Origin of the sequence: Staphylococcus sp. FSL K6-3157 (assembly GCF_038005145.1) — a bacterium.
Lineage (GTDB): Bacteria > Bacillota > Bacilli > Staphylococcales > Staphylococcaceae > Staphylococcus > Staphylococcus equorum.
Genome location: NZ_JBBOSM010000001.1, coordinates 1,384,117 through 1,499,459, shown reverse-complemented (window position 1 = coordinate 1,499,459; position 115,343 = coordinate 1,384,117). Strand labels below are relative to the sequence as shown.

113 protein-coding genes, 1 other RNA gene, 1 pseudogene and 1 riboswitch (1 of these 116 running past the window's edge) are annotated in these 115,343 nt (G+C 32.3%); of the genes and pseudogenes, 16 read left to right on the top strand and 99 right to left on the bottom strand.

Translation table 11 applies throughout. The annotated features are described in order from the left end of the window. Window positions 1-141 precede the first annotated feature (141 nt). Window positions 142-342, top strand: a complete 201-nt coding sequence (locus MHB47_RS07275; RefSeq protein WP_002507627.1) for a hypothetical protein — start codon at window positions 142-144, stop codon at window positions 340-342. A 970-nt stretch (window positions 343-1,312) separates the two neighbouring features. Here the strand turns inward: MHB47_RS07275 and MHB47_RS07270 are convergent. From MHB47_RS07270 to MHB47_RS07245, 6 genes and pseudogenes are all read right to left on the bottom strand, one after another. Then, window positions 1,313-2,101 (bottom strand): ATP-binding cassette domain-containing protein, encoded by a 789-nt coding sequence (locus MHB47_RS07270; RefSeq protein WP_340757290.1) that lies wholly within the window; start codon window positions 2,099-2,101, stop codon window positions 1,313-1,315. A 67-nt stretch (window positions 2,102-2,168) separates the two neighbouring features. After that, window positions 2,169-2,385: pseudogene (locus MHB47_RS07265) on the bottom strand (dihydrofolate reductase family protein); the annotation flags it as partial. 276 nt (window positions 2,386-2,661) lie between these two features. Next, the gene (locus MHB47_RS07260) at window positions 2,662-3,669 is read right to left on the bottom strand and encodes a Gfo/Idh/MocA family protein (RefSeq protein WP_340755900.1); all 1,008 of its coding nucleotides are present in this window, start codon (window positions 3,667-3,669) and stop codon (window positions 2,662-2,664) included. Window positions 3,670-3,707: 38 nt separating this feature from the next. Then, a complete protein-coding gene (locus tag MHB47_RS07255) occupies window positions 3,708-4,850 on the bottom strand; it encodes a Gfo/Idh/MocA family protein (protein WP_340755898.1) in 1,143 nt (380 codons plus the stop codon). Further along, window positions 4,850-5,737, bottom strand: a complete 888-nt coding sequence (locus tag MHB47_RS07250; protein ID WP_021339176.1) for a sugar phosphate isomerase/epimerase family protein — start codon at window positions 5,735-5,737, stop codon at window positions 4,850-4,852. Before MHB47_RS07250 ends, MHB47_RS07255 begins: the two co-directional genes overlap by 1 nt. A 123-nt stretch (window positions 5,738-5,860) precedes the next feature. Beyond that, window positions 5,861-6,727: a sugar phosphate isomerase/epimerase family protein gene (locus tag MHB47_RS07245; protein ID WP_340755896.1), complete on the bottom strand. Its 867-nt coding sequence runs from the start codon at window positions 6,725-6,727 to the stop codon at window positions 5,861-5,863. A 120-nt stretch (window positions 6,728-6,847) separates the two neighbouring features. Between MHB47_RS07245 and MHB47_RS07240 the strand changes: the two genes are divergently transcribed. Then, complete coding sequence (locus MHB47_RS07240) at window positions 6,848-7,723, top strand: AraC family transcriptional regulator (protein ID WP_340755894.1); 876 nt, start codon at window positions 6,848-6,850, stop codon at window positions 7,721-7,723. Window positions 7,724-8,236: 513 nt separating this feature from the next. Continuing rightward, window positions 8,237-8,785, top strand: coding sequence for a helix-turn-helix domain-containing protein (locus tag MHB47_RS07235; protein ID WP_107518549.1), 549 nt, complete (start codon window positions 8,237-8,239; stop codon window positions 8,783-8,785). A 295-nt stretch (window positions 8,786-9,080) separates the two neighbouring features. Here MHB47_RS07235 and MHB47_RS07230 read toward each other — a convergent pair whose 3' ends face one another. The 20 genes from MHB47_RS07230 to MHB47_RS07135 all read right to left on the bottom strand — a co-directional run bounded on the left by MHB47_RS07230 (window position 9,081) and on the right by MHB47_RS07135 (window position 27,081). After that, on the bottom strand, window positions 9,081-9,398 hold the full coding sequence (locus tag MHB47_RS07230; RefSeq protein WP_277595426.1) for a hypothetical protein: 318 nt from the start codon (window positions 9,396-9,398) through the stop codon (window positions 9,081-9,083). Between the two features lie 102 nt (window positions 9,399-9,500). Beyond that, on the bottom strand, window positions 9,501-10,766 hold the full coding sequence (sucB, locus tag MHB47_RS07225) for a dihydrolipoyllysine-residue succinyltransferase (RefSeq protein ID WP_002507616.1): 1,266 nt from the start codon (window positions 10,764-10,766) through the stop codon (window positions 9,501-9,503). A 13-nt stretch (window positions 10,767-10,779) separates the two neighbouring features. Further along, entirely contained in the window at window positions 10,780-13,581 is a 2,802-nt protein-coding gene (locus MHB47_RS07220; protein ID WP_340755891.1) for a 2-oxoglutarate dehydrogenase E1 component, read from the bottom strand. Between the two features lie 198 nt (window positions 13,582-13,779). Then, on the bottom strand, window positions 13,780-15,135 hold the full coding sequence (locus tag MHB47_RS07215; RefSeq protein WP_002507614.1) for a HAMP domain-containing sensor histidine kinase: 1,356 nt from the start codon (window positions 15,133-15,135) through the stop codon (window positions 13,780-13,782). Next, a complete protein-coding gene (locus MHB47_RS07210) occupies window positions 15,132-15,794 on the bottom strand; it encodes a response regulator transcription factor (RefSeq protein WP_002507613.1) in 663 nt (220 codons plus the stop codon). The genes MHB47_RS07215 and MHB47_RS07210 overlap by 4 nt, the downstream gene beginning before the upstream one ends. An 833-nt stretch (window positions 15,795-16,627) precedes the next feature. Next, window positions 16,628-17,242, bottom strand: coding sequence for a phosphatase PAP2 family protein (locus MHB47_RS07205; protein ID WP_002507612.1), 615 nt, complete (start codon window positions 17,240-17,242; stop codon window positions 16,628-16,630). A 16-nt stretch (window positions 17,243-17,258) separates the two neighbouring features. After that, the gene (locus MHB47_RS07200) at window positions 17,259-18,332 is read right to left on the bottom strand and encodes an undecaprenyldiphospho-muramoylpentapeptide beta-N-acetylglucosaminyltransferase (protein WP_340755887.1); all 1,074 of its coding nucleotides are present in this window, start codon (window positions 18,330-18,332) and stop codon (window positions 17,259-17,261) included. Window positions 18,333-18,342: 10 nt separating this feature from the next. Further along, on the bottom strand, window positions 18,343-18,852 hold the full coding sequence (locus MHB47_RS07195; protein ID WP_340755885.1) for a GNAT family N-acetyltransferase: 510 nt from the start codon (window positions 18,850-18,852) through the stop codon (window positions 18,343-18,345). Between the two features lie 21 nt (window positions 18,853-18,873). Next, window positions 18,874-20,352 (bottom strand): S41 family peptidase, encoded by a 1,479-nt coding sequence (locus MHB47_RS07190; protein WP_340755883.1) that lies wholly within the window; start codon window positions 20,350-20,352, stop codon window positions 18,874-18,876. Window positions 20,353-20,506: 154 nt separating this feature from the next. After that, complete coding sequence (locus tag MHB47_RS07185) at window positions 20,507-20,728, bottom strand: YozE family protein (protein ID WP_002507608.1); 222 nt, start codon at window positions 20,726-20,728, stop codon at window positions 20,507-20,509. Next, entirely contained in the window at window positions 20,728-21,228 is a 501-nt protein-coding gene (locus MHB47_RS07180) for a PTS sugar transporter subunit IIA (RefSeq protein ID WP_021339186.1), read from the bottom strand. Before MHB47_RS07180 ends, MHB47_RS07185 begins: the two co-directional genes overlap by 1 nt. 14 nt (window positions 21,229-21,242) lie before the next feature. Then, window positions 21,243-21,671: a peptide-methionine (R)-S-oxide reductase MsrB gene (gene msrB / locus MHB47_RS07175; RefSeq protein ID WP_002507606.1), complete on the bottom strand. Its 429-nt coding sequence runs from the start codon at window positions 21,669-21,671 to the stop codon at window positions 21,243-21,245. Continuing rightward, on the bottom strand, window positions 21,664-22,191 hold the full coding sequence (gene msrA / locus MHB47_RS07170) for a peptide-methionine (S)-S-oxide reductase MsrA (protein ID WP_002507605.1): 528 nt from the start codon (window positions 22,189-22,191) through the stop codon (window positions 21,664-21,666). Before msrA ends, msrB begins: the two co-directional genes overlap by 8 nt. Window positions 22,192-22,325: 134 nt before the next feature. Continuing rightward, on the bottom strand, window positions 22,326-23,165 hold the full coding sequence (locus tag MHB47_RS07165; protein WP_340755881.1) for a DegV family protein: 840 nt from the start codon (window positions 23,163-23,165) through the stop codon (window positions 22,326-22,328). A 9-nt stretch (window positions 23,166-23,174) separates the two neighbouring features. Then, the gene (locus tag MHB47_RS07160) at window positions 23,175-23,660 is read right to left on the bottom strand and encodes a dihydrofolate reductase (protein WP_056935645.1); all 486 of its coding nucleotides are present in this window, start codon (window positions 23,658-23,660) and stop codon (window positions 23,175-23,177) included. 97 nt (window positions 23,661-23,757) lie between these two features. Further along, a complete protein-coding gene (locus tag MHB47_RS07155) occupies window positions 23,758-24,714 on the bottom strand; it encodes a thymidylate synthase (protein ID WP_002507602.1) in 957 nt (318 codons plus the stop codon). A gap of 284 nt (window positions 24,715-24,998) precedes the next feature. Continuing rightward, the gene (gene brxA / locus MHB47_RS07150) at window positions 24,999-25,433 is read right to left on the bottom strand and encodes a bacilliredoxin BrxA (RefSeq protein ID WP_002507601.1); all 435 of its coding nucleotides are present in this window, start codon (window positions 25,431-25,433) and stop codon (window positions 24,999-25,001) included. A gap of 46 nt (window positions 25,434-25,479) precedes the next feature. After that, entirely contained in the window at window positions 25,480-26,595 is a 1,116-nt protein-coding gene (locus MHB47_RS07145; protein WP_340755879.1) for a conserved virulence factor C family protein, read from the bottom strand. A gap of 21 nt (window positions 26,596-26,616) precedes the next feature. Continuing rightward, entirely contained in the window at window positions 26,617-26,874 is a 258-nt protein-coding gene (locus tag MHB47_RS07140) for a NifU N-terminal domain-containing protein (protein WP_002507599.1), read from the bottom strand. 12 nt (window positions 26,875-26,886) lie between these two features. Further along, on the bottom strand, window positions 26,887-27,081 hold the full coding sequence (locus MHB47_RS07135; protein WP_021339191.1) for a zinc-finger domain-containing protein: 195 nt from the start codon (window positions 27,079-27,081) through the stop codon (window positions 26,887-26,889). A gap of 240 nt (window positions 27,082-27,321) precedes the next feature. Between MHB47_RS07135 and MHB47_RS07130 the strand changes: the two genes are divergently transcribed. Further along, window positions 27,322-28,026: a queuosine precursor transporter gene (locus MHB47_RS07130; RefSeq protein ID WP_065338048.1), complete on the top strand. Its 705-nt coding sequence runs from the start codon at window positions 27,322-27,324 to the stop codon at window positions 28,024-28,026. A gap of 16 nt (window positions 28,027-28,042) precedes the next feature. Here the strand turns inward: MHB47_RS07130 and MHB47_RS07125 are convergent, their stop codons facing one another. Then, entirely contained in the window at window positions 28,043-28,624 is a 582-nt protein-coding gene (locus MHB47_RS07125; RefSeq protein ID WP_064782915.1) for an RBBP9/YdeN family alpha/beta hydrolase, read from the bottom strand. A 167-nt stretch (window positions 28,625-28,791) separates the two neighbouring features. Between MHB47_RS07125 and MHB47_RS07120 the strand changes: the two genes are divergently transcribed. Beyond that, window positions 28,792-29,199, top strand: coding sequence for a ribonuclease HI family protein (locus tag MHB47_RS07120; protein ID WP_340755873.1), 408 nt, complete (start codon window positions 28,792-28,794; stop codon window positions 29,197-29,199). 62 nt (window positions 29,200-29,261) lie between these two features. Here MHB47_RS07120 and MHB47_RS07115 read toward each other — a convergent pair whose 3' ends face one another. From MHB47_RS07115 to MHB47_RS07075, 9 genes are all read right to left on the bottom strand, one after another. Further along, window positions 29,262-30,143: a 5'-3' exonuclease gene (locus MHB47_RS07115; protein ID WP_064782913.1), complete on the bottom strand. Its 882-nt coding sequence runs from the start codon at window positions 30,141-30,143 to the stop codon at window positions 29,262-29,264. A gap of 20 nt (window positions 30,144-30,163) precedes the next feature. After that, window positions 30,164-33,604 carry a dynamin family protein gene (locus tag MHB47_RS07110; RefSeq protein ID WP_340755870.1) on the bottom strand — a complete coding sequence of 1,147 codons (3,441 nt, stop codon included), beginning with the start codon at window positions 33,602-33,604 and terminating at the stop codon, window positions 30,164-30,166. 337 nt (window positions 33,605-33,941) lie between these two features. Beyond that, window positions 33,942-34,577, bottom strand: a complete 636-nt coding sequence (locus tag MHB47_RS07105) for an SDR family oxidoreductase (RefSeq protein ID WP_340755868.1) — start codon at window positions 34,575-34,577, stop codon at window positions 33,942-33,944. A 567-nt stretch (window positions 34,578-35,144) separates the two neighbouring features. Continuing rightward, the gene (gene rarD, locus MHB47_RS07100; RefSeq protein WP_340755866.1) at window positions 35,145-36,050 is read right to left on the bottom strand and encodes an EamA family transporter RarD; all 906 of its coding nucleotides are present in this window, start codon (window positions 36,048-36,050) and stop codon (window positions 35,145-35,147) included. 38 nt (window positions 36,051-36,088) lie between these two features. Beyond that, window positions 36,089-37,222, bottom strand: coding sequence for a THUMP domain-containing class I SAM-dependent RNA methyltransferase (locus tag MHB47_RS07095; protein ID WP_340755864.1), 1,134 nt, complete (start codon window positions 37,220-37,222; stop codon window positions 36,089-36,091). A gap of 171 nt (window positions 37,223-37,393) precedes the next feature. Beyond that, an RNA gene (gene rnpB, locus MHB47_RS07090) (RNase P RNA component class B) lies at window positions 37,394-37,769 on the bottom strand. A gap of 137 nt (window positions 37,770-37,906) precedes the next feature. Beyond that, a complete protein-coding gene (gpsB, locus tag MHB47_RS07085; RefSeq protein WP_002507590.1) occupies window positions 37,907-38,266 on the bottom strand; it encodes a cell division regulator GpsB in 360 nt (119 codons plus the stop codon). Between the two features lie 11 nt (window positions 38,267-38,277). After that, a complete protein-coding gene (locus MHB47_RS07080; RefSeq protein WP_021339200.1) occupies window positions 38,278-38,844 on the bottom strand; it encodes a DUF1273 domain-containing protein in 567 nt (188 codons plus the stop codon). A 2-nt stretch (window positions 38,845-38,846) separates the two neighbouring features. After that, window positions 38,847-39,179 carry a DUF1798 family protein gene (locus MHB47_RS07075; protein WP_340755862.1) on the bottom strand — a complete coding sequence of 111 codons (333 nt, stop codon included), beginning with the start codon at window positions 39,177-39,179 and terminating at the stop codon, window positions 38,847-38,849. Between the two features lie 249 nt (window positions 39,180-39,428). Here MHB47_RS07075 and recU point away from each other — a divergent pair, with 249 nt between their 5' ends. Both recU and MHB47_RS07065 read left to right on the top strand, forming a co-directional pair. Further along, a complete protein-coding gene (gene recU / locus MHB47_RS07070) occupies window positions 39,429-40,055 on the top strand; it encodes a Holliday junction resolvase RecU (RefSeq protein WP_002507587.1) in 627 nt (208 codons plus the stop codon). Further along, on the top strand, window positions 40,052-42,340 hold the full coding sequence (locus MHB47_RS07065) for a transglycosylase domain-containing protein (protein WP_340755860.1): 2,289 nt from the start codon (window positions 40,052-40,054) through the stop codon (window positions 42,338-42,340). The genes recU and MHB47_RS07065 overlap by 4 nt, the downstream gene beginning before the upstream one ends. A 174-nt stretch (window positions 42,341-42,514) precedes the next feature. On the opposite strand, the gene MHB47_RS07060 is transcribed toward MHB47_RS07065, so the two are convergent. The 25 genes from MHB47_RS07060 to cmk form a co-directional block, all read right to left on the bottom strand. Continuing rightward, entirely contained in the window at window positions 42,515-42,844 is a 330-nt protein-coding gene (locus MHB47_RS07060) for a YpoC family protein (protein WP_340755858.1), read from the bottom strand. Window positions 42,845-42,849: 5 nt separating this feature from the next. Next, a complete protein-coding gene (gene nth, locus MHB47_RS07055; RefSeq protein WP_340755856.1) occupies window positions 42,850-43,509 on the bottom strand; it encodes an endonuclease III in 660 nt (219 codons plus the stop codon). Then, entirely contained in the window at window positions 43,499-44,185 is a 687-nt protein-coding gene (locus MHB47_RS07050) for a DnaD domain-containing protein (protein WP_340755855.1), read from the bottom strand. The genes nth and MHB47_RS07050 overlap by 11 nt, the downstream gene beginning before the upstream one ends. 96 nt (window positions 44,186-44,281) lie before the next feature. Beyond that, window positions 44,282-45,574, bottom strand: a complete 1,293-nt coding sequence (gene asnS / locus MHB47_RS07045; protein ID WP_021339204.1) for an asparagine--tRNA ligase — start codon at window positions 45,572-45,574, stop codon at window positions 44,282-44,284. 93 nt (window positions 45,575-45,667) lie between these two features. Then, on the bottom strand, window positions 45,668-48,370 hold the full coding sequence (locus MHB47_RS07040; RefSeq protein WP_340755853.1) for a helicase C-terminal domain-containing protein: 2,703 nt from the start codon (window positions 48,368-48,370) through the stop codon (window positions 45,668-45,670). A 23-nt stretch (window positions 48,371-48,393) separates the two neighbouring features. Beyond that, window positions 48,394-49,365 (bottom strand): biotin--[acetyl-CoA-carboxylase] ligase, encoded by a 972-nt coding sequence (locus MHB47_RS07035; RefSeq protein WP_340755851.1) that lies wholly within the window; start codon window positions 49,363-49,365, stop codon window positions 48,394-48,396. Next, window positions 49,352-50,557, bottom strand: a complete 1,206-nt coding sequence (locus MHB47_RS07030; protein ID WP_340755849.1) for a CCA tRNA nucleotidyltransferase — start codon at window positions 50,555-50,557, stop codon at window positions 49,352-49,354. Before MHB47_RS07030 ends, MHB47_RS07035 begins: the two co-directional genes overlap by 14 nt. After that, window positions 50,550-51,698, bottom strand: coding sequence for an N-acetyl-alpha-D-glucosaminyl L-malate synthase BshA (gene bshA, locus MHB47_RS07025; RefSeq protein ID WP_340755847.1), 1,149 nt, complete (start codon window positions 51,696-51,698; stop codon window positions 50,550-50,552). Before bshA ends, MHB47_RS07030 begins: the two co-directional genes overlap by 8 nt. Before the next feature lie 32 nt (window positions 51,699-51,730). After that, window positions 51,731-52,048, bottom strand: a complete 318-nt coding sequence (locus tag MHB47_RS07020) for a nucleotide pyrophosphohydrolase (RefSeq protein WP_002512428.1) — start codon at window positions 52,046-52,048, stop codon at window positions 51,731-51,733. 373 nt (window positions 52,049-52,421) lie between these two features. Beyond that, a complete protein-coding gene (locus tag MHB47_RS07015; protein ID WP_002512429.1) occupies window positions 52,422-53,117 on the bottom strand; it encodes a zinc metallopeptidase in 696 nt (231 codons plus the stop codon). 37 nt (window positions 53,118-53,154) lie between these two features. Next, on the bottom strand, window positions 53,155-53,757 hold the full coding sequence (locus MHB47_RS07010) for a DUF1405 domain-containing protein (protein ID WP_340755845.1): 603 nt from the start codon (window positions 53,755-53,757) through the stop codon (window positions 53,155-53,157). Window positions 53,758-53,761: 4 nt separating this feature from the next. Next, entirely contained in the window at window positions 53,762-54,322 is a 561-nt protein-coding gene (locus MHB47_RS07005) for a YpiB family protein (protein WP_318421202.1), read from the bottom strand. 18 nt (window positions 54,323-54,340) lie between these two features. Continuing rightward, the gene (locus MHB47_RS07000; RefSeq protein ID WP_021339210.1) at window positions 54,341-55,588 is read right to left on the bottom strand and encodes a tetratricopeptide repeat protein; all 1,248 of its coding nucleotides are present in this window, start codon (window positions 55,586-55,588) and stop codon (window positions 54,341-54,343) included. 4 nt (window positions 55,589-55,592) lie between these two features. After that, window positions 55,593-56,891, bottom strand: coding sequence for a 3-phosphoshikimate 1-carboxyvinyltransferase (aroA, locus tag MHB47_RS06995; protein WP_340755841.1), 1,299 nt, complete (start codon window positions 56,889-56,891; stop codon window positions 55,593-55,595). Between the two features lie 9 nt (window positions 56,892-56,900). After that, window positions 56,901-57,968: a 3-dehydroquinate synthase gene (aroB, locus tag MHB47_RS06990; protein WP_002507571.1), complete on the bottom strand. Its 1,068-nt coding sequence runs from the start codon at window positions 57,966-57,968 to the stop codon at window positions 56,901-56,903. A 38-nt stretch (window positions 57,969-58,006) separates the two neighbouring features. Next, the gene (gene aroC, locus MHB47_RS06985; RefSeq protein ID WP_021339212.1) at window positions 58,007-59,173 is read right to left on the bottom strand and encodes a chorismate synthase; all 1,167 of its coding nucleotides are present in this window, start codon (window positions 59,171-59,173) and stop codon (window positions 58,007-58,009) included. A gap of 418 nt (window positions 59,174-59,591) precedes the next feature. Next, the gene (gene ndk / locus MHB47_RS06980) at window positions 59,592-60,041 is read right to left on the bottom strand and encodes a nucleoside-diphosphate kinase (protein WP_002507569.1); all 450 of its coding nucleotides are present in this window, start codon (window positions 60,039-60,041) and stop codon (window positions 59,592-59,594) included. Window positions 60,042-60,180: 139 nt separating this feature from the next. Beyond that, entirely contained in the window at window positions 60,181-61,134 is a 954-nt protein-coding gene (locus MHB47_RS06975; protein ID WP_340757287.1) for a polyprenyl synthetase family protein, read from the bottom strand. Window positions 61,135-61,160: 26 nt separating this feature from the next. Then, complete coding sequence (locus MHB47_RS06970; RefSeq protein WP_002507567.1) at window positions 61,161-61,862, bottom strand: demethylmenaquinone methyltransferase; 702 nt, start codon at window positions 61,860-61,862, stop codon at window positions 61,161-61,163. Window positions 61,863-61,868: 6 nt separating this feature from the next. Beyond that, on the bottom strand, window positions 61,869-62,438 hold the full coding sequence (locus MHB47_RS06965) for a heptaprenyl pyrophosphate synthase subunit A (protein WP_340755839.1): 570 nt from the start codon (window positions 62,436-62,438) through the stop codon (window positions 61,869-61,871). 330 nt (window positions 62,439-62,768) lie between these two features. Next, window positions 62,769-63,041 (bottom strand): HU family DNA-binding protein, encoded by a 273-nt coding sequence (locus tag MHB47_RS06960; RefSeq protein WP_002483248.1) that lies wholly within the window; start codon window positions 63,039-63,041, stop codon window positions 62,769-62,771. Between the two features lie 168 nt (window positions 63,042-63,209). Beyond that, entirely contained in the window at window positions 63,210-64,208 is a 999-nt protein-coding gene (locus tag MHB47_RS06955) for an NAD(P)H-dependent glycerol-3-phosphate dehydrogenase (RefSeq protein WP_340755837.1), read from the bottom strand. An 18-nt stretch (window positions 64,209-64,226) separates the two neighbouring features. Then, entirely contained in the window at window positions 64,227-65,537 is a 1,311-nt protein-coding gene (der, locus tag MHB47_RS06950; protein WP_002507564.1) for a ribosome biogenesis GTPase Der, read from the bottom strand. A gap of 190 nt (window positions 65,538-65,727) precedes the next feature. Continuing rightward, on the bottom strand, window positions 65,728-66,909 hold the full coding sequence (gene rpsA / locus MHB47_RS06945) for a 30S ribosomal protein S1 (RefSeq protein WP_002512432.1): 1,182 nt from the start codon (window positions 66,907-66,909) through the stop codon (window positions 65,728-65,730). 307 nt (window positions 66,910-67,216) lie between these two features. After that, the gene (gene cmk, locus MHB47_RS06940) at window positions 67,217-67,876 is read right to left on the bottom strand and encodes a (d)CMP kinase (RefSeq protein ID WP_002507562.1); all 660 of its coding nucleotides are present in this window, start codon (window positions 67,874-67,876) and stop codon (window positions 67,217-67,219) included. A gap of 78 nt (window positions 67,877-67,954) precedes the next feature. Here cmk and MHB47_RS06935 point away from each other — a divergent pair, with 78 nt between their 5' ends. Further along, the gene (locus tag MHB47_RS06935; protein ID WP_340755835.1) at window positions 67,955-68,929 is read left to right on the top strand and encodes an asparaginase; all 975 of its coding nucleotides are present in this window, start codon (window positions 67,955-67,957) and stop codon (window positions 68,927-68,929) included. 144 nt (window positions 68,930-69,073) lie between these two features. On the opposite strand, the gene ypdA is transcribed toward MHB47_RS06935, so the two are convergent. The 4 genes from ypdA to MHB47_RS06915 all read right to left on the bottom strand — a co-directional run bounded on the left by ypdA (window position 69,074) and on the right by MHB47_RS06915 (window position 74,594). Next, on the bottom strand, window positions 69,074-70,060 hold the full coding sequence (gene ypdA, locus MHB47_RS06930) for a bacillithiol disulfide reductase YpdA (RefSeq protein ID WP_002507560.1): 987 nt from the start codon (window positions 70,058-70,060) through the stop codon (window positions 69,074-69,076). A 194-nt stretch (window positions 70,061-70,254) separates the two neighbouring features. Continuing rightward, window positions 70,255-72,114 carry a LysM peptidoglycan-binding domain-containing protein gene (locus MHB47_RS06925; RefSeq protein ID WP_340757285.1) on the bottom strand — a complete coding sequence of 620 codons (1,860 nt, stop codon included), beginning with the start codon at window positions 72,112-72,114 and terminating at the stop codon, window positions 70,255-70,257. A 148-nt stretch (window positions 72,115-72,262) separates the two neighbouring features. Beyond that, entirely contained in the window at window positions 72,263-73,642 is a 1,380-nt protein-coding gene (locus MHB47_RS06920) for a RecQ family ATP-dependent DNA helicase (RefSeq protein WP_002507558.1), read from the bottom strand. Then, a complete protein-coding gene (locus MHB47_RS06915; RefSeq protein ID WP_340755834.1) occupies window positions 73,629-74,594 on the bottom strand; it encodes a helix-turn-helix domain-containing protein in 966 nt (321 codons plus the stop codon). Before MHB47_RS06915 ends, MHB47_RS06920 begins: the two co-directional genes overlap by 14 nt. 109 nt (window positions 74,595-74,703) lie before the next feature. Here MHB47_RS06915 and MHB47_RS06910 point away from each other — a divergent pair, with 109 nt between their 5' ends. Beyond that, the gene (locus MHB47_RS06910; RefSeq protein ID WP_002507556.1) at window positions 74,704-74,952 is read left to right on the top strand and encodes a ferredoxin; all 249 of its coding nucleotides are present in this window, start codon (window positions 74,704-74,706) and stop codon (window positions 74,950-74,952) included. Window positions 74,953-75,232: 280 nt separating this feature from the next. Here MHB47_RS06910 and MHB47_RS06905 read toward each other — a convergent pair whose 3' ends face one another. From MHB47_RS06905 to MHB47_RS06880, 6 genes are all read right to left on the bottom strand, one after another. Further along, on the bottom strand, window positions 75,233-75,778 hold the full coding sequence (locus MHB47_RS06905; protein WP_002507555.1) for an ECF transporter S component: 546 nt from the start codon (window positions 75,776-75,778) through the stop codon (window positions 75,233-75,235). Between the two features lie 65 nt (window positions 75,779-75,843). Next, window positions 75,844-75,979: riboswitch (FMN riboswitch) on the bottom strand. Between the two features lie 224 nt (window positions 75,980-76,203). Further along, window positions 76,204-77,979, bottom strand: coding sequence for an ATP-binding protein (locus tag MHB47_RS06900; protein WP_037539570.1), 1,776 nt, complete (start codon window positions 77,977-77,979; stop codon window positions 76,204-76,206). Beyond that, entirely contained in the window at window positions 77,963-78,688 is a 726-nt protein-coding gene (locus MHB47_RS06895; RefSeq protein ID WP_002507553.1) for a response regulator transcription factor, read from the bottom strand. Before MHB47_RS06895 ends, MHB47_RS06900 begins: the two co-directional genes overlap by 17 nt. Before the next feature lie 133 nt (window positions 78,689-78,821). Beyond that, window positions 78,822-79,559, bottom strand: a complete 738-nt coding sequence (locus MHB47_RS06890; RefSeq protein ID WP_002507552.1) for a pseudouridine synthase — start codon at window positions 79,557-79,559, stop codon at window positions 78,822-78,824. After that, the gene (gene scpB, locus MHB47_RS06885; RefSeq protein WP_031265982.1) at window positions 79,552-80,094 is read right to left on the bottom strand and encodes an SMC-Scp complex subunit ScpB; all 543 of its coding nucleotides are present in this window, start codon (window positions 80,092-80,094) and stop codon (window positions 79,552-79,554) included. The genes MHB47_RS06890 and scpB overlap by 8 nt, the downstream gene beginning before the upstream one ends. Further along, a complete protein-coding gene (locus tag MHB47_RS06880; protein ID WP_002507550.1) occupies window positions 80,084-80,818 on the bottom strand; it encodes a segregation and condensation protein A in 735 nt (244 codons plus the stop codon). The genes scpB and MHB47_RS06880 overlap by 11 nt, the downstream gene beginning before the upstream one ends. A gap of 93 nt (window positions 80,819-80,911) precedes the next feature. On the opposite strand from MHB47_RS06880, the gene MHB47_RS06875 reads away from it, so the two are divergent. Continuing rightward, window positions 80,912-81,418: a DUF309 domain-containing protein gene (locus tag MHB47_RS06875; protein ID WP_340755831.1), complete on the top strand. Its 507-nt coding sequence runs from the start codon at window positions 80,912-80,914 to the stop codon at window positions 81,416-81,418. A gap of 93 nt (window positions 81,419-81,511) precedes the next feature. Here MHB47_RS06875 and xerD read toward each other — a convergent pair whose 3' ends face one another. The 3 genes from xerD to MHB47_RS06860 all read right to left on the bottom strand — a co-directional run bounded on the left by xerD (window position 81,512) and on the right by MHB47_RS06860 (window position 83,535). Beyond that, complete coding sequence (gene xerD / locus MHB47_RS06870; protein ID WP_002507548.1) at window positions 81,512-82,399, bottom strand: site-specific tyrosine recombinase XerD; 888 nt, start codon at window positions 82,397-82,399, stop codon at window positions 81,512-81,514. Window positions 82,400-82,440: 41 nt separating this feature from the next. Beyond that, window positions 82,441-82,887, bottom strand: coding sequence for a ferric iron uptake transcriptional regulator (gene fur, locus MHB47_RS06865; RefSeq protein ID WP_002507547.1), 447 nt, complete (start codon window positions 82,885-82,887; stop codon window positions 82,441-82,443). A 105-nt stretch (window positions 82,888-82,992) separates the two neighbouring features. Further along, entirely contained in the window at window positions 82,993-83,535 is a 543-nt protein-coding gene (locus MHB47_RS06860; RefSeq protein ID WP_002507546.1) for an NUDIX hydrolase, read from the bottom strand. Window positions 83,536-83,754: 219 nt separating this feature from the next. Between MHB47_RS06860 and MHB47_RS06855 the strand changes: the two genes are divergently transcribed. Next, window positions 83,755-84,669 carry an aldo/keto reductase gene (locus MHB47_RS06855; RefSeq protein ID WP_340755828.1) on the top strand — a complete coding sequence of 305 codons (915 nt, stop codon included), beginning with the start codon at window positions 83,755-83,757 and terminating at the stop codon, window positions 84,667-84,669. A gap of 139 nt (window positions 84,670-84,808) precedes the next feature. Here the strand turns inward: MHB47_RS06855 and MHB47_RS06850 are convergent, their stop codons facing one another. After that, complete coding sequence (locus MHB47_RS06850) at window positions 84,809-85,567, bottom strand: SDR family NAD(P)-dependent oxidoreductase (protein WP_340755826.1); 759 nt, start codon at window positions 85,565-85,567, stop codon at window positions 84,809-84,811. 142 nt (window positions 85,568-85,709) lie between these two features. Between MHB47_RS06850 and proC the strand changes: the two genes are divergently transcribed. Further along, window positions 85,710-86,525, top strand: coding sequence for a pyrroline-5-carboxylate reductase (gene proC / locus MHB47_RS06845; protein WP_002507543.1), 816 nt, complete (start codon window positions 85,710-85,712; stop codon window positions 86,523-86,525). A 283-nt stretch (window positions 86,526-86,808) separates the two neighbouring features. On the opposite strand, the gene rnz is transcribed toward proC, so the two are convergent. Continuing rightward, complete coding sequence (gene rnz, locus MHB47_RS06840; RefSeq protein ID WP_002507542.1) at window positions 86,809-87,729, bottom strand: ribonuclease Z; 921 nt, start codon at window positions 87,727-87,729, stop codon at window positions 86,809-86,811. A 150-nt stretch (window positions 87,730-87,879) separates the two neighbouring features. On the opposite strand from rnz, the gene zwf reads away from it, so the two are divergent. Further along, complete coding sequence (zwf, locus tag MHB47_RS06835) at window positions 87,880-89,364, top strand: glucose-6-phosphate dehydrogenase (protein ID WP_002507541.1); 1,485 nt, start codon at window positions 87,880-87,882, stop codon at window positions 89,362-89,364. A gap of 290 nt (window positions 89,365-89,654) precedes the next feature. Continuing rightward, on the top strand, window positions 89,655-90,527 hold the full coding sequence (locus MHB47_RS06830; protein WP_340755825.1) for an AraC family transcriptional regulator: 873 nt from the start codon (window positions 89,655-89,657) through the stop codon (window positions 90,525-90,527). Window positions 90,528-90,605: 78 nt separating this feature from the next. Here the strand turns inward: MHB47_RS06830 and MHB47_RS06825 are convergent, their stop codons facing one another. The 4 genes from MHB47_RS06825 to MHB47_RS06810 form a co-directional block, all read right to left on the bottom strand. Next, window positions 90,606-92,255, bottom strand: coding sequence for a glycoside hydrolase family 13 protein (locus MHB47_RS06825; protein ID WP_340755823.1), 1,650 nt, complete (start codon window positions 92,253-92,255; stop codon window positions 90,606-90,608). 1 nt (window position 92,256) lies between these two features. Beyond that, window positions 92,257-93,273, bottom strand: a complete 1,017-nt coding sequence (locus tag MHB47_RS06820; protein ID WP_340755821.1) for a LacI family DNA-binding transcriptional regulator — start codon at window positions 93,271-93,273, stop codon at window positions 92,257-92,259. 303 nt (window positions 93,274-93,576) lie between these two features. Continuing rightward, window positions 93,577-94,986, bottom strand: coding sequence for an NADP-dependent phosphogluconate dehydrogenase (gene gndA, locus MHB47_RS06815; RefSeq protein WP_002507537.1), 1,410 nt, complete (start codon window positions 94,984-94,986; stop codon window positions 93,577-93,579). Between the two features lie 68 nt (window positions 94,987-95,054). After that, a complete protein-coding gene (locus MHB47_RS06810; protein ID WP_340755818.1) occupies window positions 95,055-96,191 on the bottom strand; it encodes a M20/M25/M40 family metallo-hydrolase in 1,137 nt (378 codons plus the stop codon). 219 nt (window positions 96,192-96,410) lie between these two features. Here MHB47_RS06810 and prli42 point away from each other — a divergent pair, with 219 nt between their 5' ends. Then, window positions 96,411-96,509 carry a stressosome-associated protein Prli42 gene (gene prli42 / locus MHB47_RS06805; protein ID WP_002512439.1) on the top strand — a complete coding sequence of 33 codons (99 nt, stop codon included), beginning with the start codon at window positions 96,411-96,413 and terminating at the stop codon, window positions 96,507-96,509. A 160-nt stretch (window positions 96,510-96,669) separates the two neighbouring features. Here prli42 and MHB47_RS06800 read toward each other — a convergent pair whose 3' ends face one another. The 19 genes from MHB47_RS06800 to MHB47_RS06710 all read right to left on the bottom strand — a co-directional run bounded on the left by MHB47_RS06800 (window position 96,670) and on the right by MHB47_RS06710 (window position 114,970). Continuing rightward, window positions 96,670-97,662: an aromatic acid exporter family protein gene (locus tag MHB47_RS06800; protein WP_340755816.1), complete on the bottom strand. Its 993-nt coding sequence runs from the start codon at window positions 97,660-97,662 to the stop codon at window positions 96,670-96,672. A gap of 12 nt (window positions 97,663-97,674) precedes the next feature. Further along, window positions 97,675-98,112, bottom strand: a complete 438-nt coding sequence (gene brxB, locus MHB47_RS06795) for a bacilliredoxin BrxB (RefSeq protein ID WP_002507534.1) — start codon at window positions 98,110-98,112, stop codon at window positions 97,675-97,677. Window positions 98,113-98,325: 213 nt separating this feature from the next. Then, entirely contained in the window at window positions 98,326-99,594 is a 1,269-nt protein-coding gene (locus MHB47_RS06790; protein WP_340755814.1) for a dihydrolipoamide acetyltransferase family protein, read from the bottom strand. A gap of 12 nt (window positions 99,595-99,606) precedes the next feature. After that, window positions 99,607-100,590 carry an alpha-ketoacid dehydrogenase subunit beta gene (locus tag MHB47_RS06785; RefSeq protein WP_002512442.1) on the bottom strand — a complete coding sequence of 328 codons (984 nt, stop codon included), beginning with the start codon at window positions 100,588-100,590 and terminating at the stop codon, window positions 99,607-99,609. Beyond that, a complete protein-coding gene (locus MHB47_RS06780) occupies window positions 100,583-101,581 on the bottom strand; it encodes a thiamine pyrophosphate-dependent dehydrogenase E1 component subunit alpha (RefSeq protein WP_340755812.1) in 999 nt (332 codons plus the stop codon). Before MHB47_RS06780 ends, MHB47_RS06785 begins: the two co-directional genes overlap by 8 nt. A 15-nt stretch (window positions 101,582-101,596) precedes the next feature. Next, window positions 101,597-103,018 carry a dihydrolipoyl dehydrogenase gene (gene lpdA / locus MHB47_RS06775; protein ID WP_340755811.1) on the bottom strand — a complete coding sequence of 474 codons (1,422 nt, stop codon included), beginning with the start codon at window positions 103,016-103,018 and terminating at the stop codon, window positions 101,597-101,599. A gap of 10 nt (window positions 103,019-103,028) precedes the next feature. After that, complete coding sequence (gene buk, locus MHB47_RS06770; protein ID WP_340755810.1) at window positions 103,029-104,090, bottom strand: butyrate kinase; 1,062 nt, start codon at window positions 104,088-104,090, stop codon at window positions 103,029-103,031. Window positions 104,091-104,353: 263 nt separating this feature from the next. Continuing rightward, the gene (locus tag MHB47_RS06765) at window positions 104,354-105,250 is read right to left on the bottom strand and encodes a phosphate acyltransferase (RefSeq protein WP_340755808.1); all 897 of its coding nucleotides are present in this window, start codon (window positions 105,248-105,250) and stop codon (window positions 104,354-104,356) included. A 52-nt stretch (window positions 105,251-105,302) separates the two neighbouring features. Further along, window positions 105,303-106,982, bottom strand: a complete 1,680-nt coding sequence (gene recN, locus MHB47_RS06760) for a DNA repair protein RecN (protein ID WP_340755806.1) — start codon at window positions 106,980-106,982, stop codon at window positions 105,303-105,305. Between the two features lie 21 nt (window positions 106,983-107,003). Next, window positions 107,004-107,456, bottom strand: coding sequence for a transcriptional regulator AhrC/ArgR (ahrC, locus tag MHB47_RS06755; RefSeq protein ID WP_002507526.1), 453 nt, complete (start codon window positions 107,454-107,456; stop codon window positions 107,004-107,006). A 342-nt stretch (window positions 107,457-107,798) separates the two neighbouring features. Continuing rightward, complete coding sequence (locus tag MHB47_RS06750; protein WP_340755804.1) at window positions 107,799-108,680, bottom strand: polyprenyl synthetase family protein; 882 nt, start codon at window positions 108,678-108,680, stop codon at window positions 107,799-107,801. Beyond that, window positions 108,670-108,906 carry an exodeoxyribonuclease VII small subunit gene (locus MHB47_RS06745; protein WP_002507524.1) on the bottom strand — a complete coding sequence of 79 codons (237 nt, stop codon included), beginning with the start codon at window positions 108,904-108,906 and terminating at the stop codon, window positions 108,670-108,672. The genes MHB47_RS06750 and MHB47_RS06745 overlap by 11 nt, the downstream gene beginning before the upstream one ends. Further along, complete coding sequence (gene xseA, locus MHB47_RS06740; protein ID WP_340755802.1) at window positions 108,899-110,236, bottom strand: exodeoxyribonuclease VII large subunit; 1,338 nt, start codon at window positions 110,234-110,236, stop codon at window positions 108,899-108,901. Before xseA ends, MHB47_RS06745 begins: the two co-directional genes overlap by 8 nt. 14 nt (window positions 110,237-110,250) lie before the next feature. Next, window positions 110,251-110,637 (bottom strand): transcription antitermination factor NusB, encoded by a 387-nt coding sequence (gene nusB, locus MHB47_RS06735; RefSeq protein WP_002507522.1) that lies wholly within the window; start codon window positions 110,635-110,637, stop codon window positions 110,251-110,253. A 122-nt stretch (window positions 110,638-110,759) separates the two neighbouring features. Next, window positions 110,760-111,122: an Asp23/Gls24 family envelope stress response protein gene (locus MHB47_RS06730; protein ID WP_002507521.1), complete on the bottom strand. Its 363-nt coding sequence runs from the start codon at window positions 111,120-111,122 to the stop codon at window positions 110,760-110,762. 12 nt (window positions 111,123-111,134) lie between these two features. Beyond that, window positions 111,135-112,493 (bottom strand): acetyl-CoA carboxylase biotin carboxylase subunit, encoded by a 1,359-nt coding sequence (accC, locus tag MHB47_RS06725; RefSeq protein ID WP_340755799.1) that lies wholly within the window; start codon window positions 112,491-112,493, stop codon window positions 111,135-111,137. Further along, window positions 112,493-112,966 (bottom strand): acetyl-CoA carboxylase biotin carboxyl carrier protein, encoded by a 474-nt coding sequence (gene accB / locus MHB47_RS06720; RefSeq protein ID WP_002507519.1) that lies wholly within the window; start codon window positions 112,964-112,966, stop codon window positions 112,493-112,495. Before accB ends, accC begins: the two co-directional genes overlap by 1 nt. 359 nt (window positions 112,967-113,325) lie before the next feature. Further along, on the bottom strand, window positions 113,326-113,883 hold the full coding sequence (gene efp, locus MHB47_RS06715; RefSeq protein WP_002507518.1) for an elongation factor P: 558 nt from the start codon (window positions 113,881-113,883) through the stop codon (window positions 113,326-113,328). 28 nt (window positions 113,884-113,911) lie between these two features. Continuing rightward, a complete protein-coding gene (locus tag MHB47_RS06710; RefSeq protein ID WP_064782891.1) occupies window positions 113,912-114,970 on the bottom strand; it encodes a M24 family metallopeptidase in 1,059 nt (352 codons plus the stop codon). 103 nt (window positions 114,971-115,073) lie between these two features. On the opposite strand from MHB47_RS06710, the gene MHB47_RS06705 reads away from it, so the two are divergent. Then, a protein-coding gene (locus MHB47_RS06705; protein WP_340755796.1) for a hypothetical protein crosses the window boundary here: on the top strand, window positions 115,074-115,343 show its 5' portion. It continues 318 nt past the right edge of the window; the window shows 270 of its 588 coding nt (coding positions 1-270); its start codon is at window positions 115,074-115,076; its stop codon lies beyond the right edge, outside the window.

The window sequence follows — 115,343 nt, the reverse complement described above, 5'->3', positions numbered from 1 at the left end:
GAATAATGGTTTTACAAAATTATAACGATTATACATTGGACGAATTAAGAAAATGTATTAAAATGTATCTATATCGTGATTTATTATTGTTCATGACAAATTTGAAAATAGATTTATTGAATTAGAAGGAGGTTTTTAAAAATGTTAACAGTATGGGTTGTATTTGGTATCACTGTGCTTATAGCAGTGTATTCTGGAATTACTTTCTTTTCAAATATAAATAATAAAGCAAAGCAAAAAAATGCCAATGCTAAAAGTGTTAAGAAAAATAATATCTATGGCGTAGTTTTCTTAGTATTTTTAATTCTAGCTATTATTGAGCTTTTTGTGTATATAGCTTAATAAATTTACATTTTTTAAGACATGTAAATTTAATCGACATTATTGGAGTTATAATTTAAAATAACATGTAGTTGTTATACTTGAATAATAAAGCCATAGTAAAATTTAAAAGGTCTGGGATAAAATTATCTCATGCTGTATTAGGAAGCCCAAATCTATTAGAAAATCTGATGGATTTGGGCTTCCTATTTAATTTTTAATGATAGTAAAGCGTCTACTTGTTTTCGTATAACTAAACCCTTTTTGTATTAATAACATTTACTTATCTTATTGCCTATTGAAAAAATATTTAATCATTTGAAAAACTATAACTATATAAATTAAAGAATGGATGCATAACGTTATAAAGTCTAGGTTAAATATATGAATGGAATCCTTATTTAATAGATATAAAATACTGCTTATAGGTGGAAGAGTCCATAATATCCATTGCAAAAATGAAAATTGTTCTATTAATAAATCCTTGGTAAGTGTAACAATTATGATAAGTATTGTAAGAAGCCAATTAAAGTTTTTACTAGCAATTTTTGTATTTGTTACAAAAGAACCTAATAATATCCCAAATAAACCCATTAATATATGTGTGATTAAACCTAAGGAAATTAAATCTAATGTAACATCTTTATTAAAAACTTGGATTAATAATGGATAGGATAGTGAAAGTAGTATTAATAAACAGCTAACTAGAAAAAGATATAAAACTTTAAGTATTAAATAATTGTTTTTAGATCTTAATTGGATATATAAAATATAGCGTTCGTTAATAGTATCGTGCTTGAAATTAATAATTGTAAGCCAAGTCATTATAAGAAATAGTACAATTGATGTGGAACCATAACTAGATAATACAGGGACATCTTTATAGATATAGATGCTTATTAGACATAACAAGTAAATAAAAATAGGTGGTATAAAAATATAAGATTTTAAAAACTTTAAATTTTCATATTTTAAAAAAGTAAGTAGCATATTATAAGTCCTTTACTTCTATAATTTCATAATTATAATTTATTAAATTTTGTATAACTAAGTTAGATTTTGATTTATATACTTGTATCGCTAACTTATTGTCGCTAATTTTTATTGTAGAAACTATAGAATCTTCATTATTTGCCATAATTAAGTTGTTGTGATTTTGTTTATGGCTTTGCACAATAATTAATTTCTGCGTATCTTGCTTAGAGATGGATTTAAATGTGTAATCATCTAAATTGAGTATATGAGTGACTACAGTATTTTCAAAATTGTAATCATGCGCTGTTAAAATAATTGTTTTCGTTTTAACTAATTGTTTTAAATGATTTATAAATCGTTTTTCTGATTTATTATCTAGACCTGAAAATGGTTCGTCGAAAATTAAAATGTCAGCATCTGCTAATAGACATTGTATAATATTAACTTTTTGTAATGTTCCTTTAGATAAACGATGCAACTTCAAATCTTGAAATTCAGTTAAATAAAATAAATCCAAATAATTTTGCAGTATAGTATGTACTTGTTTTTTATTAATTTGATCATTTGAGTTAATTATGAATAATAAAAATTGTTTTACTGTTACTTTAATGTTTTTAGGAAATGTATCCGGGGCATAGCTAATTTTAGAATCAGTATAAATATTGCCTTTACTTGGTAACTGTAATTTGGAAATAAGTTTTAATGTTAAGCTTTTACCCACTCCATTTATTCCTTTTACTAAAGTTATGGAATTTTTGGGGATTTTAAAAGACAAATCATTAATGATTAGATTTTGATTAAGCATTTTTGATACGTTTTTAGCTTCAATCGCTATGTGCACTGAAAATCATTCCTTTTTCTATAAAAGTTTATTATTTACCTTTGCCATAAATGAGCTGTACGACACCACTTTGATAAGTATGTGTTTTTAACAATGACAAATTCAATCTCTGACTCATATTTTCAAATAATGGTTTTCCAGAACCTAACACTACAGGGTGAATAGATAAACGATACTCATCAATTAAATTATTATCTATAAATGAGGTGATAATACTAGACCCACCCATATAACCAGATGTCCTTTGTATCTTCATTCATTAAGATATATTATTATATATTTATTGTAGTGAAGCTTAAATAAAAAAACAATCATTCTATATTCCAAGCAAACATGTACTTTTAAAATCAAAAATGTTCGAATAAAAAGGAGCAAGGTAAGAAATCAAATTTTGGTTTCTTACCCTGCTCCCACATTGTTGAGTTAATACAGACAACTACAGTGAAATATATTATTTACATTTACAAAATAACATGTTGTATTTATGTCCCTTGCGCTGAATAGATCTTTAAGGTAGTGAAAATTTAATCACTGGCAAATGTTACGGTATGATTTGATTCAGAAGACATTTGAATTGCATCTATCATAGCTATGGATGCGAGTGCATCATCAGCATGTACATAATTTTGCGTATCGTAATGTATGCAGTCATAAAATTGATTAATCAGTTTACCATGACTTGGTCCATAATAAGATTTTGTTTTAGGTGCTTTACTATCTTCTATAACTTGTATTTTATAACCGTCTTCATTTACGCGTGTCAGAATATTATCCTTAATTGTGAATTTTTCATTTTCAAAGATGACTTGGAGCTCAACACTAGAATTTCCAATACTGGCATTTGTAGCGAAAAACATGCCATTTGCTTTATTTTCAAATTCTATATGTGCTGCTGCGGTATCCTCTACTTCAATATCGTAATCTAATAGTTGTGAGACATTGCCTTTAATAGAGGAGATTTTGCCGCAAAGTAATTGCATTAAATCAAGTGTGTGAATGGCTTGATTGATTAACACGCCACCACCAGCAGTGTCCATCTTACCGCGCCAAGGTTTCTCTGTATAATAAGCTTCAGGTCTAAACCAAGTTACGAGACCTTTTACGCCGATGATGTTGCCATGTTTACCACTTTCGACGATTTGTTGTAGTGTTTGAAAGGTGTCGTTATAGCGATTCTGAAAGCAAATACCAATTTTTATTTCTGGGTATTTACGTTCTAATTTCACTAATTCAAGTCCTTCTTTGGCATTAATTGCGAGTGGTTTTTCTTGAAGCACATGAACGCCTTTTTCGACACAAGTCGTTGTCGCTGATAAGTGTAAATAGTGAGGTAAACAAATATGAACACAATCTAACGCTTCTGAATCTAACATTTCATTTAAATCTTTATAAAAATGAGCATGAGGCACTTTATTTTTAAATAATTCATTTTCATCACAAACTGCTACTAATTGAGCTTCTGGATTATCATCAATCGCTTGAATATGTACTTGAGCGATATCACCTAGTCCAACAATTCCAATTTTAAGCATATGACCATCTCCGTTTATTTATGCTTTTATGAGTTAATTTATTGTTCTGCTTGAATTTTTTCTTGTAATGCATTTTTAAATTCTGTTGGATCTACTGGTAGTGATACCTCTTTGCCTAACCAACTTGAAAGGTAAATGGCATTTACGAAGTTAACACCATTAATACCGTCACTGCCTGGGGCAATCAATGGTGTATCATCGATAATATTAGCTGCAAAGTTTTCTAATACGCTGATGTGTTGTTGACCCCATACACTTTCAAACTCAAATGTTTCTTGATCATAGATATCGTCAAAACCATTGCCAGTGAAAATTTTGGCAGCATCTTCCCACGACATATTACGATTCATATCTGTTTCAGAATCTTTTAGGCGAGTCAGTGTAATTTTTTTACTATCTTCTACTAATATTTTACCTTTATCGCCAGTGATTTCTAAACGGTCTGTTCCGATAATGTCATGTGTACATGTAATGAATACACCTGTTGCTCCATTGCCATAATCTAATATAGTTGTTACATCATCATCGACGTTTAATTCTCTTTGGTAACCATATTTGACATTTGAAAATACTTTTTCAGGTAAGCCACATAACCACTGGAGTAGATCGATTTGGTGTGGCGCTTGGTTTACTAAAACACCACCACCTTCTCCATCCCAAGTTGCTCTCCAAGAACTTTGATCATAATATGCTTGTGGACGCCACCATGTAGTGATAATCCAATTTGTACGACGAATATGACCAATTTCACCATCATCAATTAATGCTTTAACTTTTTGATATAAAGGGTTAGTTCTTTGATTAAAGAAAATACCAAATGTTAATTCCGGTTTAGAAGCTGCTAAATCACTAATTTCTTTAACTTTTTCAGCATAGATATCTGCAGGTTTTTCTAAAAGTGCATGAATATCTCTAGACAATGCTTCTTTGCCTATTTCTGTATGGAGGTAATGAGGCACTGTCGTAACGACTGCATCTACATCACCACTTTCTAACATATCAATATAGTTGTCGTAGAAAGGTACATCAGGATACTTTTCAGCACTTAACGCTTTTTTCTCTGGATCAATATCACATATTGCACCGATTTCTAGTTTATCTACTTCTCCGCTATGAATAAAACCTGCATAAGTACCACCTTGTGCACCTAAACCAATAATTCCTAAACGAACTTTTTCCATTATGCATTCTCCTCTTGTTCAATATTAGATAGTATTTTAAGTAAAGCTTCATATTGCATTTTATATCCTTCAGCACCATCTTTAGCTACTGTGTTTTGGATTGTCTCTGTGGAATGTTCAAGTTCTAAATCTTTAAGTGAATCAAACACAACGAGATGAGGTTCTAGTGTTAAAAAACCTTCGTAGCCGCGGTCGATTGCTTGTTTAAGTATCGATTCAATTTGACCATCACCCGTGCCACATAAGACATTGACGCTATCTTCATAAACAGCATCTTTAATATGAATATATTCAATATGTGGAGTCAATAATTCATAACATGCTTGTGGATCCTCGTCACATTGAACAAAATTTGCGAAATCAAAGATTGCCTTAAAATGTTCTGAACCGACTTCATTTAAAATAACATTGCAACGTCGAGCAATATCCCCAAAGATATCTTTTTCATTTTCATGAAGTAATATCACATTATATTGTTCAGCAATTTTGGCAAATTGCTTTAATTTAGCAATGACTTCTTTTTCATAATCATCAAAATTATCTTCTTTTGGTATATAAAAACTAAATATTCTAATGTATTTACAATCTAAAGCATTTGATATTTGGCATAATGTTTTTAATATTTCTAATTGTGCTTCAAAAGCGGCATCATCATTAATATAAATTTTACCGATTGGAGATCCAATGGATGAAACACCAATGTTCCATTTTTCCAACCTTGGTAAGACATCTTTTTGTATGCTTTCAACTGAGTATTTGCTAATATTTTCACCATCAACACCGCGCAGTGAGATATAGCGCATACCTAATTCACTGACAGTTTTTAACTGGGTATCTAATTCTGATGATATTTCATCAGAAAATCCTGATATTGCGATATTTTTCATTATAAAAATACCTCCATTTTTAATAAATATAACTTAACTTTTATAAAATAGTTAATTGCAATCGCTTACATAATTTTGCTTTAAAAAGCACCTATCAAGGTGTAAATAGACGATTAATTTAAATTAGAACCATGTTTTATAACCTAAATCAATTAAGTGGTCACGACTTGTGATTAAGCAATCATATGGATCGGCACCGTACAATTCATCTTGCTCAACAAAGAAATATTCACTGCCACTTTCAAGGCCAGCTTCTATGATATCTCGTAAAGGTAAAGTACCTTCACCAAGTTCAGCAAATTGTGTAATCATATGTAGCATATAATATACCTTCTCAACGCCTTCTCCAGGGTATTGGTTCCAGTCAATTTCTCCAATGCGGTAATCTTTTAAGTGAATGGCACGAATACGGTTTGCGTATGTTGGTATGAATTTAGCTGGGTCTATACCAGCGCGCCAAATCCAATGTATATCTAACTCAAAGCCTAAATGTTCAGTATTATCACGCATTAAATCTAACATGAGCTCTCCATTATAACGAACGAATTCTATGTTATGCGCATGATAGTAAAGATCGATGCCATGTTCTTTTAAGCGTTTAGCATATTCTTCACAGATTTCGGCAAATTTAAGCGTACTTTCTTTAGAACCCATATAATTCATAGGAAGCATGCCAATGCGTAAAATTGTACAATCTACAGCTTTACAATCTGCTACAATTTTATCAAAATCATTTTGTAATGTATCACCTGGGTATTTTTGTTCTTCAGAAATATCTTCAACCCCGCAAGACATTGCTGCGATATCCATGCCAAAATCTTTAATTGCACGTTGCATTTCAGTAATGTTCTGTTCTGTCATTTCTATTTGAGATACTTCAACAGCATGGTAGCCAAGCTCATTTACTTTATTTAAAACGTTGTATATTCCATCTTCAGCTACCTTATCTTTAAGCATCATCATTTGAACTCCAATTTGTGGTTCAGTCATATAAATCATCCTTTCAATTTAATATTGCTTTAGTGTTATAATTTAATTATATATTGAGTGAAAATTAACAACATTGTAAATAAAGGGAAAAAGATTGTTTTTTGAGTGGGAGGTAATTTAATGAAAGATAATGGGGATATTAAGTTTAAATTTGATTCTATCTCGTTACCTTTTGATGGAGAGTATGCAGCATGGCACAGGATAAGTGATGGTCACTTTGGCAATGAATTACATTATCACGACCATTATGAAATATTTTTCTCACTATCAGGTAATATGCTATATACCATTGAAGGTAGAAAATATCAGCTAGACGTAGGTTCTTTATTGCTCATTACGCCATATGAGTTTCATCAATTAAATGAACAAATGGATGGGCATGCCGAACGTATTGGATTAAGGTTTGATGCACATTTATTAGAATATTTGTCTACAGATAAATGTGATTTAAGTGCATGCTTTGACACAAAATCACCAAACTTTAAAAATTTACTACAATTGTCAGAATCGCAAAAAAGAGAACTATATTATTTGCTTCAGGGTTTAATTAATGAACAAAATAGTCAGAAATTCGGGAAGAAATTAGCAGAAGAAGCATTGCTCACTCAATTTTTTATACTTTTAAATAGAGTGTCTATTGCTAATGAACAGGTAGCAGTGCTAGATGATCCGGAATCGGAGTTAGTAAGACAAGTATTAGATTACATGGAGTTACATTATGCAGATCCTATTTCATTAGAAGATCTGGAAAAGAAATTCTATGTTAGTCGCTATAAAATTACTCAACATTTTACTCGCCTTGTAGGTTACCCACCTTATCGGTATTTATTACAGAAACGATTACAAAATGCGCAACGTATGTTGAAAAATGGAGAAAGTCCACAACAAGTTGCCAGCCTATGTGGTTTTAGCGATTATTCTAACTTTTATCGAAAATTCAAAACGTCTTATGGATGCAGCCCACGTGATTATTACCAAAAACACGCCAAAAATTAAATGCTTATATAGTAGAGAAATGCCATTACTTTAAAATTGTCTCAGCTAGTGAGTCTATAGTGATGGCTTTTTTTAATGGAAAGACCGATTATAAAAAAGTACTTCACAGGATAAAAATGCATTTATGCTTTTAAAAATACAAAAATTAAGTTTATACTCTAGCAATGTGTAACGGTTAGTAATCATTATTTGAATGGTCAAAAGTAAAATATAATAAGCTAGTTATTGAAATAGAATAATGAGTTATGGTCATTAGAATAAATAGAAATATCATAACTAGTATAGATTTCAAACATGAAATTTACTGTTTTACGTGTTTAAAACCCAGAACATTTAAATTAATAAATAGTGACACTAACACTGCTATTACAAGGTTTATAGTTTTTAAACAATGCCTTTACTACCTCCCCTCTTTCATAAAACGTTATAACGTGTATAATGACGTTATAACGTTTTATGATTTATAATGAAGTTTCCTTGCGTTAGATTATAAAAATAAAGGTGGGAAAATCTATGAAAGAAATTAATGATATTATTGCTGAAAATCTTAAGTTGTATAGAAAACAAAATGGTTATTCATTAGAATATTTATCCACTTTGACTGAAGTAAGTAAAACGATGCTTGGGCAAATTGAACGTAAAGAATCTATTCCATCGATTACAACATTATGGAAAATTGCCAACGGTTTAAAAGTTTCATTCTCTGAACTTACACAAGAAAATATTGAAAATATTAGAAAGATATCTGCGAATGAGTTGAAGCCATTAACTTCAGAAGATAATAAATATAAAGTATATCCATTTTTTAAGTTTGATATTGAGAAAAAGTTTGAAAGTCATATGGTTATTATAGAGCCTGATGGTCTTATGAAAGATTCGCCGCATGGTTCTGGTTCTATAGAGTACATAACGGTTTATGAAGGTACGCTAACGCTTAAATTGGATGGAGACAACTATACGGTTCACAAAGATGAATCTATTAAATTTAACGCTAATATCTTCCATTTTTACTCAAATGAAAATAATTCATCAGTTCGATTTAATATGATTGTGCATTATTAATTTCTTTGCAGAAATATTTAACTGTTTTCAGGTTGTAATAAAAATATAAGTAACTGCATACTAATCGCTCACATTGTAATTTAAGTGCAATTTTGAGTTGATTTCTTATTTTGTGATTAAATATACCTTTTGAGTTAATGTTATTGTATATGTCCTTTTAAATAGGCATATTTTGATAATTCCATTTATCTGTTAAGCATAGTCAAAGACATAACTCGGTTTTCTAATACTATCTATTTTATTAAATTCATTATTTAACTTAATAAATAACGATAGGTATTAGATATAATTTATTTTAATAATAAAAAGGAGGAACGTTTATGACTAATAAAAAGACAAACGACGTGCAACCTTTTGACTTAATATTAATAGGTTTCGCTGTGGTGTTATATACTATTAATATTTTGTTTTCATTCGGTATTATTAACGCACCACACTTAATAACATCGTTGATTTTAAGTGTTGCCATAATTAGTTTTAGTATTTTTCTTCTAAGACAACGCTCAAAGGCTTCCGGGTATATTTGTTTAACGTGTGGCTTGATAATATTAATCATCGCCTTTATTTTTTGATTAGCTTGGGGCGTGAATACGAAGTCGAATTTTGATTTCATGTTCACGCTCCTTTTTTAAATTTTAAAGTAATTAAAATTTAAAAAAATACAACGACGCTTAGCGCCGTTGTATGGGATTAATAAACTATTTTGTGTTTTGGATTAAGATTCTAATAATAAATCTTCTGGGTTTTCAATTAAATCTTTAATCATTTTTAAGAATCCTACTGCTTCTTTACCATCAATGATTCTGTGATCATAGCTTAATGCAATGTACATCATTGGACGGTTTTCAATTGTATCTGCATCGACAGCAATTGGACGTGTAATAATTGAGTGCATACCTAGAATAGCAGCTTGGCTACCATTGATGATTGGTGTAGACATCATTGAACCAAAGATACCGCCATTAGTAATTGTGAATGAACCATTTACCATATCGTCTAGGCCGAGTTTTTTATCGCGTGCTTTTTTAGCTAAATTACCAATTTCTTCTTCGATTTCAGCAAAGTTTTTCTTGTCACAATCTCTAACGAAAGGCACAAGTAAACCATCGTCAGTAGATACTGCCACACCGATATCATAGAATTGTTTAGTAATCATATCGTCGCCGTCTATCTCAGCATTCACACCTGGGAATTTTTTCAGCGCTGCAACAGCTGCTTTTGTAAAGAATGACATGAAGCCGAGTTTAGTACCATCATGGTCTTTGATGAATTGTTCTTTTTTACGTTTACGTAAATTCATTACGTTAGTCATATCAATTTCGTTAAACGTAGTTAACATAGCTGTATTATTAGAAACTTCTAATAATTTCTTAGCAGCTGTTTTCTTACGACGAGACATTTTTTCTCTCACTACTGGTTTTGATGGATTTTGTTGTGCTGGTTTTTTCGCTTCTTCTTTAGCAGCTGGTGCTTCTTGTTTTGAGCTTGCTTGATTTTGACTTTGATCAACATGTTCTTTTCTTACAACATCATTTGATTGCGCTGCTACTTCAGATAAGTCGATACCTTTTTCACGAGCATATTTACGTGCTGACGGTGTTGCATTAACACGTTGTCCATTGTCTTGATCTTTTTCTTCTGATTTATCATTTTGTGTTTCAGATTGTTGTGGTTGAGCTTTTTCTGATGATGAATCGTCTTTAGCATCATCTTGTTTAGCTGGTGCTTCTGAAGCGTTGTTTCCGCTACCTTCTCCAACGACAGCGATAGATTGGCCTACTTCAACTGTATCGCCTTCGTTTGCAAGTAATTCTTGAAGAACACCTGCTTCTTCTGAAACAACTTCAACGTTTACTTTATCTGTTTCTAGTTCAACGATAGCTTCACCTTTATCTACGTTATCGCCTACTTGTTTTAACCATTCTGCAATGGTACCTTCTGTTATGGATTCTGCTAATTCTGGAACTTTTACCTCTGGCATGCTTGACTTCCCCCTAGTTAATTTTTGTACTTTGTTCGAGTATCATATTTTGAACGAGTTTGTGAATTTCACCATCACCTTCAGCTGGTGCCGAACGTTGTATACGACCATGATAACTTAAATCGTATTTATCTGTAGTTAATTCTTTTAGATATGGATAAACAAATGACCATGCACCTTGGTTCTTAGGTTCTTCTTGTACCCAAGCTACGTTTTCTAAATTCGGCAATTCATTTAATAATGCTTCGATTTCTGTTACAGGGAATGGGTAAAGTCTTTCAACTGCAACAACTAATATAGAATCATTTGGATTTTTAGCCAAATACTCTTTTAAATCAATAAACATTTTTCCTGAAGCTAAAATAACTTTTCTTACAGCGTCTTTTTGATGTTCTTCTGGTAAAATCGCTTCAAATTTGCCCGTAGTAAATTTACTAATAGGATCTGCTACAGTTTTATTACGTAATAAGCTTTTCGGTGACATTACTACTAAAGGTCTCATAGATTCTGTACCTAATGTAGCAGCTTGGGCACGTAATAAATGGAAATAATTACTTGAACTAGATAAATTAACGATTGTCGCATTATTTTCTCCTGCAAGTTGCAAGAATCTTTCTAAACGTGCAGATGAATGTTCTGGTCCTTGTCCTTCAAATGAATGAGGTAACAATAATGTTAAAGCAGAACGTTCGCCCCATTTAGCTCTTGAACTAAATAAGAAGTTATCAAAAATCATTTGAGACATATTTGAAAAATCACCATATTGCGCTTCCCAAATTGTCATACACGATTTATTTTGAACGTTATAACCATATTCAAAGCCAACTACCGCAGCTTCTGATAATGGTGAATTCCGTACTTCAAACGTCGCTTTTTGATCAGGCACATGATGTAACGGTGTATACTTCTCACCAGTCTCTGGGTCATGTAATACTGCGTGACGATGACTGAAAGTACCACGTTCACTATCTTGACCTGTTAAGCGTATTGGATTGCCGTTTTGAGTGATCGTTGCAAAAGCTAATTGTTCTGCTTGAGCCCAGTCAACTAATCCATCTTCTTTTTCAAACGGCTCTCTACGTTTCTCCAATACTTTATTAAGTTTCTTCAATACATTGAAATTTGAAGGATACGTAAGCATCGCATCATTAATTTCTTTTAGATGTTCAAAACTTAATTCTGTATCTTGACTTTGAATTGGCTCTGCCAAATCGTCTGGTTTTTGCATATTTGGATTATCCATTTTATCATTTTTGTCGATTTTATCATGAGCTGCTCGTAATGATTTTTGTACTTCATCCATAATATTATTCATTTGATCTTCTGTAATAATATTCTCATCAACGAGTTGTCTTCCGTATAAAAGTTCAACGGAGTCATGCTTACGTATTTCATGATATTGTAGTGGGTTTGTGATTGATGGTTCATCCATTTCATTATGACCATATCGACGGTAACCAACTAAGTCAATAACAACATCTTTATGGAATTCTTTTCTGAAAGCCATAGCAATTTCAATTGCTTCAATTGTTGCTTCAACGTTGTCTGCATTAACATGCATAATTGGCACATCATATCCTTTTGCAACATCTGAAGAATATGTTGTAGAACGACCTTCTTCAGGTTCTGTAGTAAAGCCGATACGGTTATTTGTAATAACGTGGAGTGTACCGCCAGTAGAATAACCATCAAGACTACCTAAGTTCATTGCTTCAAAATTGATACCTTGACCAGGATAAGCTGCGTCACCATGAATTAATATTGGCATTGATTTTTCGAATTCAGTTGTTACTGCACCAGGTTTATCTGTATTGTCTTGTGTTGCACGTGTTTTACCTAAAACAACAGGTGCTACGATTTCTAAATGACTTGGGTTATTAGCTAATGAAATACGCTGTTCACTACCATATGAACGCGTTGTTTTCACGCCACCAAGGTGATATTTAACATCGCCAGACCATCCAGAAGTTAATTTTAAGCTTCCGTCTTCTGGTAAAAACTTCATTGGATCTGTGTGCATAAATTCAGAAATCATCATTTCATATGGCTTTTCTAAAACATGTGTGAGTACGTTTAATCTCCCACGGTGAGCCATACCAATTTGAATGTTTTGAATACCTTCGTCACTCGCAAGTTTTAAAGTTTGTTGCAACATTGGGACTAATGTGTCTACACCTTCAATTGAAAAGCGCTTTGCGCCTACAAAGTTTTTGTGTAGATATTTTTCAAAACCTTCAACATGTGCTAAATTTTTAAAAAGTTCGATTTTTTGATTGTCATTTAAAGTTGCTTTGTACGGTGTTTCAATTCTGCGTTTTAACCATACACGTTCTCTATTATTGTTGATATGCGTGTACTCAAAGGCGATTGGTCCTTTGTAACGTTTTTCCATACGTACAATAGCTTCATAAGCATTGTCATAAATATCTTTGAAATGCTCTGATACAATACCTGCAGAAATAGATTCAAGTGTTTCTTTGTCTAAATTAAAATCTTCAAAGTTTAACTTTGGAACATTTTCTCTTACAGGTCTATTGACTGGATAAATATCTGCTAATAAATGCCCATATTGGCGGATATTATCTATTAAGCGCATAACACGTTTGATTGTGCTATCACCTTTAGTCACATTACTTTGACCTTCCTTATTTGTTACGATGTTAGCTTCACCGTTTTTAATTGTACTAAATAGGACTTGCAAATCTTCTGGGACTGAAGTCGGATCATTTAGATATACGTCATATAAATCTAAAACATATCCAAGATTTGCCCCGAAATTTACAGGTGCCTCGGAAACCTGTCTTTCGTTGCTCATATTACACCCTCCACAAAATAGTTGAAACGCTTACAAATCAATAATAGCATTAAACAAGCGCAAATTAAAGTACCAATAGCCTACTTATATGAAAAAACAGAACCTAAATGAAATAGATTCTGTTACTTTTGTAATATATATAATAATGTAACGTAGGTTTTGCTAAATTTAAACTTTTTAAATGCTAGATTTTACGTGTTAAAAAGTGATTTTAAAAGTTGTATATTTACCTATTTCACTTTCAACTTGAATGGTGCCATGATTCAATTCAATTATTTTTTTAGCAATAGATAGACCAAGTCCATTTCCACCTAACTTACGAGAACGTGATTTATCGACTCTATAGAAACGGTCAAAGATAAATTCGATGTCTTCTTTAGGAATACCAACACCATGGTCTGTTATCTCAATAGAAATTTGTTTATTTCTCAGATTGGTTTGAATATGAATATGTTTGTTATGTTGATCATATTTCATAGCGTTATCAATGAAAATAATTAGTATTTGCTCTAATTGATAACGGTTAATTTTAATATTAAGTGGTTTAGGAAAAGCTTCAAATTCAAATTTATAGTCCTGATGTAATTGTTTTAATGATTTTATGCGAGAAGTAATTTCCTGATTGATATCTACATTTTCGATTTCTCCATCACGACTATTATTATTATCTTTTGTGAGTAAGAGAAGTTCTTCTACTAATTTTGTAATCCTCATCATTTCTTCTAAGGAAATGTCTAAAGATTCTTCGAGTATTGCTGCATCTTTTTTTCCCCAACGTTGAATTAAATTTAAATGACCTTGGATAATTTGCAATGGCGTACGTAATTCGTGAGAAGCGTCTTCCACGAATTGTCTTTGTTGATTAAAAGATTCTTCCAATTGGAACATCATTTCGTTAAACGTAACGATTAAATTATCCGTTTCTTCATAGTTTGTATTTAATTCTACTTTTTCTTGGAAACCATCTCTACGTATTTGTTGCATTTTGTTAGACATCAATATTAATGGCTTTGTAATTTGTGATGAGAAAAAGTAACTAACAATGGCAGTGATAAACGTTGCAATGATGCCGAAAATAAGCGCAATAAAATATAAAGAGTTTACGAGTGTATTATAGTCTTCTAATGAATGGACAATGACACTATATCCTTTGAAACTTTGAGAATCGATACGTTGCGTTATAGTCAAGTATTCTGTATTATGGTGATTTTTAATGGAAGCTTGATTTGCATCTTTAGTCGCAAAATTGGGCGTGTAGCCTATCGTATTATCATTTGAAGTTTCCATTAATTTGTTGCCGTGGTCATTGTATAGTATCACTTTCTGAAAGTTGCCTAAAGAAGCATTTAAATCTAAGGGTGTTATATCTTCAATTTGTTTAGTTTCAAAAAGATTTACAATATCTGATGAACTACGTTCTGCTTCAGTAAATTCATTGTGGCGTAAACTATTACTCAAGAAGAATATAATAATTAAACTAAAAATAAATATCGTTGAAAACGTTATTGTTGTTGTTATCATCATCCATTTTGTTTTTAATTTTCTTTGCTTCATTGTCTAACCACATAGCCAACGCCACGAACTGTTTCGATGTATTTATCTTTACCATAGGGTTTGAGTTTGTTTCTTAAATAACGAATATAAACATCTACAACGTTCGTTTCAACTTCAGTATCATATCCCCAGACATCAGTAATAATTTGTTCTCTTTGTAAAACATGATTTTTATTAACAGCAAGTAAATATAATAAATCATATTCTGTTTTCGTCAAATCTAATGATTCCCCCTCTACAGTGACCTTAAAAGCATCCTTGTCTATAATGATACCTTTGATATCGATGACATTCTTTTGTGGCTGTCTACGAAGCATAGCACGTATTCTCGCTAGCAATTCTTCTATATCAAATGGTTTAACAATATAATCGTCAGCGCCATAATCTAAACCTGCGACTTTATCATATGTATCACTTTTTGCAGTAATAATAATAATTGGTGTTGTTTGTTTTTGACGAATTTGACGGCAAATTTCTAAGCCATTGATATTTGGTAGCATCAAATCCAAGAGTATAAGGTCGTAATTATTGGATAATGCTTTTTCTAGACCAGGACGTCCATCGTATTCTATATCTACAGTGTAATCTTCGTGTTCAAGTTCAAGTTCTATAAAGCGAGCAAGATTTTGTTCATCTTCTACTATTAATATTTTTGTCATAAGTTGCACCTCAAATTATATTTTAAATGAAAATACATCATGTAGGAAGTTATTACTAATAATTGTATAATATTTGTTGCTTTTATACGAGAAATATTCAAACTAATAAATCATATAATATAGCGCTATGTTAACCTTTTAAAGGATATTGAATTTTGATATATAAGAAATTATAAAAAATACCCAATTCTAATTGACAATAATTCTCAGTGTTGTATAATGTAATTGAAAATGATTATCAATTCCAAACATAAGACATTCCCCCCACACGAATTTCGATCTTATTGGATTGATCATTTTCAGAAATATCCCCTTTTATATGCCCGTAAAAGACTAACGTTGCGAGACAACGTGAATATAAAGACCGGTTTTACTTTGTAAAATCGGTTTTTATAATAAATTTTGACACAAAAGCAACAAGTTAAGTTATATATCGAGTTGCTAAGAATTTAGGCAAGCCAAACGTTAATATTGACGTTTGGCTTGTTTTTTGCGATTAAATTAAGACAAGATCTTTAAAGAATCATAAATAAATAGCTGCCGAAAAGTCACTAACTTTTCGGCAGCTATTTAGAGGATCGGGCATAAATACATGTCTCAGCCTCAATCATTATATTGACAGTGACTGACTAAATTGAAAATGTGCTTATAGCAAGCTTTTAAAGTACTACTACTTCGTTTATGAAGACAAGTAGTTATTATACAAGCACTTCAGCTCTTGTATTTCATTTTTTAGTCAGCTGTGCTGTTGGGGTGCGACGACAAGAAACTTGTTAGAAACGATAGATTTCTGTCTCATGCCCTGTCTTATTGTTAATAACTATTAATAAACACTAGACTTGTAGTTTATGTCTTAAAATAAGCGTTGGTAGTACGACACAGAACGCGCCACCAATTACACCAGCAATGATATCAGTTGGATAGTGTACACCAAGGTATACACGAGATGATGATATTAGGATGATAAATAATGCAGATAATCCTATCATAAATGCTCTAGATTTACCTTGTAGTACTCTATTAGCGATATACATTGTACTGCCAAAGAATGTGGCGGAGCCCATAGCATGACCACTTGGGAAACTAAACCCAGAAATATCGATGAGCCTTAGCAATGTTGGACGTTCTCTATCAAAGAGGTTTTTTAGCAAAGGGTTTAAAGTGCCAGATAAACTCATTGCAATAGCAAAAAATAAAGCTTCAATATTTAATCGTTTTAGCATTAAATAAGCAATTAATAATAGTGATAAACAGACCATCGCCCATACTTCACCAATCTTAGTAACGCCTAAGAAGAAAGTAGTCGTAATAAAACTTTCAGAAGAATAGATAAATTCATATACTTCATTATCAATCCATTTTCCTAATCTAGATTCATGAAAAAATGCAATGATGCCAAATATTAAAGTGAAAATGATTAGTAATGATATTCGTTTCCATCGACTCATTGCATATGACCTCCCATTAGTTTAGTGCGTCATTAATAATTTTGTTGAATAAATCTTGACGCGTATAGCTTTCTTTATATGTTTGCATTTGTTTAACTATTGATTCACGGTTAGCTTCAATTTCACTGAGCTGTGTTATTAATTGTGTTTCGGTTAACGTATCTTCTGGTAATGTTTTACCAAAACCTTTAGATTCAAAATTCTTAGCGTTATCAATTTGATCACCACGGGACTGATCTAAACCAAGTGGAATTAATAACATAGGAATTCTAAGTGCTAAAAATTCATAAATCGCATTTGAGCCAGCACGACTAATAACTGTATCAGTAATTGCTAATAAGTCTGTTAAATCATCTTTCACAAATTCAAATTGAGTATACCCCTCTTTATTTGAATATTGTTTTTCTAACAATCCTTTACCAGTTAAATGTACAACTTGATAGTTTTCATTAAGTGCATCTAAATTTTGTCGTATGATTTCATTTAATTTTTTACTACCTAGACTGCCTCCCATAACGAGCAATACTTTTTTATTCTTAGCAAATTTAGTAAGTTGATATCCTCGGTTTTTATCACCGGTTTTCAAATCTTCACGTACTGTTGCACCGACGAAATCAGCTTTATCTTTAGGAAGATACTGTAATGTATCTTCAAAAGTAGTATAGATTTTCTTAGCAAATTTGAGTGAAATCTTGTTAGCTAAGCCAGGCGTTAAATCTGATTCATGAATTATTGTAGGAATTTTTAAAGATTTTGCAGCCATAACTACTGGGACCGATACAAAACCACCTTTTGAAAATAATAAATCAGGTTTTTCTTTCTTTAATACTTTTCTCGCATCTAATATACCTTTTAGTACTTTGAATACGTCTTTTATATTGTCCCAAGAAATATAACGTCTTAATTTACCACTAGAAATTGAATGATATTTGATTTCAGGTAATTGAGATTCAATCATCTCACGTTCAATCCCTTTTTTTGAACCAATGTAAAAGGCTTCATAACCTTCTTCTAAGGCAGTGGGTATTAAACTTAAATTGACTGAGACATGTCCAACAGTGCCTCCCCCAGTAAATGCGATTTTAGTCATATTATAACCTCTATTCTTCTAATTTTTTATAATAGGCATAAAAGGGTTCTCCTTTATTAAAAGGAGGATAATCAATTTCTGCCTCGCCTACTTTTTTAAAACCAAATTTATTAAACAGAACTTGTGCACGCTTGTTTAATGCAAATGTATCTGTCACCAAAACGTGAATATCATGGTCGAGTGCAAGTTTAACGGCAAAGTTAAACAACTGAGTAGCAGCCCCTTTATAAGTTGCTGATCCAGCAAGTCTGTGGATTACATATGCACCACTTTTGTCAATTGGCCATTCTAATTCATCATACCACTCTGATTGTTGTTGGTCGACAACTATAAAAGCATAAATTATAGAATTTTCTTCTAATACATAAAGTGTTCCTTTTTGTATATCATCTTTAAAATGCTGTTCCAAAGGATATTGTTCATCCCACTGATTATTATTATCTTGTTTCATGATTGCTTTAGCTTCTTTTACAATTTTTAGCACACTTGATAAATCATTTTTGTTGGCAATTCTAATCATAGAAATAGTACCTCACTATAGTTAATTTAATTTTTTAAGAAGTTTTTGTAAAACAGTGTCTTCTTTATTGGCTTTGTTGACAAGCGCTTGAGTGAACTTTTCATTTGTTTTTTTGTCGAATGTGCCATTTACTTCCAAATTATTTTCTTTTTGGAATGATTCAATAGCAGTTTGTAAAGCATTATCAAATTCATTAGAGTTATTATTTACTTTATGGCCCAATGCAGATAATCCTACCTTCATTGTTTTAACATTTTTATCGCTATCTCCTAACTCATATGTTTTATCATTAGGTATAACATTTAAAGTTTGATACTCTGGTTCACTAATTTTCACATCTGGCTTAATTCCCTTGCCATGAATGTAGTGTGAATTTGGTGTTAGCCATTTCATATTGGTAAATTTTAATAATGATCCGTCGTCGAATTCATTTGTTGTTTGAACGACACCTTTACCAAATGTTTTAGAACCATAAACCTTGGCTTTGTCATAGTCTTTCATAGCGCCTGTAAACACCTCGGAAGCACTTGCAGAGCCTTTATTAACAAGAATTGATACTTCCATGTCTTTAGCTTCTTTTAACGCGTCATTAGAAGCTGTTATTTCTTCTTTGTGATCGCCTTTTTGAAGTTGTACGACAGTTTCACCTTTATCAATAAAAATATTAGCCATTTTAATTGCTTCATCTAATAAACCACCTGGGTTATTTCTTAAGTCTAAAACAATTTTTCGGACGCCATCTTTATGTGCTTTGATAATCGCAGATTTTAATTCACCTGCAGTACTATCTTGGAATTTGTTGATAGTAAAAACGCCAATGTCATTTTGTTTTTCATATTCAACGCTTTTCACGTGTATTTTATCACGCTTAATTGTAATATCTTGAGCTTGATTAGCTCTTTCAATTGTTAGAGTAACATTCGTTCCTTTTTTGCCACGTACTTTTTTTACGATGGCTTCCAATGGTTGCCCTTTGATAGATTTACCATCAACTTTAGTCACAACATCTTTAGGTTGTATACCTGCTTTTTCAGCTGGTGAATCTTTCATTGGACTTGTAATTTCAATTTTATTACCTTTCTTTTGCATTTCTGCGCCGATGCCTACAAAGTCTCCAGAAACATCTTCATTAAAAGATTTTGTTTCTTTTTTAGTCATATAATCAGAATACGGGTCATCTAATTCTTTTACCATTCCATTAATAGCAGCTTCAGATAATTTTTCGGAATCTGTTTCTTTATAGTATTCATCATTTAAAGTTTTATAAACTTCTTGCACCTTTTGCATTTCTGTTCGTTGATCACTATTTAATCCGCTTTTCCAATTACTAACGCCAATTGTTGCAAATACTGCAATGAGTGCTGTGATAATCACAGTAACTATTATCAATAAAATAAAATGACTGCGTTTGAAATTTAAAAATTTAGATTTATTTTGGTGATTATTATCGTTATTACTGTCGTTATTATTTTCCTCATATATGTCATTATGATCTGACATTTAATCACTTCCTACTACATATGTAAAAATTCCTGTTAAAGTTCAGTTAAAATAAAAAAGCTGGGATTGAACCATATTCGATTAATCCCAGCTACTTATATGACACTATAATATTTTAATATATTTGAATCTATTTACACAAATATTAAGTGATTTAAAATTTTAGCCATTCTGTATATTCTTCATATAAATCATCGAACACAGCCATTGAAATGGGATAATTACCTTGTGTCTCTATATAATCAGATATATTATGAAAATCTTTCTCTTGTCTTGGAAAAGATAAATCATCAAAAATTTCTTCTGCTAATTCACCTTTTTCATTTTTACGACCTCTTGCCGTTAGCACAAATTGATAAAATGAATGATCTTTCATTAGTTCATTGTCACATCAACGATTTTTGTTTCGCCTTTAATAATAGAATTTACATCCTCAATATTAAGAGATGATGTATTATCAGAATTTGTGATAATGATTGGTGATATTACAGATTTCGCATTTTCTTTAATATAATCTAAGTCAAAACGTAATAATGGATCTCCAACGCTTACTACATCTCCACTTTCGACTAAAACTTCAAATCCCTTACCATCCAATTGAACTGTGTCTAAACCGATATGAACGAGTAATTCTAAACCATTATCAGCTTTTAAACCAATAGCATGTTTAGTAGGAAATACATTATCTACTTTTCCGTCGATTGGTGATACGACTTCGCCTTCTGTTGGGTTTACTCCAAAACCTTCGCCCATCATTTTTTGTGCGAAAACTGGATCTGGAATATCTTCGATTTTTACATATTCCCCTGTAATTGGCGCATAAATAACGCTATCCTTATTGACTTCTTTACCTTTGCCGAATAATTTTTTAAACATATCTTGTTCGCTCCTTATTTTTCAAAATGTGATATTAAATCTTCATAGCCTAATTCTTCAAGCTTTTCGAAAGGAATAAATTGAACTGCCGCGGAATTAATACAATATCTTAAACCGCCACTTTCTTTCGGTCCATCATTAAATACATGACCTAGATGACTATTTGCATCTTCTGAGCGTACTTCTGTACGTACCATGCCGAAAGTTTTGTCTACAAGTTCAACTACTTCTTCATCATCTAGAGCTTTAGAAAAACTAGGCCAACCACAATCTGATTCAAATTTTTCTTCTGAGGTGAATAAAGGTTTTCCTGAAATTTTATCGACATAAATGCCTTTTTCATAATGGTTCCAGTACTCATTTTGGAATGGAGGTTCTGTTCCATTTTCTTGAGTGACTAGGTATTCCATTTCATTTAAACTATCTTTACTTTTTTTAATCATTTTGTTCCCCCCAATGTTTTTCTATAAATGCTTTACGTCCTGATCCGCGTTGATATTGCTCATAATGCAGTGGATTTTTCTTATAATAATCTTGGTGTTGTGATTCAGCAGGATAAAAGTTTTTATAAGGTTTAATGGGTGTAATTACCGGATTATTAAAAATAGCCTGTTCATTTAATTGCTGTATTTTTGCCTCTGCAGCTTTCTTTTGTTCTTCATTGTGATAAAAAATGGCTGGTTCGTAGTGTTCACCACGATCAAAAAATTGGCCACCATTATCAGTTGGGTCAAATGTTTTGAAATAAACATCTAAAATATTTTCGAAGGAAGTGATTTCAGAGTTATATGTGATTTGTACTGCTTCTACATGACCAGTTTGGTTCGTGCTTACACTTTCGTAAGTAGGATTATCCAAATGGCCACCACTATAACCAGAAACAACATTTTCGATACCTGGATAAGAAGTAAAAGGTTTAACTAAACACCAGAAACAACCGCCAGCTAATGTCGCATAAGCCATAATATACCTCCTATATCTATTTTGTCATAAAGTTACCATTATTTTAAGAGATATGCTATCAAATTGTTTATAAATAATATAAATACTGTAAATTTTCTTAATAATAGTAACAACTTATATGAATCAAGATTATATTAAGATCTTAAAACAATTAAACCAATTGCACCTTGACCTGTATGTGTTGAAATAACAGGTGTTGTTACATTAGTATCAAAATGATTGAAATTAAATTCTTCAGAAAATTGCTTTTTAACCTTATCTACAAATTCGATGACATTGGCATGAGCAATACCAATAGATTTTATATTCTTATCACCTATAAAGTGACTTATTTCTTTCTTTAAAAATTGAACACTTGCATTTTGCGTACGTGAATTGTGTAACATTTCAAGTTTTCCATCAACAATTGTACCGATTGGCTTAATTTTCATCATATTTCCAATTAAGCCTTTTGTTTTACTAATACGTCCACCCTTAATGAGTTGATTAAGTTGGCCTATAACGACATAAAGTTTAATGTTTTTTTGCAATTCATTCAATTTTTCAATAATTTTTTCAGTTGGAATACCTTCATTATTCCAATCTACAACGTGCTGAATTTGATAACCTAAACCAAAAGAAATTGATTTAGAGTCTATAACAGTTACATTGCTATCAGTAATTTGACTGGCTTGTAGCGCAGTTTGATAAGTACCACTTAATCCTGAAGTGATATGAATACTAATGATTTCAGAACCATCAGCACCTAATTCATCATACATTTCAATGAATTTGCCAATAGCTGGTTGACTTGTTTTAACATCTGCATCATCCTGTATTTTTTGTATATATGCTTCAGAAGTGATATCTACTTGATCTACATATGATTTTCCATCAATTGTTAAGTTAAGTGGTACAACATGGATATCATTTTCAACCAAATAGTCATTTGATAAGTCTGAAGTTGAATCGGTTACAATTTTCTTTTTAATCATAATGTCCTCCTATGAATTTTTCTTACGAATTAAATGTAAAAAAGTATGAGGAATTGTATTTTTTTCGTCTAATTCCCCTTTAACAGATGATTCGACTTCCCAGTCTTCGAATGTATAAGGTGGGAAAAATGTATCCCCATTAAATTTATCTTCAATCACTGTGATATACATATCGTCAACTTTATCAATCATTTCTTCAAATAATGATTGGCCACCAAATACGAAAACATGGCCAGGTAAATCAAATATATCCTCCATAGAATGAATGACATCAACGCCCTCATGTTGAAACGATTTATTTCTAGTTAATACAACGTTTCGCCTGTTAGGAAGTGGTTTTCCTATAGAGTCAAACGTTGCGCGCCCCATGACAAGTGTATGGTTAGTGCTTAATTTTTTTACATGCTTAAGATCATTCGGTAAATGCCAAGGTAATGTGTTATCTACGCCGATAACACGTTGTTGGTCATGCGCCACAAGTATTGAAAGTGTCATAAATTTCCTCCTTAATGCTAATATAGCAAGATTTTAACTTTACTTTTTAATATTCATTATATATTAAGCTATTAATCAATTTTAATCGTTTTGTAGATTACACTGCTATTGGTGCTTTTATTGCTGGATGAGAGTCATAATCTATAATTTCCAGATCTTCGTAATTGATATCGAAAATAGAAGCATCACTATTGATTTTTAATTGAGGTGGTTCAAAACCATCACGTGATAATTGTGTTTCTATAGCGTCAATATGATTAGCGTAAATATGTGCATCACCAAATGTATGCACAAATTCTCCCACCTCTAGGCCGCATTCCTTAGCAATTAAATGCGTTAATAAGCTATAACTAGCAATATTAAAAGGGACGCCTAGAAATATATCTGCGCTTCTTTGATAAAGCTGACAACTTAATTTACCCTCATGTACATAGAATTGAAACATCGTATGACATGGTGGTAATGCCATGGTATCTATTTCAGTTGGATTCCAAGCTGACACAATATGACGTCGAGAATTTGGATTGTTTTTGATTTGTTCTATAACAGTCTTAAGTTGGTCGAAATGGTTACCATCTTTATCTTCCCAGTCACGCCATTGTTTACCATATACATTTCCTAAGTCACCAAATTTTTGGGCAAATGCATCATCGTTTAAAATCTGTTGTTTGAACTGTTGCATTTGTTCCTTATATATTTTATTAAATGATTCATCTGCTTGTGCTCTATGTCCAAAATCGGTCATATCTGGTCCTTTATAATCTGATGATTTTACATAATTTTCAAACGCCCATTCATTCCAAATGTTATTATTATATTGGAGTAAATATTTAATGTTCGTATCACCTTTAATAAACCACAATAACTCCGTGGCAATTAATTTGAAGGATACTTTTTTAGTTGTTAATAAAGGAAACCCTTTCGAGAGATCAAATCTTAATTGATGTCCGAATTTTGAAATTGTACCTGTATTTGTGCGATCATTTTTTTGTTTACCGATGTCTAAAATTTCTTCGCATAGATTGTGATATGATTGATCAAAACTATTAAGCATAACAACCACACTCCTTTCTATTATTTATATTTATCTTATTGGAAATCACTAACAATTAAAAGAGTTTACTATTAATAGTGTAAAAAATAAGTCATTTTATACAAAGTATACATTATTTCTTTGAAAACGTTTAAAATGTAGCATTATTTTTAAATTTAAAAAACCAACCTATTATATCTTAAATAATAAGTAAGATATAATAGGTTGGTTTAAAGTAACGTTTATCCAGATTCAATCACTATTACCATTTAATATAAAATAACAGATTATATTAAATTAAGTAACTAGCAATATTCATCGAAAGCATCTTTGATATCCATACAAATATCTTGAATATCTCTACCTTCAATATGTTCACGAGGAATAAAATGTTTTAATTCTTGACCTTTAAATAAAGCGTATGATGGACTTGATGGTACTTGCTGAATAAATGATCTCATTTCTTCAGTAGCTTCTTTGTCTTGTCCTGCAAAAACTGTGACTTTATTACTAGGTTTTTTATCATTTTGTTCAACTACAGTCACTGCTGCAGGTCTTGCTAACCCAGCTGCGCAACCACATGTAGAGTTAATAACTACAAAAGTTGTGTCATCTGCTGCGACATTGTTCATATAATTAGAAACTGCTTCAGCAGATTCTAAACTTTCAAAATCATGTTCTGTTAATTCACTACGCATTTGAGTAGATAATTCATTCATATAAGCATCATATGCATTCATTGATAACACTCCTAAAATTTATCTTTTAATTCATTTTTATCAGTAATTACTTGTTTCTGTTAGCAATTTGTTTCCAAACGGATCCTAAAGCTTCGTCACCATTTTCTATTCTAGAAATTGCCATCTCTATTTGTAATTTGACTTCGTATGCAGGGTCATCTGCATGTGCTCTTAATGATTCGAGTTGTTCAGGACCACCTTCGTCAAAGATAAACATTGCTGCTCTCCATCTTACAATCTTTTGCGAATCATTTAATGCTTTTTCCATTTCTGGCAGCGCTTGTTTAAAACCTAAATCGCTTAAACAATCTCCTGCTGTACGTCTTACTGCAGGACTTTTGTCATTTAAACCTTTAAACAAATAAGGTAATACAGCTTTGTCTTCCACCATTCCAAGTAGTACGATAGCTTCACGTCTCAAGGGTATTTTTTGCTCATCACTCACTGCTTCACCTAATAATGGAAAATCTTGTACAGTTGGTGTTGGAAAGGATTTTAACATTCTTAATCGTTCTTTCCAATCATCAGCAGCTTGGTAAGCTTCAAGGGAAACATGTTGATATTGTTTTTCTGGAACAACAATATTTGTAGCTAATGCTTCTTGCACAAGTGTTTTTAATCGTTCCTCAGGATAAATAGCAGTGATTTCTTCAAATACTTCAGACATAATCTCATCTAAATCACCATAGCGCACACCTAAATCATCCCATTTACGAAGAAAGACGATATTATCATTATCTTTTTGTGCAGCTAGCATGCTGTCGATATAAACTTCTGGTAATTGTTTGCGTTTTTCTTCAGAGCTTGTAGTAAGTTTAATTTGGTAAGGAATGCCTTTAAATTTTAATACTTCAGCCTTAACCTCTCCATAATGTTCATCTGGTAAAGGTTCACTTATTTCTTCTTGGTCTTCATTTAACGTTGCAGTTACATTAGGTAAAACATCTTCCCAATCAAATTTTGGCTTTTTGTCCACTGCTAAAAAGTCCATGACATAGAATATAGACTTAACGCCTTCGATTGCTAATACATCATTAATAAAATGAGGTTGTCCCTCGGCAACTGCAGTATACGTATTTGATTTATTATCTTCTCTTTTCTCACTCAAGACAATTTTCATTGTATTTGGACTTGGTGTAGGTTCAACACGAACAATTTCCATCAAGGAACCTCCTTGTTATATTTATATTCTTTCTAACGTAGCTAATATATTCGGTAATACATCATCCCACTCAACATTAGCTTGTTTATCAACTGAAATAAAATCCATAGCTTGGAATATAGATTTTACGCCTTCTACTTCTAATACTGCATTAATAAATTCAGGCTGTCCTTCTTTTACTTTAGTATACGTATTGGGTTTTGTATCTCCACCTTCAACGCTATATACAAATTTCATTGTATTTGGATTTGGTGTTGCTTCTACATTTAAAATTTCCATTATAAATCCTCCTTATTGTAATTCATTTCCTATTTGTTTGATTTGTTTTCCAATTGAACACTCATTTATACAAAAGTGATGTGCTTGGGTTTTTCCTTCAGTCTTTCTGATATGGTTTTTAAGTAAGCATTCTTTGCAGTAGGTGTTCATTAAATGATCTATCGCATCAATTGCTTCTTTTTCAGAATAAGTTAGAATAAACTTCACTCTCCTGTGTTTCTGTAAATAAAAGTATTTAATTATATTAAGATTTGACGCTTGAAGGTATTATATCATTTGTAACTACGATTGTTTAATATTAAATTTGCAATTAAGATTAATCTAGAAATAAGGTGTATTAATTTTTAAAGTATACTTGCAATTTTTAATTTTTCTGATAAGATTATGCAGTTGTTAAATATGCGGTTTCTAAACACCCGCATCATCAAAATTTAGGAGGAATTTAAATTGTTTAACGAAGTTTTTGGTGTGTTAACGTTTTTAATCACATTTTTATTATTAGTCGCAATGTATCGTTTTTTTGGAAAACAAGGATTAATTGCTTGGATTGCAATTGGTACAATTATTGCTAATATACAAGTAATAAAAACAGTAGATATTTTTACTATTTCTGCAACGTTAGGTAATGTAATGTTTGCATCGATATATTTAGCTACTGACATTTTGAATGAAATATATGGTAGAAAAATTGCAAAGCGTGCGGTTTGGTTAGGTTTTAGTTCAACGTTAGTCATGATTATTGTCATGCAACTATCGTTACACTTCACCCCATCTCCAGTGGACACGACTCAAGGTGCATTAGATACAATATTTAATCTTGTACCTAGAATAGCGTTAGGTTCTGTTATTGCATATATCATTGGACAGCACTTAGATGTACTGCTGTTTTCATTGATTAAAAAGGTATTCAGTTCAGATAGTACGTTTATTATTAGAGCATATGGAAGTACGATAATTAGTAATATTATAGATACAGCATTATTCGTAGCTATTGCGTTTTTAGGGACAATGCCAAATGAAGCAGTTTTTGAAATTTTTATAACAACTTACTTGTTGAAAATAATTTCTACAATATTTAACGTGCCATTCGGTTACTGGGCAAAATCTATGTATCGAAAAGGTAAAATACAAAAATTAGATGAAGGTTACTAAAAAACTCTGAAATTGGTTATATACCAATTTCAGAGTTTTTTTGATTTAAAATAGTGATAATTTGTTCTTTTAAAAATTCAAATGTTTCATAACCATCGCTAGCTAGAAAGTGCCCTTTGTGTGGAATATGAATTGTTTGAGTTCCTAAAGCTTTAGATAATCTATCTGTTGCGCTAATACTAACAACAGGGTCATAATCACTACCGATAGTAATAATATGTTGAGCATTAATGCGATCAAGTTGAACGTTAGTTTGATTGATATAATAATCTAATTCTGGTAAATTCTCTAATGTTTCATTAAAGCCTGAAACTAAAAATAACCCTTTAATATGCGGGTATTGAGAAAGTTGAGATAAATAATTAAGTACGGTTATTACTCCAAGGCTATGAGCGACAATAAGCGTTTCAGAATTCAATTTATGTGCCATACTATTGTGTAATGCTTTGTACCACTGATCTATATCTGGATGATTTGAATTTGGTAAATGTATGACTTCAACTTTATAATCAGAAGCTTTCATTTTAGTAGCTAACCATTGAAACCAATGACTATCAGTATGCGCTTGGTAACCATGTATAATAAACATATTTTTCAAAGTATCAGACCTCTCTTGCTTAACTCCGACTATTTAAGTATAAATTCAATATATATCAAGGATACGAAAAATATATTAAATTTCCAACTGATATGGTTAGTGCTTATATAGTATAAATGAAATAGTTTTGATAAGATAAGATTAACTTAAATAATGTGGGTGAATTTATGGCGAAAATATATTTTGATGCAGCTACTGCCGGTAATCCAGGTGAAAGTGCTTGTGCAGTTGTCATAGTAACAGACAACGAAAGAATTCAGTATGATACTAGTTTGGGTGTAATGGATAATCATAGTGCTGAATGGGCCTCGTTGGTGTTTGCCTTAGAAAGTGCTGTGAAACACAAAGTGACGACGGCGATAGTTTATACAGATTCAAAATTAATTGAAGATAGTTTGAATAAGGGACGCGTAAAAAATAATAAATTCAAACCTTATTATCGTGAAATGTTAAAATTAGAACAACAGTTTGATTTACTTTTTGTAAGATGGATTCCTAGAAATCAAAATAAGGAAGCAAATCATCATGCTAAAAATGCACTGTATAAAATCACTAAAAATAAAAAAGGCAAATAATATAAAAAGTGGCTGCTAGCTTTCCGAATGGAATGCTGACAACCACTTTTTTATTTGTATGCTTAACTGAAATGAGTAGACAAGTATTTTCCTGATACGTATAACTCATGTTCGTTACAGATATTTAATATCTTAGTGATATCTGTACCAAATTTCATATCTTGTAATAATGTTGTTGTATCTAAAGGTACTTCAGTGTGAATTTTAGCTAAAGACTTGGAAACCTTTAAGTTTTGCATATCATTATTTATTTTATTCTGTTGACCAGGTGTCAATTCATCTATTGCGTCAACGACAGATTCTACAGAACCATAATTTTGAATAAGTTTAATCGCTGTTTTTTCTCCTATGCCTTTTACGCCGGGATAACCATCTGCGCTATCTCCCATAAAGGCTTTTACATCAATAAGTTGTAACGGATTCAATCCATATTCACTTTGGAATCTATCAAGCGTGTAGCGATTATAAATGCTGAATCCCTTTTTAGTTAACCAAATTTCTACATTGGGATTGATACATTGTAGTATGTCTTTATCACCAGTTACTACATAAACTTGATTTTCATCAGAATATTGATGTGCTAACGTTCCAATAACATCATCAGCTTCATAGTTCTGAACGCCAATATTAACAAAACCAAATTGATTGGAAACCTCTTTCACATAATCAAATTGAGGGATAAGTTCTTCAGGTGGTGCTGGTCTATTTTGTTTATAACCATCAAACATATCATTTCTGAAAGTGGATTTCCCCATATCCCAGCATACAGCTACATGTGTTGGCTGTATGTCATTGATTGCGCTAAACACGTGACGCACAAATCCTTGTATGCCATTTGTAGGTGTACCTGAAGAATTGCGCATAAATTGTTTGTGAAGACTTGTAGCATAAAAATGGCGGAATAATAAAGCCATGCCATCTATTAGTAATATTTTATTAGACATTTTGTGTACCTCTTTCTTGTTTACAATAGCACTTTTAATTGTGCGTTCGTTTCTTGCAATTGTTGAATCAATGCATCATCGATTTCAAATGATAATAATTCTTTGATTTGACGATGAATATCACTTTCAAATTGCTTGAATTTTGTTTCAGCATTCTCGTTCATAACTAAGACGATTTCATTGAGTGCTTTTCTAAGATCAGCGATACAAGGGGCAAGTAACTTGATTGTTTCTTGTGTAATTTGTTCTTGTAACTCACCTTGTGTCTTAGGTTGCAGGATATTCTTTTTAGAAAGTGATTTAGGTAATGCATCAACCATATGACTTAACTCAACTTTTAAATAAGGCTCATCTAATTCAATATTGTTTTTATCAAATTTTGGTTCAATAAACACATGCAATTGTTCAAGTTTTTGCTTTAACGGTGCAATTTCAGTATGCAATTGTTCGTGGAAATATTTTTTGACGCGTTCAACAAGTAAGGATTGCTCCAAGTACAGGCGTTGATGAATTTGATCTAAATAAATTTTTGTAGATAGTCGTTTTTCTTCGTTGAAATTACTATTTTTTGTCATTTGTCCATTATAAATAGATTTGACTTCATCTTGTAATTGTAATTTTAAGCGTTCGTTTAAGTGATATATTTGGTCTTCTACCTCATTTGAAGCGCGTTGTTCTGCAGTTTGTAATATGTTATAACTCAACACTGTTGATTGTTCATAATTTTTTAATTTTTGTTTACGTTGTTCAATTTGAGCTTTGTTGTTCTTTGTTTCTTCAATCATTTGCTCAAACGCTTCGGAAATGTGTGTGAGTTGTTTTAACATTTGTTGTTGAAGTATATATTTAGATTCAACTTGAGTAAAGTGTTGAATACTCTCTTGTAATTTATCTATTCCTTTATCGCCAGACTTAAGTGCTTCTCTACTGGAAACAGCAAAAATGTCTGAATCCATGTTAACTTGAGTTAAAGCATCACCAACATATTCTATCACAGCATTTAAATCTTCATCAGTTTCTGCTAAGTCAGTAGCATTTATAATCATTTTGAAAGCTTGATTTTCATTTAATTGATTCATTTCTTTCATATGTTCAATAAAGCGTTTGTCATTGTTTGTAAACGAATGATTAAAATAACTGACATATAAGATTAAATCTGAAGATGTTAGTATTTTCTCAGTTTCATTTGTATGACGTTGATTATTGGAATGTAATCCTAGGGAATCAACGATGATTTTATCTTTTAACCAATCGATTGGTAGTTTGAGGTGTACTGTGTTTACAAACGTTGCATACTCATCTTCTGCACTCCATTTTTTAATATCATCTTGTGGAATAGTATGTGTTTGACCTTCTTCTAACATGTGTTTATACATACTGTAATGTTTTTCAACTGCGTTCACAAAAGCCAATTGATTTTTTTCCAAAGTTGCTTTGATTTTATCTGTATTTTTACTTAAAAACGTTTCAATACTATCAAATGCTTTATTTTCAATTTCGAAAACTTGATTTAACTCGTCTAAAAGTTGTTCAGATGATTTAAGTGTAATCTGACTTTCATGTCCATAAGTTAATTCAGTCATTGCTGCAGTGGTTGGATTAGGTGAACTGACTAAGTGCGAACCACCCAATAAGGCATTAATCAAACTACTCTTACCTGCACTAAATGTACCAAAGACCCCTATTTTCACAACTTTATTTTCTAATCTTGTTAATGTATCATCAATGTCTTTTTTTGTTTGTTCGAATAAAGGTATATCTTGAATTAATTCAAGTGCATTTTTGATGTTTTGCGTATTATCTGGGTTATCGTAATGTTTCTCAACTGTGTTTCTTTTACTCATCTTGACAGTATCAGTATTGTCTTGTGCTGTGTATTTGATTTCTGTTCGGTCTATTAATTTATCTAAAGAGTCATCCATATGAATGTAATAATGCATATAGTTTTGTGTTTCCAGAGACTCTCTCAAATTACGCATTTCCATAAATTTCACATAATCATTATAATCGTCTTCTTGTTCTGTACCGATATCATTTGCTTGTGAATGTTTAATGGCCTTTTTAAATAATGGGTCAGATTCTTTTGCAATAAATTTTTTAAGTGAAGCCATCAAATCATCTGCAAATGTTAAAACGTATTGATTACTAATTGTTATTTGCATTTGATATAAATCAGTTATGAGTTCTGGGTGTACTGTATAATGTTGATTAAGAATGTCGTCATTTACCTCTGAAGAATTTATAAAACGTGTTAAAAATGACATGTCTTCTCTTAGTGGTTGTCTGACTTCTTGATTTACTTTGTCTTGGAGTTGTTCTACAACTGCTGTTAATCTCTTTTGTTGTTCTTCTAATGTTTTTTGTTTTTTATTAAATAAACCACCGACTTTAAAGTTTTTCGTACGACTTTCTAAATAAATTTTGATTTTTTCTCTAGTATCATGCGTCATGATATATGCATTATCTAAAATATCTTTACGTTTTTGCTTTAAAAAGTCATATAATTCATCAGGGTTATTTAATAACTTGGCTTCTTCACTGACCTCTTGATTTTGTTGGAAATTGAGATAAGCTTGGTCAAAATCCGCTTCGAAAATATCAAGTTGATCTAAAATATCTTGAATTTCATATTGAACATAAGACAATTGTTCATCAGTAATAAATTTAACAATTCGTTCCACATAATCCTCGATAGATTCTCTATGGGTGTCTTTTTCAATTAAATAATTAGAAAGCGTATCAATTTCATTATGCTCATGATCATATTTTGACACATAAAATATTTGATCTAATTCGATTTCCCACTCAGCGATTGATTTCTCTACACGATCTTTAAATGTCTCGAAAGTAATTTCTTCTTCGCTATGTTTGTCTATTTGATTAATTACAAATACCACTGGCACATTTGCTGCATTTAACTGTTTCATAAATTGGAAATTTAAAGCTGACTGTACATGGTTGTAATCTACTGTATAAAAAAGTACATTACTCGTATACATAAATTCCTCTGTACTTGATTGGTGTGTTGCAACATTAGAGTCTACACCAGGTGTATCTTGTAACGTGAAACCTTTTTTGAATTTATCTGATGGGAATTTTATTTCTACAGATTCTACATCTATGTTTTCACGATTCATTTGTTTAACTTCATCGTAATTATTTAATAATGTATATTGTTGATTGCTTAAGTTTGCGATAATTCCTGGTTCGTCTGACACAGAAACAATAGCCGTATTACTTGTTGTTGGTACAGGCGAACTTGGCAAAATACTTTCTTCTAAGAGTAAGTTAATTAAAGTAGATTTACCTGCTGAGAAGTGGCCTACAAAAGTTGCAGTGTATTGTTCTAAGTATACCTTTTTAATAACTTGATTGATGATGTGGACAAGACGTCCATTATTTGATTTTTCAACTTCTTTTTTTAGTTTATATAAAATATCGAGTTGCTCAGTATTAGACATTATATGTATCCCCTTTGATTACTTGTATGTAATTAATCTTATTGTATAACAAATTATTGTTTGTCTAAAGGTAGTAAGTGAAATTAAATTTCTTTTAATTCCGTATTAATGATAATTTGTCTTAATGTTACGTTATGTACGTAGTGTATTATAATCACTTAGCATGATTATAGAAATGTGCTGTTATGATATAAAACAATCGTAATAAAAAAGTCACTCCAAACAAATTTGGAATGACACCAGCATAAGGTAGTTTATGATGAACTAATCTATATATACGCTTCAGTATTGATAGTCTGTCTATTGTTTTACTCAGTCTTTATATACCTACTTATTATTAACTCCCTTTAGGTTTATTGTAATCAGTATTTGGCTTATTGATACCTATGTTTTCTTTTAAATAAAGACTTGGATCTTTAGCGATTTTAACAACGACAGCTGCTACACTTTTTCTAGATACTTCTGTACCTTTGAATGATTCATTTTTTTGAGTAATTTCATAATCAATTTCATTTGTATGTGTTAACCATGCTGGTCTGAAAATAGTATAATCTAGCCCTGAACTTTCAATAATATCAGCTGCTGCTTTATAAACAGGTAATCTATCACCTATTTGTTGTTGAACCCATTCCCCAAACTCTCCTGGGACCTCATTATATATACCTAAAGATGTTACGAAGACTAAACGTTTCACATCATTTGTTTGCATTGCTTTTACAATAGTTGCTGCTTCTTTATCAAGGTCTCCTGATAAACTAGCTAAGACGATATCTACATCGTCCATTGCACTATTAACATCATCAAAGTTAGTAGCGTCACCTTCTCGCACACGAATTCTATCTGATGCAAAGTCAGGTAATCTATTCGCATCTCTTAAAAATAATCTTAAGGTATAGGATGTGTTTTCTAAAAAAGAATTAATAGCTGCTTTAGAAACTGCACCATTTGCCCCTAGAATTAATACTCTTGTCATCCAATCACTCCAATATTATATTATTGTTTTTAATAACTTTGCTATTTAATCAAAAATATTGCTTCGTCTCTTTTCATTACTAAGACTGAAGTAGGCTTATTACATATAATCTGTTTAAACTCACAGTACTATAGTTAACCTCTTTACCCTTATATTAAACTTAAAATATATTTGATTACAATCTGAGTGCTTAATTGATTACTAAAATGTATTGATGATTAACCACCATAGCTATATTAGCAATATGCATTTTTGTACATATAATGTGTGGAATTGTAAAATCTCTAGATATGTTAAGGGTGTGGGACAGAAATCTAATATTTCTAATAAAATTTCGTCGTATGTGTCAGCCCGACACAGGTGACTGTAAAATGTAATACAATCGCTGGAAGCTTGCATAAGAACTACTTGATTACAATAAATGAAGTAGTATTTCTTTAATAGTTTGATATAAGCACATTTTCAATTCAATCAGCCACTGACGATATAAAAAATGAGACTGAGACATGTGATATGTCCCAGTCTCTCAACATCTAGAGATCTAATTGTAATGATAAGCTTAAATTGTTAACGAATTACAGGGTTTTTATCTTTCTTAATTTTAAAGTATTGAGAAACGCTATAGACAATAATACCAATCCATATAAATATGAACGTTACTAACTGGTCAATATTAAATGGTTCTTTAAATAAGAATATCCCTAATACAAACATCAATGTTGGAGCGATGTATTGAATGAAGCCGGTTAATGACAATGGAATTCTACGGGCACCTGCTGAAAACAATATTAGCGGGATCGCTGTAATCGCCCCTGAAAATAATAGCCAAAATGATGAACTATTGACTCCTAGAGAAGAACTTCCTTGTTGCCATATATACCACAGATATATAAAGCCTGCTGGAGCAGTAGCAATACATTCTATAGTGATACTGCTAATGGCATCTATCGGTACTAGTTTTTTAATTAATCCGTATAAACCAAACGAACTTGCTAATAATAGCGAAATACCTGGGAATACACCCATTTTTAATGTCATATAGAGCACACCTATAACTGCTAATGCAATTGCGATCCACTCTAATTTATTAAAACGTTCTTTCAAGAATATGAGTGCAAGTATAATACTTACGAGTGGATTAATATAATATCCTAAGCTAGTTTGCAGTACGTGACCATTTGCTACAGCCCATATGAATGTGCCCCAGTTAATTGTAATTACATAACCTGCTGCAATAATAGCAATGAGTTGAATTGGGTTTGTAAAGAGTTGATGAACATCTCGTTTAAAGGGTTCAGTATTTTTAGTGAACACTACAACAAATAGCATAAATATCATCGAAAGCACAATTCTATATGCTAAAATTTCAAATGCGCCTAATTCTCTAATTAAATCCCAATATACGGGTAAAACACCCCATAAAATATATGCACCAAAAGCAAATACGATTCCCTTTTTAAATTCAGTGTTCAAAAGATGCACCTCTTTCTATTTTTCACTCTATTAAATTTTTAATTTTGAGGTTTTCTCTTGCCCCAATACTGATAATACGTACATTCAATATATCCATTAAATAACTTTCTACGCTTAGTTGCCTTTTGGTTAACTAAATGTTCAAATTCTGTACTACTTGTCAAAATATAAGTTGATAGATGAGGATGTTGTTGCATTAGTTCACCTATATAGCGATACATAACTTTTACTTCATCACGGTCACCAATACGTTCACCATATGGCGGGTTGCCTATAAGTGCGATTGGCTCATCTGTATCTATTGTAAGTGTATTAACATCTTTCACGCTAAATTGAATAATATCAGCTAATCCAACTTCTTCAGCGTTTCTGCGTGCAATATCTATCATTTCTGGATCGATATCCGAAGCATAAATTTCAAGTTTTCTATCGTAATTAGCTTGTTGGTCTGCTTCGTCTCTCATTTCATCATATAAATTGTCAGGCATCATATCCCATTTTTCAGAAACAAAATCACGATTAAATCCAGGAGCAATGTTTTGCGCGATTAAGCAAGCTTCTATCGCTATTGTGCCTGAACCACAGAATGGATCTATTAACGGCGTGTCACCTGTCCAATTTGCTAAACGAATTAAGCTTGCTGCTAGTGTTTCTTTAATTGGTGCTTCACCTTGAGCTAAACGGTAACCACGTTTATTCAACCCTGAACCAGAAGTGTCTATTGTAAGGAGTGCATTATCTTTTAATATTGAAACTTCTACTGGGTATTTTGCACCTGTTTCATTTAACCAACCACGTTCTTGGTACGCACGTCTTAAACGTTCAACAATTGCTTTTTTTACAATTGCTTGGCAATCAGGCACACTAAACAACGTTGATTTCACACTACGGCCTTGTACTGGGAAATTACCATCTTGTTCAACGATTGTCTCCCATGGTAAGGCCTTTGTTTTTTCAAATAACTCATCAAATGTAGTGGCTTTAAATTGACCTACTACAATTTTAATTCTGTCGGCTGTACGTAACCATAAATTACACTTAACAATTGCAGATTCGTCACCTTCAAAAAATATTCTGCCATTTTCGACAGTTGTTTCATAACCTAATTCTTGAACTTCTTTCGCCACAACTGCTTCTAATCCCATAGGACATACGGCTAATAATTGATACATTAGTTTGCTCCTTCTTAAATAAAGATTTACTTATATTTTATCAAAAAAATTTTTAAATAGATATGACATTGTACTAAGTTCTAATGCAACTCAGTTTAATGAATACCTTCTATAACTTTAGAAATTAAAAAAGCTCTCCTATGTGGGAGAGCTTGGGTCTAGTGATGATATTTCTGTAAGCCATGTTTTGTACCGTTGTACTGCAATCGTGTACTAGATACACTCGTACGCTGGTGGTAACCATCTGTCTACATGCTTTTAAAAGCATGTCCTATTTATACGTTGAATTCCGTTAAATAAGTGCTCCTACCTAATTTGGATTGCTCACTCGAGGGGTTTACCGCGTTCCACCTTTTATATTTCTATAAAAGCTACGTCACTGTGGCACTTTCAAACTATTTTAACCGTATCTATAAGACTTAGGTTATTTCATTGCCGTCAATTTAATGCCTTGACTTATTTTTTCATCAAGCACGAACACTACAATCATCTCAGATTGTGTGAGCATGGACTTTCCTCTATATTGCTATAGCGATCACCCAAAACACCATCTTTGAAAGTATACCATGCTTTAGACGGCTAAACAAACAAAATAAACCAAGTTTTGAATAAAATCAAAACTTGGTTTTATGTAGATGAAGCTATATCTACGATTTGCACACACTATAGTTATTCATTAGCGTGTTATTTTCCAAATACCGCTTTTTCTAAGTTAGAAATTCTTTTTAGAATATCAACATTATTATTGTTATTGTTGTTATTACTCTTAGTTGCAGCATTACTGTTGGAAGAGAAATTTTTATTTTCTTGTGGTCTTGACGTCGCTACACGTAATCTAAGTTCTTCAAGTTCTTTTTTTAGTTTGTTGTTTTCTTCGGAAAGCTTAACAACTTCACTATCTAAGTCTGACATTTTTTGATAATCCGCTATGATGTCGTCTAAGAAGGCGTCGACTTCTTCCCTTCTATAACCACGTGTCATAGTTTTTTCAAAATCTTTTTCATAAATATCCTTTGCTGATAATTTCAATGAAATATCTGCCATTTTTTCCCACCTCATTCGAAACTTTGTTCTTGAGACCACTGTAAATCATTGATGAACTCAGTTAATTCATCGAACGTCACAATGTCACAAGTATAATTTGTTTTTTCCATAAAATCAACTAACATTTGCTTGAAGAATTTTGGACTTGCTTCTTGCTCCTCATCATATATTAATAATGTTTGATCTGTATGATCTAACATGAACTGATCTGTCTGTTTAAATTGATGAGGTCCTTCGTATGGTGAATGAAACACACTATCTACAAAATCAGCCTTTTGCGTGATATTTTGATATTTAGCTTGATTTTGTTCGTTCCATCTATCGCTGTGACCATAAAATGGCGTAATAATACCCAATTTAAGTTCTGGATATGTTGCCTTCAAATCAAGTACTACTTCTGCTGTCCATAACTCTATACCCATCTGTCCTTGTATTAATACCCATTCTAAGCCTTCTTCAATCAATTGATTTAATTTATGTGCTATAAATTTTTTTAAATAGGAAACTTCTGGAGCATCATCTTTGAAAATATTAAGTTCATAAGATTTATAGCCTGTGACATAAACTGTTTTTATCATAGCTACAACTCACTTCTTTGAATATAGCTTAAATCATATTGAACAGCCTTTAATTTTTCTGTGAATAATTTTCTGCTTGAGCGTTTAAAGTGGCATTCCACAGATAATTCTTCGATATTAGAAACTAATAAATCAAATTTTTGTTTGTTCATATATTGCAATTGAAGGATTTGAGTTTCATATTGAATAAAGGATGTGAGCAATTCATCAATATTGTTCGTGAATGGGACGACAACAGAATAAAAATCATAATCTTCGCCAGATGCTTTTACGGATTCATATTTATCTTGCATAAGCTGTACATCATTTAATAATTGCGTAATTAACTGTTGCATGAAGTTTCCCCCTACACAATAAATTTACCATAAAAGATAATGTGCGTCATTTCTAAAGCGTCGTCTTACATTTATGTTATAATAGCGCCTTAATTAGTTCCAAATATTGTTTAATTATGCAAAGCACGTTAAAATGTACTTGATGTATTTGTAAATACATTGATTCATATTTCAAGGTTTGGAAAAATTTGCCAAAGTCGGGTATAATGGAAAAAGTTTTTGATTTCCAAACTAAAGTGGTGAAAAACAATGAATTACCCTAATGGGAAACCATTTAATAGAAATAAGTCTCAAGTCGGACGAACTCATAAGGGTCAAACGGGTAAAATAGACTATGGTGGCAGAGGTATGACGCTTGAAAATGATATCGAACTGTCGAACACATACTATTTGAACCATGGAATGGCGGTTATACATAAAAAACCAACGCCTGTTCAAATCGTAAATGTTCATTATCCTATGAGAAGTAAGGCTGTAATTAATGAGGCTTATTTCCGAACGCCGTCTACAACTGATTATAATGGTATTTATAATGGACATTACCTTGACTTTGAAGCGAAAGAAACGAAAAATAAGACTTCTTTCCCATTGAGTAATATGCATGAACACCAAGTTTCACATATGGCGTCTTGTTTCAAACAAAATGGGATAGTATTTTTATTAATTCGATTTAAAACGCTTGATGAAGTATATCTCCTTCCCTATTCTAAGTTTAAATATTTTTGGGAAAGACATACGAATAACATTAAAAAGTCGGTAACGGTTGAAGAAGTAAGAAAAAATGGTTACTATATTCCTTATCAGTATCAACCACGATTGAATTACCTCAAAGCTGTTGATAAGTTGATATTAGATGAAAGTGAGGACCGCGTATGACGGAGAAAAAAAGGACTTCCCAATCTAACAAGAAAGGTAAGTCCGATCAAAAAAAGAATAGGAATATTAAACGAACGATAATCAAGATAATTGGCTTTCTTATTATTGCGTTCATTGTCTTAGCGTTAATAGGTATCTTGTTATTTGCTTATTATGCTTGGAAAGCTCCAGCGTTTACTGAGTCAAAATTACAAGATCCAATCCCAGCTAAGATTTATGATAAAGATGGAGAATTGGTGAAAACAATTGATAACGGACAACGACGTGAACATGTTGAATTAGATGAAGTGCCTAAAGGAATGAAGGATGCTGTATTAGCTACAGAAGATAATCGCTTCTACAGTCATGGTGCACTTGACTATAAACGTCTGTTCGGCGCTGTTGCCAAAAACATTACTGGTGGATTTGGTTCGCAAGGTGCATCGACCTTAACACAACAAGTTGTTAAACGATCATTCTTGACAGATAAAAAATCTATTGCACGTAAGGCACAGGAAGCGTACTTATCATACAGATTAGAACAAGAGTACAGTAAAGATGAAATATTCGAAATGTACTTGAACAAGATTTATTATTCTGATGGTGTTTATGGTGTGAAAGCGGCAGCTAAGTATTACTTTGATAAAGAATTGAAAGATTTGACTTTAACTGAGGAAGCATATCTTGCCGGTTTACCACAAGTACCAAATACGTATAATGTTTATGATAATCCTGAAGAAGCGGAATCACGTAAAAACACTGTGCTTTATCTCATGGAATATCATGATAGGATTTCTAAAGAAGAGAAAGAAAAAGCACAAGATACTAAAATACAAGATACACTTGTTCAACGAACTAATGAAGAGCGACAAGTAAGTAAAGATGATTCTAAAAAGGAATATGATTCATATATTAACTTTGTAAAATCAGAACTTATGAATAATAAAGAGTTCAAAGATGAAGATTTAGGATCTGTATTAAATAGTGGTATTAAGATCCATACAAATATGGACAAAGACGTTCAAGAAACATTGCAAGACCGTATTAATAATGGTAGCTACTATAAAAATGAGGATCAACAAGTTGGTTCATCTATTGTAGATAGTGAAACTGGCGAACTTGTTGCAATATCTGGTGGTAGAGATTATAAAGACGTCGTTGATAGAAACTTAGCAACAGACGCACACCCTACCGGATCGTCATTAAAACCATTCTTATCTTATGGCCCAGCAATTGAAAACATGTCTTGGGCAACTGACCATGCTATGAAAGATGAAGAGGAATACCAAGTTGATGGTGTTACATTCAGAAACTATGACATGGAAAGTCACGGAACGGTTAAACTTTATGATGCATTACGTCAAAGTTTCAACATCCCTGCCTTAAAAGCTTGGCAATCAACGAAAGAAAATGCTGGAAATGATGCACCGAAGGAATTCGCTGAAAAAGTAGGATTAGAATATGAAGGAGATATTGGACCTTCTGAAGTACTAGGTGGTTCTGCATCTGAGTTCTCACCTACACAATTAGCATCAGCATTTGCATCAATTGCAAATGGTGGCGAGTACAACAATGCGCATTCAATTGAAAAAGTTGAAAAACAAGATGGCGAAGTCATTGAATATGACCATACAAGCAAAAAAGCTATGAAAGATTCTACTGCTTATATGCTAGCTGAAGTGCTAAAAGGTACATTTGAAGCTTATGGTTCTGCATATGGACACGACATCTCTGGAGTAAACATAGGCGCTAAAACAGGTACTGGTACGTATGGACAACAAACTTACCAACAATATAATTTACCTGATGATGCTGCTAAAGATGTTTGGGTTAATGGTTTCACACCTAAATACAGTATGTCTGTATGGATGGGATTCAATGAAGTTAAACAAGGTGGAACTAACTCCTTTGTAGGAAGTGATGAACAAGAATATCCTCAATTCCTATTAGAAGATGTAATGTCTACTATTTCACCACGTGATGGTGAAGACTTTACGAAACCAGATTCTGTTAGCGGAGACAGTAAAGATAATTTATCAGTTAAAGGTGAACCTGATGACAATACAACTGATAATGATCCTAAAGGTCAAGGCGATAACAGCGATTCAGACAGTGACTCAGATAGTGACTCGGATAGTGATTCGGATAGTGATTCAGACAGTAATAGTTCAAGTAATAACAATACTGGTAACACAAATACCAATAATACCAATAATACGAGTGGTACAAACACTACCAATGCAAACGGTACAAATACTACTAATGCAAATAGAAGTGGCACAGCTACTTCAAATAGTACACAATAACAAGACTTCAATTTTAAAAGACCCGGTTTCCATATTAATTGGAAATCGGGTCTTTGTTTTTAGTTAAGGTACATTTATACATATTAATGCATCAAACAAATACAATAATGAATAAAAAAACAGCGTAAGTTTCCTAACTTTGAGAGCTTACACTGTTTTTATTGTTTTATTGTTTTAATGTTTGTTTTTTAGACGAATTTGATAAGATGCGTTCATTTTAATAAGTTCTGATTTTAATGTTTTCATTTGGCTGTAACCCATAAAATGATATTTACGTGCTATCATATAATGATATCTTTCTTCGAAGTTCATTGGAACGATAGCATATTCATCTAAATATTTAAAATCAATAATTTCAATACCATTAATTTGTTGAAAGTAAAGTTGAATCAAATTAAAGTATTGATCTAACAATTGTTTTGCTTCTGGTGATTTTAGTTTTTTTACTTTCGCATATGAATCCAATTCCAGTTCTAACTTTGTAAAATCTTCTTTTGTAATCATTTTGTTCATGCCTCTTTCAAACTTGCCTTATAGCGCTTTTGACCTTCTCTACAATCTTCGAATAATGGGCAAACATCGCATTTCGGTTTACGTGCTAAGCAATGATAGCGACCGAAAAATATGAGTTGATGATGTGTTTTGTTCCATCTTTCTCTAGGAACTACTGTACACAATTTATCCTCTACTTGACGTACATTATCTTTCCATCGACATATACCTAAACGTTTTGAGATACGTTCTACATGTGTATCTACAGCTAATGAAGGTTCTCCAAAAGCTACGCTCATAACAACGTTGGCCGTTTTTCTACCCACACCTGCTAAGCTTTCTAACTCATCGTGTGTTTGAGGAATCTTACCATCAAATTTATCTAAAAGCGATTGACTTAATTTTTGAATATTTTTGGCTTTATTTCTATATAAACCAATAGTACGTATATCATTTTCTAGTTCTGAAATATCCACACTTAAATAATCTTCTGGTGTTTTATATTTTTCAAATAAAGGTTTCGTAAGTTTATTTACAGAAATATCAGTTGTTTGTGCAGATAAGAGTACAGCAATTGTAAGTTCAAATGCATTGTCATGGACAAGTTCACATTCAGCATTTGGAAACATTTCAGCTATGACATCAACCATTTCAAGTGCTTTTTTATTACTTACCATTTGGATTCTCCCCATTCAGCCAATCAAATTTAGGGACCTTACTAACTGTGTGTTTCATTTTAGGTTGGTTAAATTGGCGGCTAATTTTTTTCGAATCTTCAATCGTTTTTACATTATTTTTTTTCCAATTTAGTAAAATACGATCGATATATTTAAAGCTCATTTTATTTTGGCTCTCTGCTTCGTTTAAAGCAGCTTGAATGACACTTAAATCATGTTTATCTATATCTAACCATTGATTTAATGTTTCTATCTCATATGGAGATAAAGGTCTGCCAAACGCTTGTTCTATTTTTTGAAATAATGTATTGAACTCTAGCTCAGATTCATGTTCGACTTGTTTTTCATTCATTTGTTGCATAATTTCACTTAACCTATCATAGAATTGGTCAAGGTTCATATATTCAGTGAACTTGCCTTCTTCGTCCTTATTAACATTAAGCTCTAGTAAACCATGCTGTATTAAAGTTTGAATGATTGAAGTGATTTCTCTTGAATCTAATGTAGATCCTTGCTGTAAAGTTTCAATTGAAGGTTGTTTATTAGATATTTCAGAGGCATGTAATAATTTGATTAAAATCACTAACTCTGTTTCATTTAAACCTAATTCATTGTAATGATCAAGTAGTTCTTTTCGAATTACAATAGGTCTCGTTTTTAATTGTTCTCTATCCAAATTAACCCCTCCCATCTTTGATATTGTTATAAAAACGTCCAGCCATTATTTGTGGACTGGACGCTGTTTGTGAATCTTATTATCTTATTTAAAATATTATGGATATAATCGATTAAGTAAGCGTGGGAATGGTGCTGTTTCACGAACGTGATCCACACCGGATAACCAAGCCACAGTTCTTTCTAAGCCTAAACCAAAACCACTATGAGGTACGCTGCCGTAACGACGTAAATCTAAATAATAGCTATAACTTTCAGCGTCTAAGCCATATTCATTAATACGTTGCTCTAGTAAGTCAAGATCATTAATACGTTCAGACCCACCTATAATTTCACCATAACCTTCAGGTGCAATTAAATCTGCACATAGTACAGTATCTTCATTTTCTGGATTCGGTTGCATATAAAAAGGTTTGATTTTTGTTGGATAGTTAGTGATAAACACTGGTAAATCATAATGATTAGCGATAGCCGTTTCATGAGGAGAACCGAAATCTTCGCCCCATTCTATATCGTCAAAACCTTGTTCTTTTAAGAATACTACAGCATCATCGTATGTAATACGTGGGAATGGTGTAGTTACTTTTTCAAGTTTAGATGTATCACGTTCTAATACATTAAGTTCAAGTTTACAATTTGTCAATACAGATTGAATCACATATGTCACATATTGTTCTTGAACTTCTAAACTTTGTGCATGTTCACAAAAAGCCATTTCAGGTTCAATCATCCAGAATTCAATTAAATGACGACGTGTTTTAGATTTTTCAGCACGGAATGTTGGACCAAATGAGAACACTCTACCGTGAGCCATTGCAGCAGCTTCCATATAAAGCTGTCCACTTTGTGATAAGAACGCGTCTTCATCAAAGTATTTTGTATGGAATAGCTCACTTGTGCCTTCAGGTGCACTTGCTGTTAAAATAGGTGGATCAATTTTTGTGAAACCATTGTCATTAAAGAATGCATAAGTTGCACGAATAATCTCGTTTCTAATTTTCATTACAGCATGTTGTTTTTTAGAACGTAACCACAAATGACGATGGTCCATTAAAAATTCTGTACCATGACTTTTAGGTGTAATTGGGTAATCATGAGCTTCTGAGATTACTTCTATTGATTTCACTTGCATTTCGTAACCAATATCTGAGCGATTATCTTCAGAAATAACGCCAGTAATATAAATAGATGATTCTTGTGTTAATTCTTTAGCTAATTTAAATGTTTCCTCAGTTACTTCTGCTTTTGCTACGACGCCTTGCATAAAGCCTGTACCATCTCTTAATTGTAGGAATGCTATTTTCCCACTTGAACGTTTATTAGTTAACCAAGCGCCAATAGTAACTTCTTGGTTAAGATATTGTTTAGCTTCTTTAATCGTTGTCTTCATAGCCAGTCTCCTAATAATATTGTAGTCTTCTTTTCTTTATCCTTATATATTTTAACAAAATAGATGTATAAGTTCTAGTTGTGGGTGCTGAGTTTATTGATTACGTTTGTCTTCTTTTTTTAATTTCTTGAGTATGCTTGAAAATTGTTTGATATCACCTTTATTTTGACGGTAACTCTCTAACGATTGTTCAAAAAATTCTTTGTAATTACTACGAATTAAGCGATCATCAAAGGATACGATAATGCCTTTATCATTTTCACTACGTATCAATCTACCTAGACCCTGTCTGAAACGCGTTACAGCATCAGGTAATACATAATCTTTGAATGTAGAAGTAAACTCAGATTCCATTAACCAATATTTTGTATTGTTTTGATTCATAAAAGGTAACTTAGCAATCATGACGCATTTTATGCCATTAGATTGAAAGTCAAAGCCTTCAAAAAATGTACCTGTGCCAAGTAAGATTGCTTTATTAAAACTATTAAATTGTTGAACAATCTTATAGTTTTGATTTTGCTGTTGTGTCAAAACGACATAGTCTTCAAATTCCGGCAATTCATTTAATAACTCTTGAACCATATGCATCATTTTATAACTTGTAAATAGTATTAAACATTTAGACTCTACAATGTTAATATACTCAATCACGTAATTAACGATAGAACTCACATAATCATCAATACTTTTATAATTATATGAAGCCACATCATTAGGTATGAATACGGTAGTTTGGTTTGGTGACATTACCTTCGAATCAATCTCATACGTGTTAAAGACGATATCTTTATTAAACCAATGTTTGAAATTTTCAAATGAATGGTTAAACGTTAATGTGCCTGAAATAAATGTAAGTGATTTAAATTTATCTAATACTTGTGTCGTTAATATTTCTTTAACATCATAGTCTTTGACATTAAGTCTAATTGTTGATTTTTGATTTATATTTTTAATTGATAAATAACTTGTGTGATTATTTTTTAAACTGTGCTCAATTTCTTTAAAACGATCATTAATATAAAGTATTTGTTTGCGCACAGACTTGATTGTTTTGTGACTCATACCATTGAAGAATTCTAAAGTCATATTGAGTTTATGAATAATTGAATGTAAATCGTTCAAAATTGGTGCAACGTCAAAATGATAGACAAAATGGAGCTTGTGAACTTCATCGTCATGCACTTCAGAACTTTGAATGATTTCAAAAATAGTAGTGAATAATTGTTCATTTAAATCATGTATCTCATTGACTGTTGTTTTTAACCCGAAAACATCTATAGGTGGTATGTCTAATTTTTCAAGTATTCTTTGTTGTTCTAAATGATCGATAGATTTAAGCAGTTTATCATTTTCTGTCTTACCAATTAAGCCGAGTTGATATTTGATATCAGAATAACTCAATTCATTGGTTACTTGGCTTAAAGCATAGTCAGGCAAGCGATGTGCTTCGTCGATAATGCAATCATCAAATAATTGATAAATAGAATTATCATGTGCAGCATGTATTAAATGGGCATGATTTGTAATACCAATTTGAATATTTTGAGCATTTCGTTTAATGAAGTTGAAGTAATGTATATCATTTCGAACAGGTACATAAGTCTCTAGCTTTTGTTCGAAATACATTTTTTGTCCGCCCTTTAAGTCTAGCTCTTGAATATCACCTGTGTCTGTTTCGGTAATCCAAATTAATAATTGCATTTTTAATATACCGACTTCATAATTACTGGCTTCTTCTTTCAAGATTTGGCTGATTAAACCTAATGAAATATAATCACGTTTACTTTTTATTAAAGTAGCATTTATTTTGAAATCTAAAGCTTGTTTAAGCGCAGGTATATCTTTTTCCAATAATTGGTTTTGTAATAATTTAGTATTAGTTGAAATCATTACGTGTTTACCAGTTTCAATGTTATACATTAAAGAAGCGAGTAAATACGCAAATGACTTGCCACTTCCAAGTGGTGCTTCAATCATTGCTTTTTCACTATTCATTAACTGTTCTAAAATAATCTCTGAAAGATATAATTGTTGTGGTCGATAGGTCAAATTAAGTTCCTTAGTAATCAAGGTATATAAATCTTTCAAAGTGCCATCAAAATCTACTGTTGGTGCTTTGAAATCTTTTTGTTTTTTATAAATAATTTGTTCGAATTGGTCATAAACATCCTCTAGTGGCTTATCTTTATGATTACGTACCATCTCAAATAAAATATCATGTAAATCATATTTTAAATTCTTACTTAAATAATATAGTTGTTTCAAAGTATCTAAAGGCAACATTTCGAATTTCTCAAATGCGAGTATCATAAGTTGCGCTGTTGTAGCAGCATCTTCGTCAGCACGGTGTGCGTTATTTAGAACAATACCATGTGCTTCTGCTAACTCACTTAACTGGTAACTTTTATCTGTTGGAAAAGCGACTTTAAATAATTCTAACGTATCCATTACTTTTTTGGGACGATAGTTGATATCACAATTTTTAAAAGATTTTTTTATAAAGTTCAAATCAAAAGCAACATTGTGTGCCACGAAGATACAACCATCAATTTGTTTATAAATATCTTCAGCTATTTCATGGAAATATGGTGCTTGATTTAACATTGCTTCTTCTATTGATGTTAATGCTTGTATAAAAGGAGGAATTTCTAAATCTGTTTTAATCATTGAATGGTACGTGCCGATTATTTTATTTTCACGAACAAAAGTAATACCTATTTGAATGATTTCATCATAGTCTAATTGGTTTCCTGTTGTTTCTAAATCCATAACGGCATAACACGGTTTTGTCATTCTCATTCCTCCTTTCAACGAGGTTAAAATTCTATATCTGCACTGATTAAACGATGTCGATTGTTTTCTTCATCCAATACAAGTAAAAAACCATCTTCATCAATATCGAGCGCTTCTCCGTGGAATTGTCTACCATTCTCGGTAAATCTTAATGTTTTATTCCAAATATTCGAGGCTGCTATGTATTCGTCTCGAATAGTTAAAAATGGTTCTGCAAGAAATTGTTTATATCGATATTCAATATGACTTACAAGCGATTGTAAAAAATAGTAGCGGTTAATTTTTTCGTCAGCATGAATGCGGACACTTGTAGCTTTTTGTTGTAGTTCATTACTAAAATCTTCTTGTAAATGGTTCATATTAATACCAATGCCGCAAATAACCGCTTCAATACCATCACTATTCGCAACCATTTCTGTCAAAAAGCCACAAACTTTTTGTTTATTTATATAAATATCATTTGGCCATTTAATGGTAACCGGATCGATACTGAACTGTTGTATCGCATCTCTTATGCCTAGAGCCATAAATAAATTAAATTTTGTTATCATTTCAAAAGGTACATCAGGTCTTAAAACAATCGACATCCACAAGCCCTTTCCTTTGGAAGAGGACCAAGGCCTATTGAATCGGCCTTTACCTTGTGTTTGTTCGTCACTTAAAATAAGAAAGGTGTTTGTATTACCTACTAATTTTTGTTTAGCCAGTAATTGAGTTGAATTAATACTTTCTAATATTTCAACATGATCAAATACATTTTGTGCTATTAGCATTGGTAATACAATGCCACTATACCATTTATCAGGTAATTGGATTAAGCGATGCCCTTTATGATTCACTGATTCAATCTGACACCCTTCTAATTTAAGTTGATCTATTACTTTTTTTACAGCTGTACGTGAAATGCTTAATTGTTCTGCTATAAATTGACCCGATATGTAATCAGGTTGGTGCTGATATAACATTTGAACAACATCTTTACTATACTTGGACATGTGTTTTCACCCACTTTAGCAGTTCTGGTTTAAAGTTTTTGACCTCACCTGATAGTATGGCACATTCAACTTGACGTAATATGGGTTTAAGCCATGCACCACTTGGTTTATCTAATACTTGTAATATATCTTTACCATTTATATCCATTTCTTTTCTTGATGAAATTGGTAACTTTTGGCTAATTTCATTGATGGAAGCTGCATTAAAAATCAATGGAGATACTTTTATAATATTATTACTATTGAGCATACGTTCATAACTTAGTACTTGTAGTATATCTTCTTTTCCGAAATCATAAACAAATAACTTCAAACTTTGTTTGCTTTGGATTTCTGGCATTTGTTGTAACATGCGTTCGAGTCTAGTGATATATTTCTTTTCATTGTTGCTAATTTTCAAATCTGACAGCTGTGTGTCAACATCGGGTTGTTGTGCTTTTAAGAATGCAATTAACATTGATAATGATATTGATTCTTCTAATATGAATTTTGATAAGTCAAAACTTTTAAAAAATGGTATATAATTAAATGCATTAAAGTACTTTAAATTATTGAAACTTTGGGCCACATATTGACCTAATGTTAATTTTTTAAGTTCAATTACGATACGTTCAATAGATAAATGCGCAATATCTGATATATGGGCATGCATAGCATTAAATGTAGCTTTCTCCAACGTAAACCCAAGTTGTGATTGAAAGCGCAAACCTCTAATAATACGTAATGCATCTTCGTTAAATCGTTCTGCTGGATCTCCAACTGTCTTGATTAATCGCTGTTCTATATCTTTTAGTCCATCAAAGTAATCATGGATTTGATAATTCACATCCATAGCAATGGCATTCATTGTAAAATCTCTTCGTTTTACGTCTTCGTATAAGTCTCTTACAAAAAAGACTTCATTAGGTCTACGATGATCATCATACTCACCTTCAGCACGAAAAGTTGTCACTTCATATTGATCGCCATTATAGACGACATTAATCGTACCATGTTCCCTACCAATAGGAATGGTCTTATCAAATACTGCTTCAATTTCATCTGGTGTGGCACTAGTCGTAATATCGATATCATGAATTGATTTTTGCATTAAGTAATCTCTAACTGCCCCACCAACATAAAATGCTTGGTACTGATGTTTTTGTAAAGTTTCTAAAATTGGTTTTGCCGCTTCGAATAATGTTTTAGTCATTGTTACCCTCTAACATTTTTTTGTAGTAATACTCATATTGATCTGCAATTAAGTCAGACGAAAAGCGTTCTGAGACGTCTGCTAGCATTTGTGTTTGCATTGTTTTATAAAGCTTTGCATCTGTGAGTAATTTTAAGGCATACTCACTTGCGCTTGTACTATCACCTACATCTACTAAAAAACCAGTATCTTCATGTTTAATGACTTCTTTAATTCCACCAGCCGTAGATCCAATTGGCACTACTCCGGATTTCATTGCTTCAAGTAGTGTTAGACCAAAACTTTCTTTTTCACTTAGTAGTAAGACTAAGTCTGAAATTTGATAAAATTCACTAACCCAATTTTGTTTTCCTAAAAAAAGAACTTCATCTTCAATATTTAGATCACGTGCTTTTTGTTTCATATCCATTAATTCTGGACCATCGCCTAATAATAATAATTTTGACGGCATAGATTTATGTACTTTTGCAAATGTATCGATAATTGTATCAATACGTTTTACACTTCTGAAGTTTGAAACATGAATTAAAACTTTCTCTTCTGGTTTAATTCCATAACAAGCTTTTAATCGTTCATCTTCTTCAGTTTGTACATCGGGTTTTGTTGGAAATTCATTTTCCCGAACAAAATTATATATTGGAATAATTTCTTTATCTGTTTCAATGATATCATTAGTTTGTTTTGCGAGTGACTGGCTTACACTCGTCACCATATCGCTTTCTTCTATACCAAATTTAATTGCGTTTTTTAAAGAATGGTCATAACCTAGTACAGTTATATCAGTCCCATGCAATGTAGTCATAATTTTAATGTCTTTTTTGGACATGTGTTTTGCTAAAATACCACAAACTGCATGAGGGACTGCATAGTGCATATGTAACAAATCTAAATCATACTCATTGATAACCTCAGCAATTTTAGTACTTAAAGTTATGTCATAAGGAGCATACTGAAAAACAGCATACTGATTGACTTCAACTTGATGAAACGTGATATTTGGTAATGGCTTGCGTATTCTAAAAGGTATATTAGATGTAATAAAATGGATGTCATGCCCACGTTCAGCAAGTTTTATGCCTAATTCAGTGGCGATGATTCCAGAACCACCCATAGATGGGTAACAAGTAATGCCTATTTTCATAAGGTGGGACACCCTTTCTATTTCAAATTAAATTATTTTCGTTCAAAACGATCTTTATCACGTGTATTAAATTTTTTCATTGTTTCATCAAAGCTTTCTGTCATATCAATATCTAAAGAATTGGCAATACATAATAAAACGAATAAATTATCACCTAGTTCTGCTTTAATTGTATTTTCGTCTTCTGTCTCTTTTTTCTTTTTCTCACCATGGTAGTGATTAATCTCTCTTGCCAGTTCACCAACTTCTTCAGTTAATCGCGCAAGATTAGCTAAGGGAGAGAAATACCCTGTTTTAAATTGACCAATATAGTCATCCACTTCAGTTTGCATATTTTTCATAGTCTTCATCATATACGCCTCACATTCTAACGGTTTCTTATATAGTATAGACTAATTTTAGGCTTCATGCATTATTCCTGCAATAGTTAACCGTTATATTATTTACTATTTGACTATAATCGTTTTAATTTGTTTATTTCATTATTACACGTAATTAAGTAGTAACCACTTCTTTTTAAAAGTGAGTAAATTAATATTTTTGCTTAGATGTGTTTTTTGGTGAGATTTAAATCCGAAATAATAAAAATGTCAGTTTAAACAAAAATGGAAGCAAGACAGAAATCTAATTTTTCTAATAAGATTTCGTCGTCCCACTCCTGCGAAGATCACTAAAAAAAATAAGGTTGAGACATAATTATATGTCTCAACCTTATTTATATTATTATTCACTTGATCTAGCAATAAGAATAAATCTTGCAAGCTCTGCTAATGCAACTGCAGTTGAAGCAACATAAGTCATTGCCGCTGCTGTAAGTACTTTTTTAGCATGGCGGTGTTCTTTTTCATTAACAATGTCTAAGCTTTTTATTTGTTTCATAGCTCTACTACTTGCGTTAAATTCAACTGGTAGTGTAACAATTGAGAATAATACTGCAAGAGACATGAATGCAATTCCAATCCATAATGCTGTAGAACCTAAAGTACTTTGCATAGTAGTTAAAATAATACCTGCAAATACTGCTAAGTAACCAACTGAACTACCTACGTTAGCTAGTGGTACTAAAGATGTTCTGAATCTTAAGAAGAAATAACCTTCTGCGTGTTGTATCGCATGACCAACTTCGTGGGCTGCAATTGCTGTACCAGCAACTGAAGGTCTACTGAAGTTAGCTGGTGATAACACGAGAACTTTTTTTCTAGGGTCGTAATGATCTGTTAAGAACCCTTTTCCTTCAACGACATCAACATCATAAATGCCGTTTGCATGAAGTATTTCTATAGCAACTTCTTGACCTGTCTTACCACTTGTCGATCTTACTTGTGAATATTTTTCATAATTAGACTTAACTTTGTGCTGCGCCCATAAAGGCAATACCATTAGAATAACAAAGTATATAATCATATAGATAAAAGACAAAAATCCTCACTCCTTTATAAACATTTTACTGTGAACGTTAATGATGGTCAAATATTTTATCCTTTTTAAATCGAGTTAAATTTAAATATAGCACTAAAGGTATGACACTTAACCAAAACGCGAGGTAAGCAATACCTTCAACATGGTTAGCAATGAAATCATAGTAAGGATATTGCATAAATACATAATCAATAATGTCATTATGGAATACCCATATCACAGCAATAGTAAAAGCAAGAATAGTGATTTTAAATCTTGGGTAAAAGAAAAATGCCTCTATAGCCATAATACCGTGAGAAAATATAAGCATACAGCCAATAATTGTAACTGAGTCGTATTGTATAAACATAATGATGTTCATAATAACTGCCCATACACCATATTTTATCAGCGATACAAAAGCTAAAGCTTCAATAATTGGTAAGTTCTTACCTGCGATAAGTCCAATTAATGCAATACATAAAAATAATGAAGCGGTTGGACTGTCTGGCACAAACGGTATGAACTGCCAACTCGATACACTCAGTTGACTACCATACCATATATAACCATATATCGTGCCTAATAAATTACAAATAAGCAGAAAGTAAAGTACACCTTTATTATAAATGAGTAAATGCCATAAAGATTTTATATTCATAAGGTCAATCCTTCATTGTTTTATTTACATTTCTTAACTCAAAAGTATTAAGGATTTGAGTTAATTGATAAAACAGTGCTTTATCATGCAATTGTAAACTTAAATCAATATTATCTTGTAAATGCGTGATAATAGAGGACTCACTTTGCTTTGAGAGCGGGATACTATAGATGTCTTGCATATACATAGCATAGTATGGTGAATGTAACAATTGCATTAATAATAATTCATCTAAACGAGTCTCTCGAGATTGTGCTTTGCTAAAATGCAGTTTGATATCAAAAGATACAGCATCATTTGCTATATAATTGAAGATTTCATCACTATTAATCAACTGCTGGTTTTTAAGTGTAAACCTGATTCCTTGTTGATCAGTATCTTCCATAGCAATTTCCAAAATATGATGATCGGAAATGAGTTCATCCACAAAATGAATTTGTTGTAGTAACTCAGGTGAAGACTTAATTAAGTTTAATACCCACACACTAATCCTAGATTTAAACTGATATTGAAAAAGCAGATATTCAATGAAATTAGCTTTCACTTGTTGTAGGGTATTACTCATCTTACTCACCTTCCTTGACTAGAAAGATAATAATCTTTCTGCTTCATCATGCCATGTTTCATTGCTTGGATCTAATTCCAGTAATTGATTTAGCATTGTTTTTGCTTGTTCAATTTGTCCGATTTCAACTAGATAGAAATAATAATCACTTAGAAACGCAGATTGCGTGTGCAATGTTGGATATGCTAATTCAAAGAAATGTTGTGCTTCTTTGTCACGTTCCTCTTGTCCTAACGCAAATGCTAAATGCCACATAAACACGGGATCTAAATCTTCTTCATCAACATATTTCAATAATGCTATAAGTGCCTCGTAGTCTTCTTCTTGTCTATATAAATCACTTAGGATTAAAAGTGGTTCTTGGTAAGCATTATCAACTTCTAAGGCTTGCAATAATAATTGTACACCTTCATTAGCATCGCCATGTTCAATTGCTATACTGCCTGTTGATACCATCAACTCTTTATAAAATTGACTTAATCTCAAGCCTTCTTTACCAATTTCAATGGCTTCTGCATGGTTATGTTCATTTTCATAAAGTTGTTGCAGATAAAAATAGCCTTGTAAGAAGTCAGGATCTTTAGATAATAGTGTTTGAACTAAATTAATTGCTTCTTGAGAGAGCTCATTTTTTTCATAAGCAATCGCTTTTTTAAAGTAATCTTCAGAAACCATTTCTTCTTCATTGATTTCATCGAACATTTTAATCGCATCACTGTAGTTTCCACTTTGCAAACTACAATCTGCTAAGCGAGAAAATAAATTTGTGCCATTCACTTGATATTCGCCTGTTTCAAGCACAGTTTCGTATTCAGAAACTGCACGTAAGTATTGTCCGTCAAAATACAATAATTCAGCAAGTGCATAGTGTATAATTGGATCATTTGGTTCTATATCTATGGCGTCGACTAATTTATCTATCGCAACTTCTAACATATTTAATTGTTGATATAAATCAGCTTCTAACATTAAACGTTCAGTTGATAATTCAACTTGGTTTAAATATTCTAAAGCTTCATCAGTTTGATTCTCAGCCATTAAACCTTCGATGAAGTAGATAAGTAGTTCACTTTCATCAGGATATTTATGGTATAACGTACGGAATACTTCAAGCCCTTGAGGCATTAAACCGTAATTATATAACGTTTCACCAAGTATAAAAAGTGCATCGTCCTTTGGAGAACTTAATGCTTCATTCACACGAGTGTCTAAGTTATCTAATTTTTGTAAGTTGATATCGTCTATGAGTTTATAGATATCTTCCATACTTTTATCCCTCTTTTTCTAATTGTTTTAACTTCGTTAAGAAACCTGGGAAAGAAACATTTACAGCATCAAATTGATTAATAGTTAACGATTCATCTGTTAATAATGATGAAATAGCAAGCATCATACCTATACGATGATCAGTAAAGCTATCGACTGTTGCTGTTTGCTTCAAAGTTGAAGGATGTATAATCATACCATCACTTGTTGGTTGTAACATAAATCCTAATAAATTTAGCATATTCGCAGTCGTATCAATACGATTTGTTTCTTTAACTTTCAATTCTTCTGCATCTTTTACAATACTTGTACCTTCAGCTTGTGAACATAGTAATGCTACAATTGGGATTTCGTCAATTGCTCTTGGCACTAAATCTCCATCAATTTGGAGTGGTTTCATATCAGGTGAATATTGTATGCGGATTGAAGCAGTTGGTTCTGGACCATCTGTTTGATTGAATAGCGTAATGTTCCCTTCCATTTGTTTCACGATATCTATAATACCTGAACGTGTTGGGTTTATGCCAACATTGTGAATTGTAATATCACTGTCTTTCGTTATCAAGCCCGCCACTATAAAATATGCTGCTGAAGAAATATCACCTGGCACATGAAAATCTACGGATTGAATATGTTCGATTCCTCGTTTTGGCATTTCTATCGTTTTCCCATCAGTAGTAATAGGAATATGGAAATGTTGGAACATCGTTTCTGTATGATTGCGTGTTGTACCTATTTCTTTAACAGTTGTTGGCTCTTCTGCAAACAAACTGGCGAATAAAATTGCACTTTTCACTTGTGCGCTCGCAACTTCCATTTGATAAGACATGCCGTTAATTTGTGCAGGTTTAATGATTAGCGGTGTGTAATTATTATCGACGCCTGTTATATTAGCGTTCATTAAGCTTAAAGGTTTCATAATTCTGTCCATCGGTCTTTTACCAATAGATTCATCACCTGAAATAACAGTTTCGATGCCTAAACCACTTAACAGACCAGCCACCAAACGTGTCGTTGTACCAGAATTACCTGTATAAAGTACTTGATGAGGCGTTTTGAAGTGTTTATACCCAGGAGAATTAATTTCTATTTTATCTTCGCCAACAGTAATTTCAACACCTAATTGTTGGAAAATTTCCACTGTATTCAGGCAATCTTCACCAAGAAGTGGTTTATATATTGTAGAGGTGCCAGATGCAAGAGAACCTAACATAATGGCTCTATGTGTCATAGATTTATCTCCTGGTACTTCTATTTCACCAATCAATGGTCCGTTAATATCAATTGTTTTACTGTTTGTCAAAAAATCCACCTACTTTTTAAAATATGTTAGGAAATCTGTGAATGCATGTAGAAGTGTTGGCTTATCTATGTGTTTTACCACAGGATTGCCAATGCCATCCAATAATACCATTTGAATCCCTTGTTGATCATTTTTCTTATCTTTTAACATGAGTTGATATAAGGTTTCAAACTCAAATTCATTAATGATATCTAATGGGTAATTTAACGAGACTAAATAATTAAAATAATGAGATATATCAAAATCTCTATTTAAAACTTTATTAGCAACAATAAATTGATAAATAATGCCTATCATCACTGCATGGCCATGAGGGATTTTAAAGTTGTATTCAACTGCATGTCCAAATGTGTGACCTAAATTTAAAAATTTACGGACATTGGATTCTTTTTCATCTTTGACGATAATATTTAATTTCGTTTGGATACCTTTAAATAAATAATATTCAATTTCATTTAACGAAGCGAGTGCTGGCTGATCAGAGTATTGTGTTTCAATATTTTGTACAGCTTCCATGTCACTCAATAAGGCATGTTTATAAACTTCTGCATACCCACTTAAAATTTCTCCATAGGGTAAAGTTGTTAGAAAGTTCAAATCATAAATAACGGCATTAGGTCTATAAAAGGCGCCTATTAAATTCTTACCATGTTTAGAATTAATACCTACCTTGCCTCCTACACTTGAATCATGTGCAAGAATAGTCGTTGGTACTTGAATAAAATCTACACCTCTTAATAAGGTTGCAGCAAGGAATCCTGTAAAATCGCCAGTAGCGCCACCGCCAACTGCGATTAAACAAGTATCACGTGTTAATTGTTTACTGAGTAATACTTCAATCGTTTCTTCATAAAAGGCTAACGATTTTGTCGTTTCACCAGAAGGAATGATAAGTTTATGTGCGCCATATTCAGAACTGATAAAATCTATCTTTTCATTCCAATTATTATTTACCGTTTCATCAACTACCAACACAACATCTTTATAATCATTTATATATTGATGTAATTGATCTAATGCATGGTGTTCTACAATAATTGGATAGTTATTGGATGTATAAGTAGTTTCTAATTTCATATGCTCACCTAGTCACTTCATAAATTTTAAATTGCTACTTAGTATTCTATATTTAATAAACGACGCTCATCTATTTGTGATTTTAACTGCTCTATATGATTACTTTGAAATTCTTCAAGTAATGCTTTTGCAATTTCAAATGCTACAACATTCTCAACTACAACACTTGCTGCGGGTACAGCACAGCTGTCAGAACGCTCAATAGATGCTTTAAATGATTCTTTTGTATTAATATCAACGGAGTTTAGTGGTTTGTAAAGTGTTGGGATTGGTTTCATTACACCATTAACCACGATAGGCATACCATTAGACATACCACCTTCGAATCCACCTAAATGATTTGAACCTCTGTAGTAACCATTTGTAGTATCATACAAGATTTCATCTTGAATTTCACTGCCTGGTTTTTCAGCTGCTTTGAACCCTTCACCAAAGCTTACCCCTTTAAATGCATTAATACTTACAACGCCTTGGGCAATTCTACCATCAAGTTTACGATCGTAATGTACATAACTACCAATACCTACTGGTAAGCCTTCGACAATTGTTTGAACTACACCGCCGATTGTATCGCCTGCTTTTTTAGCTGAGTCAATTTTATCGCGAATTTCTTGGGCTATCTCATCATTTACAACACGAACATCATTTTTATCAATATTAGCTTTAATCGTTTCAAGATCATATTCGATATCATCTTTGATGCCACCAATTTCAACCACTCTACTATAAAAGTTAATATCTAATTGTTTTAATAAAATTTTAGAAACTGCACCTACTGCAACACGTGCAGCCGTTTCTCTTGCTGAAGAACGTTCTAACACGTTTCTTAAATCTCTATGATTGTATTTCATACCACCAATTAAATCAGCGTGGCCAGGGCGTGGTTTAGTAATTACACGTTTCATATTGTCTTGATCTTCTTCACTTATTGGATCAGCACCCATGATTTTCTTCCAATGTGTAAAGTCATCATTTGTAACAATCAATGTGATTGGACTACCTAAAGTATAGCCATTACGCACTCCTGAAACAATTTCAACTGCATCCTTTTCAATTTGCATACGACGACCTCTGCCGTATCCACCTTGTCGCTTAAACATTTCTTCATTAATATCTGCTACGTTGATTTCTAGATTTGCTGGTACACCTTCAATAATTACAGTTAACTGTGGTCCATGTGATTCACCAGAAGTTAAATATCTCATACTTTTCCCACTCCGTTCCTTTAGTACTTTAAATTATAATATTCTCTATATCTTATCACATTCAATTGTTCAAATTAACAGAAAAATTTACAAATATTGAATCTTATGAAAACTTCCATGTTTTAAGTGTAACATTTGAATATTTTTTATAGTAATAACTTTAGATTTTATATAGAAATATTAACATTTTCCAATATTATCTATTAAATAGGAGGAAAAGAAAGCAAAGGTTAAATTTGATTTCTTACTCTCCATCTACAACATTATATATATTAGAAGAATATTTTATACACTATACTAAGTATATTGTATAAATAAATGTTAAACATAAAATAAAAAAAGCTAACTGAATTTTTCAGTTAGCTTTTTTTATTTTAATAATTCATTTCATAAAGCCTATGATTTATTGAAATTAACGTTATTCGTATAACCATGCTTCACGTGATCCAGTATAATCACTTAATTCTTCAGCTTTAAACCAAAGGTTAATTTCTTTTTTAGCTGATTCTACCGAGTCTGAACCATGAATAATGTTTCTACCTACAGTTAAACCTAAGTCTCCTCTAATAGTGCCTGGTGTAGCTTCAGATGGATTAGTTTTACCAATAATATGACGCGAAATATTTACTGCATCTTCACCTTCAACTACCATAGCGAAAACTGGTGCAGAAGTGATGAAGTCAATCAATTTGTTATAGAACGGTTTATCTGTGTGTTCTGCATAATGTTCTTCTGCAAGTGACTGTGGTACAGTCATAAATTTACCGCCTACAAGTTTTAGTCCTTTACGTTCAATACGAGAAATGATTTCTCCTACCAAATTGCGTTGTACCGCGTCTGGTTTGATCATTAGAAATGTTCTTTCCATAATGTGTGAATCCCCCTGTTTGTTATGTATCAATTGTACAGTAATAATGTACATGACTATGTATCAATAAAATATTATGTTTTGAGATACATTAATATATTAACAGGTAATTAAAGCGCTTTCAATGCTTTTCATACAATTATAAATTTCTTTTCCCCACTTTTTTAATTAATTTCTTAAATAAAGGTTTAGCAGCTTCGCTTTCCAATTGATCAAGTAGGTTTAATGCTTTTTCTAAATATCTATCACTGATTACTTGTGATTCTTGTATAACATCAGATGATTGAATGCGCTGGATACAATAGTCAAACGTCTCTTGATCTGCATCTGGAGTAAGTTGTTGTATTTGTGCTTTAAACTCTGGGTGCTTTCTCATTTCTAATAATACAGGTAAAGTGATATGACCATTCATTAAATCACTACCAACTGGTTTCCCTAATTTTTTTTCTGTACTTGTAAAATCGAGGATATCATCAACAATTTGAAAACTCATGCCAATATAATGACCAATCATTTTTAAATTATGAACTGTTTTCAAATCAGCACCAGAAGCAATCGCACCTGCTTCTGTAGATAATTGTATCAGTAATGCTGTTTTGCGATTAATTCTGCGCAAATAACTCGTGATTGTTTGATAACCATTAAATTGATCTTGAAATTGAAATAGCTCCCCCATACATACTTCAACGATGGCATTTGAAATCACCGAATGAATACGGTTATCTTCAATGCTTGAAATATGTTCAAGCGCTGATGCAAGTAAAAAGTTACCGGCAAGAATAGCAGTATTTTGATCCCACTTTTTAGCTATAGTCAAGCTTCCTCGACGTTTATCACTCTTATCTACGACATCATCGTGAACTAAAGTTGCCATATGAATTAATTCAAGGGCAACAGCTACACGATAAACATCCTCATTCATTTCTTTACCAAACTGGCTACTTAAAATTACAAAGGCAGGTCTAACGCGTTTACCACCTGAAGAAAACAAATGATAAGAAGCATCTTCTAGTACTTTATCATTGCTTATAAGAGATTGTTCTAATCGCTTTTCGATTTTCTTTATTTCACTATTCATGTTTAACTTTGACACGTTAATCACCTTTGGTTGATTCATTTTTATTTATAGCCAAGGTGCATCGCTGCAACGCCACCTGTAAAGCTACGTATTTTTATATTACTGAAACCTGCTTGAGTAAACAGACGTTTTAACTTTTCTTTATCTGGAAAATCAAAAGTAGATTGTTGTAACCATTCATACTCATCTTTAGATTTTGCAAAAATTTTACCGAAAATAGGCATTATAAATTTAAAATAGAGTTTATAACCTTGTTTGAATACTGGTGTTGTAGGTTGGCTAGTTTCTAAACAGACAACCATACCACCTGGTTTAAGCACTCTGTATAATTCTTTAAGTGTAGCTAAATAGTCAGGTACATTACGTAAACCAAACCCAATCGTTACATAATCAAATTCATTGTCTTCAAATGGTAGATTCATAGCATCGCCATGCACAAGTTGTATATTATGCATATCTTGTGTTTTACCTTTGCCGACTTCGAGCATGTTTTCACTGAAATCTACACCAATGACTTCGCCTGTGGGTCCTACAGCCTTACTGAGTGAGATAGACCAATCAGCAGTACCACAACATACGTCTAAAGCTTTACTACCAGGTTTAACGTTCATTTCTTTCATAACCCGTTTTCTCCAAGTCTTATGTTGCTCAAAGCTAATAATATTATTTAGGCGATCGTATTTGCCAGAAATATTTTGAAAAACGTCATGTACTTGTTCTTTTTTTGCTTTATTATCTGCCATAGTTAATTACCTCTTTTTTGAATGTATTTCAGTCTTTATTTCACCTAAAAATGTAATTAATTCATTTTTAGAAAATTTACTTAAATAAGAAGGATGTTTTTTAGCTAAGTTCGCTAATAATTTATCATTGAGTAATTCAAGATTGGCATCAGGAGCAAAATGTTGAATTGTAATAAGTGGAAATAGGTTTTCAACTTTTAATATATATTGACTGATGTTCTCTTTAGTAAGTGCATCGTGATGTATTGACGACTTCATTTCATTCACTTCAACGATTGCTGCACTTATTTCTTTTTGATAAGTTGGAGCGTTTAACTTTGCTAATAATGTATAAAAATGTGCGCTCAATAAGTCACCAATTAAAATAGACTTTTTAGACGATAACGTTGTAGAAACTTCGTCTAAATGACGCATCGCAGTATCTATTGTGAGGCAAGCCAATCTAGCTTCTTCAGGAATATCATATGAATCGAGAATTTGCGCTAAGTTTTCATCAATAGCTATAGATTCATAATAATGTATACCTTTAAGTCTATGTACAATTTGTTTTTCTAATATGCTTAATGTCGTTTCCATGTTCACACCTCACGTTATTATCCATATACATATTAACATTATATAGAGAAAAATAAAATCAACGATAGTTATAGTGGTAAATATTTATGTATGAAGTATTTGTACAAATACATTTTTAGAGTGATGAAACGATTAATCTTTTGACTTATGTATGTATAATTTAATTTATATTAAGCGCTGTGACAATTATAATATTTAATTTATTTCATCGTTATATCGAATGATATCATATTAAGTATAAATAAATGCAAATTGTTTAACGTTCTTAGATTAAAAGTGTATAAAAAAAGAAAAAGCCCCTTATAAAAGGGCTTTAGTTTTAGTAAAGAATTATTTAACTGCGTCTTTTAATGCTTTACCAGCTTTGAATGCTGGAACTTTGCTTGCAGGGATATCAATTTCTTTACCTGTTTGTGGGTTACGGCCTTTACGAGCAGCACGTTCACGTACTTCGAAGTTACCGAATCCAATTAATTGTACTTTTTCACCTTTAGAAAGTGATGATTGAATTGATTCGAATACTGCATCTACAGCTAAACCAGCCTCTTTTTTAGTTAAATCAGCTTGCTCTGCAACAGCATTGATTAAATCTGTCTTGTTCATTATGAATTCACCTCCCCTAGGGTTTATAATGATACTTAATATCATTATGGTATGACTTTAACACAACGAATACTGCAACTGCAATGATTTATGCGCAGAAAACGTTGAAATAATAGGATTTTAACAACAAATTGCTATATATTTGTTAAAAAGTGTAATAATGCTTCATTATTCTGATTTTTTTCCACGGCCCATAAGATCTTTAACACTCTCATCTACAGGTCTGTTTTCAAATAATACACTGTAAAGTGCATTCGTTATTGGCATGTCAACATCTTGCGCTTTTGCTAAATGATAAACTGATTTTGTGGTGTACACACCTTCGACAACCATATCCATCTCATCTAACGCTGTGTCTAATGATTTTCCTTCACCCAATTTAAAGCCTAAAGTGTAGTTTCTAGAATGCGTAGATGTACATGTAACGATTAAGTCGCCAATGCCCCCTAAACCTAAGAAAGTAATAGGATCAGCACCTAGTTTTTCACCTAAACGGCTAATTTCAGCTAAACCTCTTGTCATGAGTGCTGCTTTAGCATTATCACCAAAGCCCATACCTGAAATTACACCGCTTGCTACAGCGATGATATTTTTTAAGGCGCCACCTAATTCAACGCCTACAAGATCATCATTTGTGTAAACACGTAAATAATCATTCATGAATAAGTCTTGTGTTAATTCACTTACTTCAGGTGACTTAGAAGATGCAGCAACTGTCGTTGGTTGTTTAATGACAACTTCTTCTGCGTGACTTGGACCTGATAATACACCGATACCTGCGTTATGTTCTGCTGAAATAGAATCTTCTAGCATTTCAGAGACACGTTTATAAGTATCATTTTCTATTCCTTTTGCTACATGTATAAATGTTTTTGGAGTTGATAAAAGTGAATCAATTTCGCTCGCTACTGTTCTCATAGCTTTTGTAGGCAATGCCATTAAAAAGACTTCAGAAAAATTTATAGCAGCTTTAATATCTAATGTTGCTTTGATTGAATCATTAATCTTAGCTGTTTTTAAATATTTACTATTGATGTGTTGTTCATTAATTTCATTGATTGTTTGTTCATTTTTACCCCACATCAATACTTGGTGTCCATTTTCAGCTAAAACATTTGCTAAAGCTGTACCGAAACTTCCTGTACCAAAGACTGTTACTTTAGACATGAATATCTCCTCCGATAATTAATTTCTCTTTCTAGGTATAATGTGCACAGGTGTACCTTCAAAACCGAATGCTGCTCTGATTTGATTTTCCAAATAACGTTTATAAGAAAAGTGCATTAATTCTACATCATTTACAAAAACGATAAAGGTTGGTGGTTCAATCGCTACCTGCGTAGTATAGAAAACGTTCAATCTACGACCTTTATCAGTCGGAGTTGGGTTCATAGAAATAGCGTCAGTGATTACTTCATTTAAAGTTGAGCTCTTCACGCGTTTTTTATGGTTTTCGCTGGCTTGTGTAATATATGGGAATAACGTTCTAAGTCTTTGACTTTCTTTTGCAGAAACAAATGCAACTTCAGCGTAATCTAAGAATTGGAATTCTTTACGAACCTCATCTTTGAATTTTTTCATAGTATTCGTTTCTTTATCAACTGTATCCCATTTATTTACTACTATTACAATAGCTTTACCTTCTTCATGAGCATATCCTGCCACTCGTTTATCTTGTTCTATAATGCCTTGATCAGCATCAATAACAACTAAAATAACATTTGAGCGTTCGATGGCTTTTAGGGCACGTAATACAGAATATTTTTCCGTATTTTCATATACTTTACCTTTTTTACGCATACCCGCTGTATCAATTAAGACATAGTCTTGGTCGTCATAAGTATATTGAGTATCGACCGCATCACGTGTTGTTCCTGCTATGTTTGAAACGATAACACGTTCTTCACCTAGTATTGCATTGACTAAGCTAGATTTACCAACATTTGGACGTCCGATAATAGATAAGCGAATCGTATCGTCATCATATGGATCAGGTTCTTCTTCTTTAAAGTGTTTGACAACTTCATCTAAAAGATCACCTAGACCTAAACCATGCGAACCAGAAATTGGATAAGGATCGCCAAAACCAAGCGCATAGAAATCATAGATTTCATTTCTCATTTCTGGATTATCTACTTTATTTACTGCTAAAACAACAGGTTTTTTTGATTTATACAACATTTGAGCAACAACTTGATCACTTTGTGTTAAACCTTCACGTACGTTAACCATAAAAATAATGACATCAGATTCATCAATTGCAACTTCTGCTTGTGCTCTTATTTGTGTTTGGAATGGTGCGTCACCAATTTCAATACCACCTGTGTCGATGACGTTAAAATCATGTGTTAACCATTCGCCTGATGAATAAATTCTGTCTCGAGTCACACCGGGTGTATCTTCTACGATAGATACACGCTCACCTACGACTCTATTGAAAATTGTAGATTTGCCTACATTGGGCCTGCCTACAATTGCTACTATAGGTTTAGTCATAACTAACTTCCTCTCTTTTTTAATCTCTATAATTCTATCATAAGGGGAAAGCAAATCAAAAGAAATATTTAATCTGTACTAATATTATTAGGTTAGTTTTAAAAAAATTGTTTTTAGAGATTACATAAAAATAAATCTTGTCCTAAATAGATGTTAGGACAAGATTTAAAATTGGTGTTAAATTTATACGTTAAAACTTGAAGTCTTTTAATTTATCTCCGAAAACATCACCTAAAGTAGGGTTGTCATCATCGTCAGAACCACTTTCCAAGTATGATTTCGTAGTGGCACTATCACTTTCAACTACATTTTCCGCTTCTAATGTTGCTTTAATAGATAACGAAATACGTTCTTTTTCTACGTCGACACCTAGTACTTTGACACCTACGACTTCCCCAGGCTCTAATACTTCGCTTGGTGAACCGATGTGAGTATGTCTTATTTCAGAAATGTGTACTAAACCTTGAACGCCTGGTTTAATTTCAACAAAGGCACCAAAGTTAGTTAGTCTAACAACAGTTCCTTCGATGACATCACCTTCGTTAAACTCACCTTTTATTGATTCGAATGGACTTGGTAAAGTATCTTTAATTGATAATGAAATGCGCTCTGAATCTCTATCAACTGATTTTACTTTTACGTTAACTGTATCTCCAATAGATACTACGTCTTCTGGAGATTTAACGTGTTCATGAGATAATTCAGAAACGTGAACAAGTCCGTCTACGCCGCCAATATCTACAAAAGCCCCAAAGTTAGTTAAGCGTGCAACTTTACCTTCGATAACATCGCCTTCATTAAGTGAATTTAATAAATCGTCTTTTTTCTCTGCATTTTCTAATGCCTCTACAGCTTTACGACTAAGAATGACACGATTATTAGCAGGATCTAGTTCTTCCACTTTTAGTTTAAGAACTTGTCCTTCGAAATCAGAGAAATCTTCAATGAAGTCTGTTGAAATTAATGAAGCTGGAACAAAGCCTCTTTGGCCAACATCGACTACTAAACCACCTTTTACTACTTCAGTGACTTTAGCTTCAATCGTTTTATTGTTGTCTAATTGTTCTTGTAAAAATTCATATGATTTTTCTGTTTCAAGTTGACGTTTAGAAAGAATATAAGCACCTGTCTCATTTTCTTCGTCATACTCTACTTTTGTAACATATGCACCAATTTCATCACCAACTTTGACAGCATCACCTGGATTGTCTATATGATGCGTAGAAAGTTGACTAATAGGGATAATACCATTAAATTTAGCACCGTTAATGTTTACAATTACTTGTTTTTCATCAATTTCTTGAATCTCACCAGTAACTGTATCCCCTTCTTTAATCTCTTTGATCATTGATTCGTTGAATTCTTCAGTCATCTTGTCTGCCTCCTTATTACACTACATAATTATAACATCTTATAAACTGACAGAATTGTCAAGAAATTCCCCTTTATTATAGGAATTCAAATTCTATTTGTTAAAAAGTTGTAAAATCAGGGTTTATAGCTAACTAAAGCTTTGAAATTTTTACCTAAAATTTACATTTATTTATATATATGCAGATCTAATTGATATAAAAATGTACCTTATTTATATACCCTATATTAGTTATTATATAACCTTTTTACACAATTTAAAAAGAAACGGCACTATAATACGCTGTATTTATAAAAAAACTATTATTTTATTTAATTTCAGTAACTAATGATAAAATTTCTTCAGTTACTTTTTCAATACTTTTACCAGTTGTATCTACCGTAATTGCATCATCCGCTTTTTTCAAAGGTGAAATTTCACGTGTCATGTCATAATTATCTCGATCCGCAATTTCTTGTTTTAATTGTTCTACATTAGAGTCGATGCCTCTTTGTTCATTATCTTTTTGTCTACGCATTGCACGTTCTTCAACAGAGGCAATCATATAAACTTTTAAATCTGCATCTGGCAATACAACTGTTCCGATATCTCTACCATCCATAACAATGCCCTTTTGAGCTGCTAATTCTTGTTGCTTTTTAACTGCAAAAGTACGCACAGCTTCTTTAGATGCTACAAAGGAAACATTGTTTGTTACATTATTTTCTCTTAAAAAATCAGTAACATCATAGTTATCTAAAATGACTCTCTGACCTTTTTCTTCATCATATGTTAATGATAATTCAGATGAATCTATCAATTGCGAGAAGTCTTCAGTCTTGTTTTGTTGTAAATATTTATAAGTTATAGCTCGATACATTGCGCCAGTATCTACATAAATCATAGATAATTGTGCAGCAACGCGTTTAGCTATTGTACTTTTCCCTGCTGCAGCAGGTCCATCAAGTGCGATATTAATTAATTTCATTTTAGTAAACCTTCCTTGTTGTTTTATGTATAATATTTTATCATAAATACGTAAGTTATAAATAGGAGGAATGCCCATATGAAAAAACTTCTTCTCATACATACTGGTGGGACGATTAGCATGTCACAAGATGAAACTAATAAAGTAGTAACAAATTCAGACAATCCAATATCCAACCATCAAGACATTATTAAACAATTTGCTGATGTAACAGAAATTACGCCATTTAACGTTCCATCCCCACATATGAATATAAAGTATGTAGAAACATTAAAGCATATTATTGAAGATGCTAATAGGGATGAAAATTATGATGGGTTTGTTATTACACATGGTACAGATACGTTAGAAGAAACGGCATACTTATTAGATCTTACTATAAATGTTTCAAAACCGATAACAATTACGGGTGCTATGCGTTCTTCAAATGAAATTGGCTCAGATGGTTTATATAATTTTATCTCAGCTATTAGAGTGGCTTCAAGTGATAATGCAGCAGATATGGGTGTTATGGTTGTATTTAACGATGAAATTCATACTGCACGAAATGTGACTAAAACGCACACCTCCAATACGAATACATTCCAGAGTCCTAATCATGGACCATTGGGCGTAGTGACAAAAAATAGTGTTCAATTCCACCATAAACCATACGAACATTTAGTTTTAAATGATATTAACCATGATTTAAACATTCCTTTAGTAAAGGCTTATATGGGTATGAATAATGATGTATTAAACTTTTATAGTGAGCATCAAGTTGATGGTATTATTATCGAAGGTCTAGGACAAGGCAACCTTCCACCTACTTGTTTGGAAGGCCTAGAAAAGTGTTTAGATAAAGAGATACCAGTTGTGCTTGTCTCACGCTCATTTAATGGTATTGTTGGCCCAATTTATGCCTATGAAGGTGGCGGTGCTACCTTAGCTGAAAAAGGCGTTGTTTTTTCAAATGGATTAAATGGACCGAAAGCAAGACTTAAACTTTTAGTAGGTTTAAGTAACCAATTAAACGCTAAGCAGTTAAAAAAATATTTTGAATCACAGTTATAATGATTTAAAAAAAAGAAATGATGGTTTCTACTTTATTAAACGTAGGAACCATCATTTTTTAATTGATTTTGCAGAGCTGGGCATGAGGCAGAAATGTTATTAGAAAAATTTAATTTCTGTCTTACGCTCTAGTTTATTATATTATTATGATTCAAGTGGTGTTTGTTTTTTAGATAAAATACTTTGAGTGATAATACCGCCGTGGTATTTGCCGTTTTCTATAAATATTGTATTTGCATCATTGCCTGCCGCAATGACACCAGCGATATAGCAATTTTCGACATTTGTTTCATAAGTTTCTCTATTATAAACTGGTGCAGTACCAAACTCATTACTATTGATATCTATACCAATTGATTGTAGGAAATCATAGTCTGGATGATAACCAATCATAGCAAAGACATAATCATTAGGAATTTCAATTGTTTGATTTCCTTGCTCATAAAATACACTATCTTCTGTTATTTTAGTAACATTTGAATTAAATGCCATGTTAATTTTTTCATGACGTACTAAAGATTCAAAATTCGGTAGAATCCAAGGTTTAATTGCTTTTGGATAATCTTCTCCGCGATAAATAACTGTTACGTTTGCTCCAGCCTTTTCTAACTCTAGAGCAGCATCTACAGCTGAGTTTTTACCTCCGACAATTACAACATTTTGGTCAAAGTAAGGATGTGCTTCTTTAAAATAATGCATTACTTTTGGAAGCTCAGCTCCATCTACTTCAAGATGATTATGATGACCATAATAGCCAGTTGCTACAGTAAGGAATCTACATTGATAGACATCTTTAGTAGTTGTAATCGTAAAACGGTTATTAATTTTTTTCACTGTGAGGACTTCTTCGAAAGCGTTAACTCGCAATTGATGATGCTTAACCACTGCTCTGTAATATACTAGAGCTTGATTTCTATGTGGTTTGCTTTCTTCAACAATAAATGGAATATCCCCAATACTTAATTTATCACTTGATGAAAAGAAAGTTTGATGCGTTGGATAATTATAGATTGCATCTACAACATTTCCTTTTTCAATAACTAAAGTATCAATACCTTTTTTCTTTTGTTCAATAGCAGCACTTAATCCGCAAGGACCGCCACCAATAATTATACTTTCAACTGTTTGCATAGTTTATTTGTCCTCCTTATACCACCAATATATTATACCAGTAGTTTAGAAAAAACCAAATGATAGAAATCGAATATTCTTGCACAAATTATATTGACGCTTTATTAATCTTAAAAATTAAACACAAAAACGACCAAACTCACTAATTTAAAGAGTTTGGTCGTTTAATAGGTTTTTACTTATAACATGATGAACTACTGTGGAATAACAAGACGTTGGCCATTATGGATTTCATTTCCTTGTAGATTATTGGCTTGTCTGATTTTTTCAACGTTTTCTGGTGAACCACTACCATAATATTGAATAGCAATTCTATATAGGTTTTGACCATTAACTACATGTGATCGTTGGCCAGAGTTACTATTTGCTTGTTCGCTATCTTGGTTGTTAGTTGCTTGTGATTGATCTGAAGATGAATTGCTTTGAGCGTTAGATTGATCACTTTGTTGATCTTGACCGCTCTGACTGTTTTGGTCGCTTTGACCTTGACTGTCTTGCGTACTATTTGTTGCATCTTGTGAACCGTTGCTAGCTGAATCAGAATTAGCATCGTTACTTGATTGATCAGAATTAGCATCGTTACTTGATTGATCAGAATTAGCATCATTGTTTGCTTGGTCAGCGTTTTCGCTATCAGAATTGGCAGAATCTGAACCGCTATTGCTGTCTTCTGAGTTTGAAGATGAGTCATCTTTGTCTTCATCTTTATTGGCTTTATCATCTTCTGATTTTTTATCTTCATCTTTATCTTTTTCAGAATCAGACTTACTATCTTTATTATCAGCTACTTTTTTGTCATCGCTATTTTTGTCACCTTCGTCATCGCCAGTTAAAGCCATGCCACCGAAAATAGCAATTGCAGCTAATATTAATATCGCAGCCAATATTGGTAATAATTTACCTAATAAACCGCCTTTTTTCTTTTTCTTATTATCGTCGTCATTGTTATCACCATTATTACCATTGCCGCCATTACCATTACCGCCGTTGCCATTGCCACCGCCAGCTTTAGAATGTGCCGCTGCGGCAGCACCTGTTCCGGCAGCAGCTGCTCCACCAGCTACAGCAGCGCCTTTTTTCTTAGAACCATTTTTTTCTTTGTTTTTTTCATCTTTATCTTGTGCTTCGTTTTCGCTGTGATTATCTTTATTGTCTTTGTTACCTTTGTGCTTGCCAGCAGCATAAGCACCTGCACCAGTTGCAGCGGCACCTCCAGCTACAGCAGCACCTTTTTTCTTAGAGCCATCTTTATCTTGCTCTTTTTTATCTTGATCTTCTATATCTTGTTCATTTTTATTCTGCTCGGTTGCTTTATTGTTATTATCTTGGTTATGTTCATCTTTGTTATCGCTATGCTTTCCAGCAGCATAAGCACCTGCACCGGTTGCGGCAGCGGCACCTCCAGCTACAGCAGCTCCCTTTTTCTTAGAACTATTGTTATCATTTTCTGAATGCGAAGCATCATCTGATTTGTCTGCTCGTTCGTTATCAGAGTTGTTGATATTTTGTTCATTATCATTTAAGTCATTTTCTGCTGAATCTTTATTATCATTGTGATTTCCAGCAGCATAAGCACCTGCACCAGTTGCAGCAGCGCCACCAGATACAGCAGCACCTTTTTTATTAGATTCATTATCTTTTTGTGATTCAACGCTTTCGTTGGAATCATTTTGGTTTCCTTTGTTATTTTGATTGTTCGTAGATTCAGGGTTTAAATCATTATTCTTCGAAGGATCTTTTGTTGAGTTATTATTATCATAATCTGCTTCTGATGCGTTATTATCTTGTAGTGATTGATTATCGCCTTGAACTTCACCTTTATCTTGTTCAGGCTGATTATTTGGATTCTGATTTGTTGCTGTGTCACGTCTGCGCTGTCTTCTTTGAGCGTTTCTAGGAGGGAATTGTTCGTCTGTCTTATCAGAAACTTCCTCTTTTACGTTGTCAACTGAACCGTTAACGGAATCCTTTGCATTGTCTTGATGTTCTTTTGGATCAATGGATTGACGATTTTTTTCAAAATCATCTTTAAAATTGTTGTTAGACAAATTCATCATCCTTCCTTGTTTTAATTTAAGTATATACTGTTATACCCTAAAAATAAGTAAATATGTATAACTTTTTATGCAAAAAATTACTATTAAGCTAGTATATATGTAGTATTATAGCTTGTTTGAAAAAGTGAAGTAAAGTATTTGTCTATTATTTAAACAAATTTTGTATTTTTTCATTAAAATCCATTTTTCTTTTTACTTTTTTTCTATTAATTAAATTAATTACATTTAAATCAGAATCATTATCACAGCATTGATCAGGTCTTTTACTTAACGTTTCACCAAAGAATTCCATCATATAAGTGCGTCGGCATTGGTCTAAGTTTTTATATCCTAGCATACGTATATAACCTTGGCGTTTTCGCTGATAGGTTCTGTCGAATATCGTACGTAACTCAGCAAATGAGTAATAGCTATTTAAGATTTCTAATATTTCAAATTTGTCCGGAGTTACAAAGGCACCTGTTTCAAAGGCATCTATGTCATTAGTGGTCATCATATCCGTAAATAATAGTGTTTCTAGTAAAAAACTATCATCAGGTTGAAATAAACTAATTGCTTGACTGTCTGCCCCATCACGACCAGCGCGACCAATTTCTTGCATGTAGTTTGATGGACTTGTCGATAGGTGGTAATGAAAAATAGAACGTATATCTTTTTTATTAATGCCCATACCAAATGCACTGGTTGCCACGATGATAGGTATTTCATTATTTAAAAATTGATGCTGAACTGTGTGCCGTTCTTGATAAGATAAATCTCCATGATATATTCCTGTTAAAAAACCATAATTATATATTTCTTTTGCTAAAGTTAGACACACTTTTTTAGAAGAAACGTAAATAATTGTAGGTCCTGAATTTTCTAATGCTGGTAGTAACCATTTTAATTTGGCTTCATCATCTTTGAAATTTTTATGTGCTAAAGAAATATTGTCTCTGTTCATACTCGTTTTAATAACATGAAAAGACTTTTTTAACATATTGTTTAAGTCATAAGTTAAATAATTCGGTGCAGTTGCTGTAAGAGCAAGCACGGTTGCTGTCGGAAAACGGGAGATAATTTTACCTATAAGTGCATAGTGAGGTCTGAAATCATATCCCCATTCAGATAAGCAATGTGCTTCATCTAATACGACCATGCCGATATCCAAATTTTTAATGAGTTTAAAATTTTGGGGTTGGAGTATAAATTCTGGACTTAAATAGATAAAACGACTTTTTGTTAGTGCTTCAATGTTTCTTTTTCTCTCATTTTCATCCATACCTGAATGAATACAACAAACATGATGTTCACCGTGTAATTTGAGTTGCATGACTTGATCATCCATCAAAGAAATGAGGGGTGAAATGATGAGTGTCGGTTGTTGACGTATGTAGGTTGGTAATTGATAACAAAGACTTTTACCACTTCCTGTAGGTAAAATACCTAATGTATCTTCATTGTTCAATACACTTTCTATAATCTCTTGTTGGCCAGGTTTAAAATCCTCAAACCCGAACCACTTTTTTAGCTCATGTTGTAACATTGATTTCACCTCTCTCAATTCCAACGATAATCAATTTCAATTCAAAATAGCTGAGGTCCGGAAATATTTCTTTATAATTGCGTAGCCTCTCACTACGATGTGAAATGTAGTAAGTCATGAAATCAGTATAAGTTGAATGTGTTAAATAATCTTCATAATTCGATATGTAGCCTTTTATAAATAGTTCTAAAATGTGATCATCTATCGTATTAGGTTTAACATTTTGTTGTGCAGCCAGTTGTTCGAAGTTTAATCCATTTTGTAAACCTAAGTAAGTTTGCTCTGTTTTATTTAATAATGATGGTAGCACAATGAGTTTGTTTAACAGTGGATAGTTAGACTCGTGCTCAATCTCGTACATTAATGTGACCAAATCTGTAAATTCTAATTCAAATAAGTGTTCTTGTGGTATGTCTTCTATTAAACTGATTTGTTGTCGTGTATACATACTTTCTTCAAAACCTTGTAGGTAATAGTGAATATATATTGTATTATTTTTATTCAGTATAGATTGGAATAATGTTGTAAGTTCTGCAACGAATTGTTCTTGTAATTGATTGCTTATAATTTCTTTATATACAAATTTAACTTGTTGGTGTACAGTACTATGTTGAGTAATAGGTACGAATTGATAGACCTTATGTTGTGTGTTAGATAGGGTCTGAGTTAACAATTGTATGGCTTTAAATGTATTAGTTAAACTATCAAACGTATGTCTCGGATGATTAACGATATTTTGATAGCTATTATGTTGATCATTAAATTGATTGAAAAATCGCTCAAACGACTGATATTTCAAGTTAGGCATGCTGTGATATAATGATAAGAGTTGTTGACTACAGGCATCAAAAAAAGTTTGATGTGACTTTTTCCCTGTGATAATATTAAATATACTTTTTTCAGTTTTGTAATTGTGTGCATGTGTTTGTGCAAATTGGATTATATTATACATGTTTACTCCCTCATTTTATAAAACGAAAACATTTGAAAAAACTTAGTACAGTGACTACAATAATAATTGTGCTATTAGTGTAGCATTTTTGTCAAAGGAGGCGAAGAAATTGGCTAAATATACAATTGTTGATATGGATACATGCATTGCATGTGGTGCTTGTGGTGCCGCTGCCCCTGATATATATGACTATGATGATGAAGGTATTGCCTATGTGATACTAGATGACAACAAAGGTACAGCAGAGGTGCCGGAAGAATTATATGAGGATATGGAAGATGCGTTAGATGGTTGTCCTACTGATTCAATTAAAATTGAAGAAGAATCATTTGATGGAGATGCATTAAAGTTTGAATAAAAGCAAGGTTAGTTCCATAAAAGTAAGTATGCGGTTTATACTTAATAATATATAATAAGCATTTGCCTGAAAACAGTGATTACTATCTATAATTACTAATGGCTATGTTTAAGGTTAGCGTGTTCTCAGTGCATGGAACATGCTAATTTTTATGTCTAAGATGGTTCTGAATTATTAATGATTAATTTAAAATTTAAAAACAGGGTGATTTCTGTATTACTTCAATAGAAATCACCCTGTTTTTATTTATCTGAGTATTAATCTCCAGATATTTTTAAATTTATTTTGGTAATACATTTTTTAAACGTTTAAATAAAACAATGAACACTATAGAAATAATAGCGCCTTTAATAATGTTGAATGGAATAACGCCAGATACAATAACAATCTTAACGTTTTCAACAACATCAGATAAATTCATAATCATGCCATATAAAGGTAACAACACAAAGTAGTTTAAGATACTTAAAATAATTGTCATCACAATAGTTGCTACAGTAAAACCTATAATTTGTGATTTAAGGTTATATTTGTTTTTAGTGACATAATAAGCTGTCAGTAAAAAACTGGATGCTGCTAAAAAGTTAGCAACTGGACCAACTGGATCTCCAAGATTGAATAAAAAGTTTAATAAATTTTTTATAAATTCTACAATAATACCAGCGAGCGGTCCGAGTGTGAATGTAGCTAATAATGCGGGTACATCACTAAAGTCTAAAGTTAAATAAGGCGGTAAAAATGGTATTGGAAATTTTATAAACATCAATATAAAAGAAACCGCGCTTAACATACTTATCGTAATAAGTCGTTTTGTTTGTTGTTGCATATTAAATTATCTCCTTCCATTCATCTTTTATCGAATAGGAGGATTTAATAGCACAACAAATAACCCTCCATCTTCTCCCATCCAGACTTTACTGTCGGCTCTAGATTTTCACTAGATCAGCCATTTATTTAAATGAAAATAAATGGGTCGCAGGCTTTAATTACTGCCGGTTGGGAATTGCACCCTACCCCGAAGATGAATATCTTAAATTTTTATAAATATATCATAGCTTATTACTCAGGTAAAAACAATACTATTGCTCTAAATATGCTAAAAAGGGAGTGAGAGTGACTGAATTATAGGAAATATACACTTTTTAGTAAGTTTGTAAGCATAATTGATAATAAAGACCGACGAAATAACAATAATGATTTCGTCGGTCTTTATATTATTGTTTAATTTAAACAGTGAAACTCAAGTGAGTTCTATAACATCTCATTATCAGTTAACTTTGGTAATTTGATAATAAAGGTTGTTCCTTGACCTAGTTTACTTTTAACGTCAATACTACCTCCATGTTCATCTACAATCATTCGACATATAAATAAACCTAGACCTGTACCTTGTTTACCACGTTTACGTGAGGAATCAACTTTATAAAAACGTTCGAACACTTGTTGCAGATGTTCTGGCGCAATACCAGAGCCCGTGTCAGTAATATATAATATATTTTCTGTTTCTGACTCTCCATAACTGATAGTGATGGCATCTCCTGTTTCGGTATACCTTGTTGCATTGTCTATCAAATTAGTTAATACTTGTTCAATTCGATCTAAATCATAATACCACAACTGTTCGTGCGTATTTGGATTTAAATTGATGCTTAAACCTAAACTTTCTGCATGACTATGGTATTTTTGTTGCATTTTATTTAGTAATGTATCAATAGGCTGAACAGATTTTTCTACTGATAGACCCTCAGCATCCATACGTGCAACACTGAGTAGCTCATTTACGAGTCGATTTAAGCGTTTAGTTTCATCTAGTACAATAGAAAGTGATTCATGTATCTCATCAGGCTCTGTGACGATTCCATCCACAATAGACTCAGTATACCCTTGTAATAATGAAATAGGCGTACGTAATTCATGTGAAACATTAGCAATAAAATCTTTTTTCATTTGATCTATGTTATGTTCGTTTGTCATATCACGAATAATAGCGACAATACCACTACGACCATCTGGCTGAATTTGATCAATATAACTCGTTATTATTACTAAATAACGTGTGTTTATTTCATATTCTTCAAATTGTGTTTGCTTGTTTTTGAAAGTACGTTCATTTTGTTTATCAAGCTTTTTCAGTTCATGTTCATCCAGTATTTGAAGTGTATTTTGAGCCATCTTATTAGAAATTATAATTTCTTTTTTATCATTGTATCCTAATACACCTTCAATCATAGAATTGATTAGGCTATCACGAATATTTTTAGAAGATGACAAGGCATCTATATGTTGTTGAATTTCAGAACTCATCGTATTAAACGTACGAGATAATTCGCCAATTTCATCACGTGTATTGACAGGTACGACTTGCGCATAATCTCCTTTAGAAACTTTCAAGGCCTGTGTCCGTAAATTTCGTAACGGTTTTGTTATACGAGATGATAAGAAAAAGGCAAAAACGGTTGTAATAGCTAAGAAGATAATAGCTATAATTAAAATAATAACTGTAATTACGTTATTGGTTTCTTCAACAGTTTTTAAATCTTGATAGATAAATACGCCACTGTAGTTATTATTTTGATTATTATCTTGTTCAGTCAAGTTTTTAGCAGGATAACCAATTAACACATAAGTTCGCTGTTGCCCATTGATTTTAACAGTAACGTGTTCCGAAATTTGTTTTCCTTTATCAAACACTTGGTTATAATCTTTATTGTTTTTAATTTCTTTAAACATCTTGTCTTTAATTTTATCTTTATGTTGGCTCACCATATGCTTATCATTCATAATAATAAGTCCATCTGGATTTTCTATCAATTTACGACTGTATTCAATAGCTGTAGCTTTGTCATCAGCGCTTTCCACCAATTGACTGATACGCTGTGCATCTTTGAGTAATGAATCTTCAGTTTCTTGCGTAAAATAGGACTGAATAAATGTTATGAGTGCAGCACTTAGTAAAATTAAAACTGTCGTTACTATTAAAATAATAGTTAACCACAGTTTTATTACTACGTTATTTAGCCGATTCATCATTTGACTTAACCTCGAATTTATAACCAACGCCCCAAACAGTTTGAATCATTTGAGCTGCCGCATCAGATACTCGATTTAACTTTTCTCTTAAACGTTTAACGTGAGTATCTACAGTACGCAAGTCACCGTAGAATTCATAATGCCATACTTCTTTTAGAAGTTGTTCACGATCAAAGACTTTGTTAGGTGTTTTAGCTAGAAATATTAACAGCTCGTATTCTTTTGGTGTTAAATTAACTTGGTTATTATCTGCTAATACTCTGTGTGCATCGTTGTCAATGACAAGGTGGTCAAATTCAATTAAATCACGCGCATGAGGTTCACTTTGTTCTGTATGCGCTACTTGTGTACGTCTTAACAACGCTTTGACACGTAATACCACTTCACGAGGAGAAAATGGTTTCACGATATAATCGTCTGCACCAGATTCGAATCCTTCTACCCTATTTGTTTCTTCACCTTTAGCAGTCAACATAATAATTGGTGTTTCTTTGTGTTCTCTGAGACGTGAGGCTACAGTGATACCATCCATCTCTGGAAGCATAAGGTCTAATAAAATACATGAATAATCATGTTCCATCGCCATTTTATACGCTTCATTACCATCACTTGCTTCATGTATCTCAAAAGATTCTCTTTCAAGGTATAATTTTAATAATCTTCTGATTCGATCTTCATCATCTACGATAAGTATTTCATTTGACATACGTATGTACCTCCCACACTGCTAACTTTCAATTTAATCACATTATATCATACGTTTAGCAGGAAAAGTGATTACGAAGGAAAAGATTGTGAAACTTTTCTCATAGTTTGAATCAAGCTAAACGTAATAACAATTATTTACCGTGTTCTGCAAGTTGACGCATCACTTTTACTTCATGAGGTGTTAAGACTCTCCCCTCACCTGCATTAAGCCCTTTAAGATTAAGTGGTCCAACTTCAATACGTTGTAATTTTGTAACTTCGTGACCAAAGTGTTCAAACATGCGACGGACTTGTCTATTGCGTCCTTCTGTAATTGTAATTTCAACAAGTGTTGAATTTTTATCTTTGTCTTGGTTTTTTACTTTTACAGTAGCTGGTTGTGTATGACCATCTTCCAGTTCAACACCATGTTCTAAAGCTTTAACTTCTTCACGCATTAAATAGCCTTTCAATTTAACAACATATTTTTTCTTAATTTTATAACTCGGATGTGTCATTAAATTAGTGAATTCGCCGTCGTTAGTTAATAAAAGTAAACCTGACGTATCATAGTCTAAACGACCCACTGGATAAATTCTTGTTTTAATTTGTTTAAAGTAATCTGTAACCACTTTTCTACCTCTATCATCAGATACACTAGTGATAACTTGTGCTGGTTTATAAAATAATATATATAGTTTATCTTGTTGTTCTAATTTAATACCCTCAACTTCAATCGTGTCAGAAGGTTTAACTTTCGTACCTAATTCTGTTACAACTGAACCATTGACTAACACTTTGCCCTCTGTGATTAATGTTTCAGCTTTTCTACGTGAGGTGTGACCACTGTTTGCAATACGTTTTTGTAATCTTTCTGTCTCTTTATTCATTATTTTCTCCTTTTTGATTTACTAAATTACTGAAGAAAGCTTCTATTTCTTCATCTTCCTCATCAGTTGTTGGTAAATCATCTAAATGTTCAATGCCAAATACGTTTAAAAATAGTTCTGTAGTATAGAGTTGTTGACTTCTGGAATCCGCTTCGTCTTTAGCTTCTATTAGTCCTCGAGCGATTAAAGTTTTAACAGCACCGTCAGAATTTATACCTCTAATCATCTCGATATCGCTTCGTGATAAAGGTTGATTGTAGGCAATAATAGACAATGATTCCATTGCTGCTTGAGATAATTTCATTTTTGATTTTTGTTCTATTAATTTTTCAATATAATTTGCTGCATCTTTTTTTGTTGTAAGTACATAAGTTTGACCAAAATGTTGAATTTCTAAGCCATCTGATATGTATTCAGAAACGAGTTGTGACAATTGTGTTTGGTCTATGTCTAAAATTTCGAGTAATTGTTTTTCATCTAAACCTTCGTCACCTGCTGTATAAAGTAATGCTTCTAGTATACCTTTATCGTTCAATGCCATAGTTTACACCTCTTATAATATTGATATCGTCGAAATTTTTGAGTTGTTCTATATTTACAATGCCCGATTTAGACATTTCAAGTATTGCTAGAAAATGTGTGACTACCATTTCAACAGGTTCTGTAAAATTAAACAAACTAAAAAAATTAAACGAATCATGTTGTTGTAAACGCGCATTAACTTGAGAAGTTGCTTGTTGAATCGTAAATGTTTCTTTACGGATATCTACAGTTTTTGGTGTATTGAATTCAACGCGATTTTTAACTTTTTGATAAGCGATGATTAAATCAGTTAAATCAATTGTGTTATTTGAATCCCAAGTTTCATTAGATTCTAGGTGTGTTAAATCAGTTGGATGCTTTGAAAAGTAAAAAGCACGCTCAGATTTTTTTTCGTTTAGAATCTCAGTATATTCTTTATAATTTTGATATTCAATTAATCGTCCCACTAGGTCTTCACGTGGATCCTCTTCTAATTCGTCGGATTCTTCTGTTTGAGGCAACAGCATTTTACTTTTAATCATAAGTAGTTCAGAGGCCATAACCAAATATTCACTAGCGACATTAATCTCTAATTGATTCATCGCATGTATATACTGCATATATTGTTCTGTTAATTCTTTCATGGGAATATCATAAATATCAATTTCAATTTTTTGAATGAGATGCAATAATAAATCTAAGGGTCCATTAAAAGCATCTAGTTTTACTTCATACATAGTATCTACCTCATATAGCAAGTTATGTGCGTATTTCACTAAAATATTATAGCATGTTTAATGAAAACATTTAAATTTGGAGCGGTTTTAATTATGGAAAATGCATTGAAAGATTTTTATTATCAATTTCATACGGAACAACATTATTTTTTGTGTCACGACATTTTAGAAGAAGCTTGGAAAGAAAATCCGCAATTTAGTAAAGATGATGCGATTGTAAGTTTGATTTTGTTAGCAACCGGTTGCTATCATTATCGCAGACAAAACAATGTTGGCGCGTTACGTTCTTTTAAAAAAGCATTAAGTGTTATAGAACAAAGTGAACAATCCATTGATTTAGGTATCTATACAGATAAATATATAAAAATTATTTTAGAATTAATTCAGTCTGTGGCTAATGCTAAGCAATTTGTGCCTATTCAATTACCAATAACCAAAGAAATGGAACAGGATATTTTAAAAAAATACCCTAATTTTGTCAAAATGCCACATGTGATAGAAGATAGTTATATTGTAAATCATCATTTAGAAAGAGATCGTTCAGAAGTTGACAAAGCGCGACAACAGGCACTTGATATACGCCATGCAAACAAAGAATAAATTTAAGTCAAATGAATAAAACAAGTCCTATTAAAATGATGGCGCAAACAAAAAAACACAAGCTAGCTATTCAACGAATAAACTGGTTTGTGTTTATGCACGTGGATGAAATTCATTATACATTTTGCGAATTTGTGATTTTGAAACATGTGTGTAAAGTTGTGTTGTCGAAATATCAGAATGACCTAACATTTCTTGTACAGCACGTAAATCAGCACCATTTTCAAGTAAATGTGTAGCAAACGAATGTCTTAATGTATGTGGTGTCAACGTTTTATTGATATTCGCTTTTACACCATTTTGTTTAATCATTTTCCAAATAGCTTGTCTTGATAAAGGTTTACCATGCATATTTAAAAACAATACATTTGTCACAGTACGCTTCAATAATTGAGGGCGCGTTGTATCTAAATATGTATTTAAATATTCTATAACTGCATCACCTAATGGGATAATGCGTTCTTTGTTTCCTTTACCAAATACTTTGACGAAGCCCATGATTAAATTGATATCTTCAAGTTCTATGTGTATAAGTTCAGAAACGCGCATGCCTGTAGCATATAATAATTCTAACATTGTACGATCTCTATAACCGTTAATTTTTGATAAGTTCGGAGTCTCTAGCAAAGCAAGTACTTCATCTATTTCTAAGACATCCGGTAATTTCCTATCATATTTTGGTGTTTCAATTAATACAGTTGGATCTTTTGCAGCATATTTCTCTCGTAATGCGAATTGATGAAAACTTCGTACTGTAGATATGAAACGTGCCAATGATTTTGCTGAAGCACCCTCGTCGTGTAAATAACCAAGACATTGGTTAATTAATTGTCTATCTACAAAATCTATATGTCCTATTTTTTGTTCTTCTAAAAATGTGGCATATTTTTTTAAATCTCTTCTATATGCGCCAATTGTATTCGAACTCAACCCTTTTTCTAGTTGGATAAATCTCAAATATTCTTCAATTATAGTATCCAATGGTACCACCTCTATTTATTAAATAGTGTATGATGTTGAGCTTATTTGCCTAGAGCTTGACAATCTGAGCATACACCATGGAATGTTAAGCGGTGGTCTGAAATTCTAAAGTTAAAATCTTGCTCTACTTTTTCTTCCACTTGAGGCAATAAATCTTCTTCGATTTCCTCTACTTTACCGCATTCCATACAAACAAGATGATGGTGAAAATGTTTAGCGCCTTCTTTACGTAAATCAAAACGGGCAACACCATCACCAAAATTAATTTTATCCACAACTTTTAATTCTGCTAATAATTCTAGCGTCCGATAGACAGTCGCAAGTCCTATTTCAGGTGCTTTATCTTTAACTTTTAAATAAACGTCTTCAGCGCTTAAATGATCTTTCTCATTTTCAATTAAAACTCTTAAAGTTGCTTCGCGCTGCGGAGTTAATTTATAAGATGATTGTTGTAATTGTTGCTTCACGCGATTTAATCGTTCTTCCACGGAAGCCTCACTCCCCTACTAATAATTATAATCATTTCAATTTACATAATGATTTATATATATAAAATACCAATAATTGATAAAATACGCAAGTTTGTAGGCGAGTTATTTATAATGATTATAATTAAGTAATAGATATTGTAAAGCAATGATCGTTTTAGCATCTTCGATTTCTTTGTTTTGGAGCATGACTGTTATTTCTTCAATATTATATGTTTCGATTTCAATAAATTCATCATCATCTAAATTCATTTCACCTATTTTAAGGTCTTTGGCAAGATAAATAGAAATCTTTTCATTAGAGAAACCAGGAGAACCATACATTTCAGTAATCAATTCCAAATTTTCGGCAATATAGCCCGTTTCTTCTTCTAATTCTCTTTTGGCAGCTGATTCTCTTTCTTCATTAATTTCTAATTTACCAGCTGGTATTTCTAATAATGTTTTTTCAGCAGGTTTGCGATACTGTCTGACGAGAATAACTTGATTATCTGGATTTATTGCACATACTGCAACTGCCCCATTATGGTAGACCAATTCACGTTTTGACGTTTGTCCATCGGGTAATTCTATATCATGGACTTCTAAATCAATAATTGCGCCTTTGTAAATGGACTCTTTATGTAATGTTTTCTCGAATAGATTCATTATAATCACGTTCCTTTTATTTGAATTAGGTTATTGTTAAGATTAACACGATAGTGTTTCAGACGATAGCGAAAGCGATAAAAGCGATATTTATAGAAATCTAAGTGCTAATATTTCATTTATATCTAAAGTTTTTGCGCAATGTAATAAAGTAATTCATAACGACTTACTTTATTACATCTATGCCCTATCATTAAGTGTATCGAAAGGAGAAACGACATGCAAAAAAACATTTTAAAAAGTGGTATCGAAATCTCAGAATTAGGTTTAGGTTGTATGAGTTTAGGCACTGACTATAAAGAAGCAGAACCAATTATAGAACGTGCGATTGAACAAGGTATCACATATTTTGATACGGCTGATATTTATGATAAAGGTGTAAACGAAGATATTGTTGGAAAAGCCTTGAAAAAATATCAAAATAGAGATGATATTGTGATTGGCACAAAAGTGGGTAATCATTTAGCTGATGATGGTACTACATTTTGGGATCCTTCTAAAAACTATATCAAAGATGCTGTGAAGGGCTCATTACAAAGATTAGGATTAGATCACTTAGATTTATATCAGTTACATGGTGGCACAATCGACGATCCACTAGATGAAACAATTAGTGCATTTGATGAATTGAAAAAAGAAGGTATTGTGCGTGCGTATGGCATATCGTCAATTCGACCTAATGTGATTGATTATTATTTAAAACACAGCGATATCGAAACTTTAATGTCTCAATTTAACTTAATTGATAATAGACCAGAAGTATTATTAGATGATGTGCATGCTAAAAAGGTTAAAGTACTTGCGCGTGGTCCTGTTTTTAAAGGATTGTTAACTACTAATAGTAATCAAGCGTTAGATTCAAAATTTGCAGAAGGTATATTTGATTACACTTACCAAGAGTTAGGTGAAACGATAGCTTCTATTAAAGAGATCGAAAATAATTTAACTGGTTTAACATTTAACTACCTTACGTCACATGATGCTCTAGGATCTATTATTATGGGAGCTAGCAGTGTTGATCAATTAGATGAAAATGTGAAGAATTACGAATTATCAAAAGAAATAAGTTTAGAAAAATTAAAAGCTGCACGTAATCGTGTTAAGAATTTGGAATATACACAACATTTAAAATAATAAATCACAACACTAAAAAGAGTTAGTTTGATACTTGTGAAAGTAGATGTCATGTTCTTCATCTATTATCGTTAAAGTACAGCTAACTCTTTTTATATTTCCTTTTAAGTTCAATAATAGATAAATTGAATAGTGGTAATTAAGCTTTATTTTTAAACAACATAGTGAAATGTTTTTCGATAAAACGTGGTGCAAGTTGATACAGTTTTAACATAAAATGCATCCATTTAGGTTCGTTAATTTCTGTTTTGTTCGTGAGCATCCCTTTTACGACTTGCTGAGCCAATTTATCTGAATCTAGCATGATACTTTTATATTTTTGTGCAAATGCTAAAGATGGATCTGCCTTTTCATGAAATGGTGTAGCAATGGGACCAGTATTTACAGTTAAGACATGATAGTTGGGCTTTTCAATGCGAAGTGCATTCAAGACTTGGTTAAAAGCTGCTTTACTTGCCCCGTAATGTGCAGCATAAGCTTGTGTTAAAAAAGCAGACTGGCTGCCAATACCAACGATAGATGGATGAGTACTTAGAAATGGTTGTATTGCAGTCATAAGTATATTGAAGTTCATTACATTTAAAGTATACGTTTCTAACATTTCATCAATACTATGTTGTTCTATCGATTTAAAATAACCTAACCCAGATGAATAAATTAAACCATCGATTGATTGGTCTTGAAAATGGTGCTTAAGCTTTAGAATTTGAGCTTGTGATTGTAAGTCACATTGTATGATCGATAAATGTTCTGTACCATATTGCGCAATAATATCATCTAATTTTTGTGGATTACGTACGATTAGTGTCACAAACACTCTTTTTTTTAATAGTATTTTTAATATTGCTTTACCTAAACCACTCGTTCCTCCAGTTAAAATATAATGTTTGCCAATCATAATTATCCCTACCCTTTGTCAATGTACAGTTAGTATAATTGAAATGGCTATGGTATGTCATGTATATAATATAAATATTAGTTATATTATAAATCTATGTTAGTATAGAAACATAAAAACTAAGAGGAAGTGAAATATTCACATGAAACTAGTATTTTATGGTGCTGGTAACATGGCTCATGCCATTTTTACAGGTATCGTTAATTCAAAAGTGATTGATTCTAACAATATTTATTTAACAAATCGTTCTAACGAAGTTGCACTTAAAGATTATGCAGAAAAATTAGGTGTGAATTATAGTTATGATGATGAAGCATTATTAAAAGATGCTGATTATGTATTTTTAGGTACAAAACCTTATGATTTTGATGTATTATCTGAGCGTATTAGACCTAATGTAACAGAAAATAATAAGTTCATTTCTATTATGGCTGGTTTACCAATAAGCTATATTCGCGAAAAAATTGGTGCTGATAATCCAATTGCTCGTATTATGCCAAATACAAATGCGCATGTAGGTCATTCTGTAACAGGTATCAGTTTTTCTAATAATTTTGGACCAAAATCTAAAGAAGAAGTTGATGATTTAATCAATGCATTTGGTTCAGCAATAGAAGTTTCTGAAGATAACTTGCATCAAGTTACTGCGATTACAGGAAGTGGTCCAGCCTTTTTATATCACGTATTCGAACAATATGTTACTGCGGGCACGCAACTAGGTTTAGAGAAATCTCAAGTCGAAGAATCTATCCGTAATTTAATTATAGGCACAAGTAAAATGATTGAACGATCTGAATTGAGTATGGAACAGTTGAGAAAAAATATAACTTCTAAAGGTGGCACTACCCAAGCAGGCTTAAATGCGTTATCAGAACATGATATTGAAGGTGTGTTCGAAGATTGTTTGCGCGCTGCTGTTAATAGAAGTATTGAATTATCAAGTCAAGATGACGATTAGTTAAACTAAAGTATAAATACAAGTGCTATTTTAACTCATTTATAAATATAAAATAATAACACTAATTCATTGCATGTTGCATATGAATTAGTGTTATTTTAATTTCGTAATATTTCACCACTTTATTTTGCAGCTAAACTCGTGGAAAGCGTGCACAAAACATGAAGTAACATATTGTCAATCTATATTAAAGACACTGTTGATAACTTGAAAGCGCAAGTTGCTAAATTAAGAAGTAACGCTTTCGTTATATATCTATATTACTATTTTGAATTAACTGTAACTAAAATGACCATGAATCAAAATCGTTAACAAACATGAATGGTGGTGTTGTGTCTCGTGACTTTAATGACTGACTGATCGTTTCTACTTCTTCTTTTGTATAGCGATTACTTATGTGTGTAATTAAACTATATTCAACTTGAGCTTCATCAATTAAATCAAACACATCGTCAATATGACTGTGGTGATAATTGTTTGCTAACATTTTATCTCCTTCTATATAAGTACTTTCATGTACCATTACTGTTGCATCTTGAGCAATTAACAACTCATTTTTACAAGGCATCGTGTCGCCAAATATAGCGATAACAGGGCCTTTAACAGCATCACCTTTAAATTGATTTGAATCATAAATTAATCCATTATGTTCAAAAGTTTCATTAATTTTAATATCTTGATACTTAGGTCCTGGTTCCAAACCAATATCCTTTAATGCTTGAACATCAATTTTTCCCGGGGTATAAGGCGCTTCAATTCTGTAGCCATAAGATGTAATACCATGGTTTAATAGATGCGCATTTACATTAAAACCGTTGTGATGGTAGTTTAATTGTTCTTCAATTTCTATGTATGTGATTGGATAATTTAATCTGGATTCAGATAGTTGTAAGGCCGTCTCTATAAATTGTTGTATACCCTTTGGTCCAACTACAGTGAGTGGCTTACCTTCTCCACCCTGAAATGAACGACTCGTTAATAGTCCGGGCAAACCAAATATATGATCCCCGTGCATATGTGTAATAAAAATATGATCAACTTTACCCAATTTGATTGAATGATGCAGTATTTGATGTTGAGTCCCTTCACCCACATCAAATAACCAAACATTATTTGAGTATGGTTCTAAATTTAATGCAATTGCTTGGGTGTTTCTTTCTTTGGTTGGTAGACCTGCACTCGTGCCAAAAAATGTGATTTCCATGCATATGCCTCCTCTTCTTGTTCACATTTTATCACACAAAAGAATAAAAAATATATTAAAATTAAATACTTCCGAGCAAAATTGTAGGAACAATACTGAATATTGGTCTATAATAAATAGAGATTTATAAAAAGAATTGAGGTTTTGATCTTGAATACTAGAAACAAAGATATTCCATGCTTAATAACAATTTTTGGAGCAACTGGTGATCTTAGTCACAGAAAATTATTTCCATCATTATTCCATTTGTATCAACAAGAAAACTTAAATGAACAAGTTGCAATCATTGGGATAGGTAGAAGAGACTTAACAAACGATGATTTCCGTAGTCAAGTGAAATCATCAATTCAAGAACATGTTAAAGATACAAAACATCTTGATAAATTTATGGAACATGTGTTTTATCATAAACATGATGTCAGTGATGAAGCAAGTTATCAATCATTACTAGAAGTGAGTAATAAATTAGATACTGAGTTCCAACTTCAGGGTAATAGATTATTCTACCTAGCTATGGCTCCTAATTTCTTTGGTGTGATTTCTGATTATTTGAAATCATCTGGATTAACCGACACTACTGGTTTCAAACGTTTAGTTATCGAAAAACCATTCGGCACTGATTTAGAGTCAGCAGAACAACTTAATGAACAATTACGTCGTTCTTTTAAAGAAGAAGAAATTTATCGTATTGACCATTACTTAGGTAAAGACATGGTACAAAATATAGAAGTACTTCGTTTCGCAAATGCGATGTTCGAACCTTTATGGAATAATAAGTACATTTCTAACATTCAAGTAACATCTTCAGAAGTATTAGGTGTTGAAGATAGAGGTGGTTACTATGAATCAAGTGGTGCTTTAAAAGATATGGTTCAAAACCATATGTTACAAATGGTTGCATTATTAGCAATGGAAGCACCAATTAGTTTACACAGTGAAGATATACGAGCTGAGAAAGTTAAAGCGCTCAAATCATTGCGTAAATTAGAATCAGAAGAAGTTCGTCAAAACTTTGTTCGCGGTCAATATGACGAAGGTACAATTGATGGTCAAAAAGTAAAACGTTACAGAGATGAAGAACGTGTTGCTGAAGATTCCACAACCCCTACTTTCGTTTCAGGTAAATTGACTGTCGATAACTTTAGATGGGCTGGCGTGCCATTTTATATTAGAACAGGTAAACGAATGAAGAGTAAAACGATTCAAGTCGTTGTAGAGTTTAAAGAAGTTCCTATGAATTTATATTATGAAACAGATAAAAAATTAGATTCAAATTTACTTGTCATCAACATCCAACCTAATGAAGGTGTATCATTACATTTAAATGCGAAGAAAAATGTTCAGGGGATTGAAACAGAACCTGTTCAATTATCTTATGCAATGAGTGCACAAGATAAAATGAATACTGTCGATGCGTATGAAAATTTATTATTTGATTGTCTAAATGGTGATGCTACTAACTTTACTCATTGGGAAGAGTTAAAATCTACTTGGAAATTTGTAGATGCAATACAAGAAGAATGGAACCAAAATGAACCTGAATTCCCTAACTATGAAGCGGGTTCAAACGGTCCATTAGAAAGTGAATTACTCTTAAGTAGAGATGGTTTCCATTGGTGGGACGATATTCATTAAGATGTTTATCTTTCTATAACATAAGGCAACAGCACAAGTGTAAAACATCACTTGTGTTGTTGCTTTTTTCTTAACCTTTTTTTGTGTTATGATTTAATCTATTGAGTAAATTACATATATTTTACAACTTTACTTATTTACATTTTACTCTATTCAATATTTTTGAGATGTAAGTATAAGTGAAATGATGTAGAATATAATTAATTAGGTAAACAATGCTAACGTTTTCCAACAATAAATTTAAAAGCAATGATGACGAATGAGTCATTTGAAAATTAGGAGTGAAAGTTTTGGACGTTATCAAGCAAATACAACAGGCAATTGTTTTTATAGAAGATCATTTGCTAGAGCCTTTTCATTTGCAAGAACTCAGTGATTACGTTGGTCTTTCACCTTATCATCTTGATCAATCATTTAAAATGATTGTTGGTCATTCTCCAAGTGAATATGCGAGGTCACGTAGAATGACTTTAGCAGCAAAAGAGATTATTAGTGGTTCAAGTCGTTTAGTGGATGTAGCTAAAAAATACAATTATAGTGATACAAACGCCTTCGCTAATGATTTCAGTGATTTTCATGGGGTATCACCCATCCAAGTTAATACCAAACGCGAAGAACTTAAAATGCAACCAAGACTTTATATAAAACTGACAACAACAGAAACTGCACCTTATAATTACAGATTAGAAGATACGCAGGGCTTGTCATTAGTAGGTTACAATCAATTTTTAGATGCAGATGAATTAGAAAATCCATATAAAGTGCCTGATTTTTTAGAAGATTTATTAGTCGATGGAAAAATAAAAGAGCTTGAACGTTATAATGATGTAAGTCCACATGAGTTATTCGTAGTTAACTGTCCACTAGATCAAGGCATGGAAATATTTGTGGGTGTACCAAGTGAAAGATACCCTGCTCACTTAGAAAGCCGTTTCCTACCTGAAAGACAATATGCTAAATTTAACTTACAAGGTGATTTAGACTATGTCATTAACGAAGCTTGGTATTACATCGAAACAAGTCTTCAAATGACCTTGCCATATGAGCATAACAGCTTGTATGTGGAAGTTTATCCCTTGGAATTATCTTTTGACGATGCTGTGACTAAAGTTCAGCTATGGATGCCTGTAGATCAAGAACAATATCATGACAACGAACTATAAAAACCTCTGACATAATTTGAATTCAAAATAATTCAAATATCGTTAGAGGTTTTTTGTAGACTTAAATATAATAATTTTTTATAAAGCTATTACAAAAGCTTCAAATGGACGTAATGCATTTAAATTCAATTTGTTGTCTTTGTAATTATGCAATTCAATATTATTTTCATTTATCGTTTCATTGAATTCCAATGTGGCAGAATTATCAGTTAAGTTTCCTACTACAAGTACACGTTTCTCATCTAATTCTCTAATATAAGCAAATACATGTTCATTTTCAGCATCTATCAGATTGAACGTACCATACGTAAAAATATCATGTGATTTTTTTAGTTGTATAAGAGATTTGTAAAAATTCAATATTGAATTTGAATCTTGTTGCTGTGATGATACATTAATTTCAGTGTAATTAGGGTTAACTGGGAACCAAGGCTCATGTTCAGAAAACCCACCGTTTATACCATTAGTCCATTGCATTGGTGTACGAGAATTATCTCTATTTTCCATTTTATGCTTGTTTAATAGTTCGGTTAAATCGCCACCTTGAGCCTTAACAATATTATATTCATTCACTACTGCAACATCGTTAAATGTTTCCACACTTTCAAATGGATAATTTGTCATACCGATTTCTTGTCCTTGATATATGAACGGTGTCCCTTGCTGTAAGAAATATACAACCGCATGACTTGTAGCTGACTCATACCAAAATCTTTCATCATCACCCCATGTAGATACACGTCTAGGTTGATCATGATTTTCTATAAACAATGCATTCCAGCCTATATCTTCAAGTTTTTTTTGCCATCTATTTAACACATCTTTATATGCTTTAACATCAAATTTAATATCGCCCGTATTCCACAAACCTAAGTGTTCAAATTGGAAAATCATATTAAACTTACCTTTGTCTTCACCGACCCATTCATCAGCATTATCAGGATTCACACCATTTGCTTCACCTACTGTCATAATATCATAATGACTTAAGGATTCATCCTTCATTTCTTGTAACCAATCATGTATGCCAGGTTGGTTCATATCTACGTCAAACGCGGGTGCATATGTTTTGCCTTCAGGAACTGGTAAATCCCCAGCTTCGAATGTTTTCTTAATATGGGTAATTGCATCCACTCTGAAGCCATCAATCCCTTTTTCAAACCACCAGTTCATCATGTTAAAAACAGCTGCTTTAACGTCTTTATTCTCCCAATTTAAATCAGGTTGTTTTTTACTAAATAAATGGAAATAGTATTGACCAGTTGTTTTATCATATTCCCATGTAGAACCATTAAATATACTTTCCCAATTATTAGGTTCAGATCCATCAGCTTTTGGATCCTTCCAGATATACCAGTCTCGTTTTGGATTATCTTTACTAGATTTAGATTCTATAAACCATGGATGTTCATCCGATGTATGGTTGACTACTAAATCTAAAATGAGCTTCATACCGCGTTGGTGTACACCATCTAACAATTGATCGAAATCTTCCATCGTTCCGAATTCATCCATGATATCTTGATAATCACTAATATCATAACCATTATCATCATTTGGTGATTTATACATCGGACTTAACCAGATGATATCGATACCTAAATCTTGTATATAATCTAGTTTTTCAATAACTCCTTGTAAATCACCAATGCCATCGTTATTTGAATCGTTAAAGCTTCTAGGATAAACTTGATAAGCTACTGCCTCTTTCCACCACTGTTTATTCATATTATTGCCCCTTTTTTAAATATTGAGTTGATACCCTTTTGATAATATCTGTTGGAATAACTTTGTTAAAATCGACAATATGTTCTCCTCTAATTAATTGAATGATTGCGTCGCCTGCTGATTCACCTAATAAGTCAGGATGAATATTGACTGCAGTTTGTGGTGGCGCTGCAAATTCAGTTAAGTATGAATCATTGAAAGTTGCTGTTTGTAAATCTGTTGGTACACGAAGTTGTAATTCATACAATACGCTAAGAACAATATGATTGAGCATCGTATCTGATGTAATAATGACTGAAGGTAGTTCGTTATGTGTGAGTAAATGATGAAAATATGATTTTATGCTTTGATAATTCATATCAAAATATTCAATAAGGCCTTTTTGTGCATGTTGTTTAAGGACATTGGTAAATCCTTCGATTCGATCTTTAACAACTTCATAATTTCCACGTTCAGCTAAAAATAAGAACTTAGTATGCCCTAGACTTACGAGATAACGTGTTAATTGCTCAGATGCTTCAACATTATTGTTATCTATATGAATGATTTGTTTATCTAGTAAAGGTTTCCCCACCACGACGTATGGCATACTATGTTGAGTGAGTATCTGTTCTATCACATCGTTTTCTTTTGAGTATAATAAAATAAACCCATCTACTGCATGATAAGAAATCATGTGACTTACTTCTAATTCTATATTTTCGTATTGTTCATTTGTGGTTGATATTGTTGCATAACCATGTGCTTTGCATGATTTATATATACCTGAAAGGACATCTATGATAAATGGATTTTGTCTTGTTTCATTATGTCCACTTTTTTGAATGATACCTATTGTTTTAGATTTTTTTGTAACTAGGGTCCTAGCTGCATGATTTGGTTGGTAGCCTAGTTCTTTCATTACCGACAATACTTTTCCTCTAGTAGTATCACTTATACGATTGTTACCACTGATGACACGTGAAACTGTCGATGGTGCTACATTTGCTGCTTTCGCAACATCCTTTATAGTTATCAAGATTAAGTCATCCTTTGCTATTGTATATAAGTAAAGCGTTTTCAAGGCTATAATTATAATGATAAGTAAGTATAAAAGGAAAGTCAAAGTATTTGTGCAAACGATTGCACATGATTGATATTTTTTGTAATTATGGATTAAATTTTTGTTTTAGAAATTGCATTAATTGCTAACTCAATGTAATAGTAAGCCTGTTATTGAAAATCTGCATAAAAAAACTACTAGTAAAGTCCGTAGACTTTGCTAGTAGTTTCAAACGCGAAGTAGCTTCACGTCTTTTATAATGTTATATGAAGATGTGAATTAGTCTTCAATCCATTGTGTATGGAATACGCCTTCACGGTCTTTACGTTCGTAAGTATGCGCACCAAAATAATCACGCTGAGCTTGAATTAAGTTAGCTGGTAAGTCTTCTGAACGATAACTATCATAATAGTTAATACTTGCAGAGAAACCTGGTGTTGGAACACCATTTTGTACACCAGTAGCTACAACATCACGTAATGCATCTTGATAGTTTGTTACGATATCTTTGAAGTATGGATCTAATAATAGATTTTGTAATTCTGTATCATTATCATATGCTTCTTTAATTTTTTGTAAGAACTGTGCACGAATAATACAACCTTCACGCCAAATCATAGCAAGCTCTCCAAGTTTTAAATTCCATTCATTGTCATCACTAGCTTTTCTCATTTGAGCAAAGCCTTGTGCGTATGAACAAATTTTACTCATATATAGTGCTTTACGGATTTTTTCAAGGAATTCTTCTTTGTTGCCTTCGAATTTAGTACTTGGTCCATTTAATTGTTTCGAAGCATTCACACGTTCTTCTTTAATTGAAGAAATAAAGCGTGCAAATACTGATTCAGTAATAATTGTTAATGGAATACCTAATTCTAAAGCGTTAATAGAAGTCCATTTACCTGTACCTTTTTGGCCAGCAGTATCCATGATTTTTTCAACTAATGGACCATTACCATCATCATCTAATTTAGTGAAGATGTCACCAGTGATTTCAATCAAGTAACTTGAAAGTTCACCAGCATTCCAGTCTTTGAATGTTTGTGAAATTTCTTCATGTGACATACCAAGTAAGTCTTTCATCATTGCGTAACTTTCAGCAATTAATTGCATATCTGCATATTCAATACCATTGTGTACCATTTTAACGTAGTGACCGGCACCATTAGGTCCAATATAAGCTACACATGCAGCGCCATCTTCAGCTTTAGCAGAGATTGCTTCTACAATGTCTTTAACTTTATCAAATGCTTCTTGTTGTCCACCAGGCATTAATGAAGGACCAGTAAGCGCGCCAACTTCACCACCAGAAACGCCCATTCCGATGAAGTTAACACCACTTTCAGCTAGTGCTTTATTACGTCTGATTGTATCTTGATAATTAGTGTTACCACCATCGATTAAAATATCATCATTATCTAGTAATGGTAATAAGCTATCGATTGTTGCATCTGTTGCTGGTCCTGCCTTCACCATTAATAAAATCTTACGGGGTTTTTCTAGAGAATTCACAAACTCCTCTATAGAGTACGTCGGATGTATATTTTTACCTTCAGATTCTGTTACCATTTCATCTGTTTTAGAAGATGAACGGTTAAAAACTGAAACGCTATATCCTCGTGATTCAATATTCCAAGCAAGGTTTTTACCCATTACGGCTAAACCTACTACACCAATTTGTTGTGTCATTTAACTAACCTCTCTTATTAAAGTTTTCTCATATATTGTATCACAAAGCATCACTTATATTCACTTAATCAGTTTTCAGATTTTTGAGTAGTTATTTCAACTATTTTTACAAGCTGTTCTGCTAGAAGATTTAAAGCATCAATTGACATACGTTCTTCAGTTGTATGTATGTGTTCGTAACCTACACCTAAGATGACAGTAGGTATACCCAATTGATTAATTATATTACCATCAGATCCCCCACCAGCCATAACTGTGTTCGGTGTTAATCCTAATGCAATTGCGCTGGCTTTAGCTACGTTAGTAACTATGGCATCTTGTGAAATTTTAAAGCCAGGATAACTATTAATAATTTCAACTGTAGCTGAGCAACCATATTTTTCTGCTGTTTCTTCAAAAACAGATTTCATATGAGCTACTTGAGCATTTATACTTTCGTCTGAATGTGATCGGGCTTCAGCCATAAGTGTTACTTTGTCAGCTATAATGTTTGTTGCAGACCCGCCTTCAAAACGTCCTATATTAGCTGTCGTATATTCATCTATTTGACCTAATTTCATCGCACTTATAGCTTTAGCGGCAATATTAATCGCGCTTACACCCTTGTTAGGTACACTCGCGTGAGCCTTTTTGCCATGAATTGTAGTATTGATTTTCATTTGTGTGGGAGCATTGATAACAGTTGTTCCTACGTCTACACTTGCATCGATAGCATAGCCGTATTTAGCATCGAGTAAAGATGTATCTAATGCTTTTGCCCCTTCTAAACCAGATTCTTCCGAAACAGTAAGTACAAATTGAATCTTACCATGTGCTATGTCTTGTTCGTTTAATATGTAAATTAATTCTAAAATAGTAGCTAATCCAGCTTTATCATCAGCACCTAAAATCGTAGTTCCATCTGAATAGATATAACCATCATCTTTAACTATTGGCTTTACATTAACCCCTGGCACAACTGTATCCATATGACTTGTGAAATAGATATTATCTATATTGTCATCATTTGTTGTTGCTTCTAATGTGCAAATTAAATTATTTGCTCCCAAATTTTCATGTTGTCCAGCATTGTCTTCAACTACCTTTAAACCTAAGTTTGCAAATTTAGATTTGAGTAACTGTTGAATTTCAATCTCATTCCCACTCTCAGAATCAATTTGCACTAATTCCAAAAAAGTAGCTAGGAGTCGTTGTTTATTTATCATTTGAAAATCCCCATTCCATTTTTTATATGCTTTATAATTAAGTGTAACGAAATGTGTCCGTAAGCAAAACTAATATGTTTCAATTCTAGAGGATTCGTATGATATAATATTATTATAAAGTAGTTTAGAATTGAATGTGTTGTAATTGAATTATATTGATATTTACAGTGTGCTTTATCTATTTTTTAATTCCATATTCTAGATTTGGAGGAATCATCTGTGAGTAACAACAAAGTTTTAAGAGTTATTATTATAGTTATGTTAGTAGCTATTATACTTGCACTAGTATTGACAAGCGTTGTTCCATTAGTGAATTAATCATAATGGATTTTGAAAGTATCAATTTTTAACTAAACGTTATTTTATTATTTAAAGCGATAAATCACTAATATATGCATAGTTGAAGAATACAGTTACAAAAATGAATAAAAGCCATACAAAATCCTTAAATTATAAGAATTTTGTATGGCTTTTATATTTAGGTTGTTGTGATTTTAGAATCATTATGTAATCTTAATGATCCAAATTGTGATTTTAATAATAAATATGACTCAAGTTCATTTAAAAGTTGTAATAGGTTTGCACGCGTTCGAAAAGCTTCATGTGATGTAGGTAAGTCTAATTCATTTAATTCTATTCGAATTTCATATAACGAATGCAATCTTAACGCAGTATAATCATTACTATTTACATTTGTTCCTACTTCAGCAAATAAATTAGATATTTTGGATAATAAGCAATCTTTGGTTTCAATATTTTGAAGGATTAGAGCCATTCTTCGTAATAGTTCTAACTGTTCTTCCCGCATATCAAAATAATGATAATAAGAATTTTCATTTCTAACATAGTGATTCTTAACATCTCTAAATGCGATTGATTTAGCTTTGCGAATCGTAACTTTTAACTTTTCAAAGGATATATCTAAGCTGGGATTTGGATTTTTACTAGCTTTACTGAACATTTGAAAAATTTCAGTAAATTGATTTTCAATCTGTTGTTTATATTGTTTTAAATTACTATCTAAGCTTGGCATAATAACGTTCATTAAGAATGCGATGCCGAGGCCAACAATTAATAAGATAATTTCATTGAAAAATAAATCCATGTCAATCGTTTTAGCATTGAAAACATGAAGTAAGATAACACAACTTGTAACTACACCTTCTTGAACTTTAAATACAACAGTTAAAGGAATAAAAAGAAGTACAATAATACCTAAAACAATTGCGTTTTGTCCTAATAAATTAAAAACAATAGAGCCAAGTGCTAGTATCATAAGACAAGATACAAAACGAGATACAATTGCTTGTAGCGAATGAACTTTTGTATGTTTAATACAAAGAACCACTAAAATGGCACTAGATGCAAAATTATCTAAACCGATTAATTTTGCAATAATAATACCTAGTGCCATTCCAATTGCAGTCTTTATCGTTCTAAATCCGATGCGGTATGGATTCAAACGTGTCATGTGTTAGTCCCTCTATTTTTCGTCACAATAAGTGTCGAATGTGTTTTGTAATTGAGTGATGACATCCATTACGTCATGACCTTCAATTTGGTGACGTTCTACCATTTGGGCAATTTTACCATCTTTGATTAATGCAAATGATGGACTTGATGGTGCATAACCTTCAAAATAATCTCTTGCTTGTTGTGTTGCTTCTTTGTCTTGACCAGCGAATACAGTTACAAGGCGGTCAGGTGTTTTATCGTAATGTAGAGCATGTGTTGCTGCTGGTCTAGCGATACCTCCAGCACAACCACATACTGAGTTAACCATCACAAGTGTCGTTCCTTCTTGCTGTAATACTTTATCTACTTCTTCTGGAGATGTTAATTGCTCATATCCAGCTTGTTCTATTTCATTTCTTGCTTGATTAACAACATCAGTCATATATAAATCAAAATTTAAATCCATATTAACGTCACCTTTCATTTCTGAATTATTACTTTTATTCTACTAATATATGCGCAATACTTCAACATGTGTGATTATTATATATAATAATATTGCTTAAATTCATAAAAATTATATCGTGAACGGTTGATAAAACATATGTTAATTCAGCAAATTAAATGAAAAATGAGTGTGAAACTTTAGTCTCACACTCATTCTACAGAGTTAAATATATTAATATATGCTTGTATGTTCAATTGAATATTGTTCAATACGTGTTTTTACAAAATTCATGAATCTACCTGCTTGAAGGCCATCTAAAATACGATGATCAATCGATAGACATAAATTAACCATATTGCGAATTGCAATCATATCATCAATTACGACAGGTTTTTTAATAATAGATTCAATCTGCAATATTGCTGCTTGAGGATGGTTGATGATACCCATAGATGAAACAGAACCAAATGTGCCTGTATTATTCACAGTAAACGTACCACCTTGCATATCGTCAGAGCGTAATTTTTTGTTACGCGCTTTATTAGCAAGCTCATTAATTTCACGGGCAATACCTTTAATTGATTTCTCGTCTGCATTTTTAATTACAGGAACATATAATTTGTCTTCATCTGCGACAGCTATAGAAATATTTATATCTTTATGCATAACAATTTCTGAATCTGACCAGCTACTATTTAACAGTGGATACGCTTTTAAGCCTTCTGCAACAGCTTTTACGAAAAATGCAAAGAAAGTTAAATTATATCCTTCGCTATCTTTGAAGTTTTGCTTATGATAATTACGTGTTTTCACTAAATTTGAAGCGTCCGATTCTACCATCATCCATGCATGTGGTATTTCATTAACACTATTTACCATGTTTTGAGCGATTTGCTTACGAACGCCATTAACTGGAATTGATGATCCTGGAGAAGGTTCATTGTAATACGCTTGTTTTGTAACTTTAGGTGAATCTTTAGGTGCTACAACTGTTGAAGGCGTTTTGTTAGTGCCTTCTTTAATTACTTTTTCAATATCTTTTTTCGTAACTCGACCTTCAAAACCAGTACCAATCACTTCAGATAACTCGATTTGATTTTCTGAAGCAAGTTTAAATACCACTGGTGAAAAGCGACCATTGTTTTTAGGTTTATTTTCATTTGAAGCATTATTCACATTATCATCTATGTCATTTGAAGCAACATCTTGAGCTTCATTAGATTCTGTTGCTTGATGTGTAATTGGGTTGTTCGTTTCCTGAGATTCATCACCTATATCAACAAGACATATGATTTCATTTACTGCTACTGTTGCGCCTTCTTCTACTATAATTTCTTTAATTGTTCCAGAAAATGAAGACGGCACTTCTGCTGTCACTTTATCAGTGATGACTTCGCATAATGGATCATATTCTTCAACTGTGTCACCTACAGATACAAGCCATTGTTCTATTGTTCCTTCATGCACACTTTCACCGAGTTTAGGCATTTTAATTTCCATGATTGTGCCTCCTTAAAATTCTGCAAGTTCTCGCATTTTAATTTTTATCTTATCTGGATTGATCATAAACTCGTCTTCAAGAGTTGGTGCAAATGGCATTGATGGAACGTCTGGTCCCGCAAGTCTCATTATAGGTGCATCTAAATCAAATAAACAGTTTTCAGATATAATCGCAGATACTTCAGAAATAATACTACCTTCTAAGTTATCTTCTGTAACTAATAATACTTTACCAGTCAATTTAGCACGTTCAATAATTGTTTCTTTATCTAACGGATAAACTGTTCGTAAGTCAACAACTTCTACATTAATTCCATCTTCAGATAACATATCTGCTGCTTGAATACAGTAATTTACACATAAACCATAAGTGAACACAGTAATATCATCGCCCTCACGTTTAACATCCGCTTTACCTATAGGTACAGTATAATAGTCTTCTGGTACTTCTTCTTTTAGTAAGCGATATGCCTTTTTATGTTCAAAGAAGAGCACTGGATCATTCGTCTCAATTGATGACAATAGTAAACCTTTTGCATCATAAGGTGTAGAAGGAATAACAATAGTCAAACCAGGTGTCGATGCAAATATCGCTTCAACACTTTGCGAATGATAAAGCGCACCATGAATTCCGCCACCAAACGGCGCACGAATTGTAATCGGACATTGCCAATCGTTATTGGAACGGTATCTCATCTTAGCAGCTTCACTAATGATTTGGTTTGTAGCTGGTAAAATATAATCAGCAAACTGAATTTCAGCAACAGGACGTTTACCTAACATTGCAGCACCTATACTTGTACCAACTATATTAGATTCTGCTAAAGGTGTGTCTAATACACGCGCTTCACCATATTTTTCTTGTAATCCTAAAGTGACGCCAAATACGCCACCTTTTTTGCCGACATCCTCTCCTAATACGAAAACGTCGTTATCTTTTTCCATTGATTGGTCTAGCCCTTGTTGGATGGCTTCTAAATAGGATAATTTAGCCATTGTTTGAGCCTCCTTCTTCATAAACATGCGTATAAGTTTCTTCTGCTGATGGATAAGGTGCTTGCTCAGCTTCTTTAGTTGCTTGATTGACTATTTCTTTATGTTCTTTCTCTAAATCATTTAACCAGTCTTCATCAATAAAACCTTCTTCAAGTAAAAATGCTTTGAATTTAAGGTTACAATCTAAAGATTTAAGTTCATCACGCTCTTCTTTTGGACGATACTTATCATCATCATCAGATGAATGAGCAGTCATTCTTGTACACATAGCTTCAATAAGTGTTGACCCACCACCATTTAAAGCGCGTTCTCTAGCTTCTTTCATTACTTTATACATAGCTATTGGATCATTTCCATCCACATGCTCACCATGTATTCCATAGCCAATGGCACGGTCAGAAAGTTTTTCAGCACCATATTGAAGTGAATCAGGAACTGAAATCGCGTATTTATTATTTTCGATTACACAAATAAACGGTAATTTATGTACTCCTGCAAAGTTCAAACCTTCGTGAAAATCACCTTGGTTTGAACTGCCTTCACCGACAGTTGTCATTGCTATGTTTGGTTTCTTATCCATTTTCAAGGATAAAGCAGCACCAACAGCGTGTAAAATTTGAGTTCCTACTGGAGAACCTTGAGAAAGGATGCCTATGTCACTTTGACCAAAATGAGAAGGCATTTGTTTTCCACCCGAGTTGATATCATCACGTTTACCAAAAGCAGCTAACATAGAATTTAGTGGTGTCATACCTAAATAAGTTACAAGTGCTAAATCTCTATAATAAGGTGACGAAATATCACCTTTTTGCATAGCGTAAGCCATACCTATTTGTGTTGCTTCTTGTCCTTGGCAGCTAATGACAAAGGGGATTTTGCCTGCACGATTTAGTAGCCACATACGTTCATCTATTTTACGACCTAAGTCCATCCATTTGTACATTGCTTGTAGGTCTTCTTTTTCTAAGCCTACTGATTTATAATCAAACATTTTATTGCCTCCTTATTAAACGTGAATCGATCTATTCTCAACTTTTAATCCTAATTCCATTAGTACTTCAGAAAGAGAAGGATGTGCATGGGTTGTTAAACCAAGTTCTAATGTTGAACCATTCATAAATTGGAATAATGATACTTCATTTATCAGTTCTGTAACATGAGGTCCAATCATATTCAGTCCTAATACAGTATCATTTTCTTGATCGATTACGACTTCACAAAAACCACTTTGATTTCCTGTTTCTTCAATTACCGCTTTACCAATTGCTTTAAACGGCACTTTTACTGCACGTGCTTTAATATTTTCTGCTTTAGCTTGTTCTATATTTTTGCCAATACTCGCTACTTCAGGTTTACTATAAACACATCTTGGCATTTTTAGATAATCTACCGGTAGTGGCGATGATTCAAACATATGTTCGATAGCGGTGATCCCTTCTTTTGAACCCACGTGTGCAAGTTGCAATTTACCAATACAATCACCAGCAGCGTAAATATGCTTATCTTCAGTTTGTTGATATTCATTGACGGTGATATGGTTTTTATCAGTCAGCTTGATTTTAGTATTGTTTAGTCCGATATCATCCGTATTCGGTTTACGACCTATCGAAACAAGAGCCTTATCGAATGTAATTGATGCATCATTCAGTGTTATTGCAATTTTATTTTCATCAATTATAATATTTTCTTCACCTAGTTGCGTATTTTCATAAAACATTACGCCGCGCTCAGTTAATTCTTGTTTTAATACTTTTGCTACTGATTTACTTTCAGTTGGTAGAATACGTTCTCCAGCTTCAATCACTGATACATCGACACCAAAATCTACAAGTAATGATGCAAATTCTAAACCAATTACACCACCTCCAACAATTGCGATAGAACTTGGTAGATGCTCAAGATTTAAAATATCGTCGCTAGATAGGACGACATTATGATCAAATGGCAAAAATGGTAGTTCCATTGGTTGAGAACCAGTACAAATCAACACGTTATTATTAGGGATTAACTCTGACTCACCATCTTCAAATTCCACTGAAACAGTACCACTTTGTGGTGAAAATATTGAAGGTCCTAATAAACGACCCGTACCATTAAATACATCTATTTTATTATGGTCCATTAAATGTTTCACACCGTTAAACATTTGATTTACGACTTCATGTTTACGTTCCTGAACGCGTGAAAAGTTCAATTTAAAATCGTTTATATCAATGCCAAATTCACTTGAATTTTTAACTGTATGCATAACTTCTGCTGATTTTAAAAGTGCTTTTGTCGGGATACATCCTTTATGTAAACAAGTGCCTCCAAGTAATGACTTTTCTACAAGTGCAACTTTTTTGCCAAGTTGAGATGCTCGGATTGCCGAGACATAACCGGCTGTACCTCCGCCTAATATTACTAAATCATATTTTTCTTCTGACATGCTTGCACTCCTAACTATAAACTTTAGCACTTTCTATACCTTCTAAAACAAGCGATGTGCGAGTCGCTAAAGCATCCATTTCTTTTTCACCGGGATAAATTGTTACTGGTGCTATCCAATCGACATAAGATTGGATTAAGGATGTTAGTGTTTTATTATAACTCAGTCCTCCAGTAAGGATGACTTGATCAACGTTTCCTTTAAAAACGATTGCGCGTTCGCCAATCGCCTTCGCGACTTGATATGCTAAAGCATCAAACGCTAGTTTTACATCATTATCTGATTCATATTTATGTGATAACCCTTTTAAATCATTTGTATTAAACATATTAACAAAACCACCTTTTTTGCTCAAAAAGTGATTCATTTCTTGTGGTGTAAAATTGCGTTTATAGCCATATTCATATAACAAATCATTTGGTATCGAACCTGCACGTTCAGGACTAAAAGGACCTTCGCCTAGCAAGCCTTCATTCACATCAACGACAACACCCTGTTTATGTGCTCCAACAGTTATACCACCACCCATATGCGCAACAATAACGTTAACTTGTTTATATGTTCTACCGGATGAATTTGCATATAAGCTTGCAACAGCTTTTTGGTTTAATGCATGAAAAATACACCTTCGTTTTATGCCTTTGATACCTGTAACTCTAGCAATATCCATCAATTCATCTACAACTACAGGGTCAATTGTAAAAACAGGTATTTGAAGATCTTGACTTAATTCATAACCGATAACACCACTTAAATTAGATGCATGGTCGCCGTATTTAAATGTCCGAAGATCATTATACATCATTTCGTTAATTGCATAGACACCACCACTTATAGGTTTTAATAATCCGCCTCTACACGCAATGCCATCAAAGTCACTAAATTTCACGTCAGCTACTTTTTTTACAAAACGTTCAATTTCAAATCGTCGATGTTTGATTTGCTCTATCAGATTTAAGGAAGTAATTTCGAGGTCATGCCGTATTGTGTCATTATACTTGCAATACGCATCTGTATAAATAGCAACCTTAGAAGATGTGCTACCTAAATTAAGCACTAAAATTTGAGACATTGCCTCACCTTCTTTATTGAAAATAAAATAGAAAGTATTAACTCTATCTGCTAAGAGAACATAGTTTATTTATTATTATGCAACGGCTAGTTTACAAGATTCAAATTTGAAATAAGTAGTCAATATTGAAAAGTCATTGCATATAAAAGGCTTATATTAAACTATTTATAATATCCACTTATATTTTACATCAAATAGACAAAATATAAAATTAATAACCTATTTTTTATTGCAACAAGAAAAATGAGCCTTTCATAGCAAGGTTAATTTAAAACTTTTAGGGCTAACAATAATGAATCGAGTTTATTTTGTTTATTATCAGCTCTAGAAGTAAGTACAATTGGAAATTTTGCGCCTAAAACTAGACTTGCTACACGTGCATCAGCAAAGTATGTGAATGATTTGTATAACGCGTTGCCAACATCAATATGTGATACAAGCAATGCATCTACGTCACCAGCTACAGTAGACTTAATATTTTTCTTAATAACACTTTCCATGCTTATCGCGTTATCAAAAGCTAGAGGACCGTCAACAATTAAATAATCATCCCGATCTCTATTAAAAATATTTTTGATTTTTTCAGAATCTGTAGAAGATGATATTTTTCTTGTAACTTTTTCGACAGATGATAATAAACCTACTTTAAACTGTTCATAACCTAATGCCTTACTAAATAGCGATAAATTTTTAATAATTTGTCTTTTTTCTTCTACTGTAGGTGAAATGTTTAAAGCAACATCACTCATCATTAATGTTTTATGATAATTCGGTATATCAAAACATGCGACATGACTTAGAAAACCATGATTTTCTATGAAATTTTTATTACTTAAAACAAAAGATAATAATGAGGAAGACGTTAAATCACCTTTCATTAATATCGAAACTTTTCCGCGTGATAAATCTTGTGCACATTGTTTAAATAATTCATTTTCATCTTCAAATGTATAAATGTGAATTCTGTTTAATAATCGTGCATCTATATTAAAAGATCTTATGATTTCAGTTAAATCATATGTGTCATATAAGAACACTTCTATATCTGTTAAAGTTAGTGCTTCTGTCACGACTGAGAGCATCTTTTCATCATTTGCATATAAAATGGCTATATTACCCTTTAAAGTTGTAGTCGGATTAATTAAATGTTGATATTGCATGAAAACCAACACCTTTCCATATAAGTAAAGTAGTATTTATACGTTCGCATTATTAATCATTAAGATGATTTTGTTCTATCATTTCCTTAGCGTTTTGACGCGTAAGCTCAGTAACACTAGCTCCGGAAATCATTCTTGCTACTTCATCAATACGTTCTTCACCGGATAATTCTTTAACATGAGTAGTAGTTCTATCATCTTTAGAAGTTTTACTAATAAATAAATGTTGATCACTCATTGTAGCTACTTGTGGTAAATGAGAAATGCAGATTACTTGTATGTGTTGTGCTAGGTCTTTCATTTTCTGAGCCATTTTTTGTGCTGCTTGACCTGAAACACCAGAATCTACTTCATCAAATAAAATAGCTGTTTGACCTCTTGTTTTTACAAAGATTGTTTTGAGCGCCAGCATAATTCTAGATAATTCTCCTCCAGAAGCGATTTTATTTAAGCTTTTAAGTGGTTCACCTTTATTAGGACTAATTAAAAATTCTACAAATTCAATGCCTTCACGGTTAGGTGTATCTAAAGGTTTAAAGGAAATTTCTAAGTTCGCGTCCTTCATTTGTAAGTTTTGAATTTCATCCACAATATTATCTCGCAGCGACTGAGCTACAACACGACGTTCTTGAGATAATTTTTTACCTAATCTGAAAACTTTGTCATAAAGTGATTCTATTTCTTCACGTAATTGTGACGTACTCTCTTCGTAATTCTCAATTTTGTTGATTTCATCGTCCAATTTATCTTGATAGACAATGAGTTCACTAATATCTTTACCATATTTACGTTTCAAGCTATTTAATACGTTCATTCTAGCTTCTAGTTCATTAAGATATTGTTCGTCAAATTCAGTATTTGTGAGTTCATCATATAGCTGATGTTTCGCATCATCTAAGGTGTAATAAAATTGATCTACATCTTCTTTAAGTCGATCATATTTATCAGGTAAGATATCACTAATTGACTGAAGTTGATTACTTAACTCATACAAACGATCGGTAATTGCATGTTCATCAGTTAATGTTAGATGTGCATTGTTTAGAGCTAAGCTTAAATTTTCAGAGTTTTGAATGCGTTTAATGTCTGTTTCAAGTTGTGAAACTTCTCCATCCGTTAATTGTGCTTCCTGTAATTCTTCATATTGAAATTTAAGTAAATCTAGTCGCTGAAGTAGTGCTTGATCTGCAGTTTCCAAATCTTCAAGCTCTTTCTTTTTAGCTCTATATTGATCAAAAGTAGATACATAATCATCAAGCAAAGGTTTATATGTATCCTCTGCATAATTATCTAATAATTGTAAATGATATTTTTGCTTTAATAATGATTGCGTTTCATGTTGACCATGTATATCTAACAATTCTTGCATTATTTTTCGCAAGTCTTGTAGTGTAACAATTTGATTATTAACTCTACACATACTTTTTCCAGAACTAAAGATTTCTCTTTTAACTAATAAAAAATCTTCGTCTATATCAATTGATAAATCACGTAAAATGGAAATAGCTTCTTTACTTTCATCGATGTCAAAGATACCTTCAATAATTGATTTCTTTTCACCATGCCTTACATAATTTGAAGAAGCACGCATGCCAATGAGTTGACCAATTGCATCAATGATGATAGATTTTCCTGCGCCTGTTTCACCACTTAATACTGTTAAGCCCTCACCAAAATGCACTTCTAATTCATCAATGATTGCAAATTGCTTAATATATAAAGTTTGTAGCATCCTTATATCACTTCCTTATACTTATAATAAATTAAAGATGCGTGTCTTAATTTTTTCGCTCGCAGAATCATCTCTACAGATAATTAAACAAGTATCATCACCACAAATAGTCCCTAAAACTTCTTCCCAGTCAATTTGGTCTAAAATTGCACCGATTGATTGAGCATTGCCTGGTAATGTTTTTAGAACTAGTAAATTGCCTGTTCCATCAATGTTTACAAAAGAATCCATTAAATATCGACCTAATTTTTCTAAAGGATGATATTTTCGATCATTTGGCAAACTATAGACATATTGTCCTGCAGGAGTCGGTACCTTTATAAGTTGTAATTCTTTAATGTCTCTTGAAACTGTTGCTTGAGTTACATTCAATTCGTACTCATTTAAACGCTTTACCAATTCATCTTGTGTTTCTATCTTTTCATTTGAAATAATTTCTCGTATCTTTATATGTCTCACTGATTTTTTAGCCATGTATAGCACCTCTATAAACGAATATTTATACATTTATTTTACCACAAGCATGTGAATTCTACTACTAAAGTTAATTCGAAATATCGTTAAATATATTACGTTAATTATGCTATATATCAGTAAAATGTCACTATAAAGCATACATATAATTGTTGTGAAAATTTAGTGTATTATGTAAAGAAATTATTGAATTGATGAATAATTATTGAATAATATATATGTAATCAATAAAAAATCACACTACATATACGTAGCATGATTTCTTGAGCCGTTAATTGTTTTCTTCTACTGAGCAATATTTAAAGATAGAAAACGTTATAAATAATTATCTAAAGTGTCGTATTATGATTCCCGATTATTAAATAATTCAATAATACTTTCAAGATCTTGAGTATTATATGATTCTGGCAATTCATTTAAGCACTGATATGCAGCATCAGCGTGAAATTTCAGCTTCTCTTCTGCGCCAGTTTGACCTAATAAAGATACGTAAGTACTTTTATCATTTTCAATATCACTACCTACTGCTTTGCCTAATTTTGTTTCGTCGCCATAGACATCCAGTAAATCATCTTTAATTTGAAACATTAAACCTAAATGTTCACTGTATGTTTCTAACAGATCTGCCACAGCTTGCTCTGGTTCTGCAATATCTACTGCAGCCATAACCGCAAACTTAAGTAACTCACCAGTCTTAGCTTTATGAATTTTTTCGAGTGTATTTAAATCTATAGATGAGCCTTCACTTTGCATGTCTAATACTTGACCACCTACCATACCTAAGTGCCCACTCGCACAAGATAAACGTTTAATCAGTTTGATTTTAACTGTATCAGTTAGACTAGTGTCATTGGTAATGATTTCAAAGGCTTTGGTAAGTAGCGCATCTCCAGCAAGTATCGCTTTCCATTCGCCAAAAACTTTATGATTTGTAGGTTTTCCTCTACGATAATCATCATTGTCTAACGGTGGCAAATCATCGTGAATTAATGAATATGTGTGAACTATTTCTAAACCTAAGGCAGATGATAATCCGGATTTATATTCATTTGATAACATATCTAAAGTTAATAATAATAAGACAGGTCTTATTCGTTTACCGCCTGCTTCTAAAGAATAACGCATACTTTCTTCAATATTAGTGTTGAGTGAAGACTCTGGAACAGTTGTAGATAACTTTTGATTAATTTCTTCTATTAAATTATTCATCTTGTTATTCGCCATCGTTATCAATCGTCTCCTCATTTTCAACATTTTCATCAGTCATGAGCTCATTAACTTTCTTTTCAGCATCTTTCAATGTTTCATCACAAGTGGCAGATAATTTCATACCACGTTGATATAAATTTAACGATTCTTCTAATGAAACATTTTCATTATCAAGTTTTTGAACGATGCCTTCGAGTTCTTTCATCATTTCTTCAAAACTTTGTGAATTACTATTACTCATCTTTACACCTTACTTTCTTAACTTGTGCATCAACAACGCCATCTTTCATCGTTAATACAATGTTATCATTTTCAGCTAAGTCATTCGTACTCGTTATTACATCATCATTTTTATTCACAATTGTATAGCCACGTAACATTGTGTTTGTTGGACTGAGATTATTTAAGCTTTCTAGTTTACTAGTAAGCTTATTTTGCTGATTGGTAATAAAATTATTCATGACTTTATTTAAATCTATACGCTTTTGATTATTTGTTAATTGTTCCCTATTAATATTTTGTTTGAAATTCTTCAAGTTAAATTTATTAGTTAATAGTTGTAATTGTTGCTGTTCATTTTTAATTCTCAAATTCATTGATAGGCTTAACTGCTTTTCTAAGTCATCACGTTTTTGAATTTGTTGGTCATATAACAAAGTTGGTGTTTGGAATTTGTAATATGAAGATACATGTTCCAAGTGTTTTCTTTGTTGTTGCATATGTTGTTTGATAAAACGGGTGAGTGAAAGGTTCGTTTGCTTTAAATATTGACGTAATTCATATTGATCTGGTGTAGCCATTACTGCTGCTTGTGTTGGTGTAGCAGCACGCACATCAGCTACGAAGTCACTTAATGTAAAATCAGTTTCATGTCCAACAGCGGATATGATTGGTGTTTCACAAAAATATATTGCTTTCACAACATCTTCTTCGTTAAAGTTCCATAAATCTTCTATAGAACCACCACCACGACCTATGATAATTGTATCAACATTTAATTGATCAGCCTGTTGTATCTTTTCGACTATATCATTTTTAGCTTGTTCACCTTGTACTAAAGTATTAATTTGAACTTGTTCAGCTAGTGGATATCGACTATTTATCGTTGTATGAATATCTCTAATTGCTGCTCCAGTACCTGCAGTTAACACTGCTATTTTTTGGGGGAATTTAGGGATTAACTTTTTATGATTTTGATCAAAAAAACCATCTTTAGTTAATTTCTTTTTCAATTGTTCTAATTTTTGATATAAATTACCTACCCCGTCAATATGCATTTTATTAACATAGATTTGATAATTCCCTCTACGTTCATAAACAGAAACGCGTGCTTCTAATAGTACTTCATCACCTTCTTTAGGATCGAAATCAATTTTAGAAGCATTGCCTTTAAACATCATTGCACTAATGACACTGCTTTTATCTTTAACATTGAAATAAAGATGACCACTGCTATGCTTTTTAAAGTTAGACAGTTCCCCTTTAATCAATACAGATTGTAAATGTGGGTCTTGGTCAAATTTGTATTTAATATATTTAGTTAATGCGGAAACACTTAAATAGTCTGCCATTTTATATCACTCTTTTATTCAATATTGCTCAATACACCATTGATAAATTTATAATGATCATCATCGCTGAATTGTTTCGCTAACTCAACAGCTTCATTTATAATTACTTTTTGTGGTGTTGAACTATGTAACAATTCAAAAGTAGACATTCTTAAGATAATGCGATCTGTTTTCAATAAACGGTCTAGTGTCCAATCTTTTAAATGTGGTTGGATTTTTTCATCTAAAATCGTTTCATGATCTTTTACTCCAGTTACTAACCAGTTGATAAAATCGAATTCTAAGTCTGGATTTTCATCTTTAATAAAACTAATTGCTTCTTCAATTGTTAATTCGCTATTTTTCATTTCAAGTTGAAAAAGAGTTTGAAAGGCTTGTGTTCTGGATTCTTTTCGACTCATTATAAACTCCTTCAAGCATTGTATTTTTATAAATCATTTGAGAAAGGTAATAACAAATACATTAAAATATTCGTTATTACATATCTACAAAATGTATTTAAAGTAAATTTGCTTATATAATTTTAATTGGTTGGTTCAATATGTGTAATATGAACATTGATTTGGCTAGGTTCAATTGTAGTCATCGTTGTTACAGAATTAAAAATAGTACTTTGGATTGTTTTCGCTGTTTCTGAAATATTGATACCGTAAGACAATGAACAATATATATCAATATAGATACCATCTTCTCTTGTATCAACTTTAACACCTTTGCTCAGTTGCTTTCTAGTGAATTTTTCAATACTACTATCCTTTAATTCTTTAAAATGACCTTGTATACCTTTTATTTCAGCTGTTGCAATACTTGCAATAACTGTTAATACCTCAGGTGCAATTTCTATTTTTCCTAAATTGGAATGTGAGGTTTCTGATACTTTGACCATTTCACATACCTCCTATTTAGTTTGATCATCCATGATATTATATTTTTCAAGAAACTTAGTATTAAACTCTCCGCTTCTGAAAATGTCATTATTTAACAAACGAATATGGAATGGAATCGTAGTATCTATACCTAAAACGAGATACTCGCTTAAAGCACGTATACCTGTCATAATCGTTTCTTCTCTAGTTGGCTCATGTACAATGAGCTTAGCAACCATAGAATCATAATATGGTGGAATCGTATAATTAGTATAACATGCTGATTCAATTCTAACGCCGAAGCCACCTGGTGCTAAATATTGAGTGATTTGACCTGGTGAAGGCATGAAGTTTTTATATGGATTTTCAGCATTAATACGGAATTCCATGGCATGACCTTGTATTTTGATATCTTTTTGTTTGAATGGCAATTTTTCGCCTCTCGCAACTTCCAATTGTAATTTAACTAAATCAACGCCTGTAACCATTTCTGTTACTGGGTGCTCAACTTGGATTCGTGTATTCATTTCCATGAAGTAAAAATCATTAGAATCCAAATCATATATAAATTCAATTGTACCTGCATTTTCATAATTAACAGCTTTTGCTGCTCTGACTGCAGCATTACCCATTTCTTGACGTTTTTCTTCAGATAAAATTGGAGATGGTGCTTCTTCCACAAGTTTTTGCATTCTACGTTGTATTGTACAATCGCGTTCACCTAAATGGACAACATTACCAAAACTATCACCCATGATTTGAATCTCTATATGTCTGAAATTCTCAATAAATTTCTCGAGATAAAGTCCACCATTACCGAATGCAGTTTCCGCTTCTTGTTGTGTCATTTTAAAGCCAGTTTCCAATTCTTTTTCATCACGAGCCACACGGATACCTTTACCACCACCGCCAGCAGTTGCTTTAATAATAACTGGGTAACCGATATTATCGGCAATGCTTTTTGCATCGTTGATATCCTTTACAAGACCTTCGCTACCTGGGACAACAGGTACTTCCGCGCGTTTCATTTCTTCCTTAGCAACGTCTTTAATACCCATTTTTTGGATAGATTCGTAACTTGGACCAATAAATTTCAGTTGGCAGGCTTCGCATAGTTCAGCGAAATCACCATTTTCCGCTAAAAATCCGTAGCCAGGATGTATACCGTCACAACCTGTTGATGTTGCGATAGATAAAATGTTTGGGATATTTAAATAAGAATCTTTAGATTGTGTTGGGCCAACGCAATATGCTTCATCAGCAATTTGAGTATGTAATGCGTCTTTATCTCCTTCAGAGTAAATAGCCACTGTTTGTAATCCTAAATCGTGACATGCACGAATGATTCTTACCGCAATCTCTCCTCTATTTGCAATTAATATTTTATTCATTATTTCACCTTGAATAACGGTTGGCCATACTCTACCATTTGACCGTCTTCTACTAGAATTTCAGCAATTTCTCCAGTTACTTCAGCTTGTATTTCATTAAACAATTTCATTGCTTCTAATATACACACTGTTGATTCGTTTGTAACTGAATCTCCAACTTGTACATATGCACTTTCTTCAGGTGATGGTGATTTATAAAATGTCCCTACCATTGGTGCGTTAATTGTTTGTAAGTTGTCTTCCACTGCGTTTGTATTTACTTCCTCTGAACTTTGCGTGCTTACAGGAGCTGACATTACACCTTGTTGCGGTGAAACTTGTTGCATTGGTTGTTGTGAAATTTGAGGTGTAATGATTTCAGTTTCTTTTTCTTTTTTTAAATTAACAACGTTGCCTTTATCTTCTATATTGATTTCAGTCAAGCTAGATTGATCAAGAATTTCTATTAATTCTTTAATTTCTTTAAAATTCATAAGTACTGACTCCTTCAGATTGTTTTTATTTACCTAGTTTATTTTACTTTAGTGAAATGTTCAATTCAAGCATATACATGCTTTCAATAATAAAGTGATTATCCTTTATGTAGTTGTATATAGATATAATTTAATGAGAATTCTATTTATTATAACGTTTTTTTAATGGAATGGGGCTATGTTATTGTAATTAATTGATATAAAGTTTAATTTTTTTGAATAACACTACTATAACAGTCGTTTGTTTATTATAAAATGAGAAAAATAAAATAACCTTTCCAACGCTTCGTGAATTGGAAAGGTTATTAATAGGTATGAGATAAACTAAAAAATAATAACTATGATTATTTTTATAAGTATTAACCTCTTGAAATATAGCTACCGTCGCCTGTGTTAATTATAAGTGTGTCGCCTTCATTTACAAATAACGGCACATTTAATGTGTAACCAGTTTCGACTGTAGCTGATTTAGTTGCTCCGTTAGCAGTATCACCTTTTATACCAGGTTCTGTTTCTGTTACTGTAAGTTCAACAGTTTTTGGTAATTCAACGCCAAGTGTTTCACTTTCGTAAGTTTGAATTTGAACTTCCATATTAGCTTTTAAGAAATTCAATTCATTTTCTAAATAATCGGCTGCTAATTCTGTTTGTTCAAAAGTTTGATTATCCATGAAAACATGTGTATCACCATCTGCATATAAATATTGCATGCGGTGATTTTCAATCATAGCAGTTTCGACTTTTTCGCCGCCTCTGAATGTTTTCTCTTGGATAGCACCAGTTCTTAAATTACGTAATTTTGAACGCACAAATGCAGATCCTTTACCTGGTTTTACGTGTTGGAAATCTAATACTTTCCATATACCATTATCTACTGCAATTGTTAAGCCTGTCTTAAAATCATTAACCGAAATCATTCAGTTTCCTCCTCAATTATAAGGTCTTCTATAAAATAATAAGGTTTTTAGCGCATTTAGTAAAGCATTCACAACCATTTTCTGTAATTAAAACGTCATCTTCAATGCGAACGCCACCTAATCCGTCTAAATAAATACCAGGTTCAATTGTAACACAGTTATTCACCTCTAATTTAGCTTCTGATTTTCTAGATAAATTGGGTCCTTCGTGTACATCTAACCCTATACCATGTCCCAGTGAATGGCCAAATGCTTCTCCATATCCTTGTTCAGTAATATAATCCCTAGCAATAGCATCTAAAGCTTTGCCTGTAATACCTTGTTTAGCGGCTTCAATACCTTTAATATTAGCTTCTAAGACAATATTGTATATTTCTTTGAGTTTAGGATCTGGTTCACCTATAGCAAATGTACGCGTGATATCAGATGAGTAACCTTTATAATATGCACCGAAATCTAAAGTAATCAGTTCGCCTTGATTAATAACTTTTTCACTTGCGACACCATGTGGTAATGCACCTCTAGCTCCTGAGGCAACAATTGTATCAAACGAAGTACCTTCTGAGCCAAGTTCTAACATTTTACTTTCTAATTTAGCTTTTAATTGCTGTTCAGTCATACCTGCTTTTGCAACAGTTAAGATGTACTCATACGTCTCATCAACAATTTCAGCAGCTTTTTGAATAAGTTTAATTTCACTATCATCTTTTACTTCTCTGATTTTTTCAATTAGACCAGAAACGCTGATTAAGCTGATGTAGGATTTACTTAATTGTAAGTATGTATCATAGCTGACTAAATCACCTTCAAAGCCTACATTCTGAACGTTTAACTTTTCTAATTGTGCTTTTACTTCTTCTATGAGACCACCTTTTTGTTTAATGATCTCAAATTGAGTCGCTTGGGATGTTGCTTGCTCTATGTACCTAAAATCTGTAATTAATAAATTTTTATCTTTTGTAATAACGAGCGCACCGCTCGTACCTGTAAATCCTGATAAATACCTTCTATTAAAATCGGTTAAAACAACAATTGCTTCCAAATGTTTTGTTTCTAAGGCAGAATTCAGTTTATCTATTCTAGTCATCTGTCTTCCTCCTATTCAATAAATTTGTACATTTTCTTTTTATACATTAAAATGATAGCATAATTATTATGTGAATATATAGTTTTTGAATTAGGAGAGAGTTATGAAGAAAAAAATTGTAGCTATATTAAGTGCTTCATGTTTACTAGTAGGTTGTGGTAGTCAAAATTTAGGTCCTTTAGAAGAAAAGACCACACAACTCCGTGATGAAAATCATAAATTAAAAAGTAATATTCAAGAATTAAAACAAACTATCGACAAAGAAAAAACAAACGTCGCCTCACTAAAGAAAGATAAAGAAAACATTAAACAGGCTAAAAGTAATAAAACGAAAGTAACAAATTTAAAAGCATCATCTAAATATTACCAAAAT

Excerpts from the sequence above, each read along its gene's own strand:
- MHB47_RS07275 (WP_002507627.1), top strand. The coding sequence starts at position 142 with ATGTTAACAGTATGGGTTGTATTTGGTATCACTGTGCTTATAGCAGTG.
- MHB47_RS07270 (WP_340757290.1), bottom strand. The coding sequence starts at position 2,101 with ATGCTTAATCAAAATCTAATCATTAATGATTTGTCTTTTAAAATCCCC.
- MHB47_RS07260 (WP_340755900.1), bottom strand. The coding sequence starts at position 3,669 with ATGCTTAAAATTGGAATTGTTGGACTAGGTGATATCGCTCAAGTACAT.
- MHB47_RS07255 (WP_340755898.1), bottom strand. The coding sequence starts at position 4,850 with ATGGAAAAAGTTCGTTTAGGAATTATTGGTTTAGGTGCACAAGGTGGT.
- MHB47_RS07250 (WP_021339176.1), bottom strand. The coding sequence starts at position 5,737 with ATGAAAAATATCGCAATATCAGGATTTTCTGATGAAATATCATCAGAA.
- MHB47_RS07245 (WP_340755896.1), bottom strand. The coding sequence starts at position 6,727 with ATGACTGAACCACAAATTGGAGTTCAAATGATGATGCTTAAAGATAAG.
- MHB47_RS07240 (WP_340755894.1), top strand. The coding sequence starts at position 6,848 with ATGAAAGATAATGGGGATATTAAGTTTAAATTTGATTCTATCTCGTTA.
- MHB47_RS07235 (WP_107518549.1), top strand. The coding sequence starts at position 8,237 with ATGAAAGAAATTAATGATATTATTGCTGAAAATCTTAAGTTGTATAGA.
- MHB47_RS07230 (WP_277595426.1), bottom strand. The coding sequence starts at position 9,398 with ATGAAATCAAAATTCGACTTCGTATTCACGCCCCAAGCTAATCAAAAA.
- sucB (WP_002507616.1), bottom strand. The coding sequence starts at position 10,766 with ATGCCAGAGGTAAAAGTTCCAGAATTAGCAGAATCCATAACAGAAGGT.
- MHB47_RS07220 (WP_340755891.1), bottom strand. The coding sequence starts at position 13,581 with ATGAGCAACGAAAGACAGGTTTCCGAGGCACCTGTAAATTTCGGGGCA.
- MHB47_RS07215 (WP_002507614.1), bottom strand. The coding sequence starts at position 15,135 with ATGAAGCAAAGAAAATTAAAAACAAAATGGATGATGATAACAACAACA.
- MHB47_RS07210 (WP_002507613.1), bottom strand. The coding sequence starts at position 15,794 with ATGACAAAAATATTAATAGTAGAAGATGAACAAAATCTTGCTCGCTTT.
- MHB47_RS07205 (WP_002507612.1), bottom strand. The coding sequence starts at position 17,242 with ATGAGTCGATGGAAACGAATATCATTACTAATCATTTTCACTTTAATA.
- MHB47_RS07200 (WP_340755887.1), bottom strand. The coding sequence starts at position 18,332 with ATGACTAAAATCGCATTTACTGGGGGAGGCACTGTTGGACATGTCTCA.
- MHB47_RS07195 (WP_340755885.1), bottom strand. The coding sequence starts at position 18,852 with ATGATTAGAATTGCCAACAAAAATGATTTATCAAGTGTGCTAAAAATT.
- MHB47_RS07190 (WP_340755883.1), bottom strand. The coding sequence starts at position 20,352 with ATGTCAGATCATAATGACATATATGAGGAAAATAATAACGACAGTAAT.
- MHB47_RS07185 (WP_002507608.1), bottom strand. The coding sequence starts at position 20,728 with ATGAAAGATCATTCATTTTATCAATTTGTGCTAACGGCAAGAGGTCGT.
- MHB47_RS07180 (WP_021339186.1), bottom strand. The coding sequence starts at position 21,228 with ATGTTTAAAAAATTATTCGGCAAAGGTAAAGAAGTCAATAAGGATAGC.
- msrB (WP_002507606.1), bottom strand. The coding sequence starts at position 21,671 with ATGATTAAAAAAAGTAAAGATAGTTTAAATGAAATGGAATACCTAGTC.
- msrA (WP_002507605.1), bottom strand. The coding sequence starts at position 22,191 with ATGGCTTATGCGACATTAGCTGGCGGTTGTTTCTGGTGTTTAGTTAAA.
- MHB47_RS07165 (WP_340755881.1), bottom strand. The coding sequence starts at position 23,165 with ATGATTAAAAAGAAAATTGTAACCGATTCAACTTCAGACTTATCAAAT.
- MHB47_RS07160 (WP_056935645.1), bottom strand. The coding sequence starts at position 23,660 with ATGACACTTTCAATACTTGTGGCGCATGACCAACAACGTGTTATCGGC.
- MHB47_RS07155 (WP_002507602.1), bottom strand. The coding sequence starts at position 24,714 with ATGCTTAATAGTTTTGATCAATCATATCACAATCTATGCGAAGAAATT.
- brxA (WP_002507601.1), bottom strand. The coding sequence starts at position 25,433 with ATGAATGCATATGATGCTTATATGAATGAATTATCTACTCAAATGCGT.
- MHB47_RS07145 (WP_340755879.1), bottom strand. The coding sequence starts at position 26,595 with ATGGAAATTGTTCGTGTTGAACCTACACCAAGTCCAAATACAATGAAA.
- MHB47_RS07140 (WP_002507599.1), bottom strand. The coding sequence starts at position 26,874 with ATGGAAATTTTAAATGTAGAAGCAACACCAAATCCAAATACAATGAAA.
- MHB47_RS07120 (WP_340755873.1), top strand. The coding sequence starts at position 28,792 with ATGGCGAAAATATATTTTGATGCAGCTACTGCCGGTAATCCAGGTGAA.
- MHB47_RS07115 (WP_064782913.1), bottom strand. The coding sequence starts at position 30,143 with ATGTCTAATAAAATATTACTAATAGATGGCATGGCTTTATTATTCCGC.
- MHB47_RS07110 (WP_340755870.1), bottom strand. The coding sequence starts at position 33,604 with ATGTCTAATACTGAGCAACTCGATATTTTATATAAACTAAAAAAAGAA.
- MHB47_RS07105 (WP_340755868.1), bottom strand. The coding sequence starts at position 34,577 with ATGACAAGAGTATTAATTCTAGGGGCAAATGGTGCAGTTTCTAAAGCA.
- MHB47_RS07095 (WP_340755864.1), bottom strand. The coding sequence starts at position 37,222 with ATGTATCAATTATTAGCCGTATGTCCTATGGGATTAGAAGCAGTTGTG.
- gpsB (WP_002507590.1), bottom strand. The coding sequence starts at position 38,266 with ATGGCAGATATTTCATTGAAATTATCAGCAAAGGATATTTATGAAAAA.
- MHB47_RS07080 (WP_021339200.1), bottom strand. The coding sequence starts at position 38,844 with ATGATAAAAACAGTTTATGTCACAGGCTATAAATCTTATGAACTTAAT.
- MHB47_RS07075 (WP_340755862.1), bottom strand. The coding sequence starts at position 39,179 with ATGCAACAGTTAATTACGCAATTATTAAATGATGTACAGCTTATGCAA.
- recU (WP_002507587.1), top strand. The coding sequence starts at position 39,429 with ATGAATTACCCTAATGGGAAACCATTTAATAGAAATAAGTCTCAAGTC.
- MHB47_RS07065 (WP_340755860.1), top strand. The coding sequence starts at position 40,052 with ATGACGGAGAAAAAAAGGACTTCCCAATCTAACAAGAAAGGTAAGTCC.
- MHB47_RS07060 (WP_340755858.1), bottom strand. The coding sequence starts at position 42,844 with ATGATTACAAAAGAAGATTTTACAAAGTTAGAACTGGAATTGGATTCA.
- nth (WP_340755856.1), bottom strand. The coding sequence starts at position 43,509 with ATGGTAAGTAATAAAAAAGCACTTGAAATGGTTGATGTCATAGCTGAA.
- asnS (WP_021339204.1), bottom strand. The coding sequence starts at position 45,574 with ATGAAGACAACGATTAAAGAAGCTAAACAATATCTTAACCAAGAAGTT.
- MHB47_RS07040 (WP_340755853.1), bottom strand. The coding sequence starts at position 48,370 with ATGACAAAACCGTGTTATGCCGTTATGGATTTAGAAACAACAGGAAAC.
- MHB47_RS07035 (WP_340755851.1), bottom strand. The coding sequence starts at position 49,365 with ATGTCCAAGTATAGTAAAGATGTTGTTCAAATGTTATATCAGCACCAA.
- MHB47_RS07030 (WP_340755849.1), bottom strand. The coding sequence starts at position 50,557 with ATGACTAAAACATTATTCGAAGCGGCAAAACCAATTTTAGAAACTTTA.
- bshA (WP_340755847.1), bottom strand. The coding sequence starts at position 51,698 with ATGAAAATAGGCATTACTTGTTACCCATCTATGGGTGGTTCTGGAATC.
- MHB47_RS07020 (WP_002512428.1), bottom strand. The coding sequence starts at position 52,048 with ATGAAGACTATGAAAAATATGCAAACTGAAGTGGATGACTATATTGGT.
- MHB47_RS07010 (WP_340755845.1), bottom strand. The coding sequence starts at position 53,757 with ATGAATATAAAATCTTTATGGCATTTACTCATTTATAATAAAGGTGTA.
- MHB47_RS07005 (WP_318421202.1), bottom strand. The coding sequence starts at position 54,322 with ATGAGTAATACCCTACAACAAGTGAAAGCTAATTTCATTGAATATCTG.
- MHB47_RS07000 (WP_021339210.1), bottom strand. The coding sequence starts at position 55,588 with ATGGAAGATATCTATAAACTCATAGACGATATCAACTTACAAAAATTA.
- aroB (WP_002507571.1), bottom strand. The coding sequence starts at position 57,968 with ATGAAATTAGAAACTACTTATACATCCAATAACTATCCAATTATTGTA.
- aroC (WP_021339212.1), bottom strand. The coding sequence starts at position 59,173 with ATGAGATATTTAACTTCTGGTGAATCACATGGACCACAGTTAACTGTA.
- ndk (WP_002507569.1), bottom strand. The coding sequence starts at position 60,041 with ATGGAAAGAACATTTCTAATGATCAAACCAGACGCGGTACAACGCAAT.
- MHB47_RS06970 (WP_002507567.1), bottom strand. The coding sequence starts at position 61,862 with ATGGCAGATAATAAAGCAAAAAAAGAACAAGTACATGACGTTTTTCAA.
- MHB47_RS06965 (WP_340755839.1), bottom strand. The coding sequence starts at position 62,438 with ATGGAAACGACATTAAGCATATTAGAAAAACAAATTGTACATAGACTT.
- MHB47_RS06960 (WP_002483248.1), bottom strand. The coding sequence starts at position 63,041 with ATGAACAAGACAGATTTAATCAATGCTGTTGCAGAGCAAGCTGATTTA.
- MHB47_RS06955 (WP_340755837.1), bottom strand. The coding sequence starts at position 64,208 with ATGTCTAAAGTAACAGTCTTTGGTACAGGAAGTTTCGGTACAGCTTTA.
- der (WP_002507564.1), bottom strand. The coding sequence starts at position 65,537 with ATGACTAAACCTATAGTAGCAATTGTAGGCAGGCCCAATGTAGGCAAA.
- rpsA (WP_002512432.1), bottom strand. The coding sequence starts at position 66,909 with ATGACTGAAGAATTCAACGAATCAATGATCAAAGAGATTAAAGAAGGG.
- cmk (WP_002507562.1), bottom strand. The coding sequence starts at position 67,876 with ATGAAATTAATTAATATCGCACTTGATGGACCTGCTGCAGCAGGGAAA.
- MHB47_RS06935 (WP_340755835.1), top strand. The coding sequence starts at position 67,955 with ATGAAAAAACTTCTTCTCATACATACTGGTGGGACGATTAGCATGTCA.
- ypdA (WP_002507560.1), bottom strand. The coding sequence starts at position 70,060 with ATGCAAACAGTTGAAAGTATAATTATTGGTGGCGGTCCTTGCGGATTA.
- MHB47_RS06925 (WP_340757285.1), bottom strand. The coding sequence starts at position 72,114 with ATGAATTTGTCTAACAACAATTTTAAAGATGATTTTGAAAAAAATCGT.
- MHB47_RS06920 (WP_002507558.1), bottom strand. The coding sequence starts at position 73,642 with ATGTTACAACATGAGCTAAAAAAGTGGTTCGGGTTTGAGGATTTTAAA.
- MHB47_RS06915 (WP_340755834.1), bottom strand. The coding sequence starts at position 74,594 with ATGTATAATATAATCCAATTTGCACAAACACATGCACACAATTACAAA.
- MHB47_RS06905 (WP_002507555.1), bottom strand. The coding sequence starts at position 75,778 with ATGCAACAACAAACAAAACGACTTATTACGATAAGTATGTTAAGCGCG.
- MHB47_RS06900 (WP_037539570.1), bottom strand. The coding sequence starts at position 77,979 with ATGAATCGGCTAAATAACGTAGTAATAAAACTGTGGTTAACTATTATT.
- MHB47_RS06895 (WP_002507553.1), bottom strand. The coding sequence starts at position 78,688 with ATGTCAAATGAAATACTTATCGTAGATGATGAAGATCGAATCAGAAGA.
- MHB47_RS06890 (WP_002507552.1), bottom strand. The coding sequence starts at position 79,559 with ATGAATAAAGAGACAGAAAGATTACAAAAACGTATTGCAAACAGTGGT.
- MHB47_RS06880 (WP_002507550.1), bottom strand. The coding sequence starts at position 80,818 with ATGTATGAAGTAAAACTAGATGCTTTTAATGGACCCTTAGATTTATTA.
- MHB47_RS06875 (WP_340755831.1), top strand. The coding sequence starts at position 80,912 with ATGGAAAATGCATTGAAAGATTTTTATTATCAATTTCATACGGAACAA.
- MHB47_RS06860 (WP_002507546.1), bottom strand. The coding sequence starts at position 83,535 with ATGAATCTATTCGAGAAAACATTACATAAAGAGTCCATTTACAAAGGC.
- MHB47_RS06855 (WP_340755828.1), top strand. The coding sequence starts at position 83,755 with ATGCAAAAAAACATTTTAAAAAGTGGTATCGAAATCTCAGAATTAGGT.
- MHB47_RS06850 (WP_340755826.1), bottom strand. The coding sequence starts at position 85,567 with ATGATTGGCAAACATTATATTTTAACTGGAGGAACGAGTGGTTTAGGT.
- proC (WP_002507543.1), top strand. The coding sequence starts at position 85,710 with ATGAAACTAGTATTTTATGGTGCTGGTAACATGGCTCATGCCATTTTT.
- rnz (WP_002507542.1), bottom strand. The coding sequence starts at position 87,729 with ATGGAAATCACATTTTTTGGCACGAGTGCAGGTCTACCAACCAAAGAA.
- MHB47_RS06825 (WP_340755823.1), bottom strand. The coding sequence starts at position 92,255 with ATGAATAAACAGTGGTGGAAAGAGGCAGTAGCTTATCAAGTTTATCCT.
- gndA (WP_002507537.1), bottom strand. The coding sequence starts at position 94,986 with ATGACACAACAAATTGGTGTAGTAGGTTTAGCCGTAATGGGTAAAAAC.
- MHB47_RS06810 (WP_340755818.1), bottom strand. The coding sequence starts at position 96,191 with ATGATAAATAAACAACGACTCCTAGCTACTTTTTTGGAATTAGTGCAA.
- MHB47_RS06800 (WP_340755816.1), bottom strand. The coding sequence starts at position 97,662 with ATGACACGTTTGAATCCATACCGCATCGGATTTAGAACGATAAAGACT.
- brxB (WP_002507534.1), bottom strand. The coding sequence starts at position 98,112 with ATGGATTTAAATTTTGATTTATATATGACTGATGTTGTTAATCAAGCA.
- MHB47_RS06790 (WP_340755814.1), bottom strand. The coding sequence starts at position 99,594 with ATGGAAATTAAAATGCCTAAACTCGGTGAAAGTGTGCATGAAGGAACA.
- MHB47_RS06785 (WP_002512442.1), bottom strand. The coding sequence starts at position 100,590 with ATGGCTAAATTATCCTATTTAGAAGCCATCCAACAAGGGCTAGACCAA.
- MHB47_RS06780 (WP_340755812.1), bottom strand. The coding sequence starts at position 101,581 with ATGTTTGATTATAAATCAGTAGGCTTAGAAAAAGAAGACCTACAAGCA.
- lpdA (WP_340755811.1), bottom strand. The coding sequence starts at position 103,018 with ATGTCAGAAGAAAAATATGATTTAGTAATATTAGGCGGAGGTACAGCC.
- buk (WP_340755810.1), bottom strand. The coding sequence starts at position 104,090 with ATGTCTCAAATTTTAGTGCTTAATTTAGGTAGCACATCTTCTAAGGTT.
- MHB47_RS06765 (WP_340755808.1), bottom strand. The coding sequence starts at position 105,250 with ATGCAATATCAACATTTAATTAATCCGACTACAACTTTAAAGGGTAAT.
- recN (WP_340755806.1), bottom strand. The coding sequence starts at position 106,982 with ATGCTACAAACTTTATATATTAAGCAATTTGCAATCATTGATGAATTA.
- ahrC (WP_002507526.1), bottom strand. The coding sequence starts at position 107,456 with ATGGCTAAAAAATCAGTGAGACATATAAAGATACGAGAAATTATTTCA.
- MHB47_RS06750 (WP_340755804.1), bottom strand. The coding sequence starts at position 108,680 with ATGGCGAATAACAAGATGAATAATTTAATAGAAGAAATTAATCAAAAG.
- MHB47_RS06745 (WP_002507524.1), bottom strand. The coding sequence starts at position 108,906 with ATGAGTAATAGTAATTCACAAAGTTTTGAAGAAATGATGAAAGAACTC.
- xseA (WP_340755802.1), bottom strand. The coding sequence starts at position 110,236 with ATGGCAGACTATTTAAGTGTTTCCGCATTAACTAAATATATTAAATAC.
- nusB (WP_002507522.1), bottom strand. The coding sequence starts at position 110,637 with ATGAGTCGAAAAGAATCCAGAACACAAGCCTTTCAAACTCTTTTTCAA.
- MHB47_RS06730 (WP_002507521.1), bottom strand. The coding sequence starts at position 111,122 with ATGGTCAAAGTATCAGAAACCTCACATTCCAATTTAGGAAAAATAGAA.
- accC (WP_340755799.1), bottom strand. The coding sequence starts at position 112,493 with ATGAATAAAATATTAATTGCAAATAGAGGAGAGATTGCGGTAAGAATC.
- accB (WP_002507519.1), bottom strand. The coding sequence starts at position 112,966 with ATGAATTTTAAAGAAATTAAAGAATTAATAGAAATTCTTGATCAATCT.
- efp (WP_002507518.1), bottom strand. The coding sequence starts at position 113,883 with ATGATTTCGGTTAATGATTTTAAGACAGGCTTAACAATTGCAGTAGAT.
- MHB47_RS06710 (WP_064782891.1), bottom strand. The coding sequence starts at position 114,970 with ATGACTAGAATAGATAAACTGAATTCTGCCTTAGAAACAAAACATTTG.